General features: G+C 55.8%; 108 protein-coding genes and 1 pseudogene. 72 read left to right on the top strand and 37 right to left on the bottom strand.

Going from position 1 to position 114,352, the window contains the following annotated elements:
• The first annotated feature begins 14 nt into the window (after positions 1-14).
• Together B9Z49_RS07980 and B9Z49_RS07975 are read left to right on the top strand one after the other, a co-directional pair.
• Positions 15-998 carry a tripartite tricarboxylate transporter substrate binding protein gene (locus B9Z49_RS07980; RefSeq protein ID WP_108352914.1) on the top strand — a complete coding sequence of 328 codons (984 nt, stop codon included), beginning with the start codon at positions 15-17 and terminating at the stop codon, positions 996-998.
• A 4-nt stretch (positions 999-1,002) separates the two neighbouring features.
• Complete coding sequence (locus tag B9Z49_RS07975; RefSeq protein WP_108352913.1) at positions 1,003-1,707, top strand: DUF1028 domain-containing protein; 705 nt, start codon at positions 1,003-1,005, stop codon at positions 1,705-1,707.
• 132 nt (positions 1,708-1,839) lie between these two features.
• On the opposite strand, the gene acnB is transcribed toward B9Z49_RS07975, so the two are convergent.
• From acnB to B9Z49_RS07955, 4 genes are all read right to left on the bottom strand, one after another.
• On the bottom strand, positions 1,840-4,431 hold the full coding sequence (gene acnB / locus B9Z49_RS07970) for a bifunctional aconitate hydratase 2/2-methylisocitrate dehydratase (RefSeq protein WP_108352912.1): 2,592 nt from the start codon (positions 4,429-4,431) through the stop codon (positions 1,840-1,842).
• Positions 4,432-4,455: 24 nt separating this feature from the next.
• The gene (locus B9Z49_RS22530) at positions 4,456-5,325 is read right to left on the bottom strand and encodes a hypothetical protein (RefSeq protein WP_369913497.1); all 870 of its coding nucleotides are present in this window, start codon (positions 5,323-5,325) and stop codon (positions 4,456-4,458) included.
• Positions 5,322-6,251 (bottom strand): CoA ester lyase, encoded by a 930-nt coding sequence (locus B9Z49_RS07960; RefSeq protein WP_369913502.1) that lies wholly within the window; start codon positions 6,249-6,251, stop codon positions 5,322-5,324. The genes B9Z49_RS22530 and B9Z49_RS07960 overlap by 4 nt, the downstream gene beginning before the upstream one ends.
• Positions 6,252-6,360: 109 nt before the next feature.
• Positions 6,361-7,347, bottom strand: a complete 987-nt coding sequence (locus B9Z49_RS07955) for a malate dehydrogenase (RefSeq protein WP_108352910.1) — start codon at positions 7,345-7,347, stop codon at positions 6,361-6,363.
• Between the two features lie 238 nt (positions 7,348-7,585).
• On the opposite strand from B9Z49_RS07955, the gene B9Z49_RS07950 reads away from it, so the two are divergent.
• The 7 genes from B9Z49_RS07950 to B9Z49_RS07920 all read left to right on the top strand — a co-directional run bounded on the left by B9Z49_RS07950 (position 7,586) and on the right by B9Z49_RS07920 (position 13,613).
• Positions 7,586-8,368 (top strand): GntR family transcriptional regulator, encoded by a 783-nt coding sequence (locus B9Z49_RS07950; RefSeq protein ID WP_108352909.1) that lies wholly within the window; start codon positions 7,586-7,588, stop codon positions 8,366-8,368.
• 128 nt (positions 8,369-8,496) lie between these two features.
• Entirely contained in the window at positions 8,497-8,928 is a 432-nt protein-coding gene (gene sdhC / locus B9Z49_RS07945) for a succinate dehydrogenase, cytochrome b556 subunit (RefSeq protein ID WP_108352908.1), read from the top strand.
• A gap of 40 nt (positions 8,929-8,968) precedes the next feature.
• Positions 8,969-9,337 carry a succinate dehydrogenase, hydrophobic membrane anchor protein gene (sdhD, locus tag B9Z49_RS07940; protein WP_108352907.1) on the top strand — a complete coding sequence of 123 codons (369 nt, stop codon included), beginning with the start codon at positions 8,969-8,971 and terminating at the stop codon, positions 9,335-9,337.
• Positions 9,338-9,390: 53 nt separating this feature from the next.
• The gene (gene sdhA, locus B9Z49_RS07935) at positions 9,391-11,196 is read left to right on the top strand and encodes a succinate dehydrogenase flavoprotein subunit (protein WP_108352906.1); all 1,806 of its coding nucleotides are present in this window, start codon (positions 9,391-9,393) and stop codon (positions 11,194-11,196) included.
• Positions 11,197-11,259: 63 nt separating this feature from the next.
• On the top strand, positions 11,260-11,964 hold the full coding sequence (locus B9Z49_RS07930) for a succinate dehydrogenase iron-sulfur subunit (RefSeq protein ID WP_108352905.1): 705 nt from the start codon (positions 11,260-11,262) through the stop codon (positions 11,962-11,964).
• Positions 11,964-12,272: a succinate dehydrogenase assembly factor 2 gene (locus B9Z49_RS07925; protein ID WP_108352904.1), complete on the top strand. Its 309-nt coding sequence runs from the start codon at positions 11,964-11,966 to the stop codon at positions 12,270-12,272. The genes B9Z49_RS07930 and B9Z49_RS07925 overlap by 1 nt, the downstream gene beginning before the upstream one ends.
• 42 nt (positions 12,273-12,314) lie before the next feature.
• Complete coding sequence (locus B9Z49_RS07920; protein WP_108352903.1) at positions 12,315-13,613, top strand: citrate synthase; 1,299 nt, start codon at positions 12,315-12,317, stop codon at positions 13,611-13,613.
• A gap of 69 nt (positions 13,614-13,682) precedes the next feature.
• On the opposite strand, the gene B9Z49_RS07915 is transcribed toward B9Z49_RS07920, so the two are convergent.
• The 4 genes from B9Z49_RS07915 to B9Z49_RS07900 all read right to left on the bottom strand — a co-directional run bounded on the left by B9Z49_RS07915 (position 13,683) and on the right by B9Z49_RS07900 (position 17,828).
• The gene (locus tag B9Z49_RS07915; RefSeq protein ID WP_108353039.1) at positions 13,683-14,783 is read right to left on the bottom strand and encodes a VWA domain-containing protein; all 1,101 of its coding nucleotides are present in this window, start codon (positions 14,781-14,783) and stop codon (positions 13,683-13,685) included.
• Positions 14,776-15,846, bottom strand: a complete 1,071-nt coding sequence (locus B9Z49_RS07910) for a DUF58 domain-containing protein (RefSeq protein WP_108352902.1) — start codon at positions 15,844-15,846, stop codon at positions 14,776-14,778. Before B9Z49_RS07910 ends, B9Z49_RS07915 begins: the two co-directional genes overlap by 8 nt.
• A complete protein-coding gene (locus tag B9Z49_RS07905; RefSeq protein WP_108353038.1) occupies positions 15,815-16,795 on the bottom strand; it encodes a MoxR family ATPase in 981 nt (326 codons plus the stop codon). Before B9Z49_RS07905 ends, B9Z49_RS07910 begins: the two co-directional genes overlap by 32 nt.
• Positions 16,796-16,913: 118 nt before the next feature.
• A complete protein-coding gene (locus B9Z49_RS07900) occupies positions 16,914-17,828 on the bottom strand; it encodes a S1C family serine protease (RefSeq protein WP_108352901.1) in 915 nt (304 codons plus the stop codon).
• A gap of 55 nt (positions 17,829-17,883) precedes the next feature.
• On the opposite strand from B9Z49_RS07900, the gene B9Z49_RS07895 reads away from it, so the two are divergent.
• The 3 genes from B9Z49_RS07895 (at position 17,884) to B9Z49_RS07885 (ending at position 20,845) form a co-directional block, all read left to right on the top strand.
• Positions 17,884-18,957, top strand: a complete 1,074-nt coding sequence (locus tag B9Z49_RS07895; protein WP_108352900.1) for a VWA domain-containing protein — start codon at positions 17,884-17,886, stop codon at positions 18,955-18,957.
• Positions 18,958-19,095: 138 nt separating this feature from the next.
• Positions 19,096-19,968, top strand: a complete 873-nt coding sequence (locus B9Z49_RS07890) for a CoA ester lyase (protein WP_158273452.1) — start codon at positions 19,096-19,098, stop codon at positions 19,966-19,968.
• A 61-nt stretch (positions 19,969-20,029) separates the two neighbouring features.
• Positions 20,030-20,845: an SDR family NAD(P)-dependent oxidoreductase gene (locus tag B9Z49_RS07885; protein WP_108352898.1), complete on the top strand. Its 816-nt coding sequence runs from the start codon at positions 20,030-20,032 to the stop codon at positions 20,843-20,845.
• Between the two features lie 38 nt (positions 20,846-20,883).
• Here the strand turns inward: B9Z49_RS07885 and B9Z49_RS07880 are convergent, their stop codons facing one another.
• The gene (locus B9Z49_RS07880) at positions 20,884-21,792 is read right to left on the bottom strand and encodes a LysR family transcriptional regulator (RefSeq protein WP_108352897.1); all 909 of its coding nucleotides are present in this window, start codon (positions 21,790-21,792) and stop codon (positions 20,884-20,886) included.
• 95 nt (positions 21,793-21,887) lie between these two features.
• Between B9Z49_RS07880 and B9Z49_RS07875 the strand changes: the two genes are divergently transcribed.
• Genes B9Z49_RS07875 through B9Z49_RS07860 form a run of 4 tightly spaced genes read left to right on the top strand, consistent with a single transcriptional unit; the run spans position 21,888 to position 25,325 of the window.
• Positions 21,888-23,228, top strand: a complete 1,341-nt coding sequence (locus B9Z49_RS07875; protein WP_108352896.1) for an acyclic terpene utilization AtuA family protein — start codon at positions 21,888-21,890, stop codon at positions 23,226-23,228.
• A gap of 19 nt (positions 23,229-23,247) precedes the next feature.
• Positions 23,248-23,565, top strand: a complete 318-nt coding sequence (locus tag B9Z49_RS07870) for a hypothetical protein (protein WP_108353037.1) — start codon at positions 23,248-23,250, stop codon at positions 23,563-23,565.
• Positions 23,566-23,599: 34 nt separating this feature from the next.
• Positions 23,600-24,568, top strand: a complete 969-nt coding sequence (locus B9Z49_RS07865; RefSeq protein ID WP_108352895.1) for a tripartite tricarboxylate transporter substrate binding protein — start codon at positions 23,600-23,602, stop codon at positions 24,566-24,568.
• Between the two features lie 4 nt (positions 24,569-24,572).
• Positions 24,573-25,325, top strand: a complete 753-nt coding sequence (locus tag B9Z49_RS07860; RefSeq protein WP_108352894.1) for an SDR family oxidoreductase — start codon at positions 24,573-24,575, stop codon at positions 25,323-25,325.
• A 194-nt stretch (positions 25,326-25,519) separates the two neighbouring features.
• On the opposite strand, the gene B9Z49_RS07855 is transcribed toward B9Z49_RS07860, so the two are convergent.
• From B9Z49_RS07855 to B9Z49_RS07830, 6 genes are all read right to left on the bottom strand, one after another.
• Positions 25,520-26,590, bottom strand: a complete 1,071-nt coding sequence (locus tag B9Z49_RS07855; RefSeq protein ID WP_108352893.1) for an ABC transporter ATP-binding protein — start codon at positions 26,588-26,590, stop codon at positions 25,520-25,522.
• On the bottom strand, positions 26,587-28,320 hold the full coding sequence (locus B9Z49_RS07850) for an iron ABC transporter permease (RefSeq protein WP_108352892.1): 1,734 nt from the start codon (positions 28,318-28,320) through the stop codon (positions 26,587-26,589). The genes B9Z49_RS07855 and B9Z49_RS07850 overlap by 4 nt, the downstream gene beginning before the upstream one ends.
• Before the next feature lie 21 nt (positions 28,321-28,341).
• Complete coding sequence (locus B9Z49_RS07845; RefSeq protein WP_108352891.1) at positions 28,342-29,391, bottom strand: ABC transporter substrate-binding protein; 1,050 nt, start codon at positions 29,389-29,391, stop codon at positions 28,342-28,344.
• Between the two features lie 70 nt (positions 29,392-29,461).
• Positions 29,462-30,259 carry an enoyl-CoA hydratase gene (locus B9Z49_RS07840; protein WP_199225015.1) on the bottom strand — a complete coding sequence of 266 codons (798 nt, stop codon included), beginning with the start codon at positions 30,257-30,259 and terminating at the stop codon, positions 29,462-29,464.
• Between the two features lie 118 nt (positions 30,260-30,377).
• Positions 30,378-32,168 carry an NAD(P)/FAD-dependent oxidoreductase gene (locus tag B9Z49_RS07835; RefSeq protein ID WP_108352890.1) on the bottom strand — a complete coding sequence of 597 codons (1,791 nt, stop codon included), beginning with the start codon at positions 32,166-32,168 and terminating at the stop codon, positions 30,378-30,380.
• Between the two features lie 352 nt (positions 32,169-32,520).
• On the bottom strand, positions 32,521-34,710 hold the full coding sequence (locus B9Z49_RS07830) for a fused MFS/spermidine synthase (protein ID WP_108352889.1): 2,190 nt from the start codon (positions 34,708-34,710) through the stop codon (positions 32,521-32,523).
• A gap of 340 nt (positions 34,711-35,050) precedes the next feature.
• On the opposite strand from B9Z49_RS07830, the gene B9Z49_RS07825 reads away from it, so the two are divergent.
• The 17 genes from B9Z49_RS07825 (at position 35,051) to B9Z49_RS07750 (ending at position 51,467) form a co-directional block, all read left to right on the top strand.
• The gene (locus B9Z49_RS07825; protein WP_108353035.1) at positions 35,051-35,920 is read left to right on the top strand and encodes a cyclopropane-fatty-acyl-phospholipid synthase family protein; all 870 of its coding nucleotides are present in this window, start codon (positions 35,051-35,053) and stop codon (positions 35,918-35,920) included.
• A 38-nt stretch (positions 35,921-35,958) separates the two neighbouring features.
• Positions 35,959-37,326 (top strand): APC family permease, encoded by a 1,368-nt coding sequence (locus B9Z49_RS07820; protein WP_108352888.1) that lies wholly within the window; start codon positions 35,959-35,961, stop codon positions 37,324-37,326.
• A 188-nt stretch (positions 37,327-37,514) separates the two neighbouring features.
• Positions 37,515-37,778 carry a hypothetical protein gene (locus B9Z49_RS07815; protein WP_108352887.1) on the top strand — a complete coding sequence of 88 codons (264 nt, stop codon included), beginning with the start codon at positions 37,515-37,517 and terminating at the stop codon, positions 37,776-37,778.
• Positions 37,779-37,967: 189 nt separating this feature from the next.
• Complete coding sequence (locus tag B9Z49_RS07810; protein WP_158273451.1) at positions 37,968-38,774, top strand: alpha/beta fold hydrolase; 807 nt, start codon at positions 37,968-37,970, stop codon at positions 38,772-38,774.
• Positions 38,771-38,923 carry a hypothetical protein gene (locus tag B9Z49_RS21770; protein WP_158273450.1) on the top strand — a complete coding sequence of 51 codons (153 nt, stop codon included), beginning with the start codon at positions 38,771-38,773 and terminating at the stop codon, positions 38,921-38,923. Before B9Z49_RS07810 ends, B9Z49_RS21770 begins: the two co-directional genes overlap by 4 nt.
• Positions 38,924-39,098: 175 nt before the next feature.
• Positions 39,099-39,473 carry a cupin domain-containing protein gene (locus B9Z49_RS07805; protein WP_108353034.1) on the top strand — a complete coding sequence of 125 codons (375 nt, stop codon included), beginning with the start codon at positions 39,099-39,101 and terminating at the stop codon, positions 39,471-39,473.
• A gap of 35 nt (positions 39,474-39,508) precedes the next feature.
• A complete protein-coding gene (locus tag B9Z49_RS07800) occupies positions 39,509-40,984 on the top strand; it encodes an NADH:flavin oxidoreductase (RefSeq protein ID WP_108352885.1) in 1,476 nt (491 codons plus the stop codon).
• A gap of 13 nt (positions 40,985-40,997) precedes the next feature.
• Positions 40,998-41,642, top strand: coding sequence for a TetR/AcrR family transcriptional regulator (locus B9Z49_RS07795; protein ID WP_108352884.1), 645 nt, complete (start codon positions 40,998-41,000; stop codon positions 41,640-41,642).
• Entirely contained in the window at positions 41,639-42,658 is a 1,020-nt protein-coding gene (locus B9Z49_RS07790; RefSeq protein WP_108352883.1) for an NAD(P)-dependent oxidoreductase, read from the top strand. Before B9Z49_RS07795 ends, B9Z49_RS07790 begins: the two co-directional genes overlap by 4 nt.
• Complete coding sequence (locus B9Z49_RS07785) at positions 42,645-43,727, top strand: dihydrodipicolinate synthase family protein (protein ID WP_108352882.1); 1,083 nt, start codon at positions 42,645-42,647, stop codon at positions 43,725-43,727. The genes B9Z49_RS07790 and B9Z49_RS07785 overlap by 14 nt, the downstream gene beginning before the upstream one ends.
• Positions 43,728-43,794: 67 nt before the next feature.
• Positions 43,795-44,802, top strand: coding sequence for a tripartite tricarboxylate transporter substrate binding protein (locus B9Z49_RS07780; RefSeq protein ID WP_108352881.1), 1,008 nt, complete (start codon positions 43,795-43,797; stop codon positions 44,800-44,802).
• A gap of 52 nt (positions 44,803-44,854) precedes the next feature.
• Positions 44,855-45,385 (top strand): tripartite tricarboxylate transporter TctB family protein, encoded by a 531-nt coding sequence (locus B9Z49_RS07775; protein ID WP_108352880.1) that lies wholly within the window; start codon positions 44,855-44,857, stop codon positions 45,383-45,385.
• The gene (locus B9Z49_RS07770) at positions 45,385-46,878 is read left to right on the top strand and encodes a tripartite tricarboxylate transporter permease (protein ID WP_108352879.1); all 1,494 of its coding nucleotides are present in this window, start codon (positions 45,385-45,387) and stop codon (positions 46,876-46,878) included. The genes B9Z49_RS07775 and B9Z49_RS07770 overlap by 1 nt, the downstream gene beginning before the upstream one ends.
• Positions 46,875-47,726 (top strand): sugar phosphate isomerase/epimerase, encoded by an 852-nt coding sequence (locus B9Z49_RS07765; RefSeq protein ID WP_108352878.1) that lies wholly within the window; start codon positions 46,875-46,877, stop codon positions 47,724-47,726. The genes B9Z49_RS07770 and B9Z49_RS07765 overlap by 4 nt, the downstream gene beginning before the upstream one ends.
• A gap of 17 nt (positions 47,727-47,743) precedes the next feature.
• The gene (locus tag B9Z49_RS07760) at positions 47,744-49,150 is read left to right on the top strand and encodes a mandelate racemase (RefSeq protein WP_108352877.1); all 1,407 of its coding nucleotides are present in this window, start codon (positions 47,744-47,746) and stop codon (positions 49,148-49,150) included.
• A gap of 58 nt (positions 49,151-49,208) precedes the next feature.
• Positions 49,209-50,189, top strand: coding sequence for a tripartite tricarboxylate transporter substrate binding protein (locus B9Z49_RS07755; RefSeq protein WP_199225014.1), 981 nt, complete (start codon positions 49,209-49,211; stop codon positions 50,187-50,189).
• A gap of 93 nt (positions 50,190-50,282) precedes the next feature.
• Positions 50,283-51,467 (top strand): dihydrodipicolinate synthase family protein, encoded by a 1,185-nt coding sequence (locus B9Z49_RS07750; RefSeq protein WP_108352875.1) that lies wholly within the window; start codon positions 50,283-50,285, stop codon positions 51,465-51,467.
• A 187-nt stretch (positions 51,468-51,654) separates the two neighbouring features.
• Here B9Z49_RS07750 and B9Z49_RS21765 read toward each other — a convergent pair whose 3' ends face one another.
• Complete coding sequence (locus B9Z49_RS21765) at positions 51,655-51,807, bottom strand: hypothetical protein (protein WP_158270362.1); 153 nt, start codon at positions 51,805-51,807, stop codon at positions 51,655-51,657.
• Between the two features lie 104 nt (positions 51,808-51,911).
• Here B9Z49_RS21765 and B9Z49_RS07745 point away from each other — a divergent pair, with 104 nt between their 5' ends.
• Complete coding sequence (locus tag B9Z49_RS07745) at positions 51,912-53,165, top strand: hypothetical protein (RefSeq protein WP_108352874.1); 1,254 nt, start codon at positions 51,912-51,914, stop codon at positions 53,163-53,165.
• Entirely contained in the window at positions 53,162-54,346 is a 1,185-nt protein-coding gene (locus B9Z49_RS07740) for a HupE/UreJ family protein (RefSeq protein ID WP_233254557.1), read from the top strand. Before B9Z49_RS07745 ends, B9Z49_RS07740 begins: the two co-directional genes overlap by 4 nt.
• 10 nt (positions 54,347-54,356) lie before the next feature.
• Here the strand turns inward: B9Z49_RS07740 and B9Z49_RS07735 are convergent, their stop codons facing one another.
• Together B9Z49_RS07735 and B9Z49_RS07730 are read right to left on the bottom strand one after the other, a co-directional pair.
• A complete protein-coding gene (locus B9Z49_RS07735; protein ID WP_108352873.1) occupies positions 54,357-54,809 on the bottom strand; it encodes a CBS domain-containing protein in 453 nt (150 codons plus the stop codon).
• A gap of 99 nt (positions 54,810-54,908) precedes the next feature.
• On the bottom strand, positions 54,909-55,268 hold the full coding sequence (locus B9Z49_RS07730) for a phosphate-starvation-inducible protein PsiE (protein ID WP_108352872.1): 360 nt from the start codon (positions 55,266-55,268) through the stop codon (positions 54,909-54,911).
• Between the two features lie 239 nt (positions 55,269-55,507).
• Between B9Z49_RS07730 and B9Z49_RS07725 the strand changes: the two genes are divergently transcribed.
• The 9 genes and pseudogenes from B9Z49_RS07725 to B9Z49_RS07685 form a co-directional block, all read left to right on the top strand.
• On the top strand, positions 55,508-56,344 hold the full coding sequence (locus tag B9Z49_RS07725) for a phytanoyl-CoA dioxygenase family protein (RefSeq protein WP_108352871.1): 837 nt from the start codon (positions 55,508-55,510) through the stop codon (positions 56,342-56,344).
• 43 nt (positions 56,345-56,387) lie between these two features.
• On the top strand, positions 56,388-57,536 hold the full coding sequence (locus B9Z49_RS07720) for a mandelate racemase/muconate lactonizing enzyme family protein (RefSeq protein WP_108352870.1): 1,149 nt from the start codon (positions 56,388-56,390) through the stop codon (positions 57,534-57,536).
• A 196-nt stretch (positions 57,537-57,732) separates the two neighbouring features.
• Positions 57,733-57,945: a hypothetical protein gene (locus B9Z49_RS07715; RefSeq protein ID WP_108352869.1), complete on the top strand. Its 213-nt coding sequence runs from the start codon at positions 57,733-57,735 to the stop codon at positions 57,943-57,945.
• Positions 57,946-58,305: 360 nt separating this feature from the next.
• Positions 58,306-59,721: an MFS transporter gene (locus B9Z49_RS07710; protein ID WP_108352868.1), complete on the top strand. Its 1,416-nt coding sequence runs from the start codon at positions 58,306-58,308 to the stop codon at positions 59,719-59,721.
• 249 nt (positions 59,722-59,970) lie between these two features.
• Positions 59,971-61,203 (top strand): MFS transporter, encoded by a 1,233-nt coding sequence (locus B9Z49_RS07705; RefSeq protein WP_108352867.1) that lies wholly within the window; start codon positions 59,971-59,973, stop codon positions 61,201-61,203.
• Between the two features lie 158 nt (positions 61,204-61,361).
• Positions 61,362-61,979, top strand: a complete 618-nt coding sequence (locus tag B9Z49_RS07700) for a nuclear transport factor 2 family protein (protein ID WP_108352866.1) — start codon at positions 61,362-61,364, stop codon at positions 61,977-61,979.
• A 107-nt stretch (positions 61,980-62,086) separates the two neighbouring features.
• Positions 62,087-63,004, top strand: a complete 918-nt coding sequence (locus B9Z49_RS07695) for a tripartite tricarboxylate transporter substrate binding protein (RefSeq protein ID WP_158273449.1) — start codon at positions 62,087-62,089, stop codon at positions 63,002-63,004.
• An 80-nt stretch (positions 63,005-63,084) separates the two neighbouring features.
• Positions 63,085-63,669: a malonic semialdehyde reductase gene (locus B9Z49_RS07690; RefSeq protein WP_108352864.1), complete on the top strand. Its 585-nt coding sequence runs from the start codon at positions 63,085-63,087 to the stop codon at positions 63,667-63,669.
• A 184-nt stretch (positions 63,670-63,853) separates the two neighbouring features.
• Positions 63,854-63,997 (top strand): annotated as a pseudogene (locus B9Z49_RS07685) (IS5/IS1182 family transposase); the annotation flags it as partial.
• A 369-nt stretch (positions 63,998-64,366) separates the two neighbouring features.
• Here B9Z49_RS07685 and B9Z49_RS07680 read toward each other — a convergent pair.
• The gene (locus tag B9Z49_RS07680; protein WP_108353032.1) at positions 64,367-64,624 is read right to left on the bottom strand and encodes a PsiF family protein; all 258 of its coding nucleotides are present in this window, start codon (positions 64,622-64,624) and stop codon (positions 64,367-64,369) included.
• A 1,175-nt stretch (positions 64,625-65,799) separates the two neighbouring features.
• On the opposite strand from B9Z49_RS07680, the gene B9Z49_RS07675 reads away from it, so the two are divergent.
• From B9Z49_RS07675 to B9Z49_RS07655, 5 genes are all read left to right on the top strand, one after another.
• Positions 65,800-66,627: a GntR family transcriptional regulator gene (locus tag B9Z49_RS07675; protein ID WP_108352863.1), complete on the top strand. Its 828-nt coding sequence runs from the start codon at positions 65,800-65,802 to the stop codon at positions 66,625-66,627.
• Between the two features lie 74 nt (positions 66,628-66,701).
• On the top strand, positions 66,702-68,906 hold the full coding sequence (locus B9Z49_RS07670; protein ID WP_233254555.1) for a DUF3604 domain-containing protein: 2,205 nt from the start codon (positions 66,702-66,704) through the stop codon (positions 68,904-68,906).
• 74 nt (positions 68,907-68,980) lie between these two features.
• Entirely contained in the window at positions 68,981-69,961 is a 981-nt protein-coding gene (locus B9Z49_RS07665; protein WP_108352861.1) for a tripartite tricarboxylate transporter substrate binding protein, read from the top strand.
• A 232-nt stretch (positions 69,962-70,193) separates the two neighbouring features.
• Positions 70,194-71,462 carry a serine protease gene (locus B9Z49_RS07660; RefSeq protein ID WP_158273448.1) on the top strand — a complete coding sequence of 423 codons (1,269 nt, stop codon included), beginning with the start codon at positions 70,194-70,196 and terminating at the stop codon, positions 71,460-71,462.
• On the top strand, positions 71,459-72,061 hold the full coding sequence (locus B9Z49_RS07655) for a hypothetical protein (protein WP_108352859.1): 603 nt from the start codon (positions 71,459-71,461) through the stop codon (positions 72,059-72,061). Before B9Z49_RS07660 ends, B9Z49_RS07655 begins: the two co-directional genes overlap by 4 nt.
• A gap of 117 nt (positions 72,062-72,178) precedes the next feature.
• On the opposite strand, the gene B9Z49_RS07650 is transcribed toward B9Z49_RS07655, so the two are convergent.
• Entirely contained in the window at positions 72,179-73,351 is a 1,173-nt protein-coding gene (locus B9Z49_RS07650; RefSeq protein ID WP_108353031.1) for an alpha/beta fold hydrolase, read from the bottom strand.
• 449 nt (positions 73,352-73,800) lie between these two features.
• Here B9Z49_RS07650 and B9Z49_RS07645 point away from each other — a divergent pair, with 449 nt between their 5' ends.
• The 11 genes from B9Z49_RS07645 (at position 73,801) to B9Z49_RS07595 (ending at position 86,401) form a co-directional block, all read left to right on the top strand.
• Positions 73,801-75,399, top strand: a complete 1,599-nt coding sequence (locus B9Z49_RS07645) for a long-chain-fatty-acid--CoA ligase (RefSeq protein ID WP_108352858.1) — start codon at positions 73,801-73,803, stop codon at positions 75,397-75,399.
• A 4-nt stretch (positions 75,400-75,403) separates the two neighbouring features.
• The gene (locus tag B9Z49_RS07640) at positions 75,404-75,997 is read left to right on the top strand and encodes an acyl-CoA dehydrogenase family protein (RefSeq protein ID WP_158273447.1); all 594 of its coding nucleotides are present in this window, start codon (positions 75,404-75,406) and stop codon (positions 75,995-75,997) included.
• The gene (locus B9Z49_RS07635) at positions 75,966-76,766 is read left to right on the top strand and encodes a TIGR03084 family metal-binding protein (RefSeq protein ID WP_108352856.1); all 801 of its coding nucleotides are present in this window, start codon (positions 75,966-75,968) and stop codon (positions 76,764-76,766) included. Before B9Z49_RS07640 ends, B9Z49_RS07635 begins: the two co-directional genes overlap by 32 nt.
• 2 nt (positions 76,767-76,768) lie before the next feature.
• On the top strand, positions 76,769-77,641 hold the full coding sequence (locus tag B9Z49_RS07630; RefSeq protein WP_108352855.1) for a DUF2156 domain-containing protein: 873 nt from the start codon (positions 76,769-76,771) through the stop codon (positions 77,639-77,641).
• A 73-nt stretch (positions 77,642-77,714) separates the two neighbouring features.
• Positions 77,715-79,331, top strand: coding sequence for an acyl-CoA carboxylase subunit beta (locus B9Z49_RS07625; RefSeq protein ID WP_108352854.1), 1,617 nt, complete (start codon positions 77,715-77,717; stop codon positions 79,329-79,331).
• A gap of 286 nt (positions 79,332-79,617) precedes the next feature.
• Complete coding sequence (locus B9Z49_RS07620; protein WP_108352853.1) at positions 79,618-81,600, top strand: acetyl-CoA carboxylase biotin carboxylase subunit; 1,983 nt, start codon at positions 79,618-79,620, stop codon at positions 81,598-81,600.
• Positions 81,597-82,373, top strand: coding sequence for an enoyl-CoA hydratase/isomerase family protein (locus B9Z49_RS07615; RefSeq protein WP_108352852.1), 777 nt, complete (start codon positions 81,597-81,599; stop codon positions 82,371-82,373). The genes B9Z49_RS07620 and B9Z49_RS07615 overlap by 4 nt, the downstream gene beginning before the upstream one ends.
• Positions 82,374-82,847: 474 nt before the next feature.
• The gene (locus B9Z49_RS07610) at positions 82,848-83,159 is read left to right on the top strand and encodes a hypothetical protein (RefSeq protein ID WP_108352851.1); all 312 of its coding nucleotides are present in this window, start codon (positions 82,848-82,850) and stop codon (positions 83,157-83,159) included.
• A complete protein-coding gene (locus tag B9Z49_RS07605; RefSeq protein WP_108352850.1) occupies positions 83,159-84,226 on the top strand; it encodes a phosphotransferase in 1,068 nt (355 codons plus the stop codon). The genes B9Z49_RS07610 and B9Z49_RS07605 overlap by 1 nt, the downstream gene beginning before the upstream one ends.
• 28 nt (positions 84,227-84,254) lie before the next feature.
• Complete coding sequence (locus tag B9Z49_RS07600) at positions 84,255-85,463, top strand: acyl-CoA dehydrogenase family protein (RefSeq protein WP_108352849.1); 1,209 nt, start codon at positions 84,255-84,257, stop codon at positions 85,461-85,463.
• A 125-nt stretch (positions 85,464-85,588) separates the two neighbouring features.
• Positions 85,589-86,401: an AraC family transcriptional regulator gene (locus tag B9Z49_RS07595; protein ID WP_233254554.1), complete on the top strand. Its 813-nt coding sequence runs from the start codon at positions 85,589-85,591 to the stop codon at positions 86,399-86,401.
• Positions 86,402-86,546: 145 nt separating this feature from the next.
• On the opposite strand, the gene B9Z49_RS07590 is transcribed toward B9Z49_RS07595, so the two are convergent.
• Positions 86,547-88,331, bottom strand: a complete 1,785-nt coding sequence (locus tag B9Z49_RS07590; RefSeq protein WP_108352848.1) for an acyclic terpene utilization AtuA family protein — start codon at positions 88,329-88,331, stop codon at positions 86,547-86,549.
• Positions 88,332-88,790: 459 nt separating this feature from the next.
• On the opposite strand from B9Z49_RS07590, the gene B9Z49_RS07585 reads away from it, so the two are divergent.
• From B9Z49_RS07585 to B9Z49_RS07570, 4 genes are all read left to right on the top strand, one after another.
• A complete protein-coding gene (locus tag B9Z49_RS07585) occupies positions 88,791-90,803 on the top strand; it encodes an FAD-dependent oxidoreductase (protein ID WP_108352847.1) in 2,013 nt (670 codons plus the stop codon).
• Between the two features lie 225 nt (positions 90,804-91,028).
• A complete protein-coding gene (locus B9Z49_RS07580; RefSeq protein ID WP_108352846.1) occupies positions 91,029-92,066 on the top strand; it encodes a TRAP transporter substrate-binding protein in 1,038 nt (345 codons plus the stop codon).
• On the top strand, positions 92,063-92,581 hold the full coding sequence (locus B9Z49_RS07575) for a TRAP transporter small permease (protein WP_108352845.1): 519 nt from the start codon (positions 92,063-92,065) through the stop codon (positions 92,579-92,581). Before B9Z49_RS07580 ends, B9Z49_RS07575 begins: the two co-directional genes overlap by 4 nt.
• Positions 92,578-93,837 (top strand): TRAP transporter large permease, encoded by a 1,260-nt coding sequence (locus tag B9Z49_RS07570; protein ID WP_108352844.1) that lies wholly within the window; start codon positions 92,578-92,580, stop codon positions 93,835-93,837. Before B9Z49_RS07575 ends, B9Z49_RS07570 begins: the two co-directional genes overlap by 4 nt.
• A 253-nt stretch (positions 93,838-94,090) precedes the next feature.
• Here the strand turns inward: B9Z49_RS07570 and B9Z49_RS22025 are convergent, their stop codons facing one another.
• From B9Z49_RS22025 to B9Z49_RS07555, 4 genes are all read right to left on the bottom strand, one after another.
• Complete coding sequence (locus B9Z49_RS22025) at positions 94,091-94,936, bottom strand: DUF1810 domain-containing protein (RefSeq protein ID WP_199225013.1); 846 nt, start codon at positions 94,934-94,936, stop codon at positions 94,091-94,093.
• 89 nt (positions 94,937-95,025) lie between these two features.
• Positions 95,026-96,972 carry a DUF2779 domain-containing protein gene (locus tag B9Z49_RS07560; protein ID WP_158273446.1) on the bottom strand — a complete coding sequence of 649 codons (1,947 nt, stop codon included), beginning with the start codon at positions 96,970-96,972 and terminating at the stop codon, positions 95,026-95,028.
• A 77-nt stretch (positions 96,973-97,049) separates the two neighbouring features.
• Positions 97,050-97,193: a hypothetical protein gene (locus B9Z49_RS21760; protein WP_158273445.1), complete on the bottom strand. Its 144-nt coding sequence runs from the start codon at positions 97,191-97,193 to the stop codon at positions 97,050-97,052.
• A 100-nt stretch (positions 97,194-97,293) separates the two neighbouring features.
• Positions 97,294-98,796 carry a Fic family protein gene (locus B9Z49_RS07555; protein ID WP_108352842.1) on the bottom strand — a complete coding sequence of 501 codons (1,503 nt, stop codon included), beginning with the start codon at positions 98,794-98,796 and terminating at the stop codon, positions 97,294-97,296.
• Between the two features lie 583 nt (positions 98,797-99,379).
• Here B9Z49_RS07555 and B9Z49_RS22525 point away from each other — a divergent pair.
• Complete coding sequence (locus tag B9Z49_RS22525) at positions 99,380-99,535, top strand: transposase (protein WP_146188502.1); 156 nt, start codon at positions 99,380-99,382, stop codon at positions 99,533-99,535.
• Positions 99,536-99,942: 407 nt separating this feature from the next.
• Here the strand turns inward: B9Z49_RS22525 and B9Z49_RS07545 are convergent, their stop codons facing one another.
• Genes B9Z49_RS07545 through B9Z49_RS07520 form a run of 6 tightly spaced genes read right to left on the bottom strand, consistent with a single transcriptional unit; the run spans position 99,943 to position 105,057 of the window.
• The gene (locus B9Z49_RS07545; RefSeq protein WP_108353028.1) at positions 99,943-101,616 is read right to left on the bottom strand and encodes a formate--tetrahydrofolate ligase; all 1,674 of its coding nucleotides are present in this window, start codon (positions 101,614-101,616) and stop codon (positions 99,943-99,945) included.
• A 27-nt stretch (positions 101,617-101,643) separates the two neighbouring features.
• The gene (locus B9Z49_RS07540) at positions 101,644-101,904 is read right to left on the bottom strand and encodes a hypothetical protein (RefSeq protein ID WP_146188501.1); all 261 of its coding nucleotides are present in this window, start codon (positions 101,902-101,904) and stop codon (positions 101,644-101,646) included.
• 44 nt (positions 101,905-101,948) lie between these two features.
• Positions 101,949-102,248 (bottom strand): hypothetical protein, encoded by a 300-nt coding sequence (locus tag B9Z49_RS07535; protein WP_108352839.1) that lies wholly within the window; start codon positions 102,246-102,248, stop codon positions 101,949-101,951.
• Positions 102,249-102,303: 55 nt separating this feature from the next.
• Entirely contained in the window at positions 102,304-103,104 is an 801-nt protein-coding gene (locus tag B9Z49_RS07530; protein WP_146188500.1) for an aspartate dehydrogenase, read from the bottom strand.
• 20 nt (positions 103,105-103,124) lie between these two features.
• Positions 103,125-104,099: a PhnD/SsuA/transferrin family substrate-binding protein gene (locus B9Z49_RS07525; RefSeq protein ID WP_108352837.1), complete on the bottom strand. Its 975-nt coding sequence runs from the start codon at positions 104,097-104,099 to the stop codon at positions 103,125-103,127.
• On the bottom strand, positions 104,092-105,057 hold the full coding sequence (locus tag B9Z49_RS07520; protein WP_108352836.1) for a tripartite tricarboxylate transporter substrate binding protein: 966 nt from the start codon (positions 105,055-105,057) through the stop codon (positions 104,092-104,094). Before B9Z49_RS07520 ends, B9Z49_RS07525 begins: the two co-directional genes overlap by 8 nt.
• 555 nt (positions 105,058-105,612) lie before the next feature.
• Here B9Z49_RS07520 and B9Z49_RS07515 point away from each other — a divergent pair.
• The 5 genes from B9Z49_RS07515 (at position 105,613) to B9Z49_RS07495 (ending at position 108,293) form a co-directional block, all read left to right on the top strand.
• The gene (locus tag B9Z49_RS07515; RefSeq protein ID WP_108352835.1) at positions 105,613-105,948 is read left to right on the top strand and encodes a hypothetical protein; all 336 of its coding nucleotides are present in this window, start codon (positions 105,613-105,615) and stop codon (positions 105,946-105,948) included.
• Positions 105,945-106,166 (top strand): hypothetical protein, encoded by a 222-nt coding sequence (locus B9Z49_RS07510; RefSeq protein ID WP_108352834.1) that lies wholly within the window; start codon positions 105,945-105,947, stop codon positions 106,164-106,166. Before B9Z49_RS07515 ends, B9Z49_RS07510 begins: the two co-directional genes overlap by 4 nt.
• Before the next feature lie 21 nt (positions 106,167-106,187).
• Complete coding sequence (locus B9Z49_RS07505) at positions 106,188-106,535, top strand: DUF3024 domain-containing protein (protein WP_108352833.1); 348 nt, start codon at positions 106,188-106,190, stop codon at positions 106,533-106,535.
• Positions 106,536-107,138: 603 nt separating this feature from the next.
• Entirely contained in the window at positions 107,139-107,456 is a 318-nt protein-coding gene (locus tag B9Z49_RS07500) for a hypothetical protein (protein ID WP_146188499.1), read from the top strand.
• A gap of 51 nt (positions 107,457-107,507) precedes the next feature.
• Positions 107,508-108,293, top strand: coding sequence for a Fic family protein (locus B9Z49_RS07495; RefSeq protein WP_108352831.1), 786 nt, complete (start codon positions 107,508-107,510; stop codon positions 108,291-108,293).
• Between the two features lie 5 nt (positions 108,294-108,298).
• Here the strand turns inward: B9Z49_RS07495 and B9Z49_RS07490 are convergent, their stop codons facing one another.
• The 6 genes from B9Z49_RS07490 to B9Z49_RS21550 all read right to left on the bottom strand — a co-directional run bounded on the left by B9Z49_RS07490 (position 108,299) and on the right by B9Z49_RS21550 (position 113,541).
• Positions 108,299-108,508 carry a hypothetical protein gene (locus B9Z49_RS07490; RefSeq protein ID WP_146188498.1) on the bottom strand — a complete coding sequence of 70 codons (210 nt, stop codon included), beginning with the start codon at positions 108,506-108,508 and terminating at the stop codon, positions 108,299-108,301.
• A gap of 153 nt (positions 108,509-108,661) precedes the next feature.
• Entirely contained in the window at positions 108,662-110,215 is a 1,554-nt protein-coding gene (locus B9Z49_RS07485; protein ID WP_108352829.1) for an IS3 family transposase, read from the bottom strand.
• Positions 110,216-111,018: 803 nt separating this feature from the next.
• The gene (locus B9Z49_RS22200) at positions 111,019-111,765 is read right to left on the bottom strand and encodes an SWIB/MDM2 domain-containing protein (RefSeq protein WP_233254553.1); all 747 of its coding nucleotides are present in this window, start codon (positions 111,763-111,765) and stop codon (positions 111,019-111,021) included.
• Positions 111,766-111,862: 97 nt separating this feature from the next.
• Entirely contained in the window at positions 111,863-112,165 is a 303-nt protein-coding gene (locus tag B9Z49_RS21560; RefSeq protein ID WP_146188497.1) for a hypothetical protein, read from the bottom strand.
• Between the two features lie 221 nt (positions 112,166-112,386).
• Positions 112,387-112,728 carry a hypothetical protein gene (locus B9Z49_RS21555; RefSeq protein WP_146188496.1) on the bottom strand — a complete coding sequence of 114 codons (342 nt, stop codon included), beginning with the start codon at positions 112,726-112,728 and terminating at the stop codon, positions 112,387-112,389.
• A gap of 246 nt (positions 112,729-112,974) precedes the next feature.
• Entirely contained in the window at positions 112,975-113,541 is a 567-nt protein-coding gene (locus B9Z49_RS21550; RefSeq protein WP_146188495.1) for a hypothetical protein, read from the bottom strand.
• A gap of 85 nt (positions 113,542-113,626) precedes the next feature.
• On the opposite strand from B9Z49_RS21550, the gene B9Z49_RS07475 reads away from it, so the two are divergent.
• Both B9Z49_RS07475 and B9Z49_RS07470 read left to right on the top strand, forming a co-directional pair.
• Positions 113,627-114,025 (top strand): MerR family transcriptional regulator, encoded by a 399-nt coding sequence (locus tag B9Z49_RS07475; protein WP_158273444.1) that lies wholly within the window; start codon positions 113,627-113,629, stop codon positions 114,023-114,025.
• A gap of 28 nt (positions 114,026-114,053) precedes the next feature.
• Positions 114,054-114,352, top strand: a 299-nt coding sequence (locus tag B9Z49_RS07470; RefSeq protein ID WP_199225012.1) for a VIT domain-containing protein, incomplete at its 3' end; no start/stop codon positions are given.

Here is a 114,352-nt window from a genome sequence, read left to right as displayed (position 1 = left end):
AGAAAGTAGACACCATGCTTAAAAAACTGTGGTCACGGCGTCAGACCCTGGTGGTCGGCGCAGGATCTCTGGCAAGTTCCTGGGGGGCCCATGCAAGTGACGTTTGGCCCAGCAAGCAACTGACGATTGTTTCGCCCTACCCCCCAGGCGGCATCACAGATTTGCTGTGTCGTATCGTGGCTGACGAGTTATCCAGAGCGCTAGGGCAAGCGGTGGTGGTCGAAAACCGCACGGGGGCCAGCGGAGCCATTGCGCACACATTTGTAGCCAAAGCGCCCGCAGATGGCTACACCTTGATCATGGGGGGCAGCGCGCCAACGGCCGCCACGCCTGCACTCAACAAAAATGTGTCTTATGGCCCCAAGGATTTCGAGCCGATCGGCTATGTGGCCGAATTGCCCATCGTGCTGACGGGGCACGTGTCAATTCCGGGCACGACCGCCAACGATTTTCTCGCCTACGTCAAGGCCAACACTGGCAAACTCAATTGTGGGCACCATGGCAATGGCTCGAGCAATCAGTTTGCGTGTCTGTCCCTGGCCCGGCTGACAGGGACCAAAATCGCAGACATTCCCTACCGAGGGGCACCGCAGGTCAATACCGATTTGCTGTCCAACCGCATCCAGATTTACTTTGGCACGCTGCCCACCCAATTGCCCCTTGCCAAAGAGGGCAAGTTGAAGATTTTTGGCATCTCATCGCCAGCCCGAGCATCCACGGCACCAGACATTCCGACGCTGGACGAGCAAGGACTGACCGGCTTGAACTTCACCTCCTGGAATGCGCTGTATGCGCCTGCAGGAACGCCCAAGGCGGTGATTCAACGCTTGTCAACCGAGTTGCTGAAGATTCTGGCCAACCCAGATGTGGTGCGGCGTATTGAAGGCACGGGTTGCATCACGCGGCCAGGCAGTCCCGAAGCCCTGGGCAAGTTGACCATGGCCGAATTTGAAACCTACAAAAGAATGTCGGCCGAGTCCGGTATTCGCATGGAGTGAATGGATGACATATTCAATCGTTGCCCGTTGTCCCAAAACCGGTGAATACGGCGTTGGCATAGCCACATATTCCCCCAATGTGGGTGTGCGTTGTCCTGTGGTGGTGCCCCAGCGCGGAGCCGCATCGCTGCAGGCGGTGGCCAACCCTTATTTGCTGCCCATTGCGAAGCGGTTGATGGCGTCAGCGTTGTCGGCTGAAAAAATCGTCGATGAATTGCTGGCTTCTGACCCTTATCCCCAAACACGACAAATTGCGGTAGTGGATGTGTATGGGCGTGCCCACGCATTCACGGGGGGAAAAAACCCAGTCTGGGCAGGACACATCGTGGGAGACGGCTTTGCCGTTGCAGGCAATGTATTGGCGGGCGAAGGCGTGGTCAAGGCCATGGCCAAGGCCTTTGAAGATGGGACCGATCAGGCATTGGCCGAAAGGCTGGTGCGCGCTGTGGAGGCCGGGCGCGATGCCGGGGGGCAGCCCGAAGGGCAAAACTCAGCGGCCCTGTTGGTTTATGGTGACCAGCCCTTTCCTGTCGTCGATCTGCGGGTGGATTTGCACGACGAACCTGAAGCCGAGTTGCGCCGCCTTTGGGACTGGTTCAGCCCGATGGTGCCGTACTACGTACAGCGTGCCATCAAGCCCGTGCCAAGGTGGTGGCAGTGGCGCATGGACCACGTCCCTGGCTGGACAGCGCGCCATTTGAAAAAATAACCACAAGGGGGGTGTATGGCACTTGCCGCAGGCGCTTCACCACCGCCGTCCGGATGCCCCACCACCTTTTCGCGTCGATCCAATATTGACCATCGCTCCCCTGACCGTTCCTTGGTCTCTGCGAATCAACGCTCAGGCCGTCACGCCCTTCGCATTTTCCACGTACTCTTCAATCTGGTTGAAGTTCAGGTACTTGTAGATCGCTGCGTTGTCCTTGTTCACGATGCCCATGGCTTCGTGGTACTCGGCAACTGTCGGGATATGGCCCAGCTTGGACGCAATGGCGGCCAACTCGGCACTGGCCAAGAACACATTGGTGTTCTTGCCCAAGCGGTTGGGGAAGTTCCGGGTGCTGGTGGACACCACCGTGGCGCCTTCGCGCACTTGGGCTTGGTTGCCCATGCACAACGAGCAGCCGGGCATTTCAGTCCGGGCACCGGCGGCGCCGAAGTTGGCGTAGTGGCCTTCTTTGATCAGTTCGCTCTCGTCCATCTTGGTGGGCGGTGCCACCCACAGCTTGACTGGGATGTCGCGGCTGCCGCCGAGCAGCTTGGCCGCGGCGCGGAAGTGACCGATGTTGGTCATGCACGAACCGATGAAAGCTTCGTCGATCTTGGTGCCTGCGACGTCGGACAAGAACTTGGCGTCGTCCGGGTCGTTGGGGCAGCACAAAATCGGCTCTTTGATCTCGTTCATGTCGATCTCGATGACGTGCGCGTATTCGGCGTCCTTGTCGGCTTCGAGCAGGTTGGGCGCGGCCAACCATTGTTCGACCTTCTCGATGCGGCGCGCCAGCGTGCGGGCATCGGCATAACCGTCGGCGATCATGTTCTTCATGAGCACCACGTTGGACTTCAGGTATTCCTCGACCGGCTCTTTGTTCAGCTTGATCGTGCAACCGGCGGCCGAGCGCTCGGCGGACGCATCAGACAATTCAAACGCTTGCTCGACCTTCAGGTTGGGCAGGCCTTCGATTTCCAAAATGCGGCCCGAGAACTCGTTGATCTTGCCTGACTTGGCCACCGTGAGCAGGCCTTGCTTGATGCCGTACAGCGGAATGGCATGCACCAAATCGCGCAGGGTCACCCCGGGCTGCATCTCGCCTTTGAAGCGCACCAACACCGACTCGGGCATGTCCAGGGGCATCACGCCTGTGGCCGCACCGAAGGCCACCAAACCGGAACCCGCTGGGAAGGAAATACCGATGGGAAAACGGGTGTGCGAGTCGCCGCCAGTGCCCACGGTGTCGGGCAACAACAAACGGTTGAGCCAGCTGTGGATCACGCCATCACCAGGGCGCAATGAAACACCACCTCGGTTGCTGATGAACGCTGGCAGTTCGCGGTGGGTTTTGACGTCCACCGACTTGGGGTAAGCCGCGGTGTGGCAGAACGATTGCATGACCATGTCGGCCGAGAAGCCCAAGCAAGCCAAGTCTTTCAACTCGTCGCGGGTCATCGGGCCGGTGGTGTCTTGTGAACCCACGGTGGTCATCTTGGGTTCGCAGTAGGTGCCCGGGCGAACGCCTTGGCCTTCTGGCAAACCGACCGCACGACCGACCATCTTTTGGGCCAAGGTAAAACCAGCCTTGGTCGATGCAGGCACGGTGGGCAGTCGGAACACGGTGGACGCAGGCAGGCCCAAGAACTCACGTGCCTTGGCGGTGAGCGAGCGGCCAATGATCAGATTGATGCGGCCGCCGGCGCGCACTTCGTCAAACAGCACATCGCTCTTGAGCTGGAAGGTGGTGATGGTTTCACCGTTCTTCACGATCTTGCCTTCGTAGGGCAACACGTCGACCACATCGCCCATATTCAAGCCCGACACGTCAGCTTCGATGGGCAATGCACCGGAGTCCTCCTGAGTGTTGAAGAAGATGGGAGCGATCTTGCCGCCCAAGGTCACGCCGCCGAAACGCTTGTTGGGTACAAACGGGATGTCTTCGCCAAAGCCCCAGATGATGCTGTTGGTGGCCGACTTGCGGCTGGAACCGGTGCCCACCACGTCGCCAACGTAAGACAACAAATGGCCTTTTTTCTTCAGCTCTTCAATCATGGCCATGGGGCCGCGCTTGCCATCTTCTTCCGGCTTGAACGGTGCACCTTCGCGGGTGTTTTTGAGCATCGCCAGGTAGTGCAATGGGATGTCCGGACGGCTCCAGGCATCAGGCGCAGGCGACAGGTCATCGGTGTTGGTTTCGCCGGGTACCTTGAAGACGGTGATGGTGATTTTTTTCTCGACTTCAGGGCGACTGGTGAACCACTCAGCATCGGCCCAGCTATGCATGACTTCCTTGGCCTTGGCGTTACCGGCCTTGGCTTTTTCGGCGACATCGTTGAAGAAATCAAACATCAACAATGTTTTCTTCAGGGCTTCAGCAGCCACGGCAGCCACTTCAGCGTTGTCGAGCAATTCGATCAGCGGGTGCACGTTGTAGCCGCCCACCATGGTGCCCAGCAACTCGGTGGCCTTGGCTTTGGAGACCAAACCCACGCTGATTTCGCCGTGCGCCACAGCAGCCAGGAAAGAGGCCTTGACCTTGGCGGCATCGTCTACGCCCGGTGGCACGCGGTGGGTCAGCAGGTCCATCAAAAAGGCGTCTTCGCCTGCAGGCGGGTTCTTGATCAGTTCGATCAGTGCGGCCACTTGTTTGGCATCCAGCGGCAAAGGTGGGATGCCCAAGGCAGCGCGTTCGGCGGCGTGTTCACGGTAGGTTTTCAACATGGTTTTTTCTCCGGTCAGTCAAAGTCAATCGTTGGATCTGCCCATGCCGGTTTTGTCAAACAGGCTGGGCGGTGGGTTGGTTTTCATGTCCTGGCCATAGGCTAATTGCTCAGGGTGTGCGCATTCGTCTGCTACACGTCGGCCTTTTTTCTGGTCCATCAACATGGACTTGTTGGCCAGTTGCAGCCAAACGGCACCGGCCTTTTTGTCCTCCAGACGCAGTGCGCCCGTGCTGGTGCGTACAGGGTACATGCGGTAACGGAAGCCTTTGCCCTGCACATGGAAGTAACCGGGCGCCGCCGCATCGGCTTCGACGCGCACGCTGGCCCCCATTTCACAGGGCATGAGGCCCAGGTGAATTTGCTGGGCAATGGCCAATTCTTGCGACACTGGATCTGACGTGTTTTGGCCCATGGGGGTAGCCACAGGCGACAGGGGCGGCACCGCTGCCAGTGCAGAGGGGTTGGTCGAGGTCGGCACCGTAGCCCAGGTCGGTGCAGCAGGCGCCTCGCTGCGTTTGGGCGGCAGCTCAGTCCAAGCGGGCAAAGCCTGCATGGGCACAGGTGCCTGCGCCTGGGTGAGCTGGGGGGCCGAAACGTAGGAAGGAACAGCATTCGCAGGAGCAGCATCGGCAGGCAGCTGCACGCTCGTTGGCATTGAGTCCTTGGCCAAAGCGGCCGCCTGGGCCGCAGCTTCGGCAATGGCTCGGGCCTGCAGGCGTGCCGTGATATCGGCATCAGCGCGGGCTTTGGCCTGCGCAGGCAACGAGTGGGGCTGCGTCTTGGCACCGAACTGGCCCTGACTTTGTGCCCAAGCAGGCAGAAGCAGCGCAGCGCAGACCAGAACAACAAGGTTCTTGAGCATGGGCACCCCCTTGAATAATTCGGCCATCATGGCAGGCTGCGCTGCGGGCTCGGAGGAGCCACATCCAACAAAGCCTGCACTGGGGCGGGCAAATGGCGGCCGGTCTGGTGCGCGCGCTCAATCAGTTGCCAGAAAAAACGGTAACTGGCCCGGTCGTGCAATTGACCTGCATGGCTGATGGGCGCCCAGTCGGCCGCTTGCGCCGCCAAAATGATCTGGCTCGCCTGGTCAATTTGTGCCTCACTGGGGGCCATGGCCTCCAGGATGGGGCGAATTTGGTCGGGGTGAATGCTCCACATGCGGGTGTAACCCAGCTCGCGGTTGGCTTTTTGGGCGGCCAGGCGAATGGCATCGGTGTTTTTGAATTCGGTGACCACGCAGTGCGAGGGCACTTTGCCATGCGCATGGCAGGCGCTGGCGATCTCGAGCTTGGCGCGCAGCACCAGCGGGTGGGTGAACTGCCCCTGGATGCCCATGCCCTCGGCAGGAATCGCACCGCCGTGCGCCGAGACAAAATCCATCAGGCCAAAGCTGATCGACTGCACACGCGGGTGGGCAGCGATGTCAAAGGCGCAGTGCACGGCTGCGGGCGACTCGATCAACACATGCACCGGCAAATGGCCGGCTCCCGCCGTGATCAAGGCCGCTTGAACGCGGTCCACATCGGCCACGCTCTCGACTTTGGGAACCATGATGTGCGTCAAAACGCGACCGGCCCGGCCCGCAATGTGGCTCACATCGGCTTCAAAACTGGGGTGGTCCACCGGGTGGACCCGCACCGCGATGCGCGCATCGGCGCGAGCAGCTTTTGCGGCCAGTGCCAGTTCGGTCACCAGCGCTGCATGCTCGACTTCGCCACCGACTGGCGCGCCGTCTTCGCAATCCAGGGTGACATCAAAAACGCAAGCGCCGAACTCTTGCATCATTTCTGCCTGCAATTGAAGGCTTTTGCGCATCCTCGCCTCCACTCCGCTGTAGTGGTCACACACCGGCAGCTGCACGCTAGCGGCTTGTGTTCCCAACAGAACGTCGCGAGGATGGCTCACTTGGACTTCTCGACCTGAATCAGATCAGGTGAGCGACGCCAGCTTGCTCATCGGTCAGCTCTTTCAGCGTCTTGTCGATGCAAGCCTGGCTGAAGGCGTCAATGTCCAGACCCTCAACAACTTTGTACTCACCGTTTTCGCAAGTGACAGGGAAACCGAACATGACATCTTTGGGTATGCCGTACCAGCCTTGCGACGCAATGCCCATGGTGACCCACTTGCCGTGGGTGCCCATGGCCCAGTCGCGCATGTGGTCGATGGCCGCGTTGGCAGCCGAGGCAGCCGAGGACAAGCCACGCGCTTCGATGATGGCCGCGCCGCGCTTGCCCACGGTGGGCAAGAACACATTGGCGTTCCATTCCTGGTCGTTGATCATGGCCTTGACTGACTCGCCCTGGATTGTGGCGAAACGGTAGTCGGCGTACATGGTGGGCGAGTGGTTGCCCCAGACGCACAGTTTTTCGATGTCGGCCACGGCTTTGCCAGTCTTGGCTGCGATTTGCGACAGGGCGCGGTTGTGGTCCAAACGCAGCATGGCGGTGAAGTTGCCGGGCTTCAGGTCAGGCGCGGCCTTCATGGCAATGTAGGCGTTGGTGTTGGCGGGGTTGCCCACGACCAGCACTTTGACGTTGCGCGAAGCCACAGCGTTCAAGGCCTTGCCTTGCGCGGTGAAGATGGCGCCGTTGATAGCGAGCAACTCGGCGCGCTCCATGCCGGGGCCGCGTGGACGTGAACCGACGAGCAATGCATAGTCCACATCTTTGAAAGCGGTCATCGGGTCGCCATGGGCTTCCATGCCGACCAACAAGGGGAACGCGCAGTCTTCGAGTTCCATCATCACGCCCTTGAGGGCTTTTTGTGGGCCTTCGACCGGCACTTCGAGTAACTGCAGGATGACAGGCTGGTCTTTGCCTAACATTTCACCCGAGGCGATGCGGAACAACAATGCGTAACCAATTTGACCTGCTGCGCCGGTGACGGCAACGCGGACGGGCTTTTTGCTCATGGTGGAAAACTCCGAAGTGTTGAAAACAAGGATACGGTCCAAAGCCAACACCCATGTCGGCAAGGCCGTCCGGCGTACCGGACCCACGCACCCAGCATCATCGTGAAAGCCGAAAGCGCAAGCAAACAGCCTTCGAGTGTACCCGCGAAAACCCTGAAACGTCAATTTGTCTTATGTCTTATATAAGATAAGATCTGACACCTGACTGCCAACTGACCCGCCTGTCTAGCTCTCGTCCATGAACACCACTTTGCCACCCACCGACGCCACTGCGGCTGCCGAATCCATGGCCGCTACTGCCGCGTTCAGCCCGCTGTACCAGCAGATCAAGGGCTTGATCCTGCAAAGCCTGCAGGCCGGTGAATGGAAACCCGGCGAATCGATTCCCAGTGAAATGGAGTTGGCCGTGCGTTACAGGGTCAGCCAGGGCACCGTGCGCAAAGCCATCGATGAGCTGGCCAGCGGGCACCTGCTGATCCGCAAACAAGGCAAAGGCACCTTTGTCGCCACCCACGCCGAGCACCAGGTGCAGTACCGTTTTTTAAAACTGGTGCCAGATCAGGGCGACCTGAACACCGAAGGCCCCGCCCAGCGACAGATCGTCGACTGCAAACGCTTGCGCGCCTCGGCCGAAATCGCGCGCGCATTGGCTTTGCGCTCTGGCGACAACGTGCTGCAGGTGCGCAGAGTTCTTTCGTTTGCCAACATGCCCACCATCTTGGAAGACTTGTGGTTGCCGGCTACTCCTTTTAAGGGCTTGACCGCCGAGCGCTTGGCCGACTACCACGGCCCCATGTACGCCTTGTTTGAAACCGAGTTCGATGTTCGCATGGTGCGTGCCGAAGAAAAAATCCGGGCTGTGTTACCCGACAAGGCCCAAAGGGAATTGCTGCAACTGCCCCCCAACACGCCCTTGCTCAGTGTGGAGCGCATTGCATACACCTACAAAGACATCCCGATGGAGCTGCGGCGCGGCCTCTACCGCACCGACAAACACCATTATCACAACGATTTGAACTGACAAAAAACCGCCTTCAACGTCTTCTAAAAGACTGTCGCTGAAATGCTCGCGTCAGTTTGCTGCGTTGCAATAGAATCCAACGGCTTGTTATCTACAACACGAACGCGTTACACCCAGAAAGCACCCACATGACCGAACTCGTCCGCAAGCGGCCTGAATTCCGCAACATCAACGCCCTGAAAGACCTGCCCTCGTACCGCCTGCCAGCCGCTGGCATCGTCTCCATCCTGCACCGCATCAGCGGTTTCCTGATGTTCTTGCTCATGCCCCTGTTCATCTGGTTGTTTGACAACTCCATCACTTCCGAAATCTCCTATGCCAAGCTCTCAGCCGCTTTTGGCATCGGCATCGGCTTTGTGCCAGGCTGGTTCTTCAAGTTGTTGGCTCTGGCGCTGATCTGGGCTTATTTGCACCACTTCATCGCTGGCGTGCGCCACCTCTACATGGACTCTTTCCACGCCGTAACCAAAGAATTCGGCAAGTCTTCTGCTGTGGCCACATTGGTGCTGAGCCTGGGCTTAACCGCCGTGCTGGGTGCCAAGCTGTTTGGTTTGTATTGATTTCTCCGCCCCTCACTCAAAACAACAAGGAAACTGACCTATGTCGTCCGTGAATTACGGCTCCAAACGCATCGTGACCGGTGCTGGCTATGGCTTTCGTGACTGGCTGGCACAACGTGTGACCGCCGTCCTGATGGCTCTCTTCACCGTGGTCTTGCTGGCTCAGGTGATCTTCACCTCCGGCCCCATCGGCTACGAAGAGTGGGCTGGCATTTTTGCCTCGCAGTGGATGAAGGTCCTGACCTTCACCGTCATCATCGCCCTGCTCTACCACGTCTGGGTCGGCATGCGTGACATCTGGATGGACTACGTCAAGCCACTGGCCTTGCGCCTTGCCTTGCACGTCTTTACCCTCGTCTGGCTGGTCGGCTGTGCCGGCTGGGCTGTTCAGGCCCTGTGGCGCCTGTAAAGCGGCAGCCCTCGCTTGTCATTGCGCTGAAATCACACCAACCAAGTTAAACCATGAGCTATACCCAAGACAAAATCACCACCCGCAAGTTTGACGTCGTGATCGTCGGCGCCGGTGGTTCGGGCATGCGTGCCTCGCTGCAGTTGGCCCGTGCTGGCCTGAACGTGGCCGTGCTGTCCAAAGTTTTTCCCACCCGTTCGCACACCGTGGCGGCCCAAGGCGGCATCGGTGCGTCGCTGGGCAACATGTCCGACGACAACTGGCACTACCACTTCTACGACACCATCAAGGGCTCCGACTGGCTCGGCGACCAGGATGCGATCGAATTCATGTGCCGCGAAGCGCCCAAGGTCGTGTATGACCTGGAGCACATGGGTATGCCATTTGACCGCAACCCGGACGGCACCATTTACCAGCGACCCTTCGGCGGCCACACCGCCAACTACGGTGAAAAGCCAGTACAACGCGCTTGCGCTGCCGCTGACCGCACCGGTCACGCCATGCTGCACACCTTGTACCAGCAAAACGTTGCCGCCAAAACCAGTTTCTTCGTCGAGTGGATGGCCCTTGACCTGATCCGCGACGCCGAAGGCGACGTGGTGGGCGTGACGGCTCTGGAGATGGAAACAGGCGACCTGCACGTCTTGCACGCCAAGACTGTGCTGATGGCCACGGGTGGCGCAGGCCGAATTTATGCCGCTTCCACCAACGCCTTCATCAACACCGGTGACGGCTTGGGCATCGCAGCGCGTGCTGGCATTCCTTTGGAAGACATGGAGTTCTGGCAATTCCACCCCACCGGCGTGGCCGGTGCTGGTGTGTTGTTGACCGAAGGCTGCCGTGGCGAAGGCGCGATCTTGCTCAACAGCAATGGCGAGCGCTTCATGGAGCGCTATGCGCCCACCTTGAAAGACTTGGCCCCGCGGGACTTCGTGTCCCGCTGCATGGACCAGGAGATCAAGGAAGGCCGTGGCTGCGGCCCGAACAAAGACTATGTCATGCTCAAGCTCGACCACTTGGGTGCGGAAACCATCCACAAGCGTCTGCCGTCGGTGTACGAAATCGGCGTCAACTTCGCCAACGTCGACATCACCAAAGAGCCGATCCCGGTGGTGCCTACCATCCACTACCAGATGGGTGGCATCCCGACCAATATCAACGGCCAAGTGGTGACGCAGACCGCATCCGACAACAACGCCGTGGTCAACGGTTTGTATGCCGTGGGCGAATGCTCTTGCGTGTCGGTGCACGGCGCCAACCGCCTGGGCACCAACTCGCTGCTCGACCTGCTGGTTTTTGGCCGTGCAGCGGGCAACCACATTGTTGACTTTGCCTCCAAAACCAAGTCGCACAAGCCATTGCCCGCTGACGCGACAGACCTCACCTTGAGTCGTTTGAACAAGCTCGAAGGCCGTGGCGGCGAATACGCCCAAGACGTGGCCAACGATATGCGGGCCGCGATGCAGCAACACGCTGGCGTGTTCCGCACCCAAGCATCCATGGACGAAGGCGTGCAAAAGATCGCGGCCATCCGCGAGCGCGTCAATGCCATCGGCCTGAAGGACACGTCCAAAGTGTTCAACACCGCCCGCATCGAAGCCCTGGAAGTGGAAAACCTGATCGAAGCCGCTCAGTCCACCATGGTGTCTGCCGCTGCCCGACGCGAATGCCGTGGTGCCCACACCGTGAGCGACTACGAGCGCCCAGTCGATGACGCCGTGGCCCCATTGGGCCGCGACGATGCCAACTGGATGAAACACTCCCTGTGGCACAGCGCTTCCAACAGCCTGACCTACAAGCCCGTCAAGCTTAAGCCCCTCACGGTGGACTCTGTGCCACCTAAAGTTCGCACGTTTTAAAGATTGTCTGGGCCGCACACCTCAAGTGGCGGTCCACCACCCGAATACACCAGGAGTTCTTTCATGACCCTACGCACTTTTCAGATCTACCGCTACGACCCCGACAAGGACGCCAAGCCCTACATGCAAACCATCCAGGTCGAACTGGACGGCAACGAACGCATGTTGCTCGACGCCCTGATGAAACTCAAAGCCGTGGACCCCACCATTTCGTTCCGCCGCTCTTGCCGTGAAGGCGTGTGCGGTTCGGACGCGATGAACATCAACGGCAAAAACGGTTTGGCATGTTTGACCAACATGAACACCTTGCCCGGCACCATCGTGCTCAAGCCCCTGCCCGGCCTGCCCGTGATCCGCGACGTGATCGTGGACATGACCCAATTCTTCAAGCAGTACCACTCGATTAAGCCCTATTTGATCAACAGCACCATTCCGCCTGAGACCGAGCGCCTGCAAAGCCCGGAAGAGCGTGACGAGCTGAACGGCTTGTACGAGTGCATCTTGTGCGCCAGCTGCTCAACCGCCTGCCCCAGCTTCTGGTGGAACCCCGACAAGTTCGTTGGCCCGGCCGGTTTGCTGCAAGCCTACCGCTTCATTGCCGACAGCCGCGACGAAGCCACCGCCGAGCGCCTGGACAACCTGGAAGACCCTTACCGCTTGTTCCGCTGCCACACCATCATGAACTGCGTCGATGTCTGCCCCAAGGGCCTGAACCCCACCAAGGCCATCGGTAAAATCAAAGAAATGATGTTGCGCCGCACTGCCTGATGACCGTCACCCCTATTCTTGAAGACGCGTCACTGGTTGGCGCTGACCGCCAAGCTCCTTTGAGCGAGCGGTCACTCAGCAAGCTGCGCTGGCGCAGCCGGCGAGGTCTGCTCGAAAATGATTTGTTCATCGAGCGCTTTTTCAATCAGCACGCTGCAGGTATGTCGGTGGGCCAAGCACGGGGCATGTATGTGCTGATGGACCTGTCAGACAACGATCTCATGGACCTGCTGCTGCGCCGCAAGGAACTTCAGCCCGAGATCAACACCGAAGAGGTGTGTGAAGTCCTGGACATGTTGAGAGCGTGAACCCAACAGGTTCATCCCCCTGTTTTTTTGAGGAAACCCACCATGAAACTCGCCGATAACAAAGCCACTTTGTCGTTCTCCAACGGCAGCCCCAGCATCGAGATGCCTGTTTACTCCGGCAACATCGGTCCTGACGTCATTGACATCCGCAAGCTGTATGGCCAAAGCGGCATGTTCACCTACGACCCGGGTTTCCTGTCAACAGCCTCATGCCAGTCCGCCATCACCTATATCGATGGCGACAAAGGCGAACTCTTGTACCGTGGTTACCCCATCGAGCAGTTGGCCAACAAGGTGGACTATCTGGACACCTGCTACTTGCTCTTGAACGGTGAATTGCCCGTCGGCCAGCAAAGCAAAGACTTTCACAAGTTGGTGAACCAACACACCATGGTCAACGAGCAGATGCAGTTCTTTCTGCGCGGTTTCCGACGTGACGCCCACCCGATGGCCGTCTTGACCGGTCTGATTGGTGCTTTGTCGGCCTTCTACCACGACAGCACCGACATCACCAACCCAGAGCACCGACATATCGCAGCGATCCGCCTGATCGCCAAGTTGCCCACCTTAGTGTCCATGGCCTACAAATACGGCGTGGGCCAACCCTTCATGTACCCGCAGAACAACCTGAGCTATGCAGGCAATTTCTTGCGCATGATGTTTGGCGTGCCCTGCGAAGAGTATGTGGTGAACCCTGTGCTCGAGCGCGCCATGGACCGCATCTTTATTTTGCATGCAGACCATGAGCAAAACGCGTCAACCTCCACAGTGCGCCTGTGCGGCTCGTCTGGCACCAACCCGTTTGCGGCCATTGCTGCGGGTGTAGCCTGCCTGTGGGGCCCTGCCCACGGTGGTGCCAACGAAGCTTGCCTGAACATGCTGGAAGACATCCAGAAAATGGGGGGCATCACCAAAGTCGGCGAATTCATGGAAAAGGTCAAGGACAAAAACTCTGGCGTCAAGCTGATGGGTTTTGGACACCGCGTTTACAAAAACTACGACCCACGCGCCAAGTTGATGCAAGAAACCTGCGACGAAGTGCTGAAAGAACTGGGCCTGGAAAACGATCCATTGTTCAAACTGGCCAAAGCCCTGGAAAAGATCGCCTTGGAAGACGACTACTTCGTCAGCCGCAAGCTCTACCCCAACGTGGATTTTTACTCCGGCATCGTGCAACGCGCGATCGGCATCCCGGTGAATCTGTTCACCGGCGTCTTCGCCCTGGCCCGAACCGTCGGCTGGATCGCCCAACTCAACGAAATGATCGGCGACCCAGAGTACAAAATCGGCCGCCCACGTCAACTGTTCACCGGCTCTGTGCGCCGCGACGTACAGCGTTGATGGGGGGTTGGTCACCCTGATCTGAAAGCCCCCCCTGTGCGGGCTTTTTTTCGACTCAAATCTGCAGACTCAAACGATCCGGCCGTGTCGCCACCAGGCCCAAGCGCATCCCCAGCTCAAAAGCAGCATGCCCAGCAAAGCGCACAAAGCGGAGACCTCGGTGCGGCGGTGCTTTTTCAGCACGATCTTGCTGCTCAGGGACTGGTAAATCTGCAGCAGGTCCTGGCGGTTGTCGGCGCTGAAGTATTCAGCCTTGGTGATCTCAGCGATTTTTTTCAAACTGGCTTCGTCCAGCTTGACCCGCATTTGCATGCCCTGGGCTTTGAGCACCGTGCCTTGCGCCGTGCCCACCCCCACGGTGTAGACACGCACCCCCAGGTCGGCGGCCACCTGGGCCATCTTGAGGGCGTCAGGCCCCGCATTGCTTTGGCCGTCACTGAGCAGCACGATGGCCGCTGCCGTATTGGAGCCGGGTGGCACCTTGGGCAGGCTGACCGGTTTGCGAGGGGCTGCTCCCGATGGACTTGCGGTTTCGGCAGGGGCGGGTGTCGCGCCACCGAGCGGTGTACCACTTGCGGGCTGAGGGCTGGTCTCGCCCTCGATCAGACCGCGCACGTCCAGGCCCGAGCCAGGCAGCATGGCATGCAGCGCAATCACGATGCCACTGCCCAGGGCCGAGCCCGGCTGCAGGCTCAGCTGGTCGATGGCCTGGATGACCAGATCGCGCTGGTCGGTGGGCGCCTGCACCAGCGCAGCCGCCCCCGCCACGCTGACCACGCCCAACTTGACTTGGCCAGGTTGTCCCAGCACAAAGCTTTTGGCGGCGGCCTGCGCCGCTTCAATGCGGCTGGGTTGCACATCGGTGGCGCGCATGCTGCCCGAGCTGTCGATGGCCAGCATCACGGTGTCGATGCGGCTGGGCAAGAGCAAGATGGCCTGTGGCCTGGCGATCGCCACCAGTATCCCGGCCAGGCCCAGCAACACCAGCAGCGCTGGGGCATGTCGCGTGAAGCGGAAGTTGGTAGCACCGGTGTTCATGCTGGCCGTGGGCCAAGCCCGCTGCACGCCACGGCGCTGCCAGGCGACATAAAAGCCCAGCCACAGCGGCAAGCTGGCCAGCAGCCACAGCAGGCGCGGCCAGACGAACTGAATCGAATGCCATTCAGGCATGAACATCCCCGGTTTGAACGGGCCGCTGACTGCCCAAAGGGGCTGCACGGCCACCGGTGCTCAACTGGCTGGCGCGTTTGCGCAGCTGTGCAAAACGCAGCAGGGCCTGGTCCATTGCTTCGTCGGTGTTCAGCTCCAGGCAGTCCACACCGGCTTGGGAAAGGCTCTCCAGTAAAGCGGCTTCACGTTCTTGAGCCTGCTGAGCAAACCGCAGGCGGAACGCTGCATCGTTGCCGTCCACCAACAGTTGCTCTCCCGACTCGGCGTCTTGCACCAGCAGCATACCGGTGTCGGGCCAAGCCATCTCCAGCGGGTCGCGCAGACGCACCGCCACCACTTCATGACGCTTGGCCAGCTGGGCCAGGTTTTTTTCCCAACCGGGGGGGCTGATGAAGTCGGACACCACAAACACCGCCGAGCGGCGCTTGAGCACCGACTGGGCCTGCGCCAGCCATGGACCCAGCGCGCTGGTCTGCACGTTCTTGGCATGGATTGAGGTTTGTCCCGCCTGCAGCATCTGGTGCACGATGTGCAGCAAATGCCGCCTGCCCGAGCGGGCGGGGACCACGCTGTGGGCTCGGTCTTGTCCGGTGAACAGCATCATGCCTATGCGGTTGCCGTGTTGTGACAGCAGCTTGGACAGCACCGTCACAACACTGCAGGCCAGCTGGCGTTTGCTGGTTTGGCCCGAACCAAAAGCCACCGAGGCAGACAGGTCGACCACAAACCAGGCGGCGATTTCGCGGTCTTCCTGGTGTTCGCGCACATAAGGGGTCTGCATACGGGCGGTCACGTTCCAGTCGATGTGACGCACGTCGTCGTGCGCCTGGTATTCGCGCAAATCGGCCAACACCAGACCGCTGCCTCGAAACAGACTGCGGTAGTCACCTTGCAGTTGGCCATCCAGCCGTTTGAGCACGGTCCATTCCAGCCGTTGCAACCATTGCGCTGCGTTGGGCCATGCCGTGTCTGTGCCGGGCGCGCCAGACGCCGGGGCCTGGAGTTGGCCCCGGGCAGCGGCAGCCGTGGCCTCAGTTCGCTTCTTGCGCAGCCAGCTGAACATGGCGGTCCAGGGGTTTACTCGGTGCGGGCACGGCTTGCAGGATTTTAAGAATCAGCGCATCGGCGGTCATGCCCTCAGACAAGGCTTCGTAGCTCAGCACCAAGCGGTGGCGCAGCACGTCGGGCACCAGGTCGATCAGGTCTTGCGGCAGTGCGTAGGGGCGCCCGCGCAGGAAGGCCAGCGCCCGTGCGCCTTCGATCAGGGCGATGGTGGCCCGGGGGCTGGCACCAAAGGTCAAATAGGGCGCCAGTTCGGGCAAGCCGCAACGCACCGGATCGCGCGTGGCGGCCACCAGCTTCACCGCGTACTGCACCAGGGCCGGATCGACATAGCCTTGGCGGCATTGCGCCTGCAAGGCCAGCAGCTGCGCGGTGTCGGCCACGGCCGCTGCGGTGACGGGCATGCCGGTCACGCGCTGCACGATCACGAATTCTTCTTCCTCGGTGGGGTAGCCCACCAGCACCTTCATCATGAAGCGGTCCACCTGCGCTTCGGGCAGGGGGTAAGTGCCTTCGGTCTCGATCGGGTTTTGCGTGGCCATCACCAAAAAGGGACGGGGCACCGCATGGGTTTCTCCTGCAATCGTCACTTGTCGCTCTTGCATCACTTCCAGCAAGGCACTTTGCACTTTGGCGGGTGCCCGGTTGATTTCGTCGGCCAGCAGCAAGTTGGCAAACACCGGCCCCAGCACAGTGCTGAATTCGCTGATTTTTTGGTTGTAAATACGGGTGCCCACCAGATCGGCAGGCAGCAAGTCGGGCGTGAACTGGATGCGCTTGAAACTGCCACTCACGGTTTTTGCCAGCGTGTTGACCGTGAGGGTTTTGGCCAGCCCCGGCACGCCTTCAATCAGCAGATGGCCTTGCGCCAGGATGGCCACCAGGATGCGTTCGAGAAAAGCGTCTTGCCCCACCACCACGCGTTTGACTTCGTAAAGCACGCGTTCCATCAGCGCGGCGTTGACGGCAGCGTTAACGGCAGCGCTTTGGGGTGTCTGGCCCTGGTTCCATGCCAATTCAGAGGGGTTCATGCACAAAGCCTTTCAAGATTGCTGGGTTCATTAAAAATCAAAACGGCGACACGCCCATACCGCCGCCTGCACTTTCAATGGTGGCGGCAAACACGATGCCGATGAAGGTGCGGGCCTTGGTGGGATTGAGGATGGCAGTGACGATGCCCACCACCTCACCAGCCATGTTGATGAGCGGCCCGCCCGAGTTGCCGGGGTTGGCGGCGGCATCGGCCTGGATCAGGCCGCGCATCATGGTTTGACCCTCGGAGCCGAAGGATCGGTTCAGGCCCGAGACCACGCCGGCCGAGACCGAGGGGCCAATGCCAAAGGGAAAACCGACCGCCACCACCTCGTCACCCGGCTGCAGGTTCTGGCTGCTGCCCAGCGTGGCGGGCTGCAGGTCATCGGGCAGGCGCTTGGCCTTGATCACGGCCAGATCGTTTTCAGGTTGCACGCCGATCACCAGTGCTTCCGATTCCGTGCCATCGGCAAAAGTGACCTGGATGCGCTTGGCGCCTTGCACCACATGCAAGTTGGTCAGGATGACGCCCTCTTCCGAGATCACCACACCGGAGCCCACGCCGGTGTTTTGCATTTCGCCTTGGGGGTTTTTCTTGTCTTCGTCTTGGGTGTGAACACGCACCACCGAGGGTGCGATCAGCTGCGCGGCACGGGCGGCCCGCGAAGGCAGGTCCTGGGTGTTCAGGGTGTGCAGCACCGCTGCGTTGATGTCGTCTTGGGTCAGCCGCTGCGGTGCGCCGGCCTGCCGGGTCAGGGCCCAAGTGAGCGTGGCGGAGAGCAAGGCGCACACCAGCAAAGCGGCCCAAAGGGGCAGGCGCTGGGTGATGTTGCTGGCGCTGCGGGGAGCCGTGTGCGCTGGATGGGTATCATCCGCTTTTGCCGGTGCAGGAAGCATTCTGTCAGCCCCTTGTGCAGAGGGCTTTCGGCTGTAGAGTGCGGCGCGTTTCATCGTCGTTAGGGCCTTCGGTGATACAGTGGCTAGACTTCATTGCACGCCACACAACATGCACTTTATCTGGCCCGAGCTGCTTTGGCTATTGTTGTTGATCCCCCTGTTGGTGGTGGGGTACATCCGGGCTTTGCGCCGCAAACGCACCCTGGCGGTGCACTACCCCAGCCTGAGCTTGATCCGGCCTGCTTTGGGGCCGGGACATCGAATCCGCAGGCACATCCCTCCCGCTCTGCTGTTGTGCGCCCTGACATTGGTGTTGCTCGGCACCGCCAGGCCCAGTGCCCGGGTCTCTTTGCCCGCCGACTACCTGACCCTGGTGCTGGCCATGGACGTGTCGCGCAGCATGCTGGCCGAAGACGTGCCGCCCAGCCGCATCGTTGCGGCCCAGCAGGCGGCCAAATCCTTTTTGCAAGAACTGCCACGCCATGTGCGAGTGGCCGTCGTGTCTTTTGCTGGCAACGCCCAACTGGTCCAAGGCGTGACGGACCAGAAAGATGAGTTGCTGGCGGCCATCGATGGCTTTCAACTGCAGCGCGGCACAGCCACCGGCAGTGGCTTGCTGGTGGCTCTCAACACTTTGCTGCCTGAATCTGCCATTGACCTTGAGTCGGTGTTGTACGGGGCCGAGTTCAAGTCGGGCAGCCTGACCGCTCAAGGGGGCGGTTCGGCGGGGCGTTCGCTGGACCAGCGTCCTTCGCCGGGGGCCGCAGAGTCTGCCAAGCCCATCCCCGTGGGTTCGTACACGGCCGGTGCGGTGATCTTGCTGTCCGATGGTCGCCGAACCACCGGGCCCGATCCGGTCGAGGTGGCCAAGTGGGCGGCTTCAAAAGGGGTGCGTGTGTACACCGTGGCCTTTGGCACGCCCAATGGCTTCATCCCTGGCTTGGAGGGCTTTTCTTTTTATGCCAGGGTCGATGAAGAGGCTTTGCAAAAAGTGGCCGAGACCACGGGCGCTGAATTTTTCAGGGCCACCAACGCCAGCGACCTGGCCACGATTTACCAGCACCTGTCATCCAAGTTCACGCTGGAGCGGCGCGACACGGAAATCACCGCTTTGCTGGCGGCATTGGCAGGAGTTTTGGCGCTCTTGGCCATGGGCTTGTCGATGCGCTGGTTCCGTCACTGAAATGCCATGCTGAAACCCGATTCACCCTGAGCCCGATCACATCAGACGAGAGCCCGGAAATTAAGTCACCACTTGCCTGAAAAACAGCGCAGCTTGCCTGCAGACAGACCCAACTTCACCTAGGTGACTATGACCCCCATGGATCCTGAACTTCGACGCACCTGGCTGTTTGGTCCAGGGGCGGACCTTGCAGCCCACGAGGCCATGCTGGCCAGTCCTGCAGACGCGTTGATCGCGGACCTTGAAGACTTCACCCCGCCGCAGCGCCGTCCTCAAGCCCGCGAAAACATCGCCGCGCTGCTGGTTCACTGGCGCACGGCGGGCAAGGTGGCGGTGGTTCGCATCAACGACCTGGCTACCGATGGGCTTGTCGATCTGAATGCCGCCATGCCAGGCCGACCCCACGTCATCGCCTACCCCATGGCCACAAGCTCAGAACAAATGAGAGCATTGGACGAGGCCATCACCGGCATGGAGAAGTCCCTGGGCATCGCGCTGGGATCGACAGAAATACTGCCAGTTTGCGAAACGGCACTTGGCGTGGTGGACGTGCGCAACATCGTCGCCGGAAACGCCAGAATCCGCTGCGCCTTGCTGGGTGCGGAAGACCTCGCGTCCGACCTTTGCGCCGAGCGTCAACCCGATGCCAATGAGTTGGACTACGCCAGACGGCGCTTCATACTTGAGTGCCGTGCGGCCAGGATAGAGCCCATCGATGCCCCCTATACCTTTACCGATGCAGAAGGTGCCTTTAAAGAGGCGCACTACAGCCGACGTCTTGGTTACCGCAGCAAGTCCCTGGTGCGCCCAGACCACGCCAAGTCCATCAATGCAGCTTTGACACCCAGCGACGAGGATGTCCACCGCGCCAGCGCCATGGTCACTGCTTTTGAGGCTGCACGCGCACGGGGTGATGATCGGACCCTCGTAGAAGGGCTCTGGGTGGAAGTGCCCACTTACCGCAATGCGTTGCGAACATTAGAGCGGGCAAAGCGGCTCGCATCTGCATAAGAAACCAGCCATTGAGATCGACTTATTCTTAACGCCTCCTATTCAAAAACTTCTATTAACTATGAAAACACCCCCAAATTCCAACCCTGTTGTTGTCGTTACCGGAGGTGCTCGCGGCATTGGTTTGGAAATCTGCAACACCTTCCTCAAAAGAGGCTACCGAGTGGCGGCTCTGGACATAGAAAGGGAAACGCTGGCCAAAACAGAAGCCCATTTCAACACCCCGGATTTTCTGGCGATTCACTGCGATGTATCCAAGCCCGTTCAAGTGTCTCGCTCTGTCACTCGAATCGAAAGAAAATTCGGCCGCATTGATTCACTCGTCAACAACGCGGGCGTCGCCATTTTCAAACCAATACTGGAAGTGACTTGGCAGGATTGGCGATACGTTATGGACACCAATTTGGACGGTGCCTTTTGGTGCACGCAGGCGTGCGCCAAAGTCATGCTCAAAAACGGGGGTGGCAGTGTCGTCAACATCGCCTCGATCTCGGGCCTGAGAGCCAGCACCCTGCGGGTGGCCTACGGCACCAGCAAAGCGGCCATCATCCACCTGACCAAACAGCAAGCAGCAGAATTGGGAGATGCAGGCATCCGTGTGAACTGTGTCGCGCCTGGGCCTGTGGCCACAGAAATGGCCAAATTGGTTCACAGCAAGGCCATCATCAAAGACTATCACGACACGATCCCCATGAACCGCTATGGCAGCACAGAGGAGATAGCCAACGCAGTGGCCTTTCTGTGCAGCCGTGAAGCCAGTTACATCAACGGCCAAACCATCGCGGTAGACGGTGGGTTTGATGCCTCGGGTGTCGGCCTGCCCACTTTGCGCAAAAGTCGGCAAAGCACATCACCTCGTAAAATCAACAAAATTTAAGCTTGTTGTTACCCCCGGCGTCAATTCGATCAGCCACCTTACTTCATCAATGTATTTTTGGGGTCTAAGGCCTCCAGCAACAACTGCTCATTGAAGCTTTGAGCAGCTGCAGAAAGACTGTGGTTTTTCCTTTTGACCAGGTAGATCGGCCGAACGGCTTTTTTATCCTTGATTGGGACAGCGACCACCCCCGTTCGGATGCACAAAGTCAAGGCGAATTGGGGAACAATGCTCAGGCCAAAGTCGTGCGCGACCAAGCCCCCCAGCGTACCAAGTTGGCTGACCTCCAAGCCCGTATCCACAACCCCCACGCTGCCAAGAAGAGGTTGCACATGCTGCCAGACACTCCCACTGCGGATGGTGTGAATGAAAGGCTGCTTCCTGAGTTCTCTCAAAGATATTTCTGCTTCACTGGCAAATGGGTGACTGCTGTGGCAAATCAAAAACATGGGTTCATTGAATAAAATTCGCGAGTCCAACTCCAATGGGTTTCCTGGTTGCGCATTGATGGCAATGTCAGCTTGACCTTGCCTGATCAAATCCAGGCACCGATCCGAAACGACGTCCGACAGCCTGAGTTCAATACCAGGAAACCTTGATTTAAAAACAGCCATCCGCTCAGGCAACCAATTTGAAGCGATGGAAGGAGGCGCCGCCAAGCTGACTCGTCCTGCTTTTTTTTGTAGCCGATCACTGATGTCGTCTAAGGTTGTTCGTATTTCGGCGGCAATCCGGTTGGCGCCCAAAGAAAAGATTTCACCTTCGGGCGTTAAAAATACGTTCCTCGTATCGCGGTCAAAAAGTTTGATGCCCAATTGCGCCTCCAAGCGACTGATGGACTGGCTGAGTGCCGAGGGAGAGACATGACAGCGCTGGGCCGCCAAACCGAAATGCCGGGTTTCTTCAAGCGCTAAAAAGGCATCTATCAATCGACCCGATATTTTCATAAGATAAGCTTAATAATGGTTCAGTTAATTTAATTTTACAAACCAATTGAACAGCCGCAAAATAGACGAATGTTTTCAACACAACAGGACTTCAGATGCAAACATTGGCAGTGGGCTGCGGTGCAGGTTTTTCAGGGGATCGTGTAGATGCCGCCCTTCCAGTGGTCAAGACGCTGATCGCCCGAGGAGGCCCTGCCGCCTTGATGTTTGAAAATTTGGCAGAAAGAACTTTGGCCCATCAGCAGCTCATTCGCCGGGCCAATCCAAGCCTTGGCTATGAGCCCTTGCTGGAATTGGAGCTTGGCCCCATCTTGGCCGATTGCTTAGCGCACAGCATCCCCATCATTGGTAATTTCGGCGCAGCCAACCCACAGGGTGCGGCCTTATGTATATTGAAATTGGCCGAAAAATTGGGCTTGCCAAAACCTCGGATCGCTGTGGTCTTGGGCGATGACTTATCCACCCAGCAGGGCCGTACCCTTGTCAAACAGCATTTGCACGGCGCGTTTGACGAAGCTCGTTTTGTGTGCGCCAACGCCTATTTGGGTGCATTTGAGATCGCCAAAGCCCTCCAGCAAGGCGCCCAAGTCGTAGTGACCGGTCGAGTGGCCGATCCATCCTTGTTACTGGGGCCCGCCATCGCCCACTACCAGTGGAGTGCGACAGATTGGGACAAACTGGCGGGGGCCACCATGGCTGGGCATCTGCTGGAGTGCGGGGCACAAGTCTCTGGCGGGTACTTTGCCGATCCAGGAAAAAAAGAAGTCCCCGGTCTTGAGGATGTAGGGTTTCCTATTGCAGAGATTTTTGAGGATGGCTCTTGTGTGATCAGCAAGGCTGATCACACGGGCGGTTTGGTCGACTGCCGAACCGTGAAAGAACAACTGCTTTATGAAATGCATGACCCTGCCGCCTACATCACCCCCGATGTGGTGGCCGACATCACCCAAGCCAAAGTGGAGCAAATAGGGCCGGACCGTGTTCGGCTCTCGGGAGTCAAGGGCCACGCCCGAACCAGCACTCTCAAAGTACTGGCCTATTTTGATGGCGGTTGGTTTGGAGAAGGTGAAATTTCATACGCAGGTCCCAATGCCGAAGCAAGGGCTCGGCTGGCCATGCAAGTCATGCAAAAACGCATGGGGCGTCACATGCCGCTTCGGTTTGACCTCATTGGCCTGACGAGCATTCTGGGCGATGATGGTGGCAGTATGTTGACCAACACACCCGTGACGCGCGCAAGCGATGTTCGTTTGCGGGTTGCCGCCAAGCACGAATCATTGGCCATCATTGAATTGCTATTGCAAGAACTGACCGCTCTTTGGACAGGAGGCCCTGCCGGAGGTGGGGGTGTTCGGGTTGCCAAACGCCAAAGACTGTCCAACTTGGCTTGTTTGATTCCACGCGAGATGATCCCTGCAACCGTCCATTTTGTTTGAATTTTTTCAGCACTGCCCCATGAACAACATTGCGCTTTACGAACTTGCACACGCCCGAACGGGTGACAAAGGCAACCATGCCAACATCAGTCTAATAGCCTACAAGCCAGAAGACTTTGCTTTGATGGTCGATCAGGTCACGCCTGAAAGAGTGGCCGTTCATTTTGGCGCTCGCCGCCCCAGTGAAGTGCGCCGCTACCTTTTACCCAACCTGGGTGCCATGAATTTTGTCTTGGACAACGTACTGGATGGGGGCGTCAACGACTCACTCAACCTCGACATGCATGGCAAATCTTTGTCCTTCCATTTGCTGACCCTCCCTGTTCAAAGACCTTGAGATCAATTTTTTTATATAACCATCAGGAGACAACGTGAAAACACGCATTTTTTTAAAAAGCTTCGCCATTGGCTTGGCCCTGCTCGGATGGTCTGTTGCGAGCTGGTCGCAGGCTTACCCTTCGAAACCCGTCAAATTTGTCGTGCCCTTTCCAGCAGGTAGCGCCACTGACCAAGCGGCCAGGCTGATGGCTCAGCAAATGCAAACATTACTGGGCCAAACTTTCCTAGTAGAAAACAAGCCGGGTGCAGGTGGCTCGATTGCGGCCATGGATGTCATCCGATCTGCGTCCGATGGCCACACCCTTTTGTTTTCCTCTAATTCTGCTACCGCCTCCAATGTCGCCTTGCTCAAAAGCATTCCCTATGATCCACTCAAGGACTTCACACCAGTCGCTGCCGTGGGTGAAAACATGCTGGTTTTGATGGTGAAGACAGATCATCCTGCCAAGAATATTCAGGAGTTCATCAACTACGCCAAGCAGCGTCCCGGCAAAGTCAACGCAGGCTATGGTTCTTCCAGCTCGCAAGTGAGCATTGCCGTGCTCAACAAGTTGGGCGGCATTGACACCATGGGGGTCGCCTACAAAGGCATACCTCTGGCCATGAACGACGTAATGGCAGGTGTGGTGGACTTCACATTTGTCGACTTGGGAAACTCAATGGCTCAAGCCAAAGGTGGCAAGTTGCGCCCCTTGGGCATCACAGCCAACAAACGCTCGTCGCTGGTACCCGACTGGCCATCCTTGGCCGAGACCATGCCCGGCTTTGACATCACCGCTTGGTTCGCCTTGGTGGGCCCAGCCGGTATGCCCAAAGACGTGGTGGACAAACTCAATGCGACCATGGGGCAAGCCTTGAAGTCTAAGGATGCGCAGGAAAAACTGGCGGGCATTGGCATTCAGCCTGTGGTCATGACGCCCGACCAACTGAAAACCTTCATGGCCAGCGAAGTCAGCAAATGGGTTCGCTTGGTCAAAGAAGCCAATATCCAACCTGAATGACCGCATGAACCCCGCCAAAAATATCCTCATCACGGGTGCCAGTCGAGGCATTGGACAGGCGATTGCACGCCAAGCGGCGCAGCAGGGCTGGTCGATTGGACTCAATTACAACCAAAGTCAAAGCCAAGCCTTGAGCCTGGCCGAAGAGCTGCGGCAAATGGGCGTCAAAGTCGTTTGTTTGCAAGCCGATGTCAGCCAACAATCGGAAGTGCAGCGCATGTTTCGTGAGTTCGATGAGGCTTTGGGACCCTTGCACGCGCTCATCAACAATGCTGGGATTCTGGCGAGCTTTTTGATCACGGAAGCGGACGAAACCCAGCTCAATCGTCTGTATGGTGCCAATGTATTCAGCGCTTATTACTGTGCGCGTGAAGCAGTACTTCGCATGTCTACCACGCACGGTGGGTCGGGTGGTGCGATTGTCAACATGTCTTCGGTTGCATCGCGCCTTGGCGGTTTGTCCGGCGGCAGCGCCTACGCAGGCTCAAAAGGGGCACTGGACAGTTTCAATTTGGCTTTGGCCAAAGAAGTGGGCGCCCAAGGTGTTCGAGTCAATGCGATCCGACCCGGCCTGATTGCCACTGACATCCACTACGTTCATGGCGGCATTGATCAGATGAAAATCATGGCGAAAACAGCCGTCCCCATGGGGCGTTCCGGTACTGCAGAGGAAGTTGCCAAGGTTGCCATGTGGCTTGCGGGACCTGAAGCCAGTTACGTTCACGGCAGCATCGTGGATGTTGCAGGTGGTCGATAAGCAAACGTTGACTCACCGGACAATCGGCGCGATGCTGCTGAACGGGGACCTCAAAGAAGCAGGCCCACGGGAGGGCTCCGTCGATATGGCCTCGCTGCTGGGCATGGCCTAGGTGGCTGTTTGAGCGAGTGCATCAAGCGGGCTGAAACACGCAAGTAGGTTGGCCCCTTCGAGGTCAGCTCCCTTTTTTTCTTCTACTCGATCACGGTCAGCTGCGTGGTGTCAATTTCAATCCACACCGGCTCATTCACTTCAAAGACATCCTGGGGCCTCGCGGTGACCCGCAGGGCTTGCTCAATCCCCGGCACAGTCACGTGATAGTCCCAGTATTCTCCGAGGTAGGCGCGGCGCTGCACGCTGCCCTGTACGCAGCAACTGGCGCTGTTCACGCCAGGGTTCTGCTTGAGCAGGTGAATGCTTTGCGGTCGGATCGACACCAGTACGTCCTCTGGCAGAGGAGACTCGGCCTGTAATGACTGCTTGGACACCGAAAAGCCGCCAAAGTGCACGTCATTGCCAGTGGATTTTCCATCGATAAAATTCGTGCGTCCGATGAACCCAGCGACAAATCGCGTCTTCGGTCGGCCATAAAGCGCATACGGCGCATCGATCTGCTCCAAGTGGCCCTTGTTCATGACGGCGATTCGATCTGAGGTCACCATCGCCTCGGCCTGATCATGGGTCACGTACACCATGGTGATCTTGAACTCGTCGTGCAGCCGGCGGATTTCGAAGCGCATCTCCTCGCGCAAGTTTGCATCGAGGTTGGAGAGCGGTTCGTCCAGCAACAGCACGGCGGGCTTGACCACAATGGACCGCGCCAGGGCCACGCGCTGCTGCTGCCCGCCACTCAGTTCAGCCGGATAACGGTCGCGCAGATCGCCCATCTGCACCACCTCGAGGATCTCACCCACGCGACGGCGGATCTCGTCGGTCTTGAAATTGCGTATCTTCAGACCAAAACCCACGTTCTCCGCCACAGTCATGTTGGGCCAGATAGCGTAGCTCTGAAAGATCATCGACATCTGCCGCTTTTCCGGCGGCAGGCTGGAGGCGGGAGAGGAAATCACCTGGCCATCCAACTCGATGGTGCCGGCCGTGGGCGTCATGAATCCCGCGATCATGCGCAGCGTCGTCGTCTTGCCACAGCCCGAAGGCCCCAGCAATGAAACAAGCTCACCTGCCGCGAGTTCAAGATTGAAATTCTCGACAGCAGTGAAGTTACCGAACGTGCGGGATACGTTGCGCAGCACCAGCTTGCTCATGTGGGGGCCCTCCGAAGCATGAAGTCACGACCCATCAGGCGAAAACCAATCAGGATAAAGACCACGGTAATGAACACCAGAATCAGCCCGATGGCCGCCAGCATCTCGAAATTTCCCTCGTCACTCTTGTCGAACAACAGCACCGAGAGCACCTGCGTATTGATCGAATACAGGAAAATGGCAGTGCTCAACTCCCGTGTGGCCGGGATGAACACCAGAATGAACGCGCCGGCAAGACTGCGTTTGAGAAGCGGCATCACCACGCTGCGAATCGCGGTAAAGCGGGTGCCACCCAAGATGCGAACCGCATCCTCAAGTTCAGGATTGATGCTGCGGATAGCCGCGCTGCAGTTGACATAGGCGATCGGTAAAAAGCGAGTGGCAAAGGCCAAGATCAAGATCCACGCAGTTCCGTACAACAACAAGGGTGGGTTGGTATAAGCGGCATAGAAGCCAATCGCCAGAACGATACCCGGAATGACGAACGGTGCCATCGTGAGAAACGACAACAGACTGCCAACGTGCTTGCCGACCAGTTGCCGGTTCACGATGTACGCGACGCACAGCGCCAGTGCGATCGCAATGACGGAGGCTGCGCCCGCATACATGAAGGTATTCAGCGTTGCATTGCGCGTCAGGTTGTTCTCAAAGATGGTGAAGTACAGGTTGTCCAGCGTCAGGTTGTCCAGCGAGAAACCGCGTCCCCAGGCCTTGGCCAACGCAGCCTGGCAGATGACGACCATCGGCATGAAAAAAGACAGCGTGCAGACGCCCAAACAATAGCCGAGCATCGGCCACTTCCAGCGGCCCAGGGGTATCAACCGACGTTCGCCACCCTTGCCCGACAGAACGGCGTAACCTTTGCGACTGGTGATGCGCCGCTGCAGCCAGAACAGCAACACCGTGATGCCCAACAGCGGCATCGCATAAGCCGCTGCGACACCCACCCGAGGCGGGTACTCAAAGAACTGCCACAGTTGGGTCGTCACCACATGGAATCGGCCTGGCAGTGCCAGCAATGCGGGGGAACCGAAGAGCGCAATGGCTTCCAGGAACACCAGGATGAAGGCCCCCAGAATCGCTGGCATCACCAGCGGAAGTGTGATGGACAAGGACGTGCGCAAGCTACCGGCGCCAAGGATGTTCGCGGCATCCTCCATTTCTGAGGAGACGAGATCGAGCGCTGATTTGGTGAACACAAATACGTAGGGAAAACTGTAGCAGGCGATGACAAAAATCAGCCCAGGCATGGAGTAGATATTGAACGGCCCCTTTTCCATGCCGGTCAGTTCGACCACCAATTGGTTCAACCACCCGGCATTGGGACCGGCCAGCAGAATCCAACCCACAGCCCCCAGATAAGGCGGAATGATGAATGTGCCCAGAATGGCGACCCAAATCAGGCCTTTGGCGGGCATGTCGGTGCGGGAAAGGGCCCACGCCAGCGGTACGCCAAAGACCAGGCACAGACTTGCGGCTGATACCCCCAGGATGAGTGAATTCAGCAGCGCTTCGACATACCGCGCGCGACCGTAGGCGACGAAGTAGTTGGCCAGCGTAAAGGCCCCATCCGGTTGCTGGAAGCTGACCACCAGCAGGCGCAGCAAGGGATTGACGACCAGGAACAACAGCAAGCCGATGGCCAGTAACCAGACCCAGGCCGACTTGTCCAGATGCCGCCACCATTGACCGAATGCCGAAGAACTGGCAGTTTCCTTCAGGGAGGTCATATCAGGTCCCTCTCTTCACACCTAGACACCGAAGGTGTCACGAAACTTTTCCTTCACTTCCGGGATGCCCTTGGTGATCTCATCCTCTGTGGGACGAACGATCTTGACCTCTTCCAGCGGCTTGGCACCAGGACCTGGTTTTATGCCTTTGATGACCGAAAGCGAATGACTCTTGACCTGGGTCTCGGCCGCTTCCTTGTCCAGCAAGAATTCAATGAAAAGTTTGCCGGCGTTTGGCGATGGCGCGTTCTTCGGAACGGCGCTTGGGGAAACCATAAGCAAAGCGCCGTCCGTCGGATAGATGACGCTCAAAGGATTTCCTTTGTCACGGCTCAGCAGGGTCGTCGCCTCGGGGCCGGCTGCCACCCAGCGCTCCTTGGCATTCAGCATGGTCACCGTATCGTTGACCGAGCGGCCGATTTGCGGCTGGTTCTTTTCCAGCTTCTCGAAGTAATCCCAGCCGTAGAGCTTGCGCATCTGCACCACCCAGGTTCCGACATAGCCGCTGAACGCAGGGTGCCCGATGGACACCTTTCCCTTCCATTTGGGGTGAAGCAGGTCAGGCCAGTTCTTCGGCGCGTCTTTCTCGGACACCAGGCTGTTGTTGTAGGTGATCAGCATCAAGGCTGCTGCAGTGACGGAGTAGTAATTTTCCGCGTCGTTGTACTGCTTGAGAGAATCCACCATCTTGGGAAGATTATTGGGCCGGTATTGCAGCAACAATCCCTTTTTCTTAAGGTCCGGATAGTGGCTCACATCGGTGCTGCTGAAGACAGATGCCACCGCGACGTTGGCCTGCAGGTCCTGCTGGAACCGCTGTAAGGCGACCTGCGCCGTCGTGCGCACAAAGTTGCATTTAATGCCGGCATACTTTTTCTCGAATGCCGTGCACAAGCTGGCCGCCTCCTCGGTGTTGTAGTGGGCGGTGTAGACGGTGAACTGCTTCTCCTTCTTCGCCGCTTCGTACAACTGCTGCTCCCACGCCGGCATCTGAGCCCGCAGCGGGACAGCGGCAAAGGTCAGTGCTGCGCCAACAAGCGCCAGAAAAAAACGAATCATGTTGCGGCTCATGGAATCTCCTTTAGGGAAGTGAACGTCTCTTGAGGTTTATGAAATTTATCGTGTGCGCAATCGAAAAAGCTCAGCGGCCCGTGAATATCGGCTTGCGTTTGGCCATGAAGGCCGAGCGACCTTCCACGTAATCCTCGCTGTTGAAACAGCGGTCGACGACCTGCTGGCACAGCACCATGTCGCGCGCAGATTCGTCTTTCGTCACTTCACCGACGATCGTTTTGATCGACGCCACAGTAAGCGGGGCGTTGGCAGCGATGGTGCCCGCATAGTCCCGCACGTACGTTTCCAGTTGCCCATCCGGAACAAGGCGATTGACCAATCCCATCGCCACTGCCTCCTGGGCTGTGAACTGGCGTGCGGTGAAGAAAATTTCTTTGGCGAAGGAAGGGCCCACCACGTCCATCAGCTTGCGCACGCCCTCGGCCTCATAGCCCAGCCCCAGCTTGGCCGCCGGCACGCCGAACTTCGCCCCCTCGGAAGCGATGCGCATGTCGCACGACAAGGCCACCGAAACGCCGCCGCCGATACAAAAGCCGCGAATCATGGCGATGGTGGGTTTACCCACATGTTTGAGCGCAACAGTTGCCTTGCCCGATGCCTCGTTGTAGGTACGGGTCGTCTCGGGGGAAGATCGCTTCTCCTCGAACTCTGAAATATCCGCTCCGGAGACAAAGGCACGGTCCCCAGCCCCTTTCAACACGATCACGCGGATGGCCTTGTCGCTTTCGAAATCTCGCACAATGTCGGCCAGTGCTTCCCACATGGCCAGAGAGACGGCGTTGCGTCGCTCTGGATTGTTGAACGTGATCCAGCCGATCGGACCGTCCTTCTCGGCGATCATCTTGTCAGTTTTCGAAATCAGCATCTTGGGCTCCTTGACAGTGGCCTCGTAGCAAACGGCATTGACGTCTCTAACGTAACGCAGCGTGGGACGCTTGCAATCCGTTCAAACCCTTGTACACAGGGCAGACTCAGGCTGGTGGCTAGGCCAACCCGTAGACCGGCGTGTCGATGCCCTCCATCCTGGCCTTGATCTGCAGTGCAAGGTAGCGCGAATAGTGGCGCGACTGGGCCAGGTTACCGCCGTGGAACCACAGCGCGGTCTGGCGCGTCGGCTTCCACATGTTGCGCAGTTCGCCCTCCCAGGGGCCTGGGTCCTGGGTCGTGCCCGACCCCAGGCCCCAGCAGGGGCCAACCGCCTCGGCAACCTCGGGTGAAATCAGTGCCTCGGCCCAACCGGTCATCGAACCGTAGCCTGTCGCGTAGACGACCAGATCGGCCGGCAGTTCGCTGCCGTCGCTCAACACCACTGAGTTCTCGGTCAGCCTGTCGATTTCGAGACCTGACTTCAGCGCAATGCGGCCATCGGCGATCAACTCGGACGCACCGACATCGATGTAGTAGCCCGAGCCGCGGCGCAGGTACATCGGCCCCAGACCTGATTCATCCTCGCCAAAGGTCAGCTGGAAACCCGCCGCACGCAGCCGGTCGTAGAACAGTGCGTCGTCGCGCTGGATCTGGGCGCAAACGGGAATTTGGAATTTCGGCACCAGCCTGTAAGGGATCGACGCGGTCGTCAAGTCTGCCAGGTCGGTGCTGACTCCGGCCTGGAGCGCAGCCTCCGAGTACAACAGGCGGCCGTAGCGGCCTTGGGTCTCGGACTTCACCACCAGCGTGGGCGAGCGTTGGAGCATTGTCACCTCGGCGCCGTACTCCCACAGATCTGCTGCGATGTCGTGCGCCGAGTTGTTCGAGCCGACAACAACACAGCGCTTGCCGGCAAAGTCTTCGCCCCCGCTGTGCTGGCTGGAATGGTGCTGGCGCCCACGGAAGAGCGCCGCGCCGGGAAATTCCGGCACGCGGGGCCGGCCCGACATGCCGGTGGCCAGCACCAGATGACGCGGCTGCAGCGTGATCGGCTGGCCCTCGCGCATGACCTGAACCGACCATTGCTGCGATGCCTCGTCGAAGGACGCGCTCAGGCATTCGGTCGAAGGCCAGTAGTTCAGCTCCATCAGCTTGGCGTAGGCCTCGAGCCAGTCGCCCATCTTGTCCTTCGGCGTGTAAACCGGCCAGTGGTCTGGGAACGGCAGGTAGGGCAGGTGGTCGTACCAGACCGGGTCGTGCAGGCAGAGCGACTTGTAGCGCTTGCGCCAGGCGTCGCCGGCTTGAGCGTGCTTGTCAACGATCAGCGTGGGTACACCCAATTGCTTGAGCCGTGCGCCCAGACCCAGTCCACCCTGGCCGCCGCCGACGATCAGGCAATAGGGCTGACGTTGGTAACCCAACTCAGCAACCTCGGCAGCCCTCGCGTCAGACCAGTTGCGGCGGCCGCGGATCGCGCCGTGCTCGGCACCCAACTCGCGGGTCGCACCGCGCTTTTCCTCGAAACCCTTGAGTTCCTGCAAGGTTGTGAACAGCGTCCAGCAGCGGCCATGCTTGAGCCGGACATGGCCCTTGCCTCGGCCCACCGAAGTCTCGAAGTTGAACCAGGCCTGGACCACACCTTGTGCTACGCCTTGGCCTTTGCTGGCCTCGCCTTCGAGTACCCAGTTTCGGGGCTGCACCCGCGCCAGCGTGTGCAAGAGCATTGCGGTGATTCCAGAGCGGCCCTCGAGCGTGGCGATGTTCCAGGTGAAGGCGATCAGATCGCGCCAATAGGCCTCGTCGCCAAACAGCGCTGCCGCGGCCGGGACATCGCCCCGATCCAGCGCGGCTGATAAATTCGCCAGCCAGTCGGCGACTTCAGCTGTGGAATCGTCTTGTGTCGTCATGCGATGTCCTCGGTTGCACTGCGTGGCGAACCCACGGCCAACAAGAGAATATAGGATATTAAAAAATTGTCGTCGGCGTCGGCGATAACCAACCCGCCGCTCCAACCGGGAGACCCGAGCCAAGGGTGTAAAAAGTCAACATCAAAATTTCAGATCTTGAGGCGCTGACCAATGGCTTGGACGGAGAGGTGCATGAGGAAGACGGATCACAGGTGGCAGTGCTACTCCATGGCGGCGTTAAGCAAGCCCACCGGCCTCACCCGGGCAAAGAGGCCAAGCAACAACAGATCAAGGAGATAAAAGAATGGTCTTGAAGTGCAGCAGGCCATAGCGATGAAACAGAATGAAGACCTCACCGGACAATCGGCGCAATGCTGCTGAACTGGTCCGTCCACAATCTCAAACCCGGTTGGTCATAGGGCTCGTTTCCGAGCAAACGGCCCTGCTCGTCCCGCATTGCACGATTGACTGATGGGTACGCCTTCAGGTAGGCCTGGTCATTCGTCATGATGAAGTGCAAATTCCTTCTCACATTGCGCACCTCATCCACTGCTTGGTATTTGTGCCGGTAGGCCATGCCCGAAACCTCGGCTTGGGCTTTCACAATGGGGTAAAGGTTCAGATAGGCATTGGTGATGTTGATCGCGATGTGACCATCGGGCTTCAGGTGGTTGCGATAAATTTGAAACGCCTCACGGGTCAACAAATGGATGGGCACCGATCCGCCTGTGAAAGCATCCAGCACAATCACGTCGTACAACTTGTTTTTAGGCAGCTGCTCCATGCGCAACCGGGCATCACCCAACAAAATATTCTGCTCACCCGCTTTGCAGGTGGACAAGTTGTCAAACCAATCCTGTGCAAACCGAACAGCTGCTGGGTTGATTTCATAAAAGTCATACGCATCGGTTTGGCGTGCATAGTTAGCCAAGGTGCCAGCGCCCAAACCAATCAAGGCCACAGACAACGACGATTTTTGCGCCATGGCCCATTGCAATGTCTCCCCGATACCACTGTCTCGCGCATAGTAGGTGGTCGGCACATGACGCAGCGCGTCAGATAGGAACTGCTGACCATGGGTCACATTGCCACTGAAAAACACCCGGTCATCGCGCTCGGGCTCCGAGACATACCGCCGCTCCTTAACGGACACAGTGCCATAAAAATTTCGGACTTGATCAAGCACAATTTCGGTACGGTCGTCCTTGCGGACCTCTCGCCAAGACCACGGGTTTTGCATGGCATACAACAAAGCCACCATGACCACTGCTATCAAGGCACCCGCGGCATGACGCACACGACCACGGGCTTGACCCTCAACACGAAACAAGACATGGCAAGCCAACACGGCCACCAGGACCAGGGCCATCAACCACTCCAGGTAATCGTCGAAAAATTGGGTGGCCACCAGGGTCACAAACAAGCCTCCGAACGCCCCCCCAATCGACATGCACAGGTAAAACTCGGTCAAGCGTCGCGTATCCACCGGCCTGCGGCGGTAAAGCTCACCATGGCACAGCATGCACACCACAAACAACAAAGCGTAATGCGACCAACGCACTTCATTGACGCCATAGTCCCAATCGATACCGAGCCAACGCGGTATGTCGCTCAATCCTGAAGCAACCAACAACAAAATCAGCGTAAGGAATGCAAACAACTTGGGGCGGTACCAACGGGGGTGGTCAAAAGTCAAGATGAAAGTGACCAAATACAAACCCAGTGTAGATACCCAGAGCCTGGGCTCGGGCGCCACGTCGTGGCTGATCTGATCGGTCGTTGCAATGAAAACCAATGAGGCCAAGGCCGGCAAAGCCACCCAGGACAGGCGCTGGACCCACGAAGGCTTCAGTGCGCTGGCCGCTTGCCTTGGCACGACCTCGTCAGCATCGGAATGGGCTGCGCCGGCGGGCGTCTTGTTTTGCCACACACCCAAAGCCACCGGCAAACACAGCAAGGCAAACACCCAAAAGCCAGCTGTCCAAAGTCGCCCCATTTCCTGCTGCTCCAGCCAAGGCTCCAGCACATAAGGAAAAGATAAAAGTGCCAAGAACGAACCCACATTGGACAAAGCATACAAACGGAAAACCGATGAGGCGTGGGCCGTGCTGGTGAACCAGTGCTGAACCAAAGGCCCGGTGGTCGCCAAACAAAAATACGGCAAGCCCACACTGGCCCCCAAAATCAATAGCACCTGAAAAACCGGTGAGTCAGATGATTCAGGCCGAAGCTCCGCCCCGGGTAGCACTCTGGAAGCCAACAAGGCCGCCAGCACCAACAAGACCACATGAATACGCGCCTGGGTTTTCCGGGAGGGCAAGGCCGCCAAAGCATGGGCATACAGGTAGCCCAAACACAAGAGGGTTTGGAAAAACAGCATGGCCGTGGTCCAAACTGCGGGACTGCCACCAAACCATGGCAGGATTTGTTTGCTGAGCAGGGGCTGAACCTGAAACAACAAAAAAGCGCTGGTGAATATTGTCAGCGCAAATGGCAAGAAACTCCACGGATTGGGAGATGGACTGGGCAGGGGATGGGTCATGTCACTTTGACTGGCCAGAAAACCAGCACTTTTATTTAGGTGAGTAAGACAATGCCATGCCGTTCATACAAACAGCGAGTTTTCTTGTCCACTCTTGAATGGCGCTGATTCTACAAGTGTCTATTTGAATCATGACCCTACGTTGCTGTGGGTGCCAAGCCCTACCGCACCCACAACTAGACCATGACGATGGAATTAAGGGTAAACACTCATAAGAGAATAAAAATCACGATTCATCAAAATCAATTCAAAAAAATGTTTAATCTTGTGTTTTGACCAAAGGGTTGCAACTGCTCATATCTGCAGAGCCCAGCCCAACTCATCCCATATGGAGTCGATCATGAAGTTGTTTTCTGTTTTGTTGCCGATTCTGCTGACCAGCTGGCTGAATGTGGCCTGCTCATCCACCACTGCCACACCTGCCCCCAACACGGCCCCCCCCCAAGCAGCCACAACGGCCTATGAACCTGTGCGCGGTCAAGCCGGTAAAGATGTGATCTGGATCCCCACCCCAGAAGGGCTGATTGACAAAATGCTCACAGCCGCCAAGGTGACCGATCAAGACAGGTTGTTTGATTTGGGTGCGGGCGACGGCATCATCGCCATCACTGCAGCGCGCAAATACGGTGCGCGATCTGTGGGCATTGAGTACAACCCCGACATGGCCCAATTTGCCCGGCGCAAAGTGGCCGAAGCGGGCATGACCGACAAAGTACGGATCATCACAGGGGACATTTTCCAAGAAGACTTCAGTTCTGCCACTGTGGTCACTCTTTACCTTATGCCTCACCTGAACTTGAAGCTTCGTCCCATCTTGCTCAAAATGAAGCCCGGCACGCGGGTGGTCTCGCATGCCTTCAACATGGGTGACTGGGGGCCTGACGAAACCATGTCGGACCAATTCTCACAGGGCTTTTTCTGGGTGGTCCCCGCGCAAATTGAGGGCGACTGGGTGATGACCGGACTGGATGGCGGCCCCACACGCTTGAACATGAGTCAATCTTTTCAAAATATTGGCGGAATACTCACCCGCGGCGGCCAAACCCAAGCCCTGATGGGCGCCAAATTGCGTGGCGATGAGGTCAAGTTTCAATTCATCACCCCAGACAAAAAAGTGCACACCTTTTCTGGTCGCGTGGAAGATCGCCGCATTACGGGAACGGTAGTCTCTGATTACATGCAGACGCCCGTCGAAATTACCCGACCTTGAAATACATTTGAAACACACCAACGAGTTGGACGATCCAGATGAAACCTGATAGCGCTCCCCCCGCCAAGATACTCCGTCTGCTGCAGCCCTTTTCAGCCGTGGCGCTGATCGTGGGCATCGTGATTGGAGCTGGCATTTTCAAAACCCCCTCATTGGTTGCTGGCATCAGCGGTGATGCCGGCTGGGCGCTGGTTTTGTGGATGGTAGGCGCCCTGATCTCCATTGCGGGAGCGCTTTGCTATGCAGAACTTTGCACGGCCTACCCCAATGCCGGGGGGGATTACCACTTTTTGCACCGGGCGTTTGGGCGCAATATTTCTTTCATTTATGGGTGGTCGCGCGCAACGATCATCAACACAGGCTCGATTGCCTTGCTGGCCTTTGTTTTTGGCGATTACATGAGCACACTCGTGAACCTGGGCACCTACTCCAGTGCCGTCTGGGCACTGCTGATCGTGATTGTCTTGACGGTGGTCAACCTTGCCGGCATTCACGCGTCTTCCAGCATGCAAACCTGGTTGACCTTGATTGAAATTGTCGGTTTGCTGGCCGTTGTCGCAGCAGGATTTTGGGTCGATGCTCCAGCCTCGGGCGCCCTTCAATGGTTTGCACAAGCGCCAGCGCCAGCGCAATGGGGGCTGTGCCTGGTCTTTGTCTTGCTGACCTTCGGCGGCTGGAACGAAGCCGCCTACATATCGGCCGAATTGAAGGGCGGACCGCGCACCATGGTCTGGGTCATCTTGGCCAGCATGCTCACCTTGACGGTCATTTACCTGCTGGTTAACACAGCCTTGCTGTTTGGCCTGGGCTTGAATGGCTTGAGCCAAAGCAAAACCGCTGCAGGCGACCTGCTGGGCCTGGCCTTTGGTCCTTGGGCGCAAAAAGCACTGGGCTTGTTTGTGGCCATTGCCGCATTGACCAGCATCAATGCCACCATGTTTGTCGGTGCTCGGACCAACTTTGCTGTTGGAAGCGACTGGAAAGCCCTGCGCAAATTGGGACAATGGGAACTGGACATTGGCAGCCCCAAACAAGCATTGACCCTGCAAGCCCTGATCAGCATGGGCTTGATTGCATTGGGCACCCAAGAAGCCGACGGTTTTTCTGCCATGGTCGAATTCACTGCCCCCGTGTTTTGGGGTTTCCTGTTCCTGGTCGGGCTGGCCCTGCTGTGGTTGAGGCAGGCGGATCCGAGCACCCCGCGTCCCTTCAAAGTGCCGCTGTACCCAGTACTGCCCCTGATTTTTTGTGCCGCCTGCGCATGGTTGACCTACTCCAGCGTCACTTACGCCATCTCTCAAAAAGCCATTCACGTTTCTTTGTGGCTCATTGCCAGCGGCGTTGTGGCCTTACTGCTCTTGCGAGCGCGCGAAAAAACCGTCGGTCAACTTCCCCACCAAATTTGAAACAACAAAACCCCCAACACCTGATTTTGACCACGGGGTGTTGAGGCCGACGTTGAATTGCCCCCCTCTTCTAATCAGCGTTGACTTCAACGCTGCGACCTGCGGATGGACAACCAAGACAGCTTCAAACAGCCCTCCTCAACCGATAATAGAAAAATTTTGAAGACAACCAATACCGGAGAATCGCCTTGACCGCCAGCAGCCTTCCTGTCATCTGGGTCGATGCGATTTTGCTTTTCACTTTTTGCGAGTGGCTCTTTTTGAGCTATAGAAGCACCCAAAGAAAAAACGGTTTACGGTTTGCCGATATCAGCGCAGGGCTGCTGCCCGGGTGGCTTTTGATGCTTGCACTTCGATTTGCATCGCCCCCAGAATTGCCCATCGAAGTGTTTGTTTGCCTTGCCCTCGCTGGACTGGCGCACGCTTTGGATTTTTACCGAAGATACAAATAAAACCCGATCAGATTCTTAACATTCTCAACAAATTGCCTTTAGCATGGGGGGGTGACTCTCTCATCTCCACCATCGCCGGTTCTGCCTCTGTCCTTGTCCGCTCTGAGGCGCGACATCGACTCGCCAGCGGGCCGCATCAGCCTTTACAGCGCTGGGCCTCAAGACCAAACCCGTGGACTGCCGCCGCTGTTGCTGGTCCACAGCATCAACGCTGCGGCCTCAGCAGCCGAGCTTGCACCGCTTTTTGCTCATTATCGGCAACAGCGTCCGGTCTACGCTCTTGAACTTCCAGGTTTTGGTTTTTCTGACCGCAGTGCCCGCCCGTACACGCCGCGCTTGATGACCGACGCTTTGCATGCTGTGCTGGACCTCATTCAATCTGAAAATGGTGGTGAAGCCTCGGATGTCTTGGCGGTGTCGCTCTCAAGCGAATTTGCAGCCCGTGCCAAATGCGAAGCGCCGCAAACTATCCGGCGGCTTGCACTGGTCAGCCCGACCGGTTTTAGAGGAAGAAAACTGCGCTATGGGCCAGATGGTGGAACGCTGGGTTTACCATGGCTATACCGTTTGCTGACGATGGACCTCTGGCGCCAAGGCATTTTTGATACCTTGACCCGACCCGGAGTCATTCGGTATTTTTTAAAGCGCACTTGGGGTGCTGAAAATATCGACGAGACATTTTGGCGTTATTGTTTATTGACCTCGCGACAGCCGGGCGCTGCCAACGCGGCCTTTTATTTTGTCTCAGCCTTTTTGTTCAGCCGTGACATCAATCGACTCTTCGAGAGTCTGGACGGTCCAGTCTGGGTGTCCATGGCCACTCGCGGAGATTTCACCGATTACCGTGGCCGGCATACGGTTGAAAACAGAAAAAACTGGCAGTTTCATGCCGTTGAAGGGGGCGCACTGCCGTTTTTTGAAGACCTGCCCGCTTTCACCAAAAAGCTTGACCCGTTTTGGGACGGTGAGCACCCTTACCAAAGAATTCAACATTGAGCGTCGTGCTGGCGACGAAATTGACGCTGACTTATCTGGTTCATGGCGACAAAATATCTTACCAGCAGGATGCTGCAAGGGAGATTTTTTCTTCAAAAAGCCGAATGGACAGAGTGGAAAAATTTGGCTACTGTGAATTCTTTCACTGAAAAAATACACAAACTTTAGGGCTGTCGTGACGAGGTGGACAGGCGAATGGATCGTTTCCTCCTCAGACGCCTGACATGCCCGGGTAAACCTGCACTTGTCACTTGTAACCAAATGGTTATGATGGTTTTGACAGGCACCTCAACCCTTGACGTGCCCAAGACCGGAGACAGCACCATGGCCATTGAAACCCCGGGTTACGCGTCCCAACATGCCGCGCTGGCAGCGCTGTCGTCGCGCTACGTCCAGGTCGACGAACTGCCGTGGCAAGCCACGCGTTTTCCGGGCATCCACATCAAAGTGCTGATGGAAGACGCCTCCACAGGCTTGCAAACCGTGCTCACCCGCATGGCGCCGGGCGCGACCCTCACCGACCACGAACATGTCGAGCTCGAACAAAGCTGGGTGCTCGAAGGCAGCCTGGTGGACCACGAAGGCGAGGTCACGGCAGGCAACTACGTCTGGCGCCCTGCGGGCAGCCGGCATTCGGCCAGCGCCCCGCATGGCGCACTGGTGCTGGGGTTTTTCCTCAAGCCCAACCGTTTTTACTGAGCGCTTTAAAGACCACCACGCCTGGAAAATAACTTATGAAATTTGGAGACTTCGTCAAGGTCAAATCCTTGTCCTGCCCGCAAGGCTTCAAGGAAAACCTGGAACGACTGGGTTTGCCAATGCCCTGCGATGACGAGCTGGAATCGGGAGACACCGCCGCCATGGCGCAACCCCTGACGGTTTCCGGACTCAAGGTCGGCAACCGATACGCCATTCACCCCATGGAAGGCTGGGACGGTCTGGCCGATGGCAACCCGTCTGACAACACCCGCCGTCGCTGGACACTGTTTGGCCGGTCCGGCGCCAAAATGATTTGGGGCGGCGAAGCGGTGGCGGTCCGTCACGATGGCCGTGCCAACCCCAAACAATTGGTCATGAACGCGCAAACGCAATCGGGCATTGCGCAACTGCGTGAAGGTCTGGTTCAGGCCCACCGCGAAAGCATGGGCAGCGACAAAGACCTGGTCATTGGCTTGCAGCTGACACACTCGGGCCGTTTTTGCAAACCCAACCTAGAAACTCGCATGGAACCTCGGGTGCTGTACAAGCACCCACTGCTCGATGGCCGCTTTGGTCCCAAGGAAAACATCGTCGTCATGTCCGACGGCGAAATTCGCCAGCTGATCGAGGACTATGTGGTGGCCGCAAAGCGTGCCTGGGACTGTGGCTTTCAGTTCGTCGACCTCAAACACTGCCACGGTTATTTGGGCCACGAATTCCTGTCGGCCAAAACACGTGAAGGCGACTTTGGTGGCTCCCTGCACAACCGCACCCGCTTCGTCCGAGAACTGGCGCAAGGCATCCGCGCCGAAGTGCCGGGCATGGCCTTGGGTGTGCGCTTGTCAGCGGTGGATTTTTTGCCCTACAAAGCCGACCCGAGCCTGTCCGACGACGAATCCCTGGGCCCTGGCATTCCGGTTGATTACGCCAACGCCCTGCCCTACCGCTACGGCTTTGGCGTCAACGAATCCAACCCGCTGCTTTACGCCCTGGACGAGACAGCGCAATTTCTCAAAGTGCTGGAATCCCTGGACATTTCCATGGTCAACGTGACCGTGGGCAGCCCGTATTACACCCCCCACGTCACCCGCCCGGCGCTGTACCCGCCTTCAGACGGCTACCAGCCCCCTGAAGACCCCTTGGTGGGGGTCATGCGCCATCTGGAGATCGTGCGGGACCTCAAGAAAATGTTCCCCGCCATGGCGTTTGTCGGCAGCGGCTACACCTACTTGCAAGAGTTCCTGCCGCATGTGGCCCAAGCCGTGGTCAAGCAAGGTTGGACCGACTTTGTGGGCTTGGGCCGCATGGTGCTGGCCTACCCCGAATTGCCCGCCGACGTGCTGGCCGGTCGGGCCATGCAGCGCAAACGCCTGTGCCGCACATTCAGCGACTGCACCACCGCGCCACGCAATGGCTTGGTATCGGGCTGCTATCCGCTGGACACACATTACAAAAAGTCGCCGCAAATGGCCGTGCTCACCCAAATCAAAAAAGCCGCCAAGTTGTCCTGATCATTCCCTTGCCATGCCAGCCCGCCCCACCAAAACCACCACGCGCAACCCCGAGGACAGCCGCGAGCGCATCTTGCAAGCGGCCCGCCAAGAGTTTGCTGCGCACGGCTTGGGTGGCGCACGGGTGGACCGCATTTCACAGCAAGCGGGCATCAACAAGCGGATGCTCTACCACTACTTTGGCAACAAGGACGACTTGTTTGGCGCCGTGCTGGAAGCCAATTACGCCAACAAGCGCGCATCCGAACAGGCCATGCGCCTGGAAAACGAAGAACCGCGCGAAGCCATCCGCAAACTGGTGACGCTGACCTGGAATTACTACATCGATCACCCCGAGTTCATGAACCTGCTCAACAGTGCCAACTTGCACCAAGCCCGGCATGTTCAGGCTTCTTCCACCGTCAAGAAGATGCGCAACCCGTTCATCCACATGATCGGTAATATTCTGGACAACGGTGTCAAAGCGGGCGTGTTCAAGCCCGGGGTCGACCCCGTGCAGCTGTACATCTCCATCGCGGGACTGTCCTACTTTTACCTGTCCAACCAGCATACCTTGTCGGCCATCTTCGGGCGCAAATTGCTCAGCCCTGTCGCCAAAACCAAACGCCTGGACCACATGGTGGACATGGTGCGGTCTTACCTGGAACACGACGCATGAACCTGCCTCTTGAATTCACCGACGAAGCACACCTGGAAGACGTCATGAGCACGCCTTCGCTCGCGCTGGTACAAAGCCTGGCGAAGCTCCAAGGCGACATCCTCATCTTGGGTGTGGCGGGCAAAATGGGCCCCACGCTGGCGCGCATGGCCAAGCGGGCAGCACCCCACAAACGCGTGATCGGGGTGGCGCGGTTTTCTAACCCGCAACTGCAACGCAGCCTGAGCGCGCAGGGCATTGAATGCATTCAGGCCGACTTGTTGTCGGCCGAGGCTCTGGCCGCCTTGCCCGATGTGCTCAACGTGGTGTTCATGGCGGGCCGAAAATTCGGCTCGCAAGGCAGTGAATGGCTGACCTGGGCCATGAACGCCCATGTGCCCGCGCTGGTCGCTCAACGCTACAAAAACGCCCGCATCGTGGCGTTTTCCACTGCTTGCGTGTATCCGTTTGTCGATGTGCATGGCCCCGGCGCACCCGAAAGCCTGGCCCCCACACCACCCGGCGAATACGCCAATTCGTGTGTGGCCCGCGAACGCATGTTCGAACACTTCTCGCACGAGCACCAAACTGCGGGCTGCCTGCTGCGACTGTCTTACGCCATCGACATGCGGTATGGCGTGCTGCACGATGTGGCGCGCACCATTTGGCAGGGGCTGCCACTGTCGGTGGCCATGGGCCACGCCAACATCATCTGGCAGGGCGATGCGAACGACCTGGCCTTGCGCGCCCTGAGCGCCTGCACCACGCCCACCTCGGCCATCAACCTCAGCGGTCCACCCATTTCCATACGCGATGTCGCCAAACGCTTGGCAGCCCGCATGGGCAAAACCGTGCAGCTCACCGACACCGAAGGATCCACCGCCTGGCTAGTCGACTGCCGCAAGGCCGATGCCTTGTGGGGCCCGCCCTCGGTGGCGCTGGACACCCTGTTGGACTGGACGGCCGCCTGGGTCATGAAAGGCCACAAATCCTTGGACAAACCCACCCACTTTGAGGTTCGCGATGGCCACTACTGATGTGTCAGGCTTGCTGCCCGAAAGCGTGTCGCAGGTGCTGCGCCAAGGTGCGGTGATCCCAGCGCACCCGCTGGCCCTCAATGCCCAGCGCCAGCTCGACCCGGTCAGGCAAAGGGCGCTCAGCCGCTACTACCTCGATGCCGGCTCTGGGGGTCTGGCCGTCGGCGTGCACACCACCCAATTTGCCATCCGTGAAAACGGGCTGTACGCCCCCGTGCTGGAAATGGCCATGCAAACGGCCCACGACTGGACCCCATTGGGCGGCAAGCGCCCCTTGGCCATGATTGCAGGCGTGGCCGGCCCCACCGGCCAAGCCTGCGCCGAAGCCGCCACGGCCAAAGCCATGGGCTACCACGCAGGCCTCCTAAGCCTCGCGGCGCTGCGCGGTGCCGGCGAAACCGAGATCCTGGCGCACTGCCGCGCGGTGGCGCAGGTCATTCCGCTGGTGGGTTTTTACCTGCAGCCCGCTGTGGGTGGCGTGGTACTGTCGGCCGCCTTCTGGGAAGCCTTTGCCCGCATCGAACAAGTCGTAGCCATCAAGATGGCACCCTTCAACCGCTACCGCACCCTGGACGTGATTCGTGGCGTGGTCGCAGCCCGAGCCGAAGACCGCATCACGCTCTACACCGGGAACGACGACCACATCGTGCTGGACCTGGTCACCCCTTTTCACGTCAAGCGCGGCGCCGAATCCGTGCAAGTGCGCATCCGTGGCGGCCTGCTGGGGCATTGGAGCGTCTGGACCCACAAGGCGGTTGCGCTGCTGCAGCGTTGCCAGCAAGAAGCCGCCCGCGACCACGTGTCGGCGCAGCTGCTGGCCCTGGATTCGCAAGTCACCGATGGCAACAGCGCCCTGTTCGATGTGGCCCATGACTTTGCCGGTTGCATCGCGGGTTGCCACGAAGTTTTGCGCCGCCAGGGCTTGCTCGAAGGCATCTGGTGCCTCGACCCGCACGAGGCCCTGAGCCCAGGACAAGCCGAAGAAATCACCCGGGTCAGCCAAGCTTACCCAGACTTGACCGATGACGATTTTGTAGCCCAGCACCTGGCCCGATGGCTGGGTGCTTAGCGTTTTCGTGTGGCTGTTGCAAGACAGCTTGTTTTTAAACTTTGATCCATGAAATGAGGAGACAGCAATGAAAAAGCGGACATTGATTCAAGCCATCGCCCTGGGACTGGCCCTGGGCACAGGCGCCAGCGCCATGGCGCAGGCCACCTGGAAACCCAACAAACCCATCAATTTGATCGTTCCCTGGGCCGCAGGTGGCTCCACCGACCAAATCACCCGCATCGCAGCGGCCGAGATTGAAAAAACTCTGGGTCAAAAAATCGTGGTGGTCAACCAGCCCGGTGCCTCGGGCTCGATTGGCAGCAAGAACGCCTGGGAAGCCCCTCGGGATGGCTACACCTGGACCGCAGGCGCGGCGCAAGACCTGGGCACCTACCAGGCCCTGGGCATGCTCAATGCCGGCATCAAAGACTGGCACCTGTTTTTGCATGTGGCCAACATCGCCGTGATCAGCGTGAACCCGTCCACACCCTATCAAAACATCGGGCAATTTCTCGATGCGATGAAAACCAAATCCGACATCAAGGTGGCCACGGCCGGCGTGACCTCGGGGGGGCACAACGCGATGGAAGCCATCGTGGCCGTCACGGGCAACAAGTACCGCCATGTCACCTATGACGGCGGCAACCCAGCCGTCATCGCCACCGTGTCCGGCGAGACCGATGCCACCTCACAACTGGCCGTCGAGCAAGCCGAAATGATTCGCGGCAAACGGCTGCGCCCCCTGGCCACGGTGTCGGACAAGCCGCTCGAAATTGAGGGTCATGGCGTGATCGAGCCGATCTCCAAGACCCTTGCCAACTTCAAGGCTCCGGCAAACTACTTTGGCATCTTTATTCCCAAAGGTGTGCCCGCCGAAGTGGTGGCCACGGTCGAGCGCATCTGGACCACCCAGATCGCCAACAACGAAGCCATCAAGAAATACGCTGTGAACCGGGGCGCCTTCTTTGGCCCCGCCAGTGGTGAGGCCGCACAAGCGGCGGCCTTCCCCGCCGTGCAGGCCAACGCCTGGCTGTTGCACAACGGTGGCAAAACCAAGGTGTCGCCCGACACCGTGGGCATCGCCAAACCCTGACGGCACCACATGGGGCAGGCGCTGACCTGCCCCACTTTGACAAAGGCCTGCCATGAGCATGGAAGTAGAAGAAGACGAAGTGGTGTCACCCCGCGCGGACTTGATCGCAGCGGTGCTGTGGGTGGCATTTGGCTTGGCGGTGAGCATCGGCTCCTGGCGCATGGACCGGCTCGAAAAGCTCAGCATCAACCCCTATGAAGTTCCAGGCTTGGTGCCCTTTTTTTTGGGTTGCGCCATCACGGTGTTGGGTGTGGTGCTCTTCATTCGGGCCTGGGCTCAGGGCGGCTGGCAATCACCCACAGCCTTGGCCAAAGTCCAAGACACCCCCTTGTTACGACACATGGCGCTGGTGTTTGGCTGGTCGCTGTTTTATGCGCTGGTGCTGGTAGGCACCGGGCTGCCTTTCATGCTGGGCACCTTCTTGTTCATCACCGTGTTCATTGGCGTGCTGGACCGTCAACGGCAAATCGAAATGGGCCGATCGGCCACTGCCCAGTGGGTGCGCGCGGCCATCTACGGCGGCTGCTGGAGCGTGCTGGTGGCCCTTTCTTTTGAATACATCTTTTTAGTCAGGTTGCCTTGATGTTTGATGGACTCTTTGCATTCGGGCACTCGCTGGCGTCGTTCATGACGCTCGAATCGGTGTTCATGGCGCTGGCCTCATCGCTGGTCGGTGTGATCATTGGCGCCCTGCCGGGCCTGACCGCCACCATGGGTGTGGCGCTCATGACCACGCTGACCATCAAGCTGCCTTCCAGCCAGGCCTTGCTGATCCTGATTTGCACCTACGTGGGGGCCATCTACGGTGGCAGCCGCAGTGCCATCTTGCTCAACATCCCGGGCACCCCGGCTTCGGCCGCCAGTTGCTTGGACGGCTATGCCCTTGCCCGCCAAGGACATGCGGGCCGTGCCATGGGCATTGCCACCACTGGCTCGGTGCTGGGCACCTTGATCGGCATGTTCTTTTTAGCCCTGTTCACGCCCTTGCTGGGGGACGTTGCGCTCAAATTCGGCGCCTATGAATTTTTCTGGCTCGCCGTATTTGGCGTCATCATCTCGGCCACATTGACCGGCGGCGATGCCCTCAAAGGCTGGATCTGCGGCTTTGCAGGCTTGTTCGTGGCCACCATTGGGCAAGACGGCATCCATGCCTTCGAGCGCTTTTCCTTTGACAACCGCGACCTGGCCGGTGGCTTTTCATTGGTGCCCGCGCTGGTGGGTGCTTTTGGTTTCGCAGAAATTTTGGTGGCTATGAAAGAGCGGCGCCCCGTCCCCAAAATCAACCCCTTTGACACCGTCATTCCCAAACTCAAGGACGTGTTTCAGTACTGGCGCACGATCTTGCGATCCGGCATCATTGGCACCTTTATCGGCATTGTCCCGGGTGTCGGCGAAGACGTAGCCGCTTGGTCTTCTTATGCCGCCGCCAAACGGGCCAGCAAGGAAAAAGAAAAATTCGGCAAAGGCTCCATCGAAGGCCTGATGGCGGCCGAAACCGGTGACAACGCCTGCGTGCCCGGGGCCATCATCCCAGTGCTGACTTTGCAAATCCCGGGCTCGGCACCGGCTGCGGTGCTGATGGCAGCCATGCTTATCCACGGCGTCAAACCCGGCCCCATGATCATGCTCGAGTCGCCCCAATTTGTGTACGACGTGGTCGCCATGATGCTGCTGGCCACCATCGGCATCCTGATCTATGGCCTGGTCTTGACCAAGTTGCTGGTCAAGGTGCTACGCGTGCCCACCACCCTCATCGTCCCCATGATTTTTGTGCTGTGCGTGGTCGGCACCTACGCCCTGTCCTCACGCCTGTTTGACGTGTGGACCATGCTGTTCTTTGGTGTGCTGGGCTATGTGCTGCGCCAATACAAATTTCCGGTGGCCCCGCTGGTTTTGGGCATTGTGTTGGGCGACCTGATGGAAAAAAGCCTGCGCCGGGGGTTGGTGCTGTCCGATGGCGATCTGACGCCCTTCTTCACCCGCCCAATTGCCGGTTCCATTTTTGCGCTGATCGCCATCATCTTGCTGATGCGCGCGCCTTTTATGAAAAACTTTTTAAAGCGCCAAAGCTCATGAAGATCGCCCTATGCAACGAAGTCCTGGCACCCATGCCGTTTGCGGCGCAATGCCAGATGGCCCGTGACATGGGCTACATGGGGTTAGAGGTTGCCCCCTTCACCCTGACCGACAACCCCGAAAGTTTGACCACCGCCCAGGCTCGGCAATATGCCCAGGTGGCAGCAGATCATGGTCTGGCGGTCACCGGCTTACATTGGCTGCTGGTCAAACCCGAAGGCTTGTCCATCACCCACCCGGACGCCCAAGTTCGCCAGGCCACCACCGACTTTTTGAAACACCTGTGCGAAATTTGCGCCGCCATGGGCGGGCGTTACCTGGTACATGGCTCGCCCAAACAACGCAGCATCCATCCGGGGCAAACCCATGACCTGGCCCTGGCCCTGGCGCAAGACGTGCTGGCCCAGGTGGCGCAAACCGCGCAAAGCTTTGGCGTAACCTATTGCCTGGAGCCGCTGTCGGCCGACCAAACCCCGCTCATCAACACCGTGGCCCAAGCCGCAGCGGTGGTGCAACAGATCGACAACCCGTTTTTCAAAACCATGCTGGACACCAGTTCGGCCGGTTTGGCCGAAACCCTGTCCATGCCCGAACTCATCGACCTGTGGATGCCCCAGGGCGTCATGGCGCATGTGCAGGTCAACGACCCCAACCGCCGCGCCCCCGGTCAGGGCCAAATGCCGTTTGGCCCCATCCTGGCGGCCCTGCAGCGGCAGGCCTACAGCGGTGTGGTGGCCGTTGAGCCGTTTGATTATTTCCCCGATGGCCCCGGCTGCGCCGCCTGGTCAGCCGCCTACCTCAAGGGCCTGCTGGAAAACGCAGCGACCCCTACGTCACCTTCGCACTGAAACCCGAGACACACCCCATGCAACCCAGCCTTCGCATTGCCGAGATTGAACTGCTTGAAATTCCGGTGGTCCTGCGCATGCCCTTTCGCTTTGGCGTGGTCACGCTGCGCCAGTGTTTTCAGGCCTTTGTGCGGGCCCGCATCGTCATGCCCGATGGCCAAAGCCATTGGGGCGCCTCGGCCGAAATGATCGTGCCCAAATGGTTTGACAAAAACACCCAGCTCAGCGACGAAGACAACTTCGAACAAGAGCGCCGTGTGCTGCGACTGGCACAAGCCGCCTACTTGGCCGATGGCAGCCCCGACACCGCCTTTGGCCACTTTGCGCGCCACCACGAAGCCCACCTGCGCGCCTGCGCCGCAGAAAACCTCAACCCGCTGTTGGCCAACTACGGCCCTGCGTTGATTGACCGCGCCCTGATCGACGCCCTGTGCCGCGGCCTGGGCCAATCGTTTTATGCCGCCGTGCAGCACAACACCCTCGGCATCGACGAACGCATGCCCTCATTTCAGGGCTTGAACATGGCCCCGTTTCTGGCCAGCCTCAAGCCAGCCACAACACTTCACGCGCGGCACACCGTGGGCCTGCTCGACGCCATCACGCGGCAAGACGTAACCGAGCCCGTCAACGACGGACTGCCCGAAACTTTGCAAGAAGTGCTGCAGGTCTACGGCCACCGGTATTACAAACTCAAGGTCAGCGGCCGCATCGACGCCGACATTGATCGGCTCTGCGCCATCGCCTCGGTGCTGGACAGCCTGCCTGAGCCCTACCACGCCACGCTGGACGGCAACGAGCAATACCAAAGCGCCGAGCAACTGCTCGAACTGCTCACGCGCATGCGCGCACAACCCGCCCTGCAAAGGCTGGTGGCCAGCATCCTGTTCATCGAACAACCCATCAACCGCCTGCACGCGATGGACATCGACCTGAACAAAATGGACCTGGGCATGCCCGTCATCGTGGACGAATCCGATGGCCTGCTCGACACCTTTGTGATGGCCCGCGAACGGGGCTACACCGGCATCTCCAGCAAAACCTGCAAAGGGGTGTATCGCTCGCTGCTGAATGCCGCACGCTGCGTCGCCTGGAACCAAGAAGCGTCCACGCCAGGGCGCTATTTCATGTCGGCCGAAGACCTGACGGTGCAAGCCGGTTTGTCGGTGCAGCAAGACCTGGCCTTGGTCAACCTGATTGGCGTGACCCATGTCGAGCGCAATGGGCACCACTATGTGAACGGCCTCCAATCGCGTCCAGCAGCCGAGCAAGCCGCCTTTTGCCAGGCCCACCCCGACCTGTACGAACACAGCCACGGCGCTGCCCGCCTGCGCATCCGCGAAGGCCAGCTCCACATCGCATCGCTCAATGCGCCCGGCTACGCCAGTGCTGTGATGCCAGATTTTTCTGCCATGCGACCCCTCTGAAAAAACAGCCCAACATTGCAACACCCGTGCCGGATTAAGCCAACCCACTGGAGACATCATGAAAACATCTCAACGAACAGCTCTGATATCCATGACCTGCATGGCGCTGCTAGCCCCATGGAACGCCAATGCTCAAGGGGCCTATCCCAACAAACCGATCAGAGTGATCGTGCCATTTGCGCCTGGCAGCACGACCGACATCATTGCCCGCGCGATTTCAGACAAAATGAGCCAGAGCATGGGGCAAGCTCTGGTCATTGAGAACCGTGGAGGCGCAAGCGGCACCATCGGTCAGCAAGCGGTCGCCACGGCTGCACCTGATGGCTACACCATCATGATTCACTCCTCATCGCACACCGTCAGTCCTTCGACCTTTGCCAAGTTGCCATTTGACACGGTCAACGACTTTGCAGGCGTGACCCCGATTTCCAGCACACCCAATGTGCTGGTCATGTCGCCTGCCAAGAACATCAAGACGCTGCAAGAATTGCTCACTGCTGCGCGCACCAAGCCAGGGGGAATGAATTTTGCATCTGCTGGTCAAGGCAGTGCGACGCATTTGAATGCTGAAAAATTCAAATTGGCAGCAAAAATCGAAGCCACCAATATTCCTTTCAAGGGTTCCGGCGAGGCGGTGACCGAAGTCATCTCTGGTCGTGTTGATTACTATTTTTCACCCATAGCGCCCGTCATAGGTCAAATTCGAAGCGGTCAATTGGTCCCATTGGCCGTCGGCTCATCCAAGCGAGCCAGTGCTTTGCCGCAAGTGCCGACCACTGCAGAAGCCGGCGTGCCTGGCTCAGAATTCAATTTCTGGATTGGCATGATGGTCCCCGGGAAAACGCCCAAAGACATTGTCAACCGCTTGAATGAAGAGGTCGTTAAGGCCTTGGCAACTGCCGAAGTAAAAGAGCGTTTTGTCACCTTGGGCGCTGATGTCTGGACCATGAAACCCGATCAATTTGACGCCTATATACGCGATGAAATCAAAAGCAACGCGGTGCTGGTGAAAGCTGCAGGGCTCTCACCTGCCCCATGAACGCCAACGCCAAACAGCCTTGGCAAATCCGCCAGAACTTTTGATGCACGGCCTTTTTCAAATACGTTTACACCCTCACCAAAAGGCAAAGCTGTGACCTTGACTTTGAATCTGCCAACCGCTATGGGTGGCCTGGAAACTTACAAACTGCGCGGCAGCGCACCTTTGAAACCCAAGTTTCATGCGCCATTCAACCGCATGGCCTACTCAGCCGCACATGTGGTGTCCGATCCACTGGCCGCGGTGGACCCTTGGCTTCAATGTGCGGTGGATTGGGATGCCACAATCGCTTACAGACGCCACTTGTGGTCTTTGGGCCTGGGGGTGGCCGAGGCCATGGACACCGCGCAGCGTGGGATGGGTCTGGACTGGCCAACTTCATTGGAACTGATCCGTCGCACACTGGATGCAGCCCAGGATGTACCGGGATCCCAAGTAGCCTCTGGCTGCGGCACAGACCATCTGGTGTTGGACGATGTCACCAGTGTCGATGAAGTCATTGCAGCCTACGAAGCACAATTGGAGGCGATTGAAAAGCTGGGGGGCAAACTCATCATCATGGCCAGTCGGGCACTGGCGCGTGTGGCCAAGAGCCCCGCAGACTATGAGCGCGTTTACGACCGAATTTTGAGTCAGGTCAAACAACCCGTGCTGCTTCATTGGCTGGGCGACATGTTTGACCCTGCGCTCAAAGGCTACTGGGGCAGCACGGATTTAGCGCAAGCTATGAACACAGCCTTAGGCATCATTCAAGCGCACTCTGCAAAGGTAGATGGCGTCAAAATTTCCTTGCTCGACAAAGACAAGGAAATCGCCATGCGCCGTCGCCTACCATCCGGCGTGCGCATGTACACCGGTGACGACTTCAACTATGCCGAACTGATTGCGGGCGATGGTTTTGGACCTGACATCGTCAATGGGCAAAGCGACGCGCTGCTGGGCATATTCGACGCGATTGCACCAGCCGCCAGTGCGGCACTGGCTGCGCTGGCTGAAGGCAAGCTGGATACATTTCACGCGATCCTTGGGCCTACGGTCCCCTTATCACGCCATATTTTCATGGCACCAACACGTTACTACAAAACGGGCGTGGTCTTCATGGCTTGGCTCAACGGTCACCAAAGCCATTTCAGCATGATTGGCGGGCAGCAAAGCACGCGTTCAGTTCAACATCTGGCAGAGTTGTTCCGATTGGCCGATGAGGCCAACCTTTTCGAGCATCCCGAATTGGCTGTTCATCGAATGAAAGCTCTGATGTCCATCCACGGTGTGGAATAAACCTGGTCATGGGTGACTGACGATGCCTTGGCATCTTGGTCAATTTGTCCGCAAAGTCGAAGTTGCCAGGCAGACAAGCACTTCAGGCAAAAAAAACAAGTTCTCAGCCTCCTGAGTGAATAGGCCCAGGGCGATTCAAGGCGTAAAAAAACCCCTCTGAAGGGGTTTTTTCTTAGCTGCATAAAGATTACTTCTTAACGCAAGCAGCATTCTTTTCATTTTCCTTTTTGGAACAGTCGACTTTTTTGTCGTCCATTTTGCCGCCGCCATGGCTGCCAGCGAAGGAAGGAGCCGACATCAGCATGAAAGCCGAAACGAGAGCGGTCATCACGATTTTCATAGAAACACCTTCGAGGTATGAGGTTGAATTTAAAAGCCAAAATCACGTGTCAGAGTTAACCAACACGAAAATATCTTAGCAAGTATCAAAGGCACACGCTGATTATGGACAAACGCCAGACGCACGCAAAAGCACTTGCCAAGACCTGCTTGTCAGTGGCCCTTGCTTGGATTTTTATCCTGGGGACGCTGGTCAATTCAGTTCGGGCACAAGAGCGGTTTTCGCCTGCCGCGTCTGCCGTTGTCTTGGCTACTTCGGTGCATGGTCAAGGGGGGCGTCAGGCTGCCTTGCGTCAACTGGACAAGGACTGGCGCGCGCGCCCCGAAGACCTGAACGCGTCTCTGGCTTATGCCCGCGCCGTATTCACCTTGGGTCTGTCCGAGGGCGATTTGCGTTGGTTCGGCTCGGCCAAAGCGGCTTTGCAACCTTGGTGGCTGGCCGAAGGCTTGCCTGCCGACGGCCTTTTTTTGCGAGGGCTGGTCAAGCAGGGCTTTCACGCATTCGATGCGGGCTTGAAAGACATCAATAAGGCGATTGCCTTGGAGCCACGTCGTGCCGAGTTTTGGTCTTGGCGCTTTGCCCTCCACTTACTGCTGGCTGATATGGACTCCGCGCAGCAAGATACGCAAGAGATGCAGCGTTTGTTCGGCGCAGAAGAAGCCGATGTTTACCGCGCTGTTTTGCTCTACCGCACCGGACAGCCCTTGGTAGCCGTGCAAATGCTGAACCGGGCTGTCCGTTCACCCAATTACCAAGATGCATCCTCCCAAGATTGGTTGGGCTTTCACCTGGGCGAAGCACACCGCGTGGCTGGGCAGCCTGCCCTGGCCATCGCCGTTTGGAGCGAACGGCTCAAGGTCAGCTCGCAGTCCCACCTGCTCAGACTCTCACTGGCCGAGTTACTCAATCAACAAGGCCGCTTCATTCAGGCCAAAGCGATGGCCATGAACCAGCGCGACTTGGGCAGCCTCACCGATGCGCTGCTCATGCAAGCCCTGCTGGCCTGTCGCAGCCTGAAAGACGCCGATGAAACCCGATTGGCCAGCCAGATGGCTGCGCGTTTGAAAGCACAAGCGCTGCGGCAGGAGTCGCTGATTGAGCGTCCAAAATTGATTTACCAGATTGCCTATGGTCAAGACATGGCCGCGGGCCTGGCCCTTTCCATTGAAAACTGGCAGCTGCAAAAAGAACCTCCTGATGCGCTGCTGTTTGCGCAAGCTGCGCTGGCGCTTGCACAGCCCCGGGCGGCAGAGCCCGTGGTGATCTGGGCAGAAAAAACGGGCTACACCGACCCGCATTTGGGGCCGCTCATGCAGCAACTCAAAGCGCACCCCCGTTGGTCGGGGCCGCGTTCATGAATACGCGCTGGCCATACCCCGGCAGTCTGCCAGCACTGCGCCATGCGGCCATGGCTTGCATGGTGTTTTGGAGCCTGTTTTTCGCAGGCAACTTGTGGGCGCACTCCAGCAGCAACAGCTACCTCACGCTCAGCATGCCCTCTGAGCAACTGACCTTGCGCGCTGATATCCACTTGCGTGACCTTGACTTGATCTTTGACCTGGACGGCAACCGTGATGGCCAAGTCACTTGGGCCGAGACCCAGTCTCGCCTTGCGGAGTTGAACGCCTGGCTGTTGCAGGGCATTGCGCTGAGCGCTGCGGGCCAAAGCTGCCCCTTGGGCGAGGCCGATTTGAAAGCCAGTCAACATGCCGACGGCCTGTATTTGAGTGCTTTATGGACCCCGTTGTGTCCTGCTGCTTTGGGCTCGGCGGACCGAACCACCATGAAGCTTCGGTATGACTTGATTTTTGCGCAGGACAATTTGCATCGGGGCTTGCTTCGGGTGGATTTTCCTGACTACCAAAGCAGTGCGCTGCTCAGCCCAGAGAGGCCAGAAGCCCAGGTCAGTGCCAACGACAGCCGTCCTTTGCGCGTATTTGGACGCTATGTGCTGGAGGGGGTCTGGCACATCTGGATCGGTATCGATCACATCGTCTTTCTTCTGAGCCTTTTGGTTCTGGCCCCGCTGCAGTCCTCACGCCAACGCGTCATGCACTGGCGTGCGGCCACGCAGGCCCGACCCGTGTTGCGCGATGTGCTGGCCGTTGTCACCGCATTCACGCTGGCGCACTCCATCACGCTGGGCCTGACCATTACCGGCTGGCTTACCCCGCCAGCCGATCTGGTGGAGCCAGCCATCTCCTTGTCAGTGGTGTTGGCCGCGTTGAACAACTTGCTGGGTTTCAGTGCACTCAAGCGCTGGCGGCTGGCTTTTGTCTTTGGTCTTGTGCATGGCTTCGGCTTTGCCAGCGTGTTGCTTGATCTGGGTTTGCCCGCCAGCGCTTTGATGGCCGCGTTGGGAGGCTTTAACGTGGGGGTGGAACTGGGTCAATTGGCCATTGTGGGTGTTTTTCTGCCCATGGCATGGTTGCTGCGCTATACCGCGTTTTACCGTTGGGTAGTGGTCGTCGGCGGTTCGGTGACTATCGTAGTTTTGGGCACATTTTGGACACTTCAGCGCATGGGTTGGCTGGCGTGATGTGGTTTTGTCAGGAAATCTCGACGCTGTGTCCCTTGATGTAAGTTTCTAAAAAACCGATTTGCTGACCCATTTGGCGAATGCTGTCCTTAACGACATCACCAATCGAAATCACGCCGACAACCCGCCCGGCTTCCACGACGGGCAGATGGCGAAAATTGCGAGAGGCCATCAAGCCCGTGCAGGCCTCAATGGGGTCCTGAAGCTTGACCGAGACCGGATCGACCGTCATGACTTCCTTGACCTGCACTTGCTTGGCATCCAGGCCCGGTAACAGCACCTTGATGGCGCAGTCGCCCTGCGTGAGTATCCCGACCAACTTGTCGTCGTTCATGACCAGGATCGCCCGAACGCGGTTGTCCCGCATGAGTTGCAGGGCAACGACCACTTTTTCATCGGGCCTGACGCTGATGACGACGACGGGTTGGGGCTTTTGCGCTAAGCATGTTTTTACGCTGGTCATGAAGATGCCTGTTGAGGATGTCTGTTGCTGATGTAAATAATTTTCTCACACGCTTGGAATTTTTGCAGGCGTTGCCCCACTCGTCCACAGAGTTGGCAGTTAATTTCGGTCATTCAAATGGCTAATCACCCAACAAGCCAACGCAATCAGCAAAATAGCGCCACTTTCATACAAAAGTATGGAGGGGTCTCCGTCCTTGCCCTGAAGAATGATCAGACGGCTCAGAGCCGTCATGGCAATGAACAAAGGTATGGTGATGGGGATTCGGTGACTGCTGTAGAACGCGCCAAGCATGCCCAAAACTTCCGCATAAATGAACATGAGCAGCAAGTCCTTCAGCGCAACGCTGCGCTGCTCGATCAAAACCATGACTTCTTGTGCCATGGCGCCCACCGTAAAAAGGGCGATGATGACCAGAAAACACTTTTCAGTCACATCAATGATTCGTTTTATCGACATCGAACTCTCCTGCGCAGTGGTTTAGTTTCAACATTATCAGACGAATCTGCTTGTCCCTGATTTTCGACACCCTTGGTCAAATCTGCGTTGGCAAGCCGATGGCCGCCACCGAAGTCAAAGTGAACACCACTGTCCGTTTTGAGCCGTCCCCAATCCAACATCCTGCTTAATTTTTGAGCAATAATGGGCGCTGCCAGATGAACGCGAGTGATTGAATTTACAAAACTCATGGAGACACCATGCCAGGTTCTATCCTTACACCGAATCAGCGTGCTCAGTACGATCAAGATGGTTACATCATGGTCCGAAAGCTTTTCGATGATGAAGAAATTGCGATACTGCGAACGGCAATAGAGAACGATGCCTCGATGCGCAGCCGCTTGTACGACCGCAACGATTCATCGGGCAAATCGACCCGAATGGCGACTTGGAATCATCCGGGCGACAGCGTCTATGGCCTTGCAGCGCGTTCGCATCGCGTGGTTGACACCATGGAGGATCTGCTTGGCGGCGAGGTGTATCACTACCACTCCAAGCTGACGGCCAAGGAACCGTTCGAAGGCGGGGCATGGGAGTGGCATCAGGATTACGGCTATTGGTATCACAATGGCTGCGTATTCCCTTACATGGCGAGCGTGATGGTCGCGCTCGATCGCAGCACGCGCGAGAATGGCTGCCTGCAGGTTGTCAAGGGATCGCACCAGTGTGGCCGCATCGAGCATGGCGTGCTGCCTGGAGAGCAGGTAGGCGCCGATCCAAGGCGGGTTGCAGAGATGCTCAAGCTGATGCCGATTGAATATGCGGAGATGGAGCCCGGCGATGGCCTGTTCTTCCACAGCAACGTGCTGCACCGCTCAGACCAAAATCGTTCAGAAAATCGCCGCTGGACTGTGCTGCACTGCTACAACGCTGCGCGCAACAACCCCTACCTGGAGCATCACCATCCTTTTTACACGCCGCTCGACAAGGTCGACGATGGCGCGATCAAGCGAGCAGGCGTGAAATTTGCCAGCGGCATCGATGAATTTCGGGAAAAGTCAGCCAATCCGCCAGAGTTAAATCGGACGATCAAATAAAGTTTTCTAAAACTGACCCGGTTATTTTTTATAAAGCAGCGCCATGAAGATCGTCGACATCCGGATTCATGTTTTAAAAAGCCCGCTTGCGGAACCATTCGCATTTTCTCAAGGCTGGGTTCGCCAGCGCAGTGCAACACTGGTGGAAGTGTTGACCGAAGAGGGAATTACAGGCTGGGGCGAAGCGTTCGCACAGGGCTTGGAGCCGCCAGAAATTGCAGCGGCTGCTATAGAACACGCATTGAAGCCATTAATTCTGGGCGCCAACGCATTGGATACCGAAGTGCTATGGCACAAGATGTACCACGCCACACGCGACTACGGCCGCAAAGGCTCGGTGATCGCTGCAATCAGCGCCGTCGACATCGCGCTCTGGGATATCGCCGGAAAAGCGCATGGCGTCCCTATCCATGTCTTGCTGGGCGGCGCGTTCAGAATGCGCGTTCAGCCCTATGCAACCGGCTTTTATCGCATCAAAGGTCAGGGTGAATCGGGACGACTGGCGGACGAGGCCATTCGTCACCACGAAGCGGGCTTTAAGATAATGAAGGTCAAGCTGGGCTACGGCGTAGACGACGACATCAAGTCCATGCAAGCCATCCGAGATGCCATCGATGGTCGTGGCATCACGCTCATGATCGACACGAACCATGCCTACGGCCGCGCGGAGGCGCTGCGCCTCGGTCGTGCACTTGATGGCTACAACTTGCGCTGGTACGAAGAGCCCGTAGTCCCGGAGGACCTGCTGGGGTATTCGGAGATGCGCGCGAAGTTAACGATGCCGATTGCAGGCGGTGAAAATGAGCACACGCTGTTCGGCTATCGAGACCTTTTTGCTGCAAACGCCGTCGACATTGCTCAACCAGACCTTTGTTCTTGCGGTGGAATCAGTGCGGCGCGCCACATCGTGACGCTGGCGCAGGCACACAGCGTTGCGGTCAATCCTCATGTATGGGGATCGGCTATTGCACAGGCGGCATCTCTGCAACTGATTGCAGCGCTACCAGTCACACATCACTCCTTGTTCGCACAGGAGCCTGTACTGGAATTTGACTGCTCCTCTCATCCTTTTCGACAACATTTGATCACCCAGCCCATTCAACAACATGACGGATGGGTGACGATACCGGATGGACCTGGGCTTGGCGTTGAGCTCGACCGCAGCGTGATTGAACGTTACCGATCTTGTTGAATGGCATGGGTCAATCAACACATGTATCTGGGCAGTTAAACGGTGTTAGTCGTCCACTCGAAATCAGAGTTTCTGCAGAATCAGAGGGCATCCATCATCCCTGCAGCGTGTTGTTTCCATGCCTCGCTTGCCAGCGACAGTAGAGCGCAGAAAAACAAACGTAGCTTTTATTTCAGCTCAGGTCCAAAATGCCTTCATGAGCAACAATCAAGAATCCCAAATCGCCACAGACGGTTTGCGCTACAAGAGCAAGGAAGGTGGCTCGCCCTTCAAAGACTCTGCCAACATGTCCTCGATCAGTTGCTACAAATGCGGGGTGCACAAGCCCAGGGCATTGGGCGTTTTCAAGATGATGATCAATCAACGCATGTTCATGTGCGGGGACTGCATGCCCCCAAAGTCTGAGTAAGTTTTGCCACCATCGTCGCTTTGATCCTACTGACGCTGGCGCTCCCAGCTGGGCAATTTTCATCCATTGGCCAGCAGCAAAACTCTCCATCGAACGCGTACGACATGCAAAAAAAATCCTGAGAGACTTCTTGTCGCGGCTGTACGAAGCGCTTTAAATTCCAAGCACCCATGGTGCTGGCTTTGTTGCGTGGGTTATCTGAACGACCCGCATTCCCGTCAATAATGTGGGTGTGTGGATACCCGCCCAGTTGAGTCGCATCAACGCACTGCCCTGGCCTGAAGAGGCTGATGGCGTCGATTACGCTGCACGTCAGTGCGCAAGCAACGAATAAATGATCAGCCCAATTCAGTCACTTTGATGAGCCAGCAGACCCAGCCCCCTACTCCCTTGCCTGCTGCTGATGCAGCACAACGCCGCCTGGTGCAGGTGCTGTTTATCGGCGTCTTCATGGCGGCGCTCGATTCAGCCATCGTGGGACCGGTTTTGCCTGCATTGCGAGCAGCCTTTGGCATCGATAACCGCACTGCCGGGCTGCTCACGACCGTTTTTTCTTTGAGTTCGCTGTGTAGCACGGCGCTGATGGCTTACTTCAGCGACCGCCATGGCCGCCGTCCGGTTTATCTTGCCAGTGTGGCGCTTTTTGCCCTCGGCTCTCTGTGCATCGCCGCTGCACCCAGCTTTGACCTGCTGCTGGTCGGCCGTGTCATCCAGGGCATCGGCGCAGGGGGCATTGCGCCGGTGGCCAGCGCCGTGATTGGTGATGTGTTCACCGCCGAGCGGCGGGGCCGTATTTTGGGGCTGATTGGCGCCACCCATGGCATGGCCTTTGTGCTCGGCCCGCCACTGGCGACCGTGCTCACTTCCACGCTGGGCTGGCGCTGGCTGTTCCTGGTCAACCTACCCGTCGCGCTGGTTGTGCTGTGGTTGGGTGCTCGTAGCTTGCCCCGCCAGCACAGCTTAGCGTCACCTGGGCCCATTGACTTGACAGGTATCACCGTGACTTTATTGTTTCTGCTGTGTTTGGTGCTGGGTATTTCACGCCTGCCGGACTCGGCCACCGGGATGCTGTTGTGGCCTTGGTTTTTGGCTGCCAGTGGCCTACTGTTGGCCGCTTTGGTGATCATTGAGAAACGCCAAGCACAACCGCTGATTCCGATTGACCTGTTTGCAAACCGGCAACTGGCTTTTGCCTATGTGCTGACGCTGGGCGTGGGGTTCTCCATGGGTGGCATTGTATTTTTGACCACCATCGCCACGCTGGCTTATGGGGTCAGCGTTGAGTATGCGGGGCTGGCACTGTTGCCTCTGGTGCTGTGCTCCATGGTGGGCTCCATGGCGGCTGGGCGGCTGCTGAACCGTCTGGGTGCCCGCAACATGGTGATCTTTGGTTTCGGGCTGTTGACACTGGGCTACCTGCAAAGCGCGGTGCCTCAGACCGGCTTTACCGCTTTCGTGGTGGCGTCTGTGCTTGTCGGTATTGGCCTGGGTGTGGTGGTCAGCGGCGCGCTGCGCACCATTGCGATTGATGAGGCGCCGCCGGCGCTGCGCGGCACAGCCCAAGGACTGATCAATATTTTCAATGCCGTGGGGACGCTCTTGGCTGTCACCTGCATCAGTGCCATTGCTGACTTGGATGGCGGCGAGCTGACAGGCTTTGGCCATGCTTATCTTGGCCTGGGGTTGAGCATGCTCGTGATGCTGTTGATGGCGTTCGGGCTGAAAAGGAAGTCGACCGAGTCCACGGTCGAGTCAACCTCTGTAGTGAGCAAGTAATCCGGCCAAAATGGCGCAGAAAAAAAATACCTTCACCTGATATTTTTTACTCGCCAAAGTTCAAAAGCTCAGGTTTTTTTATTGCTGATTTTTACCATAGTCATCCCCATCAATAAGCATGCCCGCCTCATTCAGTCGGATAAACTGGCACTCTAAATAGAAAATGAAAATGCGACGCATGCCCCATCCTGTTTTGTCCAATCGGCTGGGTCTCGCTTGTCGTGATCGGACCCGTCTCGCGGGGCAGCGATGAGCGATTTACCCACCTCACGAGGCATCAGCCGAGGGGCCCTCGTCCTGACGGCGGCCACTGTGGTGAATCTTCCATTCGGCACCGTCTATGCGTTTTCGGTCTTCCTCAAGCCGATGGAGGCGCTGCTCGGTATCGGTCGGGCAGAGATGGCGATCGTGTTTTCCATGGCATCGATCTCTCTCACGATCGGCATGCTCATCGGACCCGCCCTTTACCGTCGCTTCGCTCCTGTGCCCCTGCTGCTGGTTTGCGGCGCACTGAGCGCCTCTGGCCTGCTGATCGCCTCCGCCGCACAGGGTATCGAGCATTTGCTGCTGGGCTACGGCGTTCTGTTCGGAATGGGCGGCGGGGTCGTTTTTATCATGATGCAGCAGGGTCTGAATCAGACCATCAGCCCGATGAGCGGGCTGGCCAACGGCTACGTGGTGAGCTTGTATCCCATGGGTGCCATGCTGGGCGCACCGGTCTTTGGCTGGGCCATCGAGGCGTTCGGTCTGCGCGCAACCCTGGTCGGTCTTGCCCTCACGGTGCTGACTTGCTGCGCAATTGCTGCAATGCTCTGGCATCGTGCCCGGGTTCGCATGAAAGATCCTGGCGCAAGTGCAGCCGACAGCGAGGCCCGCCACTGGGGCTTGTTTGCCCGTCTGTTTACTGTTTTCTTTCTCGCAGCCTCGGCGGGTCTGATGGTGATGAGCCAGGCCGCTGGCATTTTGCAGGCCTATGGCGCAAAAAGCCTGTTTGCGCTGGGAGGCACCACGTTCATCACCGGTGCGATTGCTGCTGCTCGCATTGGTGGGGGCTGGCTCATTGATCGTTTCGCGGTGCCTCGCGTGGCCTGCATGGCCCACCTGATCGCCCTCAGTGGTTCGTGCCTGCTATTGAGCTGGCCGGGGCCGGGCATGGCGGTACTGTCCATGACACTGATCGGCTGCGGCTATGGCTTCATTTCGGGTCTGACGGCAGGTGCCATTGCGCGCTACTGGCATCCCAATGCCTTTGGCCGGGTTGCGGGGCAGTTGTATATTGCTTGGTGCATCGCGGCCATCAGTCTGCCGGTGCTGGCGGGCTGGCTGTACGACCAGACTCAGGGCTATGACCAAGCCATGCGCATTGCCGCTGGCGTGAACCTGCTGGGCGCACTGATGGCTTTGAGCTTACCGGCAAAGGCGAGGTCACAGCTTCAAGCACAGCCTCAAACCCAGCCTCAACCGAAAGTCGAGAAGACCTGAACATGCGGATACACAGCGTCAATGGCGGCTAATATCGCGCACCCAGCGGCGGGTGCAAGGTCATCGTGCTTAGTCACAGGAAATCGGCACTACCCCCTCCAGCTGGTCAAATCGTGGTCGTAGGGAGCAACCTTAAAATTTGCGAGAAAGGAAAAAATATGAATGAAACCTTAAACGACGAGTTGCAAATTCGCAGGATGGTGGAGCGTTGGGCCGTATGGCGAGATGCGGGCGATTGGGATCGTTTTGCCACGGTCTGGCACCCAGAGGGCGTGATGATGGCCACTTGGTTTCAGGGGGCCTATGCTGACTTTATTCGCGTTACCCAGGAAGGGTGGGCCAAAGGTGTCAGCATTTTGCATTTTCTTGGGGGTTCCGCAATCGAGGTCGCCGGTGACCGTGCCATCGCCCAAACCAAAATGACTATTTCACAGCGCGGTATGGTCGAAGGCCAAAATGGTCCCGTCCTCTGCGATGTGGTCTGCACTGGGCGCTTCTATGACTTCGTCACGCACCATGAAGGGCAATGGAAGCTAATTCACCGTCAGCCCATTTATGAGAAGGACCGCATCGACCCTGTTGACCCGACTGCAGTGCTCAATCTTGATCAGAAAGTATTAGCAACCTTTCCTGAAGGTTATCGCCACCTTGCCTATATCCAGACTCGTATCGGGTACAACGTCAAAATGGACATGCCCATGCTCAAGGGGGAAGTTGTCGAGGAGCTTTACAAGCGAGGTGCGCACTGGCTTTCAGGTGGACAGCTCCAACGCTAAGCACCGATCCATTTTCCAAAAAGGAGGCAATGATGAACAAGACAACCCTGAATCGCCGACAACTTGCAATGACTGTCCCTGTGCTGGCAATGACCAGCCTGGCACCCATGAGCTGGGCGCAAAGCGCTTATCCCAACCGGCCTTTGAAAGTGATTGTGCCTCAGCCGCCAGGTGGAGGATTTGACTTTGTGGCTCGTGCCCTGGCCGAGCGACTAGCAAAGCAAATCGGCCAGAGCGTGGTCGTGGAGAACCGCCCCGGCTCGGGCACGCTGGTGGGAACGGATGCGGCGGCCAAGGCCGATCCTGACGGCTACACACTCCTCATGGGCTCGGTTTCCAACATCGCTCTCAACATGGGGCTTTATGACAAGCTTTCTTACGACAGCCTGCGGGATTTTGAGCCTGTAGGCATCGCAGTCAGCTACAGCTACACCCTAATGGCGCGTAACGATTTGCCCTTTAACTCGCTCAAGGAGGTGGTTGCTTACGCTAAAGCCAATCCGAGCAAACTGAATTACGCCTCGGCCGGCAATGGCTCAGGGCAGCACGTATTGGCTGCAGCTCTGTGGCACCTAAGTGGTGCCGACATCACGCACGTCCCCTACAAAGGTGCACAGGCCGCTTACCAAGACCTTTTGGGTGGACGTATCGACCTATTTTTCGATCTCTCATCCACTGCACGCCCCCAGGTAGACAGTGGCAAAGTGAAAGCACTGGCCTTGTCAGGTGCCGAGCGTAATCCGGCTCATCCCAACGTTCCGACCATCCTTGAAAGCGGGGTAGCACAACTGGACCTTGAGTCCTGGTTTGGCTATTTCGTCCCCAGCAAAACACCTGCACCCATTCAAGATCGCTTGCGCAACGAGCTGACCAAGTTGATCTCACAGCCTGATTTGCAAGACCTATTTCGCAGCCGTGGCGGCAAGCCTTTGAACCTGAATGCCGCGCAGACCAAAGCATTGGTCCAGAGAGACGTTGAACGCTGGACCAAGCTCGTGCGAGACATCGGCATTAAAGCTGACTGAAGTACCTCAACAACATGTCATAAATTCCCGGCAAGATCGACCAACGGGATTTGATAAATTTTTTTGAAGAATGTTTAACCATGAAAATCGCACAGCAATCCCTTGACCAGTTGTTTCTCGAGGCCCGAACGGCCAACGGATTCCTCGATAAACCAGTGCCGCTGGACTTGTTACAAGAGGTCTATAACCTGTCTAAGATGGCACCCACGTCGATGAACACCCAGCCCACACGCTACGTGTTCCTGACCACCGAAGAAGCCAAGGCAAGACTCATGCCGACCCTCTCCCCGGGGAACCAGGAAAAGACCCGGTCTGCACCTGTAACGGTCATCGTTGCCACCGATACGCGTTTTTATGAGCACATGCCGCAGATCTGGCATGTTGCTGGTGCAAAAGAAAATTTTGAAAGTAACACCACCCTGGCCACAAACACTGCAATCCGTAACGGAACCTTGGGCGGCGGTTATTTCCTCCTTGCAGCACGTGCCGTCGGTCTTGACTGTGGCCCAATGAGTGGTGTTGACTTGGTCAAGGTCAATGCTGAGTTCTTTGCGGACGGTCGCTGCAGTGCAAATTTTCTGATCAATCTGGGTTATGCCGATCGCAGCAAGGAGTTCAAGCGCAACCCACGCTTGTCCTTCGAACAAGCATGTACGGTCATCTGAAAACATCAGCGCATTCGTTTCGACCTCAGATGCCAGCAGAAGCGAAAAAGTCACATGCACATAGTCGTTTCAATCATTGAATTGAAAAATCACCTGATCCAAATGGCATCTTGAAGTGGCAAAGCCACCCATCAACAAAATTTTAAAATTTCCCAACACCCTGAGCTTGTCACCGGGCTCAAAGATCAGCTTTTCGGAAGCGGAGTACGCGGGTAAGAGGAAAAAGACCCGGCGTGAGGTCTTCCTCGTAGAGATGGAGCAGGTGGTGCCGTGGATCGCACTGCTGAAGGTCATCGAGCCTCACTATCCAGTGGCCGGACGCGGTCGCAGCGTGATCTAGTCCTCAGCGACTATGTCCGCCGCCTGATGAATACCTTTGACGCGTTCTATCTGCTGTTAGAGATTGCGTTACCGCTCAGGCGCAAGTAAGTTCGGGCCGTTCAATTACTGGCGAAGGGCTATTCCAATAGCGCCATGTTCGAAAGCAATTCGCCTCGGACATCGCCGTGCGTAACCAGCGGCGGACTGTTAACACCAAGTTTCACACGCACAAACGTAAGCAGGCGGTGGCAGTGGCGCAGCTTCTTGGGCTCGTGCGCAAACCCGTAAGCCACCCTCCTTCACTACCAGCCTGCAATTTCGCTTCACGTTCGTGAAGACAAACGGCACCCGTCAGGCCAAGCTCGATCTGAAGTAATTAGCCGCCAACCGCGTCCTTGGTGCACTTCTTCACGTTGGCGGTCTTTGCAGCGCCTGCGAGCTTCTTCTCGGTGGCGGCCAATTCGCACGTCGCCGCTGCGTCGCTTTCACACTTCTTCATGAACGCTGTTTTCGCGGCCCCGGCAAGCTTCTTTTCGGCTGCTGCTGCGGTGCATGTTGATGCGGCTGCGGGGGCCTGAGCGAAGGCGCTCAAGCTGATGAATGCAGCGGCGAGGATGACGGTGGATTTGATCATTTGAAGCTCCATTTGAATGACGCATCCATGATACGCGCCTCGATGACCTGGTGATGACGAGCATCTAACCGCCGAGGCAGATTTGAACGAGGAGCTGACTTTTGACTGACCAAGGGAGATAGCCGGACACCTGCATAGACAATTTTATTTTTGCTTAATGGCTGCTCATTGAGTTTCGGCACACTTGGTCAAATCCGGGTCGGCGGCAACACATATCCCTTGTAAAAAAGCTCATTTATTTAAACAAAATTATCTTTATTTATATTTTAAGTATATCTATTAACGCAAAATTTATGCCATTTCTTGTGTCGTCATTCCTGAGTACCAACTACGCGAGGGTTTGGAGCACATGTGGACAAAGGCTTGGGGTGACCCATGACCTTTAGGTCAGACCAGCGAACTTATCGAATCCCATTAGACTCAGGCTAAGCCTTTAAACGCTCTACTCACCAGGTTTTAGGTCGGCAAACTTTTGTGCCATGGTCGGGTTGCCTCGCGTCAATTTCTTGAACGCCTAAGAACAGCTATGCCAACATCCAGCTACAAGAGCAAACCATCAAAATCCAGACCGTCCCCGGTTCTGGATTCATCAAGGTTTTTCTGCAAGCCATCCAAAACAGTTTCTACAACCCGGCCACGGGGCTTTTCAGCACGACAAGACCTGATGAGGGCTTTGAGCCGCTGCTGATCGAACCGCAGTTTGTTGCAGCCGACCGAAAACTGACCCTCTAGGCATGCAGCTCCTTGCTTGGATCAAGTCCTCTGCCCATAAGATAAATGGGACAGGTCTTTTTTTGATCAGGATAAGTACTTGATTCGCACATACAAAGCATCAGTCAAAGTCAAGGTCAACGGAAGAACGCCGATCGTTGCCACTGAAATCCGAGCGCCCAATTCGCAAGACGCTCGATGGCTGCTTTGGGCCATGTACGGTTTTCACAGCATCCTTGCAGGACCGGCACTGCAATAACGCTAAGACAGCGTGCACCGCTGGCACACACCTGATATTTCGTTGGCTGGTTGGAGTAGCTGTGCATTAATTGACTCAAATTGTCGGCAATCAGGAAAAAGCATCCTCAAGGATTGCAGTGACGGCCCCCGAGGGACAAGTCATTTGAATTCTTTTCGCTTCTTGCAAGAACAACTTGGAGCGCCCTTAAAGCTATATAGCTCTAATGCCATTGACGGGCTTCAACATGAACTTTAATATGAGCCTCATGCAACCCGCATCGTCCTTCATTGTTGTCAGGTACAAGACTTCAGCAACTGTCATGCCAAAGCATGCGCGCCTTCGTCAAGCCATCATTGGTGCAGTGGAAGCCGGCGAATTGCCCGTGGGCACCAAGGTCACGGGAGAGCGTGAACTCAGTGAGGCGCTTGGCCTGAGCCTTGGAACAACTCAAAAGGCCCTGGGGCGTTTGATGGACGAGGGCTTTCTGGTGCGCAGACAAGGCCATGGCACGTTCGTAGGCAGCATACGGCGTCCCATTGTGGACTCATGGCATTTTCGCTTTCTTCCCCCCGGTGGCGGGCCTGCACTGCCAGTATTCGCAACCATCCTTGAACGTCAACTTGTGCGCGAGGATGGCCCTTGGTCTGCTGCCCTCGGCATGGACCCAAAAGGCTTTGTGATGGTTCGCCGCAGCCTAAACATTGGCAGCAAATTCACCTGCACCAGTCAGCTGTATTTGCCCGCTACAAGGTTTTCAAAGCTTTTGAGGATGGCCGGAAAGCGTCTCGAAGACACCAACCTCAAAAAGGTTTTGGCCAATGATTTTTCTGCGCCCACTTTGGAGTCAGAAGGAATGGCCTGGGTCACACAGCTGGATGCTAAAGATTCATCCTTGATGGGGATACCACCCAGCACCTTCGGCCTGCAGGTTCACATTATCGGTCGCAGCTTTGGCCATGAGCCCATCAGTTTCCAACGCATGTGCGTGCCCCCCACGCCTTATGCCTTGAAATTTGATTTCAATCCACCCGGACCTTTTTTAACATCCTGAAGCCAAGCTTACTCTTACATATGCGCAACAACGCCTTCCACTCCACATACCTAAACGACCGTGCGGGTCACGCCATGATTTCGCCCGATACGCCCTGTGAAGCGGGCTCTTTTGCCTCGCTGACGCTGACCTACACCGCCGGCTATTTCGGCATTGACGACACTGGAAGTTTGAAGATCGTGCATCGCTTTGCAAGTGATATGGGCAAGATGCAATTCAATGATCCAGCTGGTTGGAACTATGTCACGGCCGAAGCCAGCAATGGGGCTGTGCTTGAACTGCGCTACGACATGAAGGGCAATATTCGACCTTGGGACAAAACATTACTTATACGTGTACAGCGCGGCTTCCTGCGCGATGGTGAAACCATCACAGTGCGCATCGGCGACACACGCAAAGGCTCACCTGGCATACGCATTCAAACCTTCACTGAGCCGACGTTTGAATTCAAGGTGCTGGTCGATGCATTCGCTACATACAACTATGTCGAGCTTCCCTTGCAACCTACCATCTCCGTTGTGGCAGGACCACCCGTCGGATTCAAGGCCATTCTGCCAACGCAGCGCAAGATAGGCCAGTCCTTTAATTTCGGATTCAAGGGCGAGGACAAGTGGGGCAACCCAAGTCACCAAACCAAGGGACGTTTTTTACTGGAGCCGTCCCTGCCCGTCAAGGGATTGCCTTTGCACATTGACATAGATGACGCTCGGCTTGCTACAACTTTGCGTGACCTGAGCGTGGAGCAGACGGGTGAACTGCGTGTAACAGTGCGTGATGCAGCAGGCACCATTGTTTGTACCAGCAATCCGCTTCGCATTGAAGCAGCACTCGATCTGCTCCCATTTTGGGCCGATCTGCATGGTCAATCGGAAGAAACAATCGGTACAAACTCGGCCCGCGAACTCATCGAATTTGCTCGGGATCAGGCATTTTTGGATGCCATGAGCCACCAAGGAAACGACTTCCAGATCACCACGCCTTTCTGGGAAGAGCTCAACCGCCTCACCGCCGAATACAACAAGGATGGGCAGTTCATCATTTTTCCCGGCTATGAGTGGTCAGGCAACACTGGCCTGGGTGGTGATCGAAATGTGATGTTCCGTGACGAGGGTCGGCAGATCCATCGTTCACACCATGCGCTGGTAGAAGACCTGAGCGACGTCGCTACCGATGCCAACAGCGCTGCAGACCTCTTCACGGCCCTTAAGGACGAAAACGCCGTCGTTTTCGCGCATATTGGTGGGCGCTATGCCGACATCAAGGTAGCGCATGATGGCCGAATCGAGCGATCCGTTGAATTGCATTCAGACTGGGGAACCTTCGAGTGGCTTTTAGAAGATGCGTTTGACCAAGGTTACCGTGTTGGTGTTCTGGCAAATTCAGACGGCCACAAGGGCCGTCACGGTGCAAGCCATCCAGGCGCATCCTTGTTCGGCGCTTATGGTGGACTGTCTTGTTTGCTGGCCAAGGACTTATCGCGCGATGCGTTGTTTGAAGCACTTCGACGCCGCCATCACTATGCAAGCACAGGTTGCCGTGTTCACCTGGATACCAGGGTGCGATTCGACTCGCCAGCACAACTTTATGGAGACGATCCCAATTTAGGCGGAAGCGTCATATCCACCGTTCTTGAAGCGCGCATGGGTGACATTCTCCAGTGCGACGACGACAGTGTGACTCTCGAAATTGACGTATCAGCAGGTGCGCCCATTGAACGCATTGAAATCCGCAACAGAACCAGCGTATTTGAAACTTGGCGCCCTTACGCTCAGCCGCAATTAGGCCGCCGTATCCGCATCATCTGGGAAGGCTCAGAGTATCGTGGCCGTGGTCGTCAAAGTGTGTGGGACGGGACAGCAACGTTTGAGGGCAACAGCATTGAAAGCTTTCAGTCCATCAACCTTTGGAATATCGACAAACCATTGCATAAATCCCAACACAACCAGCTCTCTTGGTCTGCATTAACGACAGGTGGTTTTGGTGGCGCCGACATTTTGCTCAAAGAAGGCACTTCAGGAACGCTGAAGTTTGATACGGGCCTTGTAAAGGCCAACATCAATGTGGCCGACATTGGACTAGAAGACACGGTGCTAAAAACAAGCGGTGGCATCAAACGCCAAGCGCGTGTCTTCCGGATGCCTGAAGAAAACAAGGCTTTCACCGCCAAGTTGTCTCACCGCATCCCACGCAGCAAAGTTTTTGAAGACGCACTCTACGTTTGCATCACTCTCGAAGATGGCCACCTCATCTGGTCCAGTCCCACCTACTTGCTGCGCTAATTCAGCGCATCAGCGATGTTTTCCAACTCACCGTTTAAGTCCCATCCACTCCACAACCATTGAGAGGTTTGACCATGAAGATGCACCGCGCCACCCTTGCAGCACTTGCCCTGACTTTCGCAATTTTTCCCTTTTCACAGGTTCATGCGCAAGCTTATCCTGCGCGGCCAATCAAACTGCTGGTGCCCTTGGCAGCGGGTAGCACAGCAGACATTCTCTCTCGCACCATTGGGACAGAACTTGCCATGGCAATGGGTCAACCCGTGGTTGTTGACAATAAGCCTGGCGCAGGTGGAACTATTGCAATGGCAGAGCTCGCGCGGGCTACGCCAGACGGTTACACCATTGCGTTTGCTTCTCAAGGCACCTTGGTTTTTAATCTCTCGTTGTATGCCAAACCAGGGTACGACTCTTTGAAGGATTTTTCGCCGATCTTGCATGTTGGTGGCGTGTCAAACGTGATGGTTGTACCTCCTGATAGCGCTGCCAAAAGTCCCTTTGACATCATTGCTGCAGCCAAAGCCAAGCCTGGAACCATGACCTTCTCGTCCGGTGGCAGCGGAACCAGCCACCACCTCTCTGGTGTTCTGTTTGGACAGCTGACCGGGACTGATTTGGTCCACGTGCCTTACAAAGGTGCGCCACAGGGTATTTTGGCTGTCATGAGCGGTGAGGTAAACATGGGATTTTTCAACACCCCCACAGTCATCAATCAAATTAAAGACAACAAACTCAAGGGCTTGGCCGTTACAAGCCTCACCCGGTCGCCGCTGCTACCCACAATGCCCACGCTGGATACAAGTGGCGTGAAGGGATACGAAGTCAACACATGGTTTGGATTCATAGCCCCCGCAAATACCCCGCCTGATGTCGTCTCAAGACTTCACACAGAGATAGGTAAAATTTTGGCGATGCCTGCCATAAGAGACAAGTTGACCTCGCAAGGCTTTGAACTTGCACCTTTTACGCCCCCCTCAGGCTTCACGAAGATCATCAGGGAGGACCTAGGCAAGTGGCCCGGAATCATCAAGGCATCAGGCGCAAAGGTGGACTGAGGTCAATTGCATTTTTCGTCTTTGGCCCAGCCCGCGAGCATATGGCCCACTAGGTTTTCCTTGACCCATTGGGCGCGTTGGGTTGGCGTTTGGTTGGTGCGCACGACGAGCGTTTAAAGGGCTAAACCTTCCCAGGCTCACCTGCTGAGCCTTGGCATCCACTACCATCACAGAATTAATAATTTTGTGAGTTTTGGCCATGCATTTGCCGAACAGGCTTGTTTTCCCCCTTTTGGCCTTATGGCTTCTGTGCTCGATTTCGATCACTGCGTTCGCAGCACCACCTAACTCCCGCCAACTCTACGAGCGTATTCGTCCATCCGTCGTGGAGGTGGTCACTCAGAACCGGGCCAACCTGGGCGTTTCTTCCGTAGCCAGTGGCTTTGTGACCCACCGAAAAGATTGGGTCATCACCAACTACCACGCCATCTCTGATTCGATTTTTGAGCCTGACGACAATGGCCTTCACGTTGTGTCGCTGGACCAAGGTGAGCTCAAAGCCGAAATCATTGCAGTGGACATTCAAAATGATTTGGCCATTTTGAAGGTGGAACAAACTCTGCGGGTACCGTTGTTGGAATTGCGCGAGACCTTGCCCGACCGCGGCGAGTCAGGCTATTCCATGGGCAAGCCAGGCAGTTATCAGCACAGCATCGTGACAGGCACTTTTAACGGTGTATCAGACAAAACCTCGACACCCCTTATCATTTTCAGCGGCGCAATCAACGGCGGCATGAGCGGTGGGCCCACCTTGGACGGGTATGGCCGGGTCGTTGGTGTGAATGTTGCAACCAGTACGAAATACCAACTGGTTGGACTGGCTGTTCCTGCTGAGGCTGTGGGACAACTGATTCGCCGCAACACCCAGCAAAAGATCCCCAGTTTGGATGAACTGCGCAAAGATATTGCGCGCCAAGTCAGCGCTTTCAATCAACAAATTGTGATGCGTTTCGACCTTCCCACGCACAGCGTTCGGCGGCTTGGGCCGTTTCAGGTTCGAGGCGACATATCAAGAGAACAACCCTGCTCTGCCATTCGCAAAGACACACCGAACGACCACTACAAAAGAATTGACCAACGGTGTGACTCGTCAACAAGCTTGTACATCTCAGACCAGCAAAACGCGGGCCACATTGTCATGGGCAGTTTTTGGTTCAACAGCGAGAAGATGAGCTCACACGGACTTGCACGATTGGTCGAAGATCAGCTCACTCACTTGCGCAACGTGAAGAAAAGCGATGGACCCACGGCCTCTTGGCATTGCACCGAACAACGTTTGAGGGGGCGTTTTGACCTGCCCATTCAACTGAATGCTTGCCGTCGCGCTGTTGAAAAGTTGCCGGGCTTGTTTGACTTTAGATTCCGATACATACCATTGGTACCTGGCCCCGATGCATTGCTGGTAGCCGTCAGCATGTCTGGCTTCGATGACCAAAGTGCCAAAGCCATTTTGCTCAAAAGCATGGACAGTCTGAGCTTCACTCCCAAGGCAGCACCATGATGTCACGCTCACACTTTTCTGCACCCGTATTGATCCTGATCTGGCTAGCCGCTCAGCTTTGGGTCTATTTACCCTCATACAGCAGCGTCACTGATGCCGCGCTCATCACCAAGTTGATGGTTGAGGAAATCGCCATCTTGACTTGCTGGATCAGCGCTTGGTCCTGGGTGACATGGCAAGAGCAAGGCCGCACCAGGCTAGCTGAACACACCATCATTGCGGCTGGTGCTTCCATAATAGATGCGGCAGTTCTGAACTACGCCATACCGTGGATGTTCTTTAGCTTCGGCTGGCCATGGCCCAATGACATGCATAACACGCCTAAAGCAGCGCTCATCACGCTGGCTGTGCTGATTCACCTCCACATGGCGAGTCGCAATGGATTGAATCGTCGGTTGTTTGCTTTATGGCTGGCAGGCAGTGTTTTGGCCATGGTCCTTGTTACGGCAGACACCTGGGCCAAAAAGAACGATCAGGCGGCAGCCGAAAAGTTGCCCTATTCACCCAACATTTATGCACCTGCTTTTGTCGTCACGCCTGAGCACAAACTTCGCGAGGGCTTGGAGCACATGTGGTCAAAGGCTTGGGGTGATCAGTAATCAACCGACGATACCTCGTCCATGTGCCTGAACTTGTAGTGTCGATCGAGCAGGTGAGTTTGCTTTACCGGCGAAACAGGTTCAGCCGCATACTCGGCCAAACTTTCGTTTGGCCTCCTACACAAGATTTGGGGCACCCTTCGCTGCAGAAAGGAACTCTGCTAAAAGTGCGTTCACTTCCTCAGTACGCTCCTGTTGAACCCAATGACCTGCGGCTTCAATCAAGTGGCTGCCGCGGTACTGTGTGCAGATCTCGCTCATGCGCTCCAGCGCACCGGGAGATTGGTAGGTTCCCCAATCTCTCGCGCCTGAGATGAACATCGCCGGGACATCGACGGTCCGATCCGAGAACGCTTTAAGCTCACCATTGAAACGGGAGTCGGTACCGATGCGGTAGCCCTGCAGCCCACCCTGAAACCCGGTGCGTTGATATTCGCCGGAATAAACAGCCAGTTCTTTGTCAGTCAGCCAGGTGCAGTTGGTGATCTCGATGGCTGTAGGCATTTCACTGGCAACTGTTTGCGCCATATTACGGCCCATCTCCATGACGTAGTACGTCGGCAAGCGAGCCATTTCACTGGCTGCCCAAGAAGCCAGCGGAAACGGTTCGTTACCAGGCCAGTCGCCGCTCTTGAAGTGGAAGTACGCCCTCAGGAAATCATGGACCCCTTGCGGACAGTTCCACATGTCCGCATCGGCCTCGCGTGTTGAGTAATACCACCGGTAGTGTTGACGCGGTTTGGTCAGGGCGGCCAGCGCCTCAGGCAGACCCGTGAGAGGCAATGTGCCTTTCGGCTGGCTTGCGCTGGTACCCTTGGGCAGCGCGGGCGCCCCGGGAAATGCGGCGCTCATGAGTACGACGGACTGGAAAACATCGGGACGCAGCAGTGCACACCAAGCGGCAACGACCGAACCGTAGTCATGACCGATCACTGCAGCAATGCTGTCGTAGCCCAAAGCCTTGACAAGTCCGACTGTATCGCTCACCCGGTTGATCAGGGAGTAGGGCATCAGGTCGTCGTCGTACCCGACGGCTGCACTGCTGCTGCGACCGTAGCCGCGCAAGTCGGGTGCTACGACGTGGTAACCAGCCGCAGCCAAGAACGGGATCTGCTTGCGCCAGCTGAAAGCGCACTCCGGGAACCCATGAAGCAGAAGCACGCACGGGCGGTCGGGCTGCTCGAAGCCTGCCTCGAGCACGTGCATGGTGCACCCGTTGTTGTTATCAACAAGCCGGGAACGTATGCCTTGCGGCAAAAGCTCCTGGCCATACAGTACGTCAGAGTTCATTTGTTTTTCACCCGTTTTACCTGCCACCTCGCGCACTCAGGCGGGCACTTCCTCGGCATGAAGTGGCATGCCGAGTTCGCGCAGTGCAGCCTGCACCTTGCCGATCGGAACCTGCCGCACTGAAACGCCCTACTCTACCGCAATGGCGGCCTAAACCGCTCCTTAAGCAAATTCGCCCTGTCTTGGCTGCCCGCCAGCACATACCGCACAAACTCGTTGTCCGCCTCTAAGTACCGCATGTCATCGCTTTGCAGTGTGGCCTGTTACGCCAGCGCCATGGCCACATGGCTCTTGCCAATGCCCGGTTTGCCCACAATCAACGCATTTCCTATCCGTTCCGCTCATCTGTTAGCCACTTTCCACAAGCACTCGGGCTCCAAGATTTATAAACTTGAGCATCCATTCAACATCTGTTCGGGTGGGTGAACTTAAGAGACAAAGGAATTCACATGTACCTCGCTGCAGAAAATGACCTGAACATCGTTACTGCACTTTATAGGCATCTCAATACGAAGCCTGACTCTATCGCATACCAATCTCTGGGAGTACGATTGAGTTTTGCAGAGCTTGAGCGAGTCACCAATCAGATCGCCAATGCATTTGGAGCAATGAATCTGGGACGCGGTGATCGTGTCGCCTGCCTGACCAGGCACCACCTACCATGCATCTTGTTGACCCTGGCTGCATGCAAGGTTGGTGCCGTTTGCATGCCTGTCAATTGGCGGCTCGCTGCCGAAGAACTCGATTACATCTTGAGCCACGGGGAGGCAAAGTTGCTTCTAGCGGATCAGAGTTTTGTGGAGGGAGTCGCCAAAGAACTGGCTCCCACCACTTGTCAATCACTGAAGAAAACAGTGTGCTCTGAAGGGGCTGCGGGTGAGGTGCCCGGATTCTCTGACTGGTACGGTGCCTATTCGGATAAGTTTGAGATGGTTTCCGTCGATCTGGATGACGCGGCGCTACAGCTCTATTCATCCGGCACCACCGGATTGCCCAAGGGCGTTGTCTTATCACATCGCGGCTTACTCTCAACCAGTCGAACAGTTTCCCTAGACTGGGGCTTCGGTGCTGATGGTTTCCTTGGCAACCCTTTGCCAACCTTCCATGTGGCTGGTATGACCATGCTTTTGCTCACCCTGTACACCGGAGGCCAAACCTATGCATACTCGGAATTTGACCCGGTGACGTTTCTGAACAGCGTTGCGGAGCAAGGTATAACGCATGCATTCTTGGTGCCAGCAATGCTGCTCTTCCTATTGCAGACCCCCCACGCCGATAAACGTGACTACAGCTCTCTCAAGCTTCTCGCGTATGGGGGGTCTCCAATCAGTGATCGTGTTCTGGAAGATTCGATGCGACTTTTCCAGTGCGATTTTTTGCAAGTCTACGGGTTGACAGAAGTTTCGGGCCCCGTAACTTTCCTCAACCAGCAAGACCACCGCGATGCAGCGACACATCCAGAGCTGTTGCGCTCTGCCGGCAAGCCTGTTGGTGGTGCACGATTGCGCATCGTCGATCCAGTAGCGTGTGAAACCTTGCCCTCAGGATCAACAGGGGAAATATGGATCGAGTCCGAGCGAAATCTTAAGGAGTACTGGCGCGATCCGAAAGCCACAGAAGCAGCCTTTCCGGAGGGGCGAAATAAGAACGGGGGTTGGTTTCGCTCTGGTGATGGCGGGTACGAGAAGGACGGCTACTTGTTCATTCATGATCGAATCAAAGACATGCTTATATCTGGTGGGGAGAATATCTACCCTGCCGAGATCGAAAACTTGTTGATGAAGCACCCTAGTGTTGCCGACGGAGCCATTATTGGCGTTCCTGATCCCATCTGGGGCGAATCAGTAAAGGCTGTAGTGGTGCTGAAGCCAGATGCCCAACTCGATGAGCGTGAACTGATCGATTGGATGCGGGAACGGATGGCGCACTTCAAGTGCCCAAAGTCTGTCGATTTCGTCGATGCGATGCCACGCAACTCCACAGGTAAGTTGCTCAAACGGGTTTTGCGTGAGCCCTACTGGCAGGGTAAGCAGCGCGCTGTCAATTGAGCGAATGGAAGTCCTCAAAATTTGTCTGTGCGATGCCGCAACCAACTTTCCAGAATCCGATGAAATCGACATCTCAATTGTTATGACCGCGCCTGCACACCGTGACTCGCTGCATCAGCGTGGAATGCCGAAGTTGTCGTTCGTTTATTCGCAGGTGCGCTTCTCGGTATCGCAGGACTGGGCGCGACAAAGCTCGACCTTTGGAGAAAAATTGTTCCAGCTTCAGGTGGTGAGACACAAGCTGATGGACGTACTGCTGCGCACCGACACGGCGCCCCGCCATCTGCGCGAGTTGTCATATATCAATAAGCATTGCATCAGCGATCTAGCCCAGATGGTATCCCGTATCGCCATGGCCAAAGTGATTGCTACACAGGTCATGCAGTTCTTCACGGATCAGGTGCTGCAGATTCTTGGTGGCATGGGCGATCTAAGAGCTAACAAGAGTGCGCCTATCTACACCGAAGCTAAGTTGATTATGATCGCTGGCGAAACCGAAGAGACATTAAATGACCTCGTAATGCGTCAGATGGGCGTCTGCATCGATTTTGGAAAAGGGGGGACATTTGAAAGAAATTACTCAAGACCTTCTCGCTGAATACCAAGAGCTGGATCAGTTGTGTCAGAGCCTGACTATGTCGCAGTGGCAGACGCGTAGCAACTTCTATGGATGGACTCCTTGGGATGAGATCGCGCACCTCTGCTACTTTGATGAGACTGGCCTGCAGTCGGCCCATACCCCGGAGGAATTTACGCGAGATTTGAGCATTCTGACCAAGCGCCTGGAACAAGGGCAAGAAATCAGCGCCATTGCCCGCGAATGCTACATTTCCTTAGATGGACCTGCACTGTTGCAGCATTGGAGATCGCGCTATGAGTCCTTGGTATCAGCCCTTGCTGCGCTCGACCCGAAGGAACGCCTCGCCTGGTACGGACCATCGATGAGTGCCCGATCGTTTGCATCGGCTCGGATCATGGAAACTTGGGCTCACGGCCAGGATATCTGGGACGTGGTGGGGCGCGTTCGCCCCGCCAGTGCCCGGCTGTATCACATAGCCCATTTGGGCGTGACCACATTCAAATGGACCTTTGTCAATAGGAAGCTACAGGTGCCCGAACGTTTACCTCGCGTTGAGCTCAGAGCTCCAGATGGCACTACATGGTGCTGGAATGAAGCGAGTAGTGACCAGTTTGTGAAAGGTAGTGCCGTTGATTTTTGTTTGCTGGTGACTCAGCGACGGCATTTGCTGGACACCGATCTCATGTACAGCGGCGAAGGGGTGAGAAAATGGCTACCGATGGCCCAATGTTTTGCGGGTCCGCCAGCTGAAGGAGTGCCTGCGGGCCAGCAAGGACGGCGGACCTGAATATGGTTGTCGAATCAGGTTTCCCTCTGACCTTGGATTTAAAGGCCTGCATCAATGGTTTGTTATCGCGAATGATTTTTGGGCAGGGCGAACGAACCCTGGCTGACCCAACCTTTGCCAACCTCTTTCTTTTCAGGGCCGTCCATCGATATCGCTTTCTGCAGGGTGATTGGCCTTGCATTAGTGGTCAGAGCTATGACGGCCTTACGTATTTGTTGCCGCTGTTCGATCTGCGGACAGCTCCGCTCGACGTGCTTCGTGATCTGCTCTGTGGCCATGTTGGTTTTTTTCCCGTGTCGGGTTTCCAACTTGAAGGGTTAGATCCACAACGCTTCGAATGGACTGCCTTACGCGACGACGCCGACTATGTGTATCAGGCCCAACAGTTCGTTAACTACCGTGGCAGCGCACTCCAAAAAAAACGCAACCTGGTGAAACAGCTGCATGGTGCCCATGTCGTGACCGCTGAGCCATATACGATGCAAGCCATGGACGAATCATTGGATATTCTGGCGCGGTGGATGCATGCCAAAGGCAAGTCCACTGGAGAGGCCGACGACACCGCCTGCAAGGACGCATTAAATCTCGCAATGAAGCTTGGTCTGGAGGGCTTTGTGTACCGGGTGAACAACGAGGTGGTCGGTTTTCTATTGATGGAGATGCTGCAGCCGGGTGTCTGCGTCGTTCGATTTGCCAAGGCACTGGACCGCTTCAAAGGCATTTATCAGCACATGTTTCAGCACCTTTGCCAATCCAATCTGGAGATTCAGTGGCTCAACTTCGAGCAAGACATGGGCATTGTCAACCTGCGCCAAACCAAGATGTCGTACCAGCCAACCTGGCTTCTACCAAAGTACCGCGTCCATCTGCGCTGAGCCTTTTTCAGCCACTTCGCGCAAGATGAACCAAGCGCTTTCAATTACCATAGGTTGAACTATTTTCAAAGCTATGGCACAGATTGAATCAAGCATATTTGTCACCGGTGAGGCATTTCAGAGCAATAGGAGTGGCATGCTGGCACTGCTTGAGCGCGTTCGTGCTTATGAACGAAAAAGCGTGGAGAAGTCAGAAGGCTCCCGTGGTCGATTCGAGAAACGCAAGCAATTGCTACCGCGTGAACGCCTGTCATTGTTGCTGGATCCTGGCACACCGTTTCTGGAGCTGTCGTCTTTGGCCGGGCTCGGCTTGGACAACCCGGACCTGGACAAGAGCGTGCCCGGCGGTGGTGTGATCGCAGGGGTCGGAACTGTCTCGGGTGTGCGTTGTATGATCAATGCATCCGATTCGGGCATCGATGCGGGCGCCTTGCAGCCCATGGGTCTGGACAAGCAACTCCGCGTCCAAGAAATCTCACTTGAAAACAAGTTGCCCTATATTCAACTGGTCGAGAGTGCAGGGGCCAACCTAATGGCCTACCGGGTTGAAGAGTTCGTGCGTGGTGGCAATTTGTTTCGCAACCTTGCGCGAATGTCTGCCGCAGGTTTGCCGGTTGTTACCGTTACACACGGGTCGTCTACCGCTGGAGGTGCTTACCAGACGGGCCTATCCGATTACATCATCATGGTTCGCGATCGCTCGCGGGCATTCCTGGCCGGCCCACCCTTGTTGAAGGCTGCGACTGGTGAAGATGCCACCGAAGAAGAACTCGGTGGGGCGGTGATGCACACCACCATCTCTGGTCTGGGGGACTATCTCGCCGAAGACGACCGGGATGCGATCCGTATCGCACGCGAAGTGATGTCCCTAATCGATTGGACGCGCGACACCTATACCGATCTCCGTAGCTTCAAGCCGCCCCGTTACGACGCTGAGGAGCTGCTGGGCATCATGCCCATGGACCACAAACGGCCGGTGAATATGAAGCAGATCATTGCCCGTATCGCCGACGATTCGGATTTCCTTGAATTCGGCGCCAGCTACGGCAGTGCGACAGTGTGTGGGCACATCAAGATCGAGGGCTGGCCGGTGGGAATTGTCACTAACAACGGTCCAATCGACACGGCAGGTGCAAACAAGGCCACCCATTTCATCCAAGCGTGCTGTCAGAGCAAGACCCCCATTCTTTACCTGAATAACACCACCGGCTTCATGGTGGGCAGAGCCTTCGAAGAGGCGGGCATCATCAAGCACGGGTCAAAGATGATACAGGCCGTGACCAATGCATCCGTGCCGCAGATCACCATCTTCTGCGGCGCATCTTTCGGTGCCGGCAACTATGGCATGTGCGGTCGTGGCTTTCACCCGCGCTTCTGTTTCTCATGGCCTAACGCAAAGACAGCGGTCATGGGCGGAGAGCAAGCGGCGAAGACCATGGCTATCGTTACCGAGGCAGCTATGAAGCGTAAAGGTGCAGTCGACCATAACGCACTAGAGGAACTTCAGGAACGCATCATCGACCGCTTTGACAGACAGATGAGCGTGTTCGTGACCAGCGCGCATTTGCTGGACGATGGTGTCATCGACCCCCGTGATACCCGCGCTGTTTTGGCCAAGGTGCTGGCCGTTTGCCGCGAAGGCGACGCGCGCGAGCCCCAAGCCATGCAGTTTTCCGTGGCCAGACCGTAAGCCGGTACAAAGCTGGCATGAAGTTCATCCTCGAATACGATCTGCATTCAACTACGGGCGTGCGCTAGGCTGCTGAATAGGTGAACCCGCATGTGGAGCAGAAAATGAAATTTGTCTACCCTTTAGCGATTGGTCGCCTCATTCGGGACAACCAGAAAGTCCACCACAAGCTTGCCGAGTTCCAGGTGATGCTGCAGGCTCTCACCAAGCAAAGGGGTATTTTCCCAAGTCGACCTGATTATTCTGTTAGGCCAACTCCAATCATTTTTTCTTAGATGCTCCGATCATGCCCGCTTCCACCCCATTCTCAAAAGTCTTGATCGCCAATCGAGGTGAGATTGCCTTACGTGTCATGCGCAGCGCCCGTGCACTGGGTTATCGCACGGTTGCCGTGTATTCGACGGTCGACGTCAATGCCCGCCATGTGATGGAGGCCGACCAGGCGGTTTGTATTGGTGAGGCGCTGCCCGCCCAGTCGTACCTCCGAATTTCGGCCATGATCGAAGCTGCCCGCTTGGCTGGCGCTGACGCCATTCACCCTGGCTATGGGTTCTTGGCAGAAAACGAGGACTTCGCAAAAGCCTGCCAGGACGCAGGCTTGGTTTTCATTGGACCTTCGGCCAAAGCTATTCTGTCCATGGGCAACAAGGCAGGTGCGAAAGAACTGATGCTCGCTGCCGGTGTGGAATGCATTCCCGGCTACCATGGGCAAGACCAGAGCGTTGAACGTCTGAGTCTGGAAGCTGTTCGCATCGGTTATCCGGTGATGATCAAGGCGGTGGCCGGTGGCGGCGGGCGCGGGATGCGCCTAGTAACCCACGAGGGCGAATTTAACGAGCTGCTGCGGAGTGCCCAGTCAGAAGCCAAGAACGCTTTCGGAGATGCCTCTGTGATCCTAGAACGCGCCCTCATCGAGCCTCGTCACATTGAGATTCAGGTTTTTGCCGATCGCCATGGCAACGCTATCCACTTGGGTGAGCGCGACTGCTCGGTACAGCGGCGCCACCAGAAAGTGATCGAAGAGGCACCGTCCCCTGCGGTATCGCTTGATCTGCGTGAGCGCATGGGGGCTACCGCAGTAACTGCCGTGAAAGCCATTAGTTATGAGGGCGCTGGGACCCTGGAATTTTTGCTGGATCGGAATGGCAACTTCTTCTTCATGGAAATGAACACCCGCCTGCAGGTTGAGCACCCAGTGACCGAAGCCATCACCGGCTTGGACCTTGTTGAACTGCAATTTCGAGTGGCCTCTGGTGAGCCTCTGCCGATTTCACAGTCTGACGTTCAATTTAATGGGCACGCCATCGAGGTTCGATTGTGCGCGGAGGATGCTGACAAAGGCTTCATGCCGCAAAGTGGTGTTATGGACCTTTGGCAGACGCCACCAGAATTGCGCGTGGAGCATGCCCTATCGTCAGGTGCGGAGATTTCCCCTTTCTACGACTCCATGATCGCTAAACTAGTGGCTCACGGCGTTACCCGCGAAGAGGCTCGACGTAAGCTGTTGAGCGGCGTTCAAGATACCGTTGCCCTTGGGTTGAAAACCAATCAGGTGTTTCTGTCACGCTGCCTGGCCCACCCTGTGTTCATCCAGGGTGGCGCCACCACCTCCTTCATCGCACAGAACCTGGACGTCCTTTTACAGACTGAAACGGAGGTCCAGACCATAGCTACTGCGCTGGCCTCAGTGTTGCTGGTTGAATCGGCCGAGGGCACCAAGGCACCCGTTCATGGACGCCGACTGACCCATAGCCTGGCCATTCATGTGAAGTTAGAAATCAACGCAGAGCCGCGCAATGCCGAATTGATCCACCAAGGGCAGCACCGCTACTTGGTGGCGTCCGAAGGCCGGAGTTTCGATGTAGACCTTGTCGGCATTGACGCAGGCAACGCACGTTTTATCGTAGGCGGTGTGATGGAAAGCGTGGTCTATAACGTCCAAGGAACCCGCCTGTTGATGCACTTTCATGGCATTCCCTTCGATGTCAACGATCACACCCGTGCCGCCAGCACACGCCCGGATGTTGCCGGCTACAGTGATGGGAAACTGCGTGCAACCATGAACGGCAGAGTGGTCGCTGTACTTGTTTCTGAGGGAGACCGTGTTGAAGCAGGACAACCAATAGTCACGCTCGAAGCCATGAAGATGGAGCACATTCACTCCGTGCCAATGGCAGGCAAGGTTAAGTCGATCAACGTAACTATGGGTGAACAAGTGCAGGCCAACGGGGTAGTCGCAGAAATCGAGATAGATGGAGACAACGCATGAGTGGCTCGGTAGTTCTCCATGAACAACGTGGTTCGGCGTTCTGGATCACCCTCAACCGACCAGACAAACGCAACGCGATCAACGCTGCGGTGATCGCGGGTATTCGCGAAGGCTATCGACGGGCACATGCGAATCCCGATACGCGCGTTATCGTGCTGACTGGGGCAGGAGACAAGGCATTTTGTGCTGGTGGCGACCTTCAACCGAACCAGGGCTTTGAGTTTGATTTTTCGCGTCCGAATACGGACTACGCGGACATGTTACGCGAGGCACAAAACGCCACACTGCCATCCATCGCCCGCATCAATGGCGTGTGCATGGCTGGTGGCATGGGCCTGTTGTGCATGGCGGACATGGCCGTGGCTGCTGAACATGTGCACTTCGGGTTGCCCGAGGTCAAAGTGGGCGTATTTCCCATGCAGGTATTCAGTCTGTTACAGGACATCGCGCCACGCCGCGTCATTCGTGAGTGGGCGCTCAGTGGAGAGCCGTTTTCTGCGGCAGAAGCGCTCACGGCCGGATTGCTTAACCATGTGGTTCCCGCCGCTGAGCTGGATGAGCGAACAGAGTGGTTGATCGGTCGCATTGTAGATAAGTCACCGACAGCGATCCGTCGTGGCAAATATGCGTTGCGTGCCATAGAGGCTATGTCATTCGATCAAGCGATTGCTTACACCGAAAGCCAGATAGCTCTGCTGTCCATGACCGAAGACGCCAAAGAAGGGCTGGCTTCCTTCAACGAGAAGCGCAAGCCTTTCTGGAAAGGGAGATGAAAATGAATCTATCGCTTTCAGACATCTTCGACCAGATCAGAAGGTGGCTTTGGTGACGGGTTCTTTTACGTGAATTGGTATGGACACCGTTTGTTTATTGGCCCTGAACTGAGCTCACTTGATCATCATCATCTGCAAGCCAGCACCTCGAATTTATAGCGCCAGGAGAACGAGAGTTCGGAGGCCCCATGGAACAGTGGTACAGAAAGGCCATTCTCTGGCCCCCTAAGGTATACCGGGTGCCTGAGGTCGGAGTAACGCCGTGTCTGGGTTGCCGGCATGATGTGAGATTGTGTGGGGTTCATGGCGCATTTTGGCTAAGACAACCAGGTGGCCTGTCGCACAAGTACTAGATAACCCCGAACCAGCCAGTACGCACAAGACTTGGATTAGAGGGTTTTGTACTGTGGAGTTAACCTTTGTGTGTCCGGCTATCAGCAACGGCGCGTTCTTCTTGATCTGTGAAATAAGCCCATGCATTACCCCTTGAAATCTGAACGCCGTGGACCGATAGGCCTATTGCGCATCGACAACCCTCCCGTCAACGCCCTTTCGGCGGCCAGTGTTGCCGGACTCCACGTGGAGCTGGACCAGTTTGAGACCGAAGTCGACCTGTCAGCCCTGTTGGCGCATTGTGATGGTCGCACCTATGTCGCGGGGTGCGACATCGCCGTATTTGACGACTCTGATTTCTGCGTCAGTAACAACACCCGTTTGCTGTTGCGTTTGGATCGCTCGGTTCGCCCCGTGGTGGTGGTGAACGGCACGGCTGTGGGTGGTGTGTGATGGACACCGCCGTGCAACTCACCGTGCCAGTGGCACCCCACAATCAGTTTGACGAATCAGCGCTGGCCGCCTACATGTTCACCCACGTGGCCGGATTTCAAGGTGGTCTGCAGGTGTCTCAGTTCAAGGGCGGGCAGTCGAACCCGACTTTTTTACTCACTGCGGGCGGTAGGCACCATGTGTTACGCAAGAAGCCCAATGGTTTGCTGCTGCCTTCAGCTCATGCGGTGGAGCGAGAGTACCGCGTGATCACTGCTTTGCAAGGTTCGGGCGTACCGGTGCCTTTAAGCCACTGCCTGTGCGAGGACAGTCGGGTCATCGGCACGCCGTTTTACATCATGGACCATGTGCCCGGTCGCGTGCTTTGGGACCCGCGCCTGCCCGGCATGACGCCAGCTGAGCGCGGTGCCATCTACGACGACATTAATCGCGTGATCGCCACGCTGCACGGTCTGGACCTAAAGGCCCTGGGCCTAGAAGGTTTCGGTCGTCATGAGAACCACCTGCAACGCCAGATAGCGCGTTGGAGCCAACAGTACCGCGCCTCGGTGACCGTCAGCCAGCCGGCGATGGACCGGCTGATTGACTGGCTGCCGGCCCATATCCCACCCGGAGAATCAACCTCGGTGGTTCATGGAGACCTGCGCATTGACAACATGATCTTCCATGCCACCGAGCCGCGTGTGGTGGCGGTGCTGGACTGGGAACTATCGACACTAGGCGACCCGCTGGTGGATTTTTCCTACCATATGCTGACATGGGAATTGAGTAAGGAGCAGTTCCGCGGCATGGCCGGCACCGACCTCGCAAGCCTGGGCATCCCCGATCAGCAGACCTATCTTAAACTTTATGCACACCGTACGGGGCGTGCAAGCATCGACCCACAACACTGGGAGTTTTACATGGTGTTTAACCTCTTCCGCCTCGCGGCTATCTTGCAAGGCATTGCCAAGCGGGCAGAAGAAGGCACGGCTTCAAACCCCACAGCAGCTGAGACAGGTCGGTGCGCCGGACCCATTGCCGAGTTGGCATGGCGCCGTGCCCGCGAGCAGCTTGGTGCTACCTGAATTTCCACTCCGTTCTCAAAGGACATCCATGTCATTCGATCCCTCTCCCAAAATTCAGGACCTACAGCGTCGGCTCCATGCTTTCATGGACGAGCACATCTATCCTAACGAGGCGCGCCACATCGAAGAGGCCGAACGCTTGGGGCCCTGGCAAGTGCTACCGCTAATCGAAGAGCTCAAGCCCCTAGCGCATGCCGCTGGGCTTTGGAACCTGTTTCTGCCCGAATCGCCACACGGCGCAGGCCTGACTAACCTCGAATACGCGCCACTTTGCGAGATCATGGGTCGCTCACTGCTTGCGCCTGAAATCTTCAACTGTTCCGCACCCGACACCGGCAACATGGAGGTGCTGGCGCGCTATGGCACACCCGAACATCAGGAGAAATGGTTGAAGCCATTGCTGGCCGGAAAAATCCGCTCATGTTTCGCCATGACCGAGCCGGAGGTCGCATCAAGCGACGCGACCAACATTGCCTCGACGATCGTTCGAGACGGTGACGAATACGTGGTCAACGGCCTCAAGTGGTACACCACCAACGCAACCGATCCGCGCTGTAAGATCGCAATTTTCATGGGGAAAAATGATCCAGACAACCCGGACCGCCACAAGCAGCAATCGATGATTCTGGTGCCCATGGATACTCCTGGCGTCAAGGTGGTTCGCGCATTGCCGGTGTTCGGCTACTACGGCATGCCGGATCGCGCCTCAGAGGTGTTGTTTGAAAATGTGCGTGTGCCTGTTAGCAACCTTTTGCTCGGCGAAGGACGGGGTTTTGAAATTGCCCAGGGCCGCCTTGGCCCCGGTCGCATCCACCATTGCATGCGCCAGATCGGTCTGGCCGAACGCGCATTGCAGCGCATGTGCGAACGCAGCCTCTCCCGGGTCGCCTTCGGTAAGCCGGTGGCTCAGCAGGGCGTCACGGTGGAGCGCATCGCCGAGGCCCGCATCATGATCGAACAAGCAAGGCTGTTGACTCTGAATGCGGCTCATCGCATGGACACCGTAGGCAACAAAGTGGCCAAGACCGAAATCGCGATGATCAAGGTCGCTGTGCCAAACATGGCGGCCCAGGTGATCGACTGGTCAATTCAAGCACACGGCGGTGGTGGCACCAACAACGACTTTGGTCTCGCGCATGCATACGCTATGTCACGAGTTCTTCGCTTGGCCGATGGTCCAGATGAGGTACATCGCAACCAGATCGGCAAACTGGAGTTGCGAAAGTACCAGCAGTGATTTCTGATGCCTAGTGAAAACACCTAAAGCGCGCACTAGGATGCACAGCATACTGAGGCAAGACAACGGTCGTACGATCCGTTATGCTTTATCCTAACTTCTATGAAGAATTGAGGTGACAAACAATGCCTTACGTTAGACCTGTTGCCAAGTCAACCGTTCCCGATCGCATGATGTGGATTACCCCTGATCGCGTGTTTTATCTTGGTCTTTTGGGAGCGCCGACGGTTCGACAAATGGGATCGGTGCTTGTCTATGTTTCAGTTGCGGGCTCTGCCATCCGCATTCGGCTGGACGGTGGTGAATGGCAGCGAACTGAAATGGCGGTTGTTCCACCCTATGTTCCGCATCAGGTGATGTCGGAATCGCGAATGGTAATTGTCATGAAAGTCGAGGCTGAAACCGTCGATCTGGGTGCATTACCCCCGGAATTATGTGGTCGCGGGGCATTGGATGCGCCTGCATTTGTAAGACGCGTGCGCGAACGCGCCTGGGAGTCACCGGTCGACTCCCAAGCCGTCAACCTACTGGACCTAGACTTTGACCTCGCCGTGTTCGGTGCCAAGTTGCCTACCCGCAAAATTGATCAACGAATTCTGTTTGTTCTGGGTCGCATCAAGGAAGACCCCTCGGCACCCGCTGTCGCCGAAGAGTACGCCAACATGGTGAACCTTTCTTTTTCTCGTTTCCTGCATCTTTTCAAGCAAGAAGTCGGTGCGCCGTTTCGCAGTTTTCGTACTTGGAAGCGAGCTCGAAATCTTTTGAACTATGTGGTGAACCATAACAACAACCTGTTGTATGTCGCACTTGGCACAGGCTACCCAGACTCTACCCACTTCAGTCATACGATTCGGCGGGTGTATGGACTCAAGCCAAGCGAAATTTTTGCTGGATCGCGACGACTTGCCGTGTATGGCCAGTCTGCAGCCATTCACTGAACGGGTTCCCGGACGATGTGCTTTCATTAGGTCAAATTTTCAAAAAATCAACCCGAATGTCATTGACCTGTAGGAGTTTCAGCACTTTCCCATAGGAAACCTGATTTACAGATGCCTAATTTGACTAACATGAAGCCCTTACGAATCACAGCGAATCGGCCAGCGACTTGGGAACCCACACCGGCAAATCCAGCAGCATTTGCCCCATACCTTTTCCCAACGGATCCATGCGAGTAGAGGACGGTCCACCGCCGTCCAGTGCTTCATGAAGCAAATAGTTAATGGCTGAAATGCCTGGCAGGTGAAAGCGTTCTACACGCCCTTTGACCAGGTGAGCAAAATACCCGTGCACCACTTCAGGTGTAACACGGCTCCAGATCAGAGGCAGCCATTCCGCCCTGCGGGCGATGACGCCGATGTTGGATATATTGCCTTTATCTCCGCTGCGCGCCCATGCCAGTCGGATTAACGGTACTTCGATCTGTGGTTCATCGGTGTCGAGCCAAGCCACTGGCACGGTTGTTTCATGGTCAGTTGAATCCCCTTGGATCAAGGGAACACTGACAGTTTGCTTGTGTCCATCCATCGTGAAACTAAGTGTCAACGCAGACTTCCCAAGTAAAAAAGCAAATGGTTTTGTCAATGGTGAAGCTGATGGGCGACCACCGCCAGGACTCGTGGTACCTGGAGCCCATGAGGTGCCAGAGGGCGCAATCTCCCGAGAGAAAATTTCCAGTGCTGCACTACTAGGGTGATCGACCACCACTCGGACCATCACTTCGCGAGCCGTTTCCGCTCGTGAATATGGGCCATACAGGGCTTCGGCACCCAACAGTTCAACGCGGGCGGAACTGAAGTCCTTATGGCCTGCCTTTTGCAAAAGTTCGCGCGTACGAGTGATGATGGCCTCTCCTGTTCGCCGTGCTTTGGCGGCTGCGTCAATGCCGACGATCACCATGCTGCCTGCACAGCGATACCCGACCATGCTGGTGGCTGAGACCTTGTAGCTAGGACTCGGTACTCTGCCTCGTGCACCACTCACGCGCACCTGCTCTGGACCAATTTGCTCAATGACGACATTGCGAAAGTCGCAACAGACATCCGGCAGCATGTAGGCTCCGGGGTCGCCAATTTCGTAGACCAGTTGTTCGGCCACAGCGGCTCGAAGCACCACACCACCGGTTCCTGGTGGCTTGCTCACGACAAAGCTGCCATCCTCAATGCAATCGACAATGGGGTAGCCGATGTGTGGCCAGTCAGGGACGTCTTGCCAGTCGGTGTGAAGTCCTCCTGTGGCCTGGCAACCGCACTCGATGATGTGGCCTGCAAGGCTACCACCAGCCAGCCGGTCGTAATCCACGGGGCTCCAGCCAAACTCATGTATCAGCGGACCCAAGGTGGTCGCACTGTCCACGCAGCGACCCGTGATAACGATATCGGCTCCTGCGTCGAGGGCTCGCGCCACGGGCAGTGCACCGAGGTAAGCACTGGCACTCAGTACATTCTCTGGCAGGGGATCGCCCGTGAACATGTCCTTGCTTTTGAGGCTCCTCAACTGCGACATCAGGCTCGAGACGTCGTCACCTTCGACCACCGCGATCCGAGGCTGCAGTCCTTGGCTCTCGGCCAATGCACGTAAGGCCGCAGCGCAGGCCTTAGGGTTGATACCGCCCGCGTTGGCCACCACCTTGATTCCCCGCCGCATGACTTCAGGCAGAACGGTCTTCATAGCGACGTCGACAAAGTCGGTGGCATAGCCCATCTCTGGCTTGCGGGCACGCGCCGCAGCCAGAATCGCCATGGTGGTTTCGGCGAGATAGTCAAATACCAGGTAGTCAATCAGCCCAGAGTTCACCAATTGAGGTGCCCCCACCATGCTGTCACCCCAGAACCCCGAGGCACCACCGATGCGAACGATCTTATTGCTCAACTAATCTCTCCTGAAGTGCAATCAGCGAAGTGCCGAATGTTTGCATTCCAAGATAGCCTAGCTTTGGCTCATTTGGCTTGCGCGAAGTGGTTGACTGGTGCTGTGGATCGGCAAGCAAAACAATGGACCTGCTTGCGACATTGGCCCTAAAGGCGATTGCGGACCTAGCGCCCAACAACTGACAGGCAGTTTAAATGTTCACGGTTGCGCTAGCGAGCCCTAGATGAGATCAGTAGAAGATGCATCTGGTGTTAATGACTCTGAAGCTGTGACATGATGTTCCATTGAACCTCGCAATCGGCATATTTCTTTTAGTGAGGTTGATTCGTAAGGTTGTGCACTCGAGTGGTCGTCAATTGGCCAGTTAGCACAAGACACGAGAGGTTTGTGTCGGCTATTGTTGTCCTATTTCTCAGCCACAATGAGTTATCTACCGTGACTTCAGCCTCATCAAAACTTATGAGCCCGTTGTGCTTAACGCACGCGGATGGCACCACCACCACGCTGCGCAATAGACTGCTCATGGGATCCATGCACACAGGGCTTGAAGAATTGCCTGATGGCTGGGATAGGCTCGCAGCCTTCTACGCAGAACGGGCTGAAGGCGGTGTCGGGTTGATTGTGACCGGTGGTCTCTCACCCAATCGCGAGGGCAACATGTGGCCTGGTATGCGAACTCTGGACAGTGAGGAATCCGCATCCCCGCACCGCGCAATCACAACAGCGGTGCATGCACACGGAGCTCACATCGTCATTCAATTGCTGCATGCTGGACGGTATGCAACCCATGCCGAGGGAGTTGCCCCTTCGGCGCTGCGTTCGCCGATATCACCCGCTACGCCTCGTGAGATGTCTGTAGAAGACATCCGTCGAACCATTTCTGACTACACCCAGGCTGCGATATTGGCTCAAAGTGTGGGCTACGATGGGGTTGAGATCATGGGAGCGGAAGGGTATTTGATCAATCAGTTCATGGCGCCTCGTGCGAATCAGCGCAACGACGAATGGGGAGGCAGTCTCGAAAACCGGATTCGCTTCGGAGTAGAAACGGTAAGGCAGGTAAGGGCTGCAACACGGTCTGATTTCATCGTCATTTTCAGGCTCTCTATGCTTGACTTGGTAGAAGGCGGCTGCACGTGGGACGAGGTTGTCGAGATGGCGAAAGCCGTTGCAGTGGCTGGCGCCAGCATCATCAATCCCTATGTGGGGTGGCATGAGTCGCGTGTGCCAACCATCGCCACGCTTGTGCCTCGCGGCGCATTCACGGGCTTGACCCGACGCCTGAAGTCGGAACTTGATGTGCCTGTGGTAGCAAGCAATCGCATCAACGATCCCAGATTGGCAGAGCAGATTTTGGCGCAGGACGGGGCAGATCTGGTGTCCATGGCGCGGCCTTTATTGGCCGATCCGATGTTGCTGAATAAATTTGCGTCCGGACAGTCAGCGCTGATCAACACCTGTATCGCTTGCAACCAAGGGTGTCTGGATGAGGCTTTCTCAGGCCGCCTGACAACCTGCATGGTCAATCCGCGAGCTTGCCGCGAGACAGAACTTCGAATCGAACCGACTGCGGAACCCAAGCGGATCGCAGTGGTCGGAGCTGGACCTGGCGGACTTGCCTTTGCTGTGACGGCAGCCCAGCGTGGTCATCAGGTGACCTTGTATGACGCTGCTTCCGTGGTGGGTGGCCAGTTCAACCTGGCGCGCCTTATTCCTGGCAAGGAAGAATACAGCGAGACCTTGCGCTATTTTTCAGCTGAGTTGGTTCGTCATGGCGTGAAACAGAGGCTGGGTGAACGCGCGTCGTCGGAGTCATTGCTTAAGGCTGGATTCGATCATGTGGTTCTTGCCACTGGCGTTGTACCAAGGAGGCTAACTTGGCCTGGCATTGACCACCCCAGAGTACTGCGCTATGCCGACGTTATCGAAGGCCGAGCACCAGTGGGTGCCCGGGTTGCCATTGTCGGGGCAGGCGGCATCGGTTTCGATGTGGCTGAACTGCTGAGCCATGAGCACCTAGAGGGTGACGAGTTAGCGCAGTTCACTGCGACTTGGGGTATTGACTTGAAGGGCCAAAACCCAGGTGGTATGACGGAACCGCATCCTGCTCGTATGAGGCGCGAGCTGTGGTTGCTTCAGCGTAGGCCGGATTCGCTCGGAAAAGGCCTGGGGAAAACCACGGGTTGGATTCGCAGAGCCCTCTTGCGGCGCCGAGGTGTCAACATGCTTTCCGGCGTGATTTACGAACGGTTTGACGATGAGGGCCTGCACATTACTGTGGGAGGTGTTACGAAAATATTGCCGGTAGACCATGTGGTGATTTGTGCTGGTCAAGAGTCAGAACGGCCGTTGCTGGGCGAGTTGGAGCGGGCTGGCCAGCCAGTGAGCCTAGTGGGCGGTGCGCTCATGGCAGGCGACTTAGACGCGACCCGGGCAATTGATGAGGGTGTTCGGCTTGCCTGCCGTCTTTAGGTGGAATATCCGTCACCCGATTAAGGTCATGATGGAAACTCATATCGCAGCTGTTTGCTCCGTGGAGTCGACCAGTTAACACAAGACTGTCCCGCTACGCACACATAAACTGTCCATCTGCACTTTCTACGTCAAGACAATCCCGACAGCGATGGTGCGGCGCTTCGATGAATCCCTTTAGCCGTTCGTGTTGAAGGCCAACAACTAATTTCAGGATTTAGAAACATGAAAAATCTAGCCCGAATCGCCCCCTCTGTTCGTCCATCCATCTATCGACGCCTGGCCTTGCATTTTGGAGGCATGGCAATGGCCCTCATGGTTGGATTCCTTTCCATGCAGCAGGCCTTAGCTGCAGAGAACTGGCGAATCACGTCTGCCGCACAACCTGGGCTGCTGCGCGATCATCACGTCCGCATCGCTGAATCCATCACCAAGGCAACCAACGGGGCGGTTCAAGGAGAGTTTCAGTTCGTGGCCAGCGAGCAAGAAGCCTTGCAGCAAGTGCTTCGAGGCCGCCTTCAGGTGGGTGTCATCTCAGTTCTGGGCTTGGCTTCAATAGCTCCAGAGATGGCTGTTTTTGCAACTCCCTATTTGTGGGCTAACCCAAAAGAAGGCGATGCTTTTCTCGATAAACACGCCGTGCGGTTGGTGCAACCCATCATGGAGGCCAAGGGTCTGGTGCTGATTGGCATGTCAGAGACTGGTTTCAACGACGTTGTTGGCAAGACGCCCTTGCTCTCTCCAGCCGATGTAAAGGGCAAGAAGATCCGCGTCTCCCCGGCGCCATCTTCGCAGTTTTTCTGGTCGGCGTTGGGTGCTAATGGCGTCCAGCTGCCGTTGGGTGAAATGTTTCCTGGGCTTGAACAGGGACTGGTCGTGGGTGCTGATCTACCTTTCGTTTACTACATCACGACCCCCGCTGCCAAGAGTGCACCCCACGTGACACTCACAAGGCATACCCACCTGTTCAATGCAGTCGTAGTCAACAAGGAATCCTGGTCCAAACTCAATTCCCAGCAACAAAACGCCATTCGGGCGGGAATTCCAAGCTACCCGGTACTGCGCGGCGAGGTCCGCGATGCAGAAGGACCGCTGATGAAGAAGTTTGAAGCTGACGGGGGTAAAGTGCATCAAATAACAGATGCACAGCGCAAGGTCTGGTATGACATTGTCTCACCTGGCCATGCCGCTTATGTGGAGAAGATCGGCCAGCCAGCAGTGACCCTTTTCAATGCCATCCAGGCCGCAAGGCGCGAGAAGTGACTGCACAGACGACTCAATCGGTGGCAGTTGCATGCTTTCTTCAGAGACTACAGGCAATTGAGAAGGCCGTAGCAGTCTTTGCCATCATTGCTGCAGTGGCCTCGCTGACCGCAGACCTATTGGGGCGCGAGCTGTTTGGCATGGGGATCTTCGGTGCGCAACGTGCAGCGGTGCACTTAACTTTTGTGGCGGGCATGCTCGGGTTTGTACTAGCCACCGGCAGTGGACAGCACCTTCGAATCAAGGCCACCGACCACCTACTGCCATCCAACTGGGCACCCTGGATCGAGCGCTTGGGCAGCGTACTTTCAGCAGTCATACTGGGGGTACTTGCGTGGCATGCGTTAGGTTTCACCATGCAAACGAGGGGAGTGGGTCAGATGTCCGTCACGCTGGGGATTCCCGTCTGGCCCATTCAGGCGGTGATGGTCTACGCCTTTTTGTCAGCAGGACTGCGACACATCCTTTTTGCCTTTCTGCCGGACCTGCAGCCTCAGGAAGTTACTTCCTCATGAATGCTATTTTAGGTGCTGCAGCACTTTTCGCTCTGGCCTTGTTGCGTCAGCCTCTGCTGCTTATTTTGGCGGCGGGGACATCCTATGTTCATGTTGTGCTGGCCGATAGTCGGTTCGAGTTCATGATGCAGGATGTTTGGTCGGCGCTGGACAAGGAAATCCTGCTTGCGATTCCCATGTTCTTACTGGCAGGCGCTGTCATGACGCGAGGCAGCATAGCAAAACGCCTCATACGCATCATGATCGCCCTGACTACCCCCATCCCAGGTGGCATAGGTGTTGCCACCGTATTGAGTTGCGCCATCTTTGCTGCGATATCTGGATCGAGCATCGTCACCATGCTGGCTGTGGGATCCGTGATGTTCCCTGCACTCATCTCGAATGGTTATTCACGGTCGTTTTCGATCGGCCTGATCTGCGCAAGCGGTACGTTGGGCATCATCATTCCACCATCGATTCCCATGATCCTCTTCGGCATCATGACGGAAACATCGATCACGCAGCTGTTCCTGGCGGGCATAGTCCCAGGCCTGTTTCTGGCATTCCTACTTGCCGTTTATGCGATTCTCATAAATCGGCATCGGGATACATCCAAATGGGATACGCAAGAAATTATGGCTTCGATTCGATCGGGGGCATTTGCCCTAGCGCTGCCGATCCTGCTTTTAGGTGGCATTTACAGCGGATACTTTACGCCTACTGAGGCGGCAGTTGCTGCTCTGTTGTATTCGCTTTTTGTGGAAAGCCTGGTTCACCGAGAACTAGAATTTCGCGATTTTTATGAGATTGTGGGCAGTACTGCTAGCTTGTTAGGCATATTGCTACCGTTGGTGGCGTTCGCCACCAGCCTGAGCGTGATCATGGATTACGAGAGGGTGCCACAAGCTATCGTGGCCTGGGTGCAAACATTTATTGACAGTCGGACAACATTTTTGATTGCGGCAAACTTGATGTTGTTGCTAGCAGGCGCGGTCATGGAAGTGGGATCCGCTATTGTCATTCTTGCCCCTCTGTTGATGCCTTTGGCAAAGGTCTATGGTGTAGATCCTGTGCACTTCGGAATTGTGATGACGGTTAACCTTGAAATTGGCTACATCACACCACCGGTGGGACTGAATTTGTTCGTGGCGCTTGCTGCCTTTAAAGCCAGCTTTTCTGAGGTCTGTCGATCAGTAGTTCCTTATATCGGCATCATGCTGCTCGGCCTGACCATCATCACTGCCGTGCCTGCGCTTTCTCTATGGTTCATTCGATAGATCAGGCTGACGATAGCTGCGCATCTATCGCGCCGTATTTTTTTGGTGAGCCTCCAAATTGAAAGCCACTGATACATGTATCCGGCATTGATGCATAACTTGACATCTTCAATCGGTACAGGTGTTGTTGCCGGGGCGCTGATTTCAGTTTGACCAGTCAAATAAGCTTCAGTACATATAAGCTTCAGCTTCGATAATGGGTTAAATGAGTGACACAACAATTGCTCATTCGTACCCTGTCAGCCGCACCCTGTCAACGCGAAATGTACATCCGCCTGGCCTTGGGTGAGTTGTTGATGATGTCAAGCGTGAGCTGACAACGCTCACTGCCAAAGTAACGGGCCAGCACCTCGACGATACGCTCATCCTCTGAGGAGACGTTGGCAAAAATTGTCATGCAAGATCGCAGCTTCATGGCGTCAATCTTGCCAAGGACCTTCTCAGGCCTTGTCCCCTTTGGCAGACCCAGCAGGATTTCTATGCAGCTTCTCAGTCTGTCGCCCAGAAGATCGTTGTCCCAATACTCCGCCGCCTCTTTGGGGTCAGCCAAGCCAAAGTAATGTGCAAGGCGGCTCGATCCCAATCCCCGAAGCTGAGGAAAGACAAACCACATCCAGTGCGTCTGTTTGTGACCCGCGGCGAGTTCCTCGACGACCTGATACCAGTGAAGGTCCTGAGCTTCGGTGAATCGGTCTAAAGTCCCTTCGGACCTGACCATGGGAACCCGTCGAGAGGTTTCACGCATCAACCTGTGAGGTTGCGCTTGCCAATATTCGCCGCTTGAATAAACCGGACGGCTTTGCTTGCGAGCACCCGGAAGTGGCAAGCTTGGTACGCCACAGGCCTGGTAAAAACTCGATAACTCCCACATCCAATAAAAGCCATTGCCCTGCAATGCCGCCTGAGCGGCATGCAAGTTGGCAGCAGGTAGATGGTCAAAGACTTTTCCGTGATCGTCAAAGAAAACCAATTCAACCCCGCCTCCTGGGCCGTCTTCGATAACACACCAGTTTTGTTGGAGCATCCCTAGGACTTTGACCCAAAGGCGTTGGCTTATTTGAGCCTCCTCGCGGAGTTCGTCGAGAGTTTGAATGCGCATGAATTCGCCTTAAGCAATAAGTTCTGGGCCGCCGCAACCATCATTCGGCAGGAACGGAAACCCAATTGGGCCAAGCAAGCATTCACAAGTCATTGCCGGATTTCCTGCTGCCACCCCTGCACCACCATCACCATCGCCAGGGTGTCCAACTCACAGTAGCGCAGCAGGGCTTGCTTGATTTGTGACCTTTTCGCGTCTTGAAGGTCTTCAAACTGGAGCCGCGAATAGGCCGTTGCGGCAGCGCCACCTTCTGCGATGACCAGTTCATCCGGGTCTTGGCCCTCTGGCAGAGACTCACCCAGCATCTCTGCGCCCAAGTCACGCAGGATTTCGTAAGGGTCATATATGCTCTTGCCGTGTTCATCGGTGGGCAGCCAAGTGAAGTTCTTGTAATTCAAGCTGGACATTCCACCCTCTGCGCCATAGATCGGCTGGGCATAGTGCTGCCGCAGCCAGGCATTGCTGGCGAGCATGGCGGGCAGCACCTTCTTGATGGAGACACTGCCCTTGGTGGCCACATCGAAGTACCCTGCCTTGGCCAACTCGCACAGGTCCACCATGGCACGCTCTCCCGACTTGGTGAGCGACGCCATAAACAAGCGCAACTCGTCCGCATCGGCTGGCGGGCTCAAGCTTTCATCGAGCTGCACCATGATCCGGTTTAGGATCGTGTTTTCATGGTGGCTCCACATGAATACCGTGCCAGAGTCCCCTTTCAGCTCTGCCTTCAGGGCGCGGGCAAATTCGAAGTTTGGAAACACCCCTGGCTCGGCCAGCAAGAACTGGCCCTTGTGTTCGACGCGCCCGTCTTCATGCATCACATGGTGGGAATACTGAAAGGCCACCTGCTCATAAGGCCGCATGCCTTGGTGAAACGGGATGGCCACCGCACTGGTCTCGAAGTCGATGAAATGGTACGGAAAGCGCCAAGACGCCATTTCTCTGCGCATGTGTGCCTCGGCCAGCCAGTACCCGCCTCGATCTTCTTTTGGGGGGATGCCTTTGGCTTGCATCCACTGGCGTTCACTGACAGACAAGGTTTCTCCGTCGTCTTTGACGTTGATGTCCCCTGACTGCACGGCAGACAGGCGTATCCGCCCTTGCGAGATTAATTCGTCTTTTTTCAGAAAATTCCATAGGTCCAACACCGTGCCTTGGGCGAAATCCTGGGCAGTGAAGCCATAGGCCTGAGACCAGCACTCATGAAATCCGCTTTTCATCTCATCGTCGCTTGCAGCCTTGAACTCGCATTTGCTGCACTTTGAACCGGGCAAAGGAGGAATTTTTTGGTCATCGGCATAGGCTTTGGCCCAGTCATTGGCCGCCTGGTCCAGAGGTTGCAGAAAGCCGTTGGTGCCCACGCCATGTTTGTAAACCACCCCCACAAACTCATCCACGGGTACCTTGGCCAAAAGATTCGTCTGAGGTGCGAAGTTGACTGCATCGGCTGATCGGGTCACCCTAACCTTCTTGCCGTCCCTGACGATCTTGAAAAGCTGGTTCAAGCGGTCTTGTGTCGCCTTGATTGACTTGTCGGGCATCATCAAAAAAGTGCTGATCTTCGCGCCTGGATACGCCTGGCGCATGACCCACGCCTGAAAGGCGACGTCTTCAATGTAGGGGCGCATGCCCGACTTGATGGGCACTCGGCTGCCAGCGATGTCGGGTCGCGTGCTGTCATGGGATTTGGCTTTGACCTCGATCAGCTCGTATCGGTTACCGTCTTTGACCAAAATGTCCACGCGCACGAAGAAGTTGCCAAAGGCGATTGCAGCCTCAAACACAACCGCTCGATCTTGTTGCAACAACAGCGCTGTTTGCGCCAAAGCGCCTGCATGGTCGGTTGCCTCGACCTCAACCCCATCAGGGTATTGGCACTTGGCCAGCTCGCCCACTTGGTAGCCCCCTTCAGCCAACATTTGCAAAAAGCTGTCCTCTTGCTTGGTATCCCGGTAGATCTTGGGCTTGCCGGTGTAGAACAACTTGGTCGGGCATTCCACGGCCAACTTGAAGCGTGATTTGGTTAGGTAGCGCATGGGGGTTTTCATACTCACCGAATCTTAGCCACCTGAAGGCTCGCCTGGTGAGCCCCGCCCCCGTTCCAGCATGGCCTTCACCAACCCAAGAAGCCTTCGATGACCCAAACGACGATTGTTTTTCTCTGCTGCAAGCGGCTGTGCCTGCAGCAGGCGGTGCGCTTGAGAAGCTGCTGCGGGTGCAGGCGCCTGACCGCCTTGCCGATCTGGTTGTAACCCATTTGCCCAAACGCCTGGCCTTAGTGGTAGATAGCTCGTTTTCGTTGGCAATGCCAGCGAAGTTTTGGACGGCGTCGAGGACGGGCGTGTTCAGACTCTGACTCAAGATGAGTTCTGGGATGGGGTGATCAGCTTGAACTGCGCGGGCGAGCGCTCGAAGGCGTTGCAGGCGGCCATTTGGGCGATGGTGTCGTCCAGGTCCTGGTAATTGAAAGCGGCGGTCCAACGGTGGATTTTTTGCATGGCGGCCATAAAGGGGGCAGCGTCAGCCTGGCGGCTCAGGGCTCGCAGGCTGTCCAGGTATTCCTCGCGAAACAGGGTGGGCACGATGATTCGGCAAGCACCCACGGCGGAAAGTTCGGCGTTCATGACCAGCCGCGCCAGACGGCCGTTGCCGTCGGTGAAGGGGTGAACCTCGGACACGATGAACATGGCCAACATTGCACGCGCTGCGCCTGCGGGCACGCTGGGCAAGATTTGCGTGGCTTGCACCAAGGTGCCGCGCACCCGTTGTGGGGCCACAAATTCGGTGTTGCCGGCGCGGTTGGCCAGAACCTTGAATTCACCGGGGCCGACTTCGGGGCGCTCTTGCATTTGGTCGGCATGGCGGGCACGCAGTTGCGCCAGCACGGGCTCTCCACTGGCCAGGGTTTGCAAGGCCCAGCTGGGTTGCAGGGCTTGGCGGTACACGCCCAAGATGTCGTGCGAGTCTTTGGGCCGCTCGGCAATGGGCTGGCCTTGCAGCACAAAGGCGCGGGCGTGCTGCACGTCGAATTCGGTGCCTTCGATGAAGTTGCTGAAGTACGACTCCAAAAACGCAAAATTGGCCCGCGCAGCTTCGGTTTGCGCCACAGCAGGCGGTTGCACCAGGGGGGTGGCTCGCAGCGCGACGGCGAGTTGCTCAAACAGGGCCAGGCGCTGTGCGTCGTAGGGCATGGGCGCTGTGCGGGCGCGGCCTTCTGGGGTGGTGAGCTGCGAGGCGCGGGTGCCCAAAATACTACCCACCAGGTCATCGAGCACTTTGAATTCGGCTTCGAGCGACAAGCTGGGGGCCAAGGCACGGGCTTGTTCGCGCAATTGAGACAGGGCTTCTTCACCACGGGCGTCGCAGGTGTCGAGCAGGCGTCTTTCGACGGCTTCACGCCCCACCGATCGGCGGTTGGGGCCGCGTGTGGGCTGCAGGTTTTCAAGCAGCAGGCGGGGAAGCGATGGAAAGTAAAGTTCGCGCCCGAGCATGGCGGTGTCGCCGGGCGCAGGCGGTGGGCCTTTCCAGAGCATGACGGTCAGGCCAGGCAGCTGGGCTGTGCGCTTGGAGTTGTTCGTCAGATGTATCACGCCATCTTCGGCTTGACCACCGTTGAAGGCGCTGCGGTGGCTGAGCACGGCACCCGGAAACAAAGCAGCCAGCACCCGCAAGCGCTCGCGGGCCATAAGGGCCGGCCAGTCTGAGGGCGGCAGGCTGCTGACAATGCCAGGCGCGATGCGCGAAAGCTGGCCGGCCTGGACGCCACGTTGCGCTGCCCGCTTTTGGGCAGGGCTGATCTCGGCATAAAGGATCAACGCCGTGTCTGTTGTCGCGTTTTTTCGTGATGAGGAGTCGAGCATGGCCTGAATTGTCGTTTTTTACATATGCTAATTTGAAAATTGTCGCATATTCAATGCACAACAGGTTTGCATAGAGCGGCCAGCACCTGTATCCATGGCTTGGGCTCTGTCGTCAGGCTATCTTGCATCCACTGGCGGTAGTCGTCAAACACGCGGCCAATTTTGCGGGTGCGGTTTTCGAGGCGACTGCGTTTGACGGTTCCAATTTGGGATTCCAGCCGCAGGCTCCAGCTGGACGTATTGCCTTTCCACCAACCTCAGCACCCGTGCATGCAGCCCCATCTGGTTAAGGAATGCAATTTCTGCCATCTGCACTGTTGAAACACCTTATCAACTGTTCACCTGAACAGCCCCGCAGGCTCTCGCATTAAGCCTGTTGATCGTCATTTTTCCGATCAAATGCTGTATGCGCAAACAGCCTCATGGGCTCATTTCATGAGTCCACAACCCAAATAGTTTTTGCTAGCTCATGTGGTGAGCGCGAGCGGCTTCGATCAAGCTCAAAAGACTGGAGTAATCAACAGCTTGGGGTTAGTGCAACATCCTTTCTGTAATTTCTCCGAGCATTACGCGTGCCCAACATTTGCAAGCAATGCCTCATGAGCGCAGTGCCCAGCGTGTCGACCAAGCCAATGGCTACAAGTCCAAGACCATGCTCACCCGTATGGGCGAAATCACCTTTGAGGTGCCTCAGGTGAGATCCGGGGGGTTTTTACCCCAGCTTGGCAGTTTGGGCTGAGGAGAATCTGCCTGGAGGATTTGCGTTGTTTGGATCACTGCCAGAGCACCGGGTGCGCATGCGAACCACCAAGGGTGTGGAGCGCCTGAACAAGGAGATCAAACGTAGAACGCGGGCGCCACCTTGTTTGCGAATTTGGCGAGCTGCCTGCGGCTGGTGAGCGCCATCCTGTCAGAACATGATAAGAAGTGGATGAGCGCAAAAATCTACCTGACCATGAAGCCCTGAGTCGATTCGAATTCGCAACACCCAAAACCAGTTCGCGGAATTTACAGAAAAGAAGTTGCTTTATCCAAGATTGGCGCAGTACTGCAAAGTAACAACCTTTACGCGGCACAACACTTTGGCCTGGAATTCCAAAGCCGGGCCGTGCAACTTCATCTGTCTTAGTGAATTTGACGATACCCTCAAAACAAACCTGAAATCTTCCCGTCGTCGTCAATGTCAATCCGCATCGAGGCCGGCTCTTTGGGCAAACCGGGCATGGTCATGATGTCACCGCAGATCATCACCACAAACTCGGCGCCTGCGGCCAACCGGACCTCGCGCACGTTCACCACATGACCCGAGGGCGCAGCACGCAAATTTGGGTCGGTGGAAAACGAGTACTGGGTCTTGGCCACGCACACCGGGTAGTGGCCGAAGCCGTCTTGCTGTAGTTTGGCAATTTTGGCCCGCACCGCAGCGTCGGCAGAGATGTCGGCTGCGCCGTAGACCTGGGTCGCAATGGCTTTCATTTTGTCCCACAGCGTATCGGCGTCTTCATAAACATAGCGCATCTTGGCAGTGCCAGACTCGGCCAGCTGCACCACGATGCGCGCCAGATCTTCGGCACCAGCAGAACCTTGCGACCAGTGTCGCGCCACCACCACAGGCACACCCTGCTGGTCCATCTTTTGGCGCAGCAGGTCGAGTTCGGGCTCGGTGTCCGAAGTGAAATGGTTGATCGATACCACGCAGGGCAGACCGTAGCGGTTGCGGATGTTGTCAACATGTCGCTCAAGGTTGGCCATGCCTTTTTCCAAGGCCACCAGGTTGGGGGTGTTGAGGTCTTTGGCTTCCACGCCGCCATGGTGCTTGAGGGCGCGCAAGGTGGCCACCACCACCACCGCATCGGGGCGCAGCCCGGACTTGCGGCACTTGATGTCGATGAATTTTTCGGCGCCCAGGTCGGCACCAAATCCGGCCTCTGTGACCACATACTCACCGAGCTTGAGCGCCGCTTGAGTGGCGGTGACGGTGTTGCAGCCGTGGGCGATGTTGGCAAACGGGCCACCGTGGATGATGGCCAGGTTGTTCTCAAGGGTTTGCACCAGGTTGGGCTTGATCGCGTCTTTGAGCAGCGCCGCCATGGCGCCATGTGCCTTGAGGTCACTGGCGCGAATGGCTGTTTGCTCACGGGTGTAGCCAACGATGATGTTGCCCAAGCGTTGCTTGAGGTCGCGGCGTGAGGTGGCAAGGCAGAAGATGGCCATCACTTCAGACGCCACCACAATGTCAAAACCGTCCTCGCGCGGAAAACCGTTGCCCGGGCCACCGAGTGACACCACGGTGGAGCGCAAGGCGCGGTCGTTCATGTCCATCACCCGTCGCCAGACGATGCGCCGAGCATCAAAACCCAGCGTATTGCCGTGGTGGATGTGGTTGTCCATCAGTGCGGACAGCAGGTTGTGGGCCAGCGCAATCGCGTTGAAGTCGCCAGTAAAGTGCAGGTTGATGTCCTCCATGGGCACCACCTGGGCATAACCGCCCCCTGCCGCGCCACCTTTCATACCAAACACTGGGCCGAGCGAGGGCTCGCGCAGCGCAATCACGGTGCGCTTGCCAATTCGGTTGAGCGCATCGCCCAGGCCCACTGTGGTGGTGGTTTTGCCTTCGCCCGCTGGCGTCGGGCTGATGGCGGTCACCAACACCAGCTTGCCGTTGGGGGTCTGGTTGTTGCTGAGCCACTGCAGGTCGATCTTGGCCTTGTAGTGACCGTAGGGCTCCAGCGCTTCGGGCGGGATACCGAGCCGGTCCTGCGCCATCTGGATGATGGGCTTCAAGGTGGCGGCCTGGGCGATTTCGATGTCTGAACCTATCACGGTGTCTCCTGGGGGCAATGAAATTCAATCCACCGGCCTGGTTAGCCGGGGCGGCGAAAAGTTGGTTCTTGCTTGATCGTTGGTGAACTCACCCACGATGGGCATTTGCAGCAAGACTTGGCTAAAAAAAGGTGGCAACTGAGTTTGTGCATGATAGAAAGGATTAGCACCCAAAGAATTGCAGATCACTCGGGTCTCTGCATGCCAAAAATGATCATTCAGTTGCTTTATCACAATCGCAATTGGATCATCAAATGGTAAAAAAAGTCGACGCAAAACGCTCAAATGACCCTCTTGTAGTGGCAAGTTTGTAGCTGTTCCTATATGAATCAACAACTTACGTCAGTTTGGAGGGTGTACAGAGTTTTGTGTAAAGGGTCAAATGGCAGGAAATTTCCGAACATCCAGAAAGATGAACCATGACCGTCAGCAACGAATTGATAGACCGGCCGCCTGCTCGAATCCCAAACCATCAGGGTGTCGCCATCGGGCGCACCCACCACACGGCCGCTGATCGTTTCTGCAAAGGCCACGCCAAGCAAAAGAGCAGCGAAAACAAGAGAAAAAGCGCCTTTTGCCCGAGCCCGCCCAATGTGGTTAGGGTCGCCGTATGAATCACCCATCTTCATGCAAGCCCCATATGCACAGATGACCGATTAAATGACACCGGACAGACTTGAACCATCAGCCAACGACCACCGTCTGCTCTAAGTTCATCAGAGAACGAACCAAGCTCAATGGTGCAAGCATCGACGTCTTCGGATTGTCCGCCAGCGTTTTGCCGCTGATGGTCAGCGTGACCTCACCAAAGTTGCCTTTGGCGTGTATGCCATGCGTGTTACCGGTTGCCGAAGGATCAGCGGTCAGCGTCACTTGTGTGCGATCAAAACCAATACTTGCCAGTGCAACAACCGCTGCCACATTGGCATTCTGGGGAAATGTCATTGCAGCATGACGTGCGTCACCGACAAAAAATGTCGTAGGCTTGGTCAAATGCTCAAGGTCAACCAGCTTTTCAGCAGGCGTACCCCTCCATGCCTTGGGGTGCTTGCGCGAACTGTAAATGACAGTGTCAATGCCCGCCAATTTCGCGGCCCCTAAAACGTCCAGGCCTCCGACTGCACCAGCTGGAATTCGCAGCTTTGCACCGGATTGCAGCGCCGATTCAATTAAAGCCTGTTCAGTCGGTGCATCGGCCATGGCCCCGACTGAGGCAATCAACAAATCGACCCCAGACTTGAGCACATCAGGACCGACTTGCTTCAGCGCAGCGTGGCCGGCGCATTCCACCACCATGTCCAAATCCGCGGCTAGAAATTGCTCTGTAGTGAAGGCAAATTCTGCACCTAGCGACAAAGGCTTGGTTTGAGCCTTGCTTCCACTTCGAATCAATACTTTGACGACTTGGATCTGTGGCGCATGCACCGCTAACAGTCTACAAAGCGACTGCGCCATCGCTCCGTAGCCAATGATGCCAATTTTCAAAATTTTGCCCCTCTGCTGGCTCAGCGCGATCCCAATACGAACATCTCTTGGACATCGTATTGACGAGGTATGAGCCCTTGCTCGAACGACCACCGGATTTGCGTCTTGACCATATCAAAGTTGGCGTCCATGCCGTAAGGCCAGAAATCATCCCCCATCACGGCTTGCGTTTGCTCATGCTCTGCAGTTAACCAAGGCAACATCACGGGATGCGCTTGATGAATCGAAAGACGTGATTGGGCAATGGCCTTGGCTTTGGAGAACGCGTCCATGAGGCTGCCAATCACTTCTGGACGCTCCTTCAACACGTCCTTTCGGACGGCCATCACGTGCATGATGGGGAAGCGCTTGGTCCGAATAAAATAGTCCTGTTCAACCGAACGCCATTGTGGGAACAAGCGCTCCATTCCGGAGTTGAGCCCAAAATTAGATGGTGGCTTGTACGCAATCAATGCGTCAAGTTCTCCACGTTCCATCAGCGCGGTCAAAGATTCGCCAACGAGGCCTTGGATTTTGACGCGCCCCTTGGGCCAATTTCGCTCATTGATGGACTGACGCTCGGCGCGGTCCACATCACCCACGATCCATTCACTGCTTTCAGGCGCTAGTCCGTATTCATCAGCCAAGATGCCGCGAACAACCAGTGAAGCCGTGTTTGAGTACTCCCTGCAACCTATGCGCTTGCCTTGAAGGTCTCTAGCGGATGAGATGCCGCTGCTTGAACGCACATAAATGGCTGAGTGCCTAAAAGACCGCGATGGAAAAATAGGCAGCGCCAGGTACTCGCATTCGTTGCGTGACGAAGCAATCAAATAATTACTGAACGACAACTCAGTGACTTCATAGCTTGCGTGTTCAAATGCCCTGTCAAAAATTTCTTCGAGGTCACCGGTGATGACTTCAGAGTCGCAGCCTTCGACACGGACCACCCCGTCAATCAGTGGTCGCGTACGATCGTAATCACCAACAGCAATTTGCAGGCTTGTTTTACTCAACTTTGGCTCCTGAAATCTTGATGATCTTGGCCCACTTTGCGATTTCTTCTTTGGTGAAACGCGAGAACTCTTCTGGGGTGTCACCCACAGCTTCAGCTCCTTGGCCAGCAAGTTGTTCACGTACAGCGGGCATCTTCAAAACCTTGACAACCTCAGCATTAATCTTGGCAATGACCTCAGGGGGCGTACCGGCCGGGGCGTACAAACCAGACCACGCGCTGGTCTCATACCCTTTGACACCTGCCTGGTCAACCGTAGGAACGTCTGGTAACTGGGGGACGCGACGGATGCTACTGACCGCAAGGATTTTCGCCTTACCCGATCTGACATGGGTAATGCCAGTCGGCATGTTGATGAACATCATGTTGACTTGGCCGCCGATCAAGTCAGCCACAGCTGGTGGACCGCCCTTGTAGGGCACGTGCAACAGATCTACATTGGTCAAGAGCTTGAACAACTCAGAAGACAAATGACTCGACGTCCCCTGACCAGTGGATGCAAAAGAAATTTTGCCTGGAGATTTAGCCGCAAGTGCGATCAGATCCTTCACTGAATTGACAGGCAACGAGGGATGAACAATCAAAATGTTGGGAACAGTCCCAACCAGCGTGATGGGGGCCAAATCCTTGATAGGGTCGTATGCCAGCTTGTTGTAGAGAGACGTGTTGATGGCCACAATTTCTGAGCCCATCAAGAGGGTGTAACCATCCGGCGCTGATTTGGCTACAGCCTCAACGGCAATATTGCCGCCCGCACCAGCACGGTTTTCCACCAAAACCGGTTGCCCCAGAGATTCGGTCAGTTTTGTACTGACAACCCTTGCGAAGAAATCAACCGTGCCGCCTGCTGGGAAAGGCACGACAATCTTGATCGGCTTGGATGGGAAAGCCTGCGCGCCTGCGATTGCTGAGCTTGCCAACAAAACGATTGCTAAAGCATGTCGAAGGATTTTTCTCATAGTTACTCTTCAATAAAACGCGACGTTACGCGGATTGATTCTAACAACGGGTGGCCAAACAAGTGCTGGATAAAACTGTTTTACAAAATTAGCAGCAGGCTCGAACTTAGAGCACCCAAGCTGCTCATTGAATCGCCCCGGGTTTCCTGGAGGCTCCACACTTTAAGAAGATAAAGACATGCGCAAAAGTTCAAACCGTTTCTCAACCGAGGTGCGAGAACGCGCTGTCCGCATGGTCTTTTTTGGGTCTGGATAAACACTTGATGCGCACATGCAAAGCATCAGTCAGGGTCAAGGTCAAAGGACGAAGTCAGGTCATTGCCACGGAAATCCGGGCACCCAATGCGCAAGACGCCCGTTGGCTGCTTTGGGCTATATATGGGTTTCACAGCATTCAAGTGGGTCCAGCACTGCAATAGTGATCAGATCTAAGCGCGCACCTGCCAATTGGTTGGCGACCTTGGATCGTTGAGCATAAAATTACGCAAATCTTCGGCCAGCGTAAAAAGCACAGCCCCGCATTGCCCTAACGGTCAAATCAGAGGCTCAAGTCATTTGAAAAAGATCATCATCATTGCAGGACCAAATGGCGCAGGCAAAACAACCTTCGCTCGGGACTTTCTGCCAGCCGAAGCCCAAACGCTCCGGTTCATCAATGCTGATTTGATCGCTGCGGGCCTGGCGCCTTTCAATCCCGAGTCAGCATCCATTTCTCGGGTGGCTGAACGGGTTGTCCAAGGGGGGCACAATATTCCCGAGCAAGTCATTCGCAGGCGGTTCAAGTCGGGGCTTGAAAACTTTCATGAGCACTACTGCAAAGTCGTTGACTCATGGGCACTGTACGATAACTATTTACGGCCTCCAAAATTGATTGACTGGAGCAAAAAATGAACATGCGAGACATTAGGACATCTTCTGATCCTGATTTAGCTGGCTCCTATGCCGCCATCCAACGCGCTGCAAAATCTGCTGAGGACCTTGCCATCAAGACCAACACAGCCATCATCGTGGCCGTTGACGGTAAGCCTGTCCGAATCACTGCTGCTGAATTGCTCAAGATGCGCGAGCTTGAGTCAGCTAAGCCCACACCAAACATTCCAACTCTTTGAATCGCGTAAGGTAAGGGTTTCATGGCACTCAGCATTAAAGACATCGGGGAAATCGATCAGGTAGTCGGCCAGTGGTGCCTCAACCGTGTTCCCCCTCACCTGAAAACATCTGTCGATTACGACTACGAAATAGATGGTCAAGCCGTGACCATCATTGAAGTGCGGCCCGCCTGGCAAGGGGCACTTGGCGAAGTCACGCGTCAGCCCATGGCCAAATTCCGCTTCGTCAAAGCGACTGAACAGTGGCAAATTTACTGGATGCGCTCAAGCGGTAAATGGCAATCGTATGAACCCATGTCCGAGGCAACCAAACTCAACGATGCCCTGATGGTCATTGAGACAGACCAATACGGCTGTTTCTTTGGTTAATCAACGGAGCAGACATAGATATCAATTTCGGCATATGAGTCCAAGACATTAGCTCAGTTGCTTGACCTATGTCTGTGTAAAACGCCAAAATTTCACCTTTTATCCGTTTAAAAACAACAACTTAGCTGTTTTTAACGGGATCAAAGTAGCATACTTGTAGTATGCCTATGCAGTTATTAAGTGATATTAAAATTTTTTCTTTGACGCCGACTGCAATCCAGTGTTATTTCTTTTTACGGTACTACTTTTACGAGCATTCACTAATTACCAATTGCGGCTCAGAAATGGCTCAATGTATATAAAGTTTCGCGCCGCAAACTGGCAATGTGTACAGAGTTTTTCAGACCACCACTGCCCTACTCAAAAAGTCAGAACTACATGCCTCGCCCTACAACCATGTCAGGTTAAACCGAGCGTTTGATCGACTGCCCGCGTGCTCGCTACTTTTCTTGAAGTGACGTGCGATGCAGGTGAGCATATCGCACGCTAAGTTTGGCCTTGACAACCCCCAATGTATATACAGTTTTGTTCATCGAACCAGGCGTGTATCGAACTTCTGAACTGCACCGCTGGTCCACAAGCAGCCCTACATCCAGGTTGACGATGAGTTTTTCAGAACATATCATGCAGCATGAACGCATGAACTTCAAGGAAAGCGCAATGTCTAACCCAGCAACTGACAGCAAGATGGTCAAATCCATCGGTGCAAGTGGACAAATCTCTTTAGGCAAAGAGTTTGCGGGAAGACAGGTCCTTATCGAGTCGCCAGCTAAAGGTGTATGGATCATTCGGACTGCCACCATAACCCCCGATCATGAGCCTTGGCCTGAAGAAGGAAAGGTTCAAACTGGACTCGAAAAAGGCCGTCCCGGCAAGACACCATCACCCGATCAAACGTCACGAAAAAAATCTCAGGCCTAAGGCATCCAAGGTTTTTAAAGGAATGACATTTGTCTACGGAGCAAGATAAAAATGATTGACCTGTTCGCCGCTTTAGGCTTTCGATGGAACCGCGAAAAGATTCCTCATCAGATTCCTACCCACTCGATTGATCGGGTGACTTTTCATTTCCATCGAATGCTCACTACGTATGTTTGGGACGCATCTGTGCTTGAAGGCAATCCCTTTACGTTTCCAGAAGTCAAAACTTTGCTAGAAGGTGTGACGGTCGGTGGCCGGAAAATTTCCGATCAAGAGCAAGTACTGAACTTGGCCATAAGCTCCAAATACCTACTGTCACTGGTCAAAGCAGGAAAGTTCAAGCTGGACAAAATCACATTTACTGAGCTACATGGACTGGTTGCAAAAAATGAAGCGCTGGAATGGGGACATTTTCGTGGAGAGGGTCTAGAGACTAACTACACACCAGATGTTGGCCTAGGTCCTGAGGGTCGTCACACACCGCTACCCACTGTGCCCGGAGCTCCCGAGCTCAACCGTGTTTTTTCCGAAGGCCTGCAAGCGTTAAACAATACACTCGAAAGTCCATTTGAAAGAGCTGCTGCATTTTTTCTGTTCGGAGCCTTGCAGCAGTTCTTTTTTGACGGCAACAAACGCACATCACGCTTCATGATGAATGGAATTTTGATGTCCTCCGGCATGGATGCCATCAGCATTCCAGCGGCAAAGGCGCAAGACTTTAACGAAAAAATGGTCCGTTTCTACATGGCCAAGGACGCCACTGAAATGATGGAATTTTTAGTTAGCTGTCATCCAGATGCCATCACCATTCAGCAAAACAATCCGCAAATGGAATGACTGCTTTAAATTGAAATGCGATTTAAGACTTCTAGCTTTTGTTCAAGCGTATAGCCCACCGTGCCGTAGTTATTGAACTCAGGCCCACCACAGGAGTGGCCTGTGGTGCTCTCGGCCAAACGCGTGGGAATGTCGTTACAGGCCTTCATCCTGTCGATCAGGGCATGACGGAACATGTGACTTCTGAAGTCTAGGTCGGCCAGGTATTTGTTCATGATGGCCGAGCAACTGTTACTGCCATGGTAGTGCGCATACTGCGGCACTAGCCATTCACTACCTTCGCACTTGGCCATCTCCACCAGTCGCTTGGCTGTTGATTAGCCAGACAAACTGAGCCAGGGGGGGTGCAGCTAAATTCTTGGACTGGTTTATGCCGTAAGTCCCAAGCTCTTTCGATATTGCATGGGACTGAGTGACCCCAATGACATTTTGATTCGCTTCTCGTTATACCAGCGAATATAGGCGTCAACGCTCTGGATGAACTGCTCGAGGGTGATGCCCTGCCAGTCGCGTGGATAGAACAGCTCAGTCTTCAACCTCCCAAAAAATCCTTCACAGGAGGCGTTGTCTGGTGAACATCCTTTACGCGACATAGACCGAACCAGCTTTGCATTACTCATACGCGAGAGCCAGCCGGGCCAGCGATAGTGGGCGCCACGATCTGAATGAACAATAGGCCTGCTCTCACTGACAGTCACTGTTTCGATGGCCGTATCCAACATCGTATTGACCAACTCAGCATCAGGGCGGGTGCCAAGCGTCCAACTTACAACCAGACCGTCGAAACAATCGACTATTGGCGAGAGGTACACCTTGCCAGCGGGGATCTGAAACTCCGTGATGTCCGTCAGCCACTTTTCGTTTGGGATGGCAGCTTGGAAATCCCGATTGATGATGTTTTCTGGAGCCGGGCTGATCTCACCAAGGTATGAGCCATACCGTCGCTTTTTGTTGACCGTCGCAGTCAAACTCTCTTGCTTCATCAGGCGTACTACGACCTTCTCAGAAATGTGCAATTGATATTGAAGCAGGGCCGAACGGATCCGCCTATAACCATAGCAACGATAGTTGCTATGAAAGATATCGGCCATGGCGACTCGGGCGGCTGCATATTTGTCCGGCATTCTCAGGCGTGAGCAATGGTAGAAGTAAGAGCTGCGTGCCAATTTCAGTTCGGCCAACAGTTCTGTAAGCGAGTAAATGTGTTTCAGGGCGTCAACCAGCATCGTCTTGTCCCGGTTCCCCAGGAGCTGAGGGGCGACGCCCAGATCTTTTTTTAGAAGTTCATTGGCCTTCTTCAATAGGTCATGCTCAAGCTGCAAGCGCCGGATGTTGCCCTCAAGTGCGTCGACTTGCTGCTGCAGCTCGGTGACGCTTTGAGAGCGGGAATTCGGGTCGGGAGTGGATTCGTGATGACGTTTTATCAATGCGGGTGCCTCTGGTCCGAGTAGCTCGTTCTTCCAGTTGTACAGCGTCGGTCGGCATACCTTGACCTTCTTGGCAATTTCCTCGGCACTGGTGTCTCGGATGCACAACTCGAGGACGGCTGCCTTTTTGGTCTCCATGGGATGTTGCACATTGGGTGCGCGGCCCACCATTCGCATGCGAACATCAGGGTGCCGTTCGTCAAGCCATTTTGAAAAAGTTGCGCGGCTCGGATAACCCAACACCCTCAAGGTAAACGCAATACAGCGGCCATGGTCCAGGTAGTGCTGAACAGCGTGCTGCTTTTGCACAACGGTGTACCTATCCCGTGCGCGGGTGTATCCAGCCCGAAGGGATTGCTTGGCAATGAACTCCCGGTACCAGCCGATGAGAGTGTTCTTAGTCGGATAACCCAACTGGCGGATGGTGACTCCCAAGCGCTTGCCTAGCTTCAGATAAAGCCGGACAGCCTTGATTCGATCTTCGTATGAATACATGAACTACCTCCAGGTAGTCCAAGTTTTTAGCCGCATCCCCCCTGGCTCAGTTTTCAAAGCCAATCAACAGCCCCTGTTGAGCAGCCAAGTCCAGCACTCGCTATAGCTAACCCTTGCTTCCCAAGTAGAGATTCAGCCCATGAGGAGGCCACAGCTCTCAATCCTCAAAAATCTATGAAGAGCCCCAAAACAGTTGGGGGCAAGCAACTTCAAATCCGCCGTGTTCACCTCAGTAAAAGAGAAACCTTTTCGGGCTCCGAAAAGAGGCGTTTAGGACACTTTTAGGAGACCGCAAAGAAAAAAGCACCGAGCAATTCTGCTAAGTGCTTGATTTCATTGGGAATTTTTGGTGGGCGATGCAAGTTTCGAACTTGCGACCCCTGCAGTGTGAAAACGCCAACATTTCACCTTTTTCCCTTTTAAAAACAACAACTTAGCTGTTTTCAACAGGGTCAAAGTAGTATACTTGTAGTATACCCATGTAATTATAAAGTGATATTAAAATTCCACTTCTGTGACGCCAACTGTAAACCAGTGTCATTTCTTTTTACGGTGCTGTTTTTTTAAGCACCTCTCCGATGTCATTGTGGCTCAGAAACGGCTCAATGTATATAGAGTTTTTGCTCGGGCAGGCTCAATGCATTCTCCCATACACGCACTATGAATAACAAAGGATTTAAGTTTATCATTGAACAATCACAAATTAGCAAAGATATTTGGTTTAAATAAATTTTACATAAATATTTATTAAACTTATCTCGAATAAAACAAATAAATAGACGAAGATTGATTCAGAAAAAGTTCTATTTTAAATGTTTGCCTATCAATCCCGCCATTTCAAACATTGTTACCTTTGGCTTGCCAAAAATAGCGAATAATTTATTATCAGAAATAATACATCGCCTATCAGTTTTATCTTGTAAATCATGTTTTTTTACATAAGTCCAAATTTTCGAAACCACCTCAATTCTAGTCAATGGCATTTCACCTACTACAAGTGACAGAGGTATGCTTGGAATTAGCAATCTAGAATTACCATCCATACCATTATTATCTGGCAAAGTCATATCTGGAAAATCAATTATATGATTAAACTTCAAAACTTCAGCCTTACTTTCATGATGCTGATAATTAATATCCTGAGTATCAATTTTATTGGTATTTAAATTTAAATTTGGCCTAGCATTAGATATTTCAACCGCATAAAGCTTCAAATTAGCATTCATCCTATACCCTATCGCAGAGTATTGATCTTGAAGATTTTTAAATTTATTTAAATCAAAGTTATATTCATGCATCGAATAATCATTACCACTTGATTTTAACATAAGCGACTGATTAATCTTAATTAATTTATTAGTCGAAGCCATAAGTGCCGTTATGAAATTATGACAATCGCTCACTACCACATCAATAGTATTATTATATTTTCCATACATCCCGATAGCGTCATAAAGTTCCAATAATTTATTACTGGCAACATTTAAAGAACCTTGTATACCTATGTAATTTTTCTTTTTGAAAATACCCAAAAAGCTTGAATTTAACAATTCAGCCTCCGCATCACAAATTATATTTAAACAATCATGAATCTGATTTATATGAATTAATAAGTTTGACATTTTATAAGCACAGGTTTTGTTATGACTATTTCTTTAAGCAACTTGTTGCAACGTTAAAGAGTTTGCGATCATAAATAGAGCCATTAGGATTTGGCTGCGCAGATCTCAAATGATTATACTGCTCCATTCCAAACTCTTTGCTAAAACCAGAGCTAATACAGAAACAATATCCATTTGCCTTTTGCTCACTCATTCCTTGTTGACGCATGCTTGCTTTACACTGATTATAATAAGATTGGTAAACCTCTGTTGGCCACGGCGTTTGTGCATTGCCACTTCCGGCAAATACTAAAAATATCACAGCTACCAGTTTTTTATTTATTTTCATATGATTAAACGTGAAAATTAATTAAACCAAAGATAAAAGCCGTGTAATATTCCAATAGGAAAGAACAAAGCTCCAGCAATTAAAAACCCCCACATACCCTCAGAGAAGCAAGTGAAAATATGATTTAACCATGCAATAAAACTAATGACACCCAAAATCCAAGCCATTTAAAAATCCTTTAAAGAAGTTAAAAAATTGAGCAATTTCAAAAAGTAAAATGTTTAGTCTTTATCTAAATAATTTTTTTCGAATTCATCGACTTTTTTAATTGCAGGAAAACCACCCAAGAACATTGAGAAAAACCATCTGGTTACAAGCAGCACCCCAAAAGAAAACTGACCAATAAATTCACCTATTGAATAATATATCCAAGAAGAAAAAATAAATGCAAATATTAGTGATAATACTGCAACAAATATCCAGGACCCAATTCTAAAAAAACCATTACGCCATGCTGATGGCACATTATATGGCAGTTTCGCTTCGTAAATTCCACACATTTGGCGCCACGCACCGATAGCAACCGCGCATATAAAGCATATTATTGCAATGAATATCAACATAGATTAATCTTTTAACAGATAAATTTTATAAAATATGAATGAACAATATTTTCAAGAAATCGTTTTTATATTACTTGGTTGTACAAAAATCAACTTCGACGTGTCAAGATGAATATCATCGTGCTCAAGCATCCTAAGCCAATTATCTTCAAGTTCATAATTTGTGCATCTCATGCGTGAAACCGTCTTATTAAAAATTATGAAGAATTCTTTTTAAAATTTCAAGTGAAATAATTTAAATTCATGTCAACTTAGAAGCCATCTGTCGAGCAATGTACCAACGTAGTCAGTACCTAAGTCATGACCTCGACTAGGCACAACGGTTGCAGGGATTCCAGCGACCCGTCCTAAAGCCTGCACGTTAGAAGGAATGCTTTGCCAATCATCTTCCCCAACATGCATCTCGCACGCACGCGGCACAGAGAAATTGCCTGCTTCGGCCAGATCCTTCAACCTTGTTGGCCTTGGTGGAGAAAAACTGGTGCGTGCCTGAACATTGGTGAACTCTCCCACGATCGGTGACAACAACAGCACTCGCCCAGGAAAAGACGGCAACTGAGTTTGGGCGTGCAAGAAAAGATACGCACCAAAGGAGTTGCAGATCACTCGGGCTTCGCCGTGCCAAAAGTGATCTTTTAGGTCCTGTGTCACAGCCGCAATTTGCTCACTAAACGGCAAACGTCGGAAGTCGCCTCGTGTTTCACGACCAGTCACATCAAACCCTCGATCCATCAATGCCCTGCCCAATCCAGTGGCCAGTTGACCGCCATAGCCCGGCAGGTAATAGATGGTTTTTGCAGTTGGATTTTCCATGCTTTGATTGTGGCTCAGCAACGTACAAGCTTGGTGGTTTTTAAATGACAGTTCTATTTTACAGTTTTACTGTATGATAGAAAACATGGACACCACTTTCACCCTAGACCAACTCAGCGCGCTGACCGATTTGCCGCTGAGAACGATCCGCTATTACATCCAACTCGGCTTGGTTAACCGACATGAAGGCGATCGAAAACATGCCCGGTACACCCAAAAGCACCTAGACCAAGTCCTGCAGGTTCGCGCCATGGCCGATCAGGGCATGCCGCTGGAACGAATCAAGCAACTGATCAACGGAATCACAACGCCCCCGCCCCTTCCAAAGACTGCTGGAGACATCTCAGTAATTAGCAAGGTGTTCATCGCCCCCGGCGTTGAACTGCATTTGGAGCCGCAAATTGCGGGTCTCTCGCCTGAAAAACTCCGTCTATTTGTCCGTTCCGTCCTCACCACCTGGGAAGAAATCAATGCAAGCGAATAAAAAACAAATTGGACTGCACCCCCAGAACATGGAAGCAAACATTGGGTTGGTCTCGGCCCATGTGACTGGACGCCTCAATGGCTTGGTGGCCCAAATCAAGGTTCGCCAGGTCTACAAGAACTGGTCCGATGACAACGTCGAATGCGTCTACACCTTCCCTCTGGGATGGCAAAGCGTGCTGTTGGGCATGCGTGTTGAGCTGAACGGCAAAAGCCTGACCGGTACCGTCAAGCCCAAGAAAGTGGCCGAGGCGCAATACGAAGAGGCCATCAGCAGCGGTGACTTGCCGGTCATGCTGGAGCGGTCTGGCAAAGACCTGTACACAGC

The sequence above is a fragment of the Limnohabitans sp. 2KL-51 genome (genome assembly GCF_003063645.1).
In the GTDB taxonomy this organism is placed as follows: Bacteria; Pseudomonadota; Gammaproteobacteria; order Burkholderiales; family Burkholderiaceae_C; genus Limnohabitans_A.
Note: the sequence above shows the minus strand (reverse complement) of the source record. Positions and strands in the feature narration are given on the sequence as shown.

Excerpts from the sequence above, each read along its gene's own strand:
- B9Z49_RS07980 (WP_108352914.1), top strand. The coding sequence starts at position 15 with ATGCTTAAAAAACTGTGGTCACGGCGTCAGACCCTGGTGGTCGGCGCA.
- B9Z49_RS07975 (WP_108352913.1), top strand. The coding sequence starts at position 1,003 with ATGACATATTCAATCGTTGCCCGTTGTCCCAAAACCGGTGAATACGGC.
- acnB (WP_108352912.1), bottom strand. The coding sequence starts at position 4,431 with ATGTTGAAAACCTACCGTGAACACGCCGCCGAACGCGCTGCCTTGGGC.
- B9Z49_RS22530 (WP_369913497.1), bottom strand. The coding sequence starts at position 5,325 with ATGATGGCCGAATTATTCAAGGGGGTGCCCATGCTCAAGAACCTTGTT.
- B9Z49_RS07960 (WP_369913502.1), bottom strand. The coding sequence starts at position 6,251 with ATGCGCAAAAGCCTTCAATTGCAGGCAGAAATGATGCAAGAGTTCGGC.
- B9Z49_RS07955 (WP_108352910.1), bottom strand. The coding sequence starts at position 7,347 with ATGAGCAAAAAGCCCGTCCGCGTTGCCGTCACCGGCGCAGCAGGTCAA.
- B9Z49_RS07950 (WP_108352909.1), top strand. The coding sequence starts at position 7,586 with ATGAACACCACTTTGCCACCCACCGACGCCACTGCGGCTGCCGAATCC.
- sdhC (WP_108352908.1), top strand. The coding sequence starts at position 8,497 with ATGACCGAACTCGTCCGCAAGCGGCCTGAATTCCGCAACATCAACGCC.
- sdhD (WP_108352907.1), top strand. The coding sequence starts at position 8,969 with ATGTCGTCCGTGAATTACGGCTCCAAACGCATCGTGACCGGTGCTGGC.
- sdhA (WP_108352906.1), top strand. The coding sequence starts at position 9,391 with ATGAGCTATACCCAAGACAAAATCACCACCCGCAAGTTTGACGTCGTG.
- B9Z49_RS07930 (WP_108352905.1), top strand. The coding sequence starts at position 11,260 with ATGACCCTACGCACTTTTCAGATCTACCGCTACGACCCCGACAAGGAC.
- B9Z49_RS07925 (WP_108352904.1), top strand. The coding sequence starts at position 11,964 with ATGACCGTCACCCCTATTCTTGAAGACGCGTCACTGGTTGGCGCTGAC.
- B9Z49_RS07920 (WP_108352903.1), top strand. The coding sequence starts at position 12,315 with ATGAAACTCGCCGATAACAAAGCCACTTTGTCGTTCTCCAACGGCAGC.
- B9Z49_RS07915 (WP_108353039.1), bottom strand. The coding sequence starts at position 14,783 with ATGCCTGAATGGCATTCGATTCAGTTCGTCTGGCCGCGCCTGCTGTGG.
- B9Z49_RS07910 (WP_108352902.1), bottom strand. The coding sequence starts at position 15,846 with ATGTTCAGCTGGCTGCGCAAGAAGCGAACTGAGGCCACGGCTGCCGCT.
- B9Z49_RS07905 (WP_108353038.1), bottom strand. The coding sequence starts at position 16,795 with ATGGAACGCGTGCTTTACGAAGTCAAACGCGTGGTGGTGGGGCAAGAC.
- B9Z49_RS07900 (WP_108352901.1), bottom strand. The coding sequence starts at position 17,828 with ATGAAACGCGCCGCACTCTACAGCCGAAAGCCCTCTGCACAAGGGGCT.
- B9Z49_RS07895 (WP_108352900.1), top strand. The coding sequence starts at position 17,884 with ATGCACTTTATCTGGCCCGAGCTGCTTTGGCTATTGTTGTTGATCCCC.
- B9Z49_RS07890 (WP_158273452.1), top strand. The coding sequence starts at position 19,096 with ATGGATCCTGAACTTCGACGCACCTGGCTGTTTGGTCCAGGGGCGGAC.
- B9Z49_RS07885 (WP_108352898.1), top strand. The coding sequence starts at position 20,030 with ATGAAAACACCCCCAAATTCCAACCCTGTTGTTGTCGTTACCGGAGGT.
- B9Z49_RS07880 (WP_108352897.1), bottom strand. The coding sequence starts at position 21,792 with ATGAAAATATCGGGTCGATTGATAGATGCCTTTTTAGCGCTTGAAGAA.
- B9Z49_RS07875 (WP_108352896.1), top strand. The coding sequence starts at position 21,888 with ATGCAAACATTGGCAGTGGGCTGCGGTGCAGGTTTTTCAGGGGATCGT.
- B9Z49_RS07870 (WP_108353037.1), top strand. The coding sequence starts at position 23,248 with ATGAACAACATTGCGCTTTACGAACTTGCACACGCCCGAACGGGTGAC.
- B9Z49_RS07860 (WP_108352894.1), top strand. The coding sequence starts at position 24,573 with ATGAACCCCGCCAAAAATATCCTCATCACGGGTGCCAGTCGAGGCATT.
- B9Z49_RS07855 (WP_108352893.1), bottom strand. The coding sequence starts at position 26,590 with ATGAGCAAGCTGGTGCTGCGCAACGTATCCCGCACGTTCGGTAACTTC.
- B9Z49_RS07850 (WP_108352892.1), bottom strand. The coding sequence starts at position 28,320 with ATGACCTCCCTGAAGGAAACTGCCAGTTCTTCGGCATTCGGTCAATGG.
- B9Z49_RS07845 (WP_108352891.1), bottom strand. The coding sequence starts at position 29,391 with ATGAGCCGCAACATGATTCGTTTTTTTCTGGCGCTTGTTGGCGCAGCA.
- B9Z49_RS07840 (WP_199225015.1), bottom strand. The coding sequence starts at position 30,259 with ATGCTGATTTCGAAAACTGACAAGATGATCGCCGAGAAGGACGGTCCG.
- B9Z49_RS07835 (WP_108352890.1), bottom strand. The coding sequence starts at position 32,168 with ATGACGACACAAGACGATTCCACAGCTGAAGTCGCCGACTGGCTGGCG.
- B9Z49_RS07830 (WP_108352889.1), bottom strand. The coding sequence starts at position 34,710 with ATGACCCATCCCCTGCCCAGTCCATCTCCCAATCCGTGGAGTTTCTTG.
- B9Z49_RS07825 (WP_108353035.1), top strand. The coding sequence starts at position 35,051 with ATGAAGTTGTTTTCTGTTTTGTTGCCGATTCTGCTGACCAGCTGGCTG.
- B9Z49_RS07820 (WP_108352888.1), top strand. The coding sequence starts at position 35,959 with ATGAAACCTGATAGCGCTCCCCCCGCCAAGATACTCCGTCTGCTGCAG.
- B9Z49_RS07805 (WP_108353034.1), top strand. The coding sequence starts at position 39,099 with ATGGCCATTGAAACCCCGGGTTACGCGTCCCAACATGCCGCGCTGGCA.
- B9Z49_RS07800 (WP_108352885.1), top strand. The coding sequence starts at position 39,509 with ATGAAATTTGGAGACTTCGTCAAGGTCAAATCCTTGTCCTGCCCGCAA.
- B9Z49_RS07795 (WP_108352884.1), top strand. The coding sequence starts at position 40,998 with ATGCCAGCCCGCCCCACCAAAACCACCACGCGCAACCCCGAGGACAGC.
- B9Z49_RS07790 (WP_108352883.1), top strand. The coding sequence starts at position 41,639 with ATGAACCTGCCTCTTGAATTCACCGACGAAGCACACCTGGAAGACGTC.
- B9Z49_RS07785 (WP_108352882.1), top strand. The coding sequence starts at position 42,645 with ATGGCCACTACTGATGTGTCAGGCTTGCTGCCCGAAAGCGTGTCGCAG.
- B9Z49_RS07780 (WP_108352881.1), top strand. The coding sequence starts at position 43,795 with ATGAAAAAGCGGACATTGATTCAAGCCATCGCCCTGGGACTGGCCCTG.
- B9Z49_RS07775 (WP_108352880.1), top strand. The coding sequence starts at position 44,855 with ATGAGCATGGAAGTAGAAGAAGACGAAGTGGTGTCACCCCGCGCGGAC.
- B9Z49_RS07770 (WP_108352879.1), top strand. The coding sequence starts at position 45,385 with ATGTTTGATGGACTCTTTGCATTCGGGCACTCGCTGGCGTCGTTCATG.
- B9Z49_RS07765 (WP_108352878.1), top strand. The coding sequence starts at position 46,875 with ATGAAGATCGCCCTATGCAACGAAGTCCTGGCACCCATGCCGTTTGCG.
- B9Z49_RS07760 (WP_108352877.1), top strand. The coding sequence starts at position 47,744 with ATGCAACCCAGCCTTCGCATTGCCGAGATTGAACTGCTTGAAATTCCG.
- B9Z49_RS07755 (WP_199225014.1), top strand. The coding sequence starts at position 49,209 with ATGAAAACATCTCAACGAACAGCTCTGATATCCATGACCTGCATGGCG.
- B9Z49_RS21765 (WP_158270362.1), bottom strand. The coding sequence starts at position 51,807 with ATGAAAATCGTGATGACCGCTCTCGTTTCGGCTTTCATGCTGATGTCG.
- B9Z49_RS07745 (WP_108352874.1), top strand. The coding sequence starts at position 51,912 with ATGGACAAACGCCAGACGCACGCAAAAGCACTTGCCAAGACCTGCTTG.
- B9Z49_RS07740 (WP_233254557.1), top strand. The coding sequence starts at position 53,162 with ATGAATACGCGCTGGCCATACCCCGGCAGTCTGCCAGCACTGCGCCAT.
- B9Z49_RS07735 (WP_108352873.1), bottom strand. The coding sequence starts at position 54,809 with ATGACCAGCGTAAAAACATGCTTAGCGCAAAAGCCCCAACCCGTCGTC.
- B9Z49_RS07730 (WP_108352872.1), bottom strand. The coding sequence starts at position 55,268 with ATGTCGATAAAACGAATCATTGATGTGACTGAAAAGTGTTTTCTGGTC.
- B9Z49_RS07725 (WP_108352871.1), top strand. The coding sequence starts at position 55,508 with ATGCCAGGTTCTATCCTTACACCGAATCAGCGTGCTCAGTACGATCAA.
- B9Z49_RS07720 (WP_108352870.1), top strand. The coding sequence starts at position 56,388 with ATGAAGATCGTCGACATCCGGATTCATGTTTTAAAAAGCCCGCTTGCG.
- B9Z49_RS07715 (WP_108352869.1), top strand. The coding sequence starts at position 57,733 with ATGAGCAACAATCAAGAATCCCAAATCGCCACAGACGGTTTGCGCTAC.
- B9Z49_RS07710 (WP_108352868.1), top strand. The coding sequence starts at position 58,306 with ATGAGCCAGCAGACCCAGCCCCCTACTCCCTTGCCTGCTGCTGATGCA.
- B9Z49_RS07705 (WP_108352867.1), top strand. The coding sequence starts at position 59,971 with ATGAGCGATTTACCCACCTCACGAGGCATCAGCCGAGGGGCCCTCGTC.
- B9Z49_RS07700 (WP_108352866.1), top strand. The coding sequence starts at position 61,362 with ATGAATGAAACCTTAAACGACGAGTTGCAAATTCGCAGGATGGTGGAG.
- B9Z49_RS07695 (WP_158273449.1), top strand. The coding sequence starts at position 62,087 with ATGAGCTGGGCGCAAAGCGCTTATCCCAACCGGCCTTTGAAAGTGATT.
- B9Z49_RS07690 (WP_108352864.1), top strand. The coding sequence starts at position 63,085 with ATGAAAATCGCACAGCAATCCCTTGACCAGTTGTTTCTCGAGGCCCGA.
- B9Z49_RS07680 (WP_108353032.1), bottom strand. The coding sequence starts at position 64,624 with ATGATCAAATCCACCGTCATCCTCGCCGCTGCATTCATCAGCTTGAGC.
- B9Z49_RS07675 (WP_108352863.1), top strand. The coding sequence starts at position 65,800 with ATGCCATTGACGGGCTTCAACATGAACTTTAATATGAGCCTCATGCAA.
- B9Z49_RS07670 (WP_233254555.1), top strand. The coding sequence starts at position 66,702 with ATGATTTCGCCCGATACGCCCTGTGAAGCGGGCTCTTTTGCCTCGCTG.
- B9Z49_RS07665 (WP_108352861.1), top strand. The coding sequence starts at position 68,981 with ATGAAGATGCACCGCGCCACCCTTGCAGCACTTGCCCTGACTTTCGCA.
- B9Z49_RS07655 (WP_108352859.1), top strand. The coding sequence starts at position 71,459 with ATGATGTCACGCTCACACTTTTCTGCACCCGTATTGATCCTGATCTGG.
- B9Z49_RS07650 (WP_108353031.1), bottom strand. The coding sequence starts at position 73,351 with ATGAACTCTGACGTACTGTATGGCCAGGAGCTTTTGCCGCAAGGCATA.
- B9Z49_RS07645 (WP_108352858.1), top strand. The coding sequence starts at position 73,801 with ATGTACCTCGCTGCAGAAAATGACCTGAACATCGTTACTGCACTTTAT.
- B9Z49_RS07640 (WP_158273447.1), top strand. The coding sequence starts at position 75,404 with ATGGAAGTCCTCAAAATTTGTCTGTGCGATGCCGCAACCAACTTTCCA.
- B9Z49_RS07630 (WP_108352855.1), top strand. The coding sequence starts at position 76,769 with ATGGTTGTCGAATCAGGTTTCCCTCTGACCTTGGATTTAAAGGCCTGC.
- B9Z49_RS07625 (WP_108352854.1), top strand. The coding sequence starts at position 77,715 with ATGGCACAGATTGAATCAAGCATATTTGTCACCGGTGAGGCATTTCAG.
- B9Z49_RS07620 (WP_108352853.1), top strand. The coding sequence starts at position 79,618 with ATGCCCGCTTCCACCCCATTCTCAAAAGTCTTGATCGCCAATCGAGGT.
- B9Z49_RS07615 (WP_108352852.1), top strand. The coding sequence starts at position 81,597 with ATGAGTGGCTCGGTAGTTCTCCATGAACAACGTGGTTCGGCGTTCTGG.
- B9Z49_RS07610 (WP_108352851.1), top strand. The coding sequence starts at position 82,848 with ATGCATTACCCCTTGAAATCTGAACGCCGTGGACCGATAGGCCTATTG.
- B9Z49_RS07605 (WP_108352850.1), top strand. The coding sequence starts at position 83,159 with ATGGACACCGCCGTGCAACTCACCGTGCCAGTGGCACCCCACAATCAG.
- B9Z49_RS07600 (WP_108352849.1), top strand. The coding sequence starts at position 84,255 with ATGTCATTCGATCCCTCTCCCAAAATTCAGGACCTACAGCGTCGGCTC.
- B9Z49_RS07595 (WP_233254554.1), top strand. The coding sequence starts at position 85,589 with ATGCCTTACGTTAGACCTGTTGCCAAGTCAACCGTTCCCGATCGCATG.
- B9Z49_RS07585 (WP_108352847.1), top strand. The coding sequence starts at position 88,791 with ATGAGCCCGTTGTGCTTAACGCACGCGGATGGCACCACCACCACGCTG.
- B9Z49_RS07580 (WP_108352846.1), top strand. The coding sequence starts at position 91,029 with ATGAAAAATCTAGCCCGAATCGCCCCCTCTGTTCGTCCATCCATCTAT.
- B9Z49_RS07570 (WP_108352844.1), top strand. The coding sequence starts at position 92,578 with ATGAATGCTATTTTAGGTGCTGCAGCACTTTTCGCTCTGGCCTTGTTG.
- B9Z49_RS22025 (WP_199225013.1), bottom strand. The coding sequence starts at position 94,936 with ATGCGCATTCAAACTCTCGACGAACTCCGCGAGGAGGCTCAAATAAGC.
- B9Z49_RS07560 (WP_158273446.1), bottom strand. The coding sequence starts at position 96,972 with ATGCGCTACCTAACCAAATCACGCTTCAAGTTGGCCGTGGAATGCCCG.
- B9Z49_RS21760 (WP_158273445.1), bottom strand. The coding sequence starts at position 97,193 with ATGGGTTACAACCAGATCGGCAAGGCGGTCAGGCGCCTGCACCCGCAG.
- B9Z49_RS07555 (WP_108352842.1), bottom strand. The coding sequence starts at position 98,796 with ATGCTCGACTCCTCATCACGAAAAAACGCGACAACAGACACGGCGTTG.
- B9Z49_RS07535 (WP_108352839.1), bottom strand. The coding sequence starts at position 102,248 with ATGAAGATGGGTGATTCATACGGCGACCCTAACCACATTGGGCGGGCT.
- B9Z49_RS07520 (WP_108352836.1), bottom strand. The coding sequence starts at position 105,057 with ATGAGAAAAATCCTTCGACATGCTTTAGCAATCGTTTTGTTGGCAAGC.
- B9Z49_RS07510 (WP_108352834.1), top strand. The coding sequence starts at position 105,945 with ATGAACATGCGAGACATTAGGACATCTTCTGATCCTGATTTAGCTGGC.
- B9Z49_RS07505 (WP_108352833.1), top strand. The coding sequence starts at position 106,188 with ATGGCACTCAGCATTAAAGACATCGGGGAAATCGATCAGGTAGTCGGC.
- B9Z49_RS07500 (WP_146188499.1), top strand. The coding sequence starts at position 107,139 with ATGAGTTTTTCAGAACATATCATGCAGCATGAACGCATGAACTTCAAG.
- B9Z49_RS07495 (WP_108352831.1), top strand. The coding sequence starts at position 107,508 with ATGATTGACCTGTTCGCCGCTTTAGGCTTTCGATGGAACCGCGAAAAG.
- B9Z49_RS07490 (WP_146188498.1), bottom strand. The coding sequence starts at position 108,508 with ATGAACAAATACCTGGCCGACCTAGACTTCAGAAGTCACATGTTCCGT.
- B9Z49_RS07485 (WP_108352829.1), bottom strand. The coding sequence starts at position 110,215 with ATGTATTCATACGAAGATCGAATCAAGGCTGTCCGGCTTTATCTGAAG.
- B9Z49_RS21560 (WP_146188497.1), bottom strand. The coding sequence starts at position 112,165 with ATGAAAATAAATAAAAAACTGGTAGCTGTGATATTTTTAGTATTTGCC.
- B9Z49_RS21555 (WP_146188496.1), bottom strand. The coding sequence starts at position 112,728 with ATGTTGATATTCATTGCAATAATATGCTTTATATGCGCGGTTGCTATC.
- B9Z49_RS21550 (WP_146188495.1), bottom strand. The coding sequence starts at position 113,541 with ATGGAAAATCCAACTGCAAAAACCATCTATTACCTGCCGGGCTATGGC.
- B9Z49_RS07475 (WP_158273444.1), top strand. The coding sequence starts at position 113,627 with ATGGACACCACTTTCACCCTAGACCAACTCAGCGCGCTGACCGATTTG.